Origin of the sequence: Nocardia sp. NPDC049220 (genome assembly GCF_040647855.1) — a bacterium.
Lineage (GTDB): Bacteria > Actinomycetota > Actinomycetes > Mycobacteriales > Mycobacteriaceae > Nocardia.
The window spans coordinates 1-105994 of the sequence record NZ_JBEZDA010000006.1; the positions used below are offsets into that span (position 1 = coordinate 1).

Below are 105994 nucleotides of genomic sequence, written 5' to 3' on the forward strand. Positions count from 1 at the left end.
CGGTATAACGTTTTTATAAATAAAATCGTTATAAAACCGTTATCTTTAAGTAAACTCCTCATTCTTCGTCGTTTACTTAAAGATAACGGTTTTATAACGATTTTATTTATAAAAACGTTATACCGGATTTTATTTTTTGATTTTCGGGTTTTTATTTTTTTGGTTTTATTTTTTCTAAGGTTGAGTTATGTAATTAACTCACCTTTTCGCGTGCGCGTAAATAAATACTCACCTTTCCAGAGAAAATCTTTAGTGGTGAGTTATTATAAATAACTCACTATTGCGGGCGTGGGATTATTTATTACTCACGTCGGCTTGTCAAGTCGGTACGCGTGTCCCGCGTGTTGCGGATCGGGCAATGTCCCGGACACGCTCTCTCACCTGCGTTTATGGGGTTTCCGCTTGCTCTCGTTGTCGCTGTCGTGATACAACTCGTGGCATGACTTCTCGCAGCTCGGCTCTCGTTTCGTCGGCACCGGTTCGCCGGTTCGTCGGCGTTTCCAGCTGGGTTTCGGCGTTGCTTGTTGGGGTTTTGGGGCTTGTGCTGGGGTGCGGAGTGGCATCCGGTGGCGGTTTCGTGGCAGCTGAGTTCAGCTGTGTATCAGCAGTTTTCGCCGGATCGGTCTCGGCCTGGGTCTCGGCCTCCGGCGCCGTTCGGTCGGCGTGGTCGGCCGGTCGTAAACGGTTCGAATTTGTCGAAGTTTCGACGCCGGTATGGGTATCAATTTCCGGATCGCCCGAAATTGCCCGCCATTTCCGGGCGAATTCATACATTAATTGTGGCTTCATTACAGGCTTTTCGAAGGCCGCCTGATCTGTTTTATTACACCATTTTATTGCATAGTGGCAATTGTTCAGCATCCATCTTTGCCCGGAAGCTTCCTTCTGGGTTGAGGTGGATACGTGCTGTATGCCACCGGGCTGGTGGGCGCACCGAACCGTCGGCGCCACGCGGTACGTCGGGCTCTCTGCGCCTCTGGACGCTCGGGGGGTACGATCACCCACCCGAGCGGTGGAAGTGCGGCAGCGGAGATTCTGGAGGCTCTTTTGGTGGGTCGGGTTTTACGACAGCACACCACACGATCCTGCGTGGATCGGGAGGTGTGAGGCACGCGTCAGGTCTTCGGGGGAGGGGGCCGCTGCGATGCCCCCAGCTGGAAGCCTCTCAGACCGAGGAACTTTCGTCGGGGTGGTGCCCCCCGGTCGCACCGGGCTGTTCCGACGAAGTGCGTTGCGAATGGGGCGCTTTGCGGCCTGCTGGGTGAAAGCTGTTGGTGTGCGGACCCGGTCGATGAGTCCATGATCCTGGCTGACCGCATCCGGGTGCCTTTCGCCCCGGCTCGGCTGGTCTTGTTCGGGACCGCGGCACCGGCACCCTTCGGGCGTCATTTCACTAGATCTAGTGAAATGCGGTTGCCGGCGTGGTCTCGGGTGCGCCGCCAGCCTGACCCGTCCTGTGTGCGTGCCGTCCTGTGTGCGGCGTGCGTGGGCCAGTGGGGTGGCCCTACGCCGCCCCGGCGGGCTCGGCTGTGGGTTATGTCGCGGCGCTGGGTAGTTGTGTCTGGCTGGTTGTCGTGCAGATGCGAAGATTAGACCGGTCGGTCGGAGGTTTCGCTAGGTTCGGCACTTTACTCTTCGCCTTCTGGCAGAGAGGGCTCTCGCTTCCGAGGCCGAGCGGAAAGTTTTCGGCTTCCCCCTTCTGGTTTCGGCGCCCCCTTGCTGCCTGTGGGGGTTCCCCAGGGACCTGTGGGGGTGGGTGGTCCTCAGCCTGTGGCTGCTGCTGAGCATGCTGGCGATTGTCCTTCTGCTGTGCCTGCCAGTGTGCGTCTGGCTGCACTTCTCGATCGGCAGGCCAATCTTCACGACCGGCTTTCCCTCCCCTAGGTGGTGTGGGGTTGTTCCTCTTCTACTGGCTCATCGGGTGCCGCAGTGTGGGTGAAGAAGGCAGCGAGATTACGGTTTCGCCTTTCCTGCAAGCTGGTCGTCGAGAACCTGGTGTGGACGTGATGTCGTGGTGTACCTCGGCCCCCTGGTGGATCCCTAGGGTCATGGAGCGTTGGTTACCCCGTTCCCCCACGCGGGCGTGGTGGAGGGCAAAGAGGGCACCTCCACCGGCGTCCCCTGGTGGAGGTGGTGGCGTCCCCTGGTGGAGGTGGTGGCGTCCCCTGGTGGAGGTGGTGGCGTCCCCTGGTGGAGGTGGTGGCGTCCCCTGGTGGAGGTGGTGGCGTGAGGCGCCGCCACTGCTCGACGAGGGCGGCGTAGGTCTCGGTGGTGATCGGGGTGGTGGGTAACTTGCGGGTGCGTGCCCGTTGGGACGCGGCTGCATGGTGACGCCGTGGTCCGCGCCGCACCCGGACCACACGGGTGGACAGGAACACCGGCCCCGGCGGCGCGTCCAGTAGGAGCCGGCCGAGCAGGTGGTGCGGATGTCGTACATCAGCTCGTCGTGCTTGCCGCCCTTGCGGATCATCCGGTTCGGCCGGTCCAAGTCGTCGATGCAACTTGCATGACCTTTTCGGTGCGGCGCGGGCGTACAGCATCGCCCACAGGGTCCGGTCCTCGAGGCGGTGCGGGTCAGCGCGTCGATGTCGCCGCGGTCGCGTACGCGCAACCCATTTCGGCTGCGGCTCGCGGTCCGAGCCTTCGAGAACGGCGTCTGCCGGCGGTGATCCAGCCCTTCGCGAAATTTGCCATGGCTGAGGCGATCGCGGTGCGGATGTTCAGGTGCACCGCTGTCGGCTGCGTCAGTGTCGAGTTCGTTCAGGCTGCCGATTCCGGCGAAGGCGGTCGGCAGCGTCGAGGTGTGGGCGTGCACGGTCTGCGGTGAGGTGATCCGGCCCCGAACGCCCGCGGTTGTTCCTGTGTCAGCGCAGGTACTCCGCCAGCGCTGGGCTTGCCGCCGCCGGTGTCGGCGGCGAGCGTGCGGCCGTCAGCAGCTACTGACATTCAGATGACGAATCGCAACCAACACCAACTACATCTGAACCACTTCACTAAACCTCGACAGGACCACAGAACACACACTCAATTCAGAAGCTTCCAACCAAAGATCGTCAGCACACCCTTTGCACCAGTTCGATGCCACGGTCTCATTTCGTCCGGCGAAACTCGTAACGTGGCGCTATGGACGCCAACGAATCGCCCGAGTACTGCCCGAATCCGAGGTGTGGATCTGTAATCGTGCAGCCGCGGCGGGGCCGCCGGCGGCGGTGGTGTTCGGACGACTGCCGTCGACGCGGCCGGGAGCAAGGCATCCGTATTCACGAGGTTGTGTGCGAGCGGGAGGTGTGGCGTCCGGAGCGGATCTCGGTCGACCGACAGATCGCGCGACTGTTGGACGACCAGGACGCCACCGAGCAGTTGCTGCGCGGTTTGGTTTACCGTTGGCGCCACAGCGGCGGCCCTGATGACGAATTTCGGCAGCGGGTGACACCGACATTGCTTGAACTGTGGCAGGCGTTCCACAGTGCGTCCGATTCGGGCGCCGTGCAGGATCTGCCGATGAGAGTGCCGACTGCGGCTGCCGAACAGCGCGCCGCGGTCACCCGCGTGTTGTCCTCGCCGCGCTCCATCGCGACGGTGCTCAGCCACGTTGGCGACAAACTCGCCGCCGGGCAACTGCGCGGTGGCGCGGACGAACCGGTCCTAAACGCTGTTGCGTATCTGGCCAGAAAGGCGTTCCGGCGATAACCCTCGGTGTGGTGATCGGTGGCAAGCGAGCGAAGCTTGCGGCATCCTTTCAAACACCTCCTGAGGTGACCAGTAGGAGGGACTTGCGGTGCAGCGTGCCCGGACCCGCACCCCGTTGAGTCGAGCATGATGTTGATCTGGGCCGGTCGCCTCGAATCGGTTGGCGCGCCGATATCAGCGGCAAAGCATTGGTCTGCTCCGGTGAGGGTCGAACGTGCGTTGCTGTACCGGCTCAGCGGTGTGCGGGTCCGGGATATGGTGCTGAGTCGCCCAACACCGCCCAACACCGCGCGGTGTTGGGCGGGTGGGACGTCAACTATTCGGCAGTGTCACGAAGGATCTCGCCGTGCCGATGTCGGCACCGGCCGCGGAATCCACACTCACCGTCTGGTCGACCTCCCGCGGGCCATGTGTACGCCTCAGCTGGGCACGGGCGGGTGTGTGGGAGTCAGCGGCGGCCGGTGTGGGTGCAGGAGCTGCACGGGTAGTAGTTGTGGCCGTGGCCGTTGCGGCGGATGTTGAGCAGGTCGTCGCGAGTGTGTACGGGGGTCCAGACTTGGCCGCGGCGGCATTGCGGATGTGGGCAGGGAGATCCGGCGCGGTATTCGCCTTCGGCGCGGTACCAGCGCAGGTTCATGCCACTGCGGTTGTTTCCCAGCGTCCAGCCCAGATAGTCACGGGTCTGGTCGGCGGCGGTCAGGTGGTAGGCGATGTCCTCGCCGAACAGGTTGCGGGCGTACCGCCAGCAGTGTTCGCGGTCGGTGGGTTCATGCCGGCCTGCGAGTAGCTCGGCCAGGGCGTCGGTCGGGATCACGAATTGCTTGGTGGCGGCGTCGATGTGGCCGCACTGCCGACAGGTGGCCCGCGTGCCGGGAATGCCCTGTTTCAGGCATGCGTCGGACAGTTCCTCTTCGCAGCAGGGGCAGTGGTGCGCGGCGCGGTAGGCGGCGCTACCGGCGGGGGACATGCAGCACTTGGGCCGAAGGTCCGGGGTGCCGGGCCGGAACGGGCGGGCGGGGGGTTCGGGCGTGGTGTGTTGATGGAGGGGGCAGCGGGTGGCGGTGTGGTTCATGGGGTGTCCTCGTGTGCGTGAGGGGTGAGGGGTGATCAGGTCACCACAGGCCGGCTACGGGCATGCGGCGCACCACCCGTCCGTACCAGTTGCGCACGATCAGCCACCGTGCGCCGCTGGTGTCCGTGGTCAGTCGGAACCGTCCGCCGCGGGGAACCGTCACTGTGACGGCGCCAGGACCGCCGAAGCGTGGTTGCACGCGAACGCACTTCTCGGTCATCGGCTTTCCCTTGTCTGCCAGGTACATGGCTCGTGTCTGTACGTCGAGACAGCGGCCGGTGATGCGGCTACCGAGTGTGGCGGCCAGGCGTGCCAGTGTGGCGGGATAGCGGCCGAAGTGTCCTGATGTCTTGTGGCAGTCGATTACGTACAGCATTGCTGTGGACCTTCCAGTGGTTGCCGAGTGACCTTGTGGGCGTTGCAGGGTTGTTGGTGGCGTTGCGGTTTCCCGCCGATGGGGTGGGTGTGGGTTCAGGCTCGGCTGGGCTTCTTCCGGAGCGGGCTGGTCTGGTCGTGGGTGGTGGGTGGAAGCGATACGCGGAACCGGATGTAGTCGCCTGCGGGAGTGGTCGTGGTGGCCATTTCCGGCAGGGTGTATCCGGCGGGGTGAGCGGCGGGGTGGTTTTGGATCCCGCGGCCGAGGGCGGCGACAGCGGCTTGGTCGCCGAGGCCTCCGAAGGCGAATGTCGCCGAGAGGTTTTCGCGCAGCCGTGGGATCAGTCTTTCGGTGGTGGTGATCAGGACTGCGATGCCGTACTGGCGGCCGTGGGCGAGCAGGTCGATCACGGCGGTGGTGTTGGCGTCGGCGAGGTTGTTGCGGTGTTGGATCTCGCGGGTGCGGCCGGGTGTGCGGGCGAGGAAGGTGGTGTAGTCGATGACGACGACGATCTGCGGCCATTCGGTGGTGGGGCCGGCCTGCCAGAAGTCGGTCACGCCGAGTGTGTCGCTGATGCGTTCGGCGCGGTGGCGGCGCAGTTCGACCAGCTTGTTGAGCACCGTGTTGGCTTCGTCGATGTCGTCCCCGGTCAACGCCGTCAGCACCTTGTTGTTTGCCAGCGAGCCGTAGTTTCCGGTTAGGGGAGTGGGGGTTTTGCCGTCGAGGATGATCCAGGCGGTGGGGTGGGGGTCGGTCCGGGTCAGGTGTAGGACGAATTCTGATGTTCCGATGCGGCCGTAGAGGGCGACGCCGGGGGTTGTGGCGAAGTTCAGCGTGACGGGGTTGCCGAAGTCGTCGACGCCGCAGTGGCGGCTGGCGATGTGCGTGTACGCCGGAGCAGCAGCGGTGGCGGATACCGGGATGGTGGTGGTCTGCAGGGTCAGTTTGAGGCGGCCGGCGTCGCACTGCTCGACTGTCACCCGCGGGACTTTCCAGGCGTTGGCAATTTTGATGCAGTTCCTGGCGACCTTCTTCTCGTCGACTTCGGGCACGCCGTCGATGTCGATGATGACGATGACGTGGGTGGTGGTGGCGCGTGTGCTGCGGATGCGGGGGGTTTTGAAGCGGCGGTGGCGGCGGTTACGGCCGAACAGCGGAGCGGTCCGGGTTCCGTGTAGACGCAGGCGTACAGCCAGCTGGGGCCAGGTGCGGCGTACTCGGGCGGCCAGGCGCTCGTTGCGACGGTGGGCGGGGTCGCTTGCGTACCAGACGCGCCAGCCCAGGCCGTAGTAGTCGGCGAGGGTGTAGGCGAGGAACGCGGCGAACAGAGAGGCGACGACCCACACTGTGGGCGGCAGGGCGGGCAGGGGTGTCGTGCTGGGCATCGGGTCCTCCAAGGGACTCTCGCGTGTGATTTAACACTATTCTAGTACATTCGACACTATTACACTAAATTTAGTGAAAACCGGCCATGGGGGTGTGCGTGGTGATGTGGTCAACCCGGCGAGAGCTGGACCATGCCGGGCCGCCCCTACACACGCCTGGGCGCATCACAAGAGGGGGCGCGCACGGCCAGGGCAATCTGCGTGAGATGCACCGGGGAGCCGCCTTGGCCGCTTCGCCCCGTATCGAAGTCACCATCGAGGACTCTGGGCCATGTTTTCCGATACCGCTTATTGACTGCGCCTGCACCCAGGTGCGACGGTATAAGCGATATCGTTTATTAGTTCAGGGAGGTTGGTTCGGATGAGTGACCGTGTCCGCGGGATGACCGAGCAGGCCATGCTCGATCGGATGGCTTCGATGGTGAAGCACGCCCCGGAGGTTCGGCTGGCGGTTGAGGCCGAACCCTGCCGCACCGAGAAGCAATTGCGGAAGAAGGACGAACGCGAACGTCGCCTCAGTCACCAGTCTCGCGGCCACGATCGACAAGGCCGCGATCGCAGCCAGACAGGGCGGGGCCGCTGATGAGCGAGTTCGGGTCTACCAACGCGAGCGATAGTGCGGAGCGCGGTCCTGGCCGCCCGCCGATCGGGGATCCGAAGCCGATCCGGTTGGGCAAGTGGCTTACCACGGCTACCGATGCGCAGGCCGAACGCGAAGGACGCAGCCGCGCCGCGCTGGTACGCCGCGCGGTGCATGCCTATGTGAGCCCAGGCACCGCCGCGCTGGCCGATGGTGCGCAGTGGACCCGAAACCGCAGTGGTGACCTGTGGTGGGGCGGCGAGTTCAACTACCCCTCCGAAGGGGAATCGCGCCTACTCGAGGATTGGAACGTCTTCACGGACAAGGCCGAGTGGGATGATGCGCCCCCTGGAACAGTGGCCGCGGTGGTGACGTGGCAGGGCAATGGTGGCGGCCCGTCACAGAGCATGTCGATGGAATCGGCAGAGGCCCTCGGGCGGTCGCTACTGAGCTTGGTTGCGGTACATCGCCTGGCGAAACTGTGGGACACGTCAGTGGCGGCCCTGATGGCGACGTTGGTAGAGGAGCTGACCGGCGAACTCGACCCGCCATCCGCGAAGCTGGAGGCCGCGCTGCGTAATCCAGAGCGCGTGAACGCCGCCCTGGCTCGACTCGGCAGCACCGCAGATTAGGGGTAGCCCCCACCCGCCGAATACCAAATGGGCCCGAAGTTTCGCTCCGGGCCTATTTGTGTGGACGATCAGCCTTTTGAGAACCCGTTGTCACGCAGTAGCGGGGCGCGTGTCGCGGTGGCACGATCCCGTACTGGATTTCGGCTGCGGCGGGGATGCCGGGAGCGCTGTCGAGCTCGACGACGCTCCATAGTCAGCCGACGCGTGGGCAGAACGGCGAACGGGCATCGGCGTACAGGAGGAGGTGAGTCATGTCTCAGACCGGAGTCGAACCGGGCCGCGCCCCATGAGGGACGGGCTAGCCGAGCCGATATTCCACGCGTCCGGTCTACCGGCCGCCGGATCAAGTACCTCGGTTTAGACCTGCACTGACATCGCAACCAGAAAGGCCACCCGGCACTGTGCCGGGTGGCCTTTCTGGTGTTTGCGGAGCCTGCTTAGATCTTCGGCCGGCGGTGGCATCGGCCGAGGCGAGAAGCAATCCGGCGGTTCGCCGGTGAGGACTGGCCTGCTGATGCGCTCCACTCGCCGGCGAGAAGTCAGACAGCCCAGTCCTTCAACGACATCAGACGAGCGGCACTGCGACCTCTTCGTCGAGTCGGGCGGCGAATTCTTCGATGGTCAGCCTCAGTCTCCTGTCGTTGCGCTTTCGTCCATCACATATTGCGCGGCGGCGATCAACGCGGCAGCCAACGACAAAGCGCGCCCGGGCGTCGCGGTCGGGTTGGATACGCCGACCGTCGAGATCCGACCATCATCGTCGAGTCGCACCCGCGAGTACTTCTCTTCAGCAACCGGCCAGGATCTGTAACCCCACTCGTCGACCTCGGCCTCCGGCAGGTTCACCAGCGCGCACCTCTGCTCATCGAGCCAACCACTGAGATCCCGCGCCCACGTTTCCGCAACAGCTACAGGCATATCTGGGTTGCCGGCTCTCAACGCGTTGGCGATCGCAACCTGGTTATTCAGTTCCATCGTGATTCTCTCGTTTCTCCTGGTGTTGCTGATGTTTATGGGGCTCCAAGTGCGTGCGGAACCCGACAGCATCCAATCCGCCGATAGCGCCAACAACTCCCGCGTCCGTGAGATTGAAACTCCAAAACCCGCCCCTGTCAGCCCGTGCGATCACCTGCGCCCATGTCAACTCAGGTTTTAGTCCGTGCACGACAGCTGGCAGGTACTCGATACCCGACGCGCGCTCCCGCACGATCGTTACTGCGGTACCTTCGTGGAGCCATTCGAGGCTATTCATCTCGTTTCCCTTGGCCTTGCCCTTGTTTCGGATCGTTAGCGGTCCACTCTCGGTCGCCCTGGCGACCACATTTGCGTCGGAGCCCCATTCGGCGTTCATCGCCTGGAGCACACGGATCGTGGTTCGGACCTGTTCACGCCCCTTCTCTTCCGGGATGCTCAACTTCCGCAACAAATTCGGCGACCACCACTCAACAGAGTCGTAGCCCAGCTGGCGGTTGATTCCGCAAGCACCTTCGCCGCGAGCAACGCTTCGTCTCGGGTGACAAGAGGGGAAACAGAACGGGGCATGGCTACTCGCCTTCCTGTGCAAGCTGGGCGAGCATCGCGGCCGAATCACCCTGGCTGGTCACGTACCCGCCAGTCGGGCCACAAGCAGTCGGGAAACCCGTCTCCGGGTACAAGATGTTGCCCCGGTAGCCGTCGACAGAAACCTTGTCGCCCTTGAACAACCAGACACGAAGGTTGCCGAGGGAATCGACACCGGAAGCGATATAGTGGCCAGGTGGTGTGGTCGAGTCGCGGCCGGACCAGTGAATGGTGACGTCGGACAGGTTGAATCTGGACATGTCATCAATCCTTACTGCTGGTTGGTGCGCGGGTCGTCGGGTCCGACCAGGAGGAAATACCGGTTCTTATTGGCGGGGTCGTCGCGGTGGTAACTGGTCAGACCGTCGAACGTGGCGCCCTCGCTGGGGCGGTAGCGGACACCGTTCGCGAGGACGATCCGGTCGTTATCCACTCGCGTAACCGTCGCGGTGACGATCTTCTTGGTGCTGTAATCGCGGGTAGAGCAGTGCAGTTCGTACACAGTGGTACCGGGAGTTGCCCAGTCAGCGAATGGTGCGCTCATGTTGTGGTCCTGACTTTTGTAGGTGTGATGCTGTGTTGGTGGGTCGTGCAGGGGTTGAACCTGCGGTGTCGCTATCGCCATTCGCGACACACTCCCAACGAGCAAACGACCCTTCGAACGGGGCGGAAGATGGTCACTCGGCGAGTTCGGGGAAGTTCTCGGCCACCCACATGTCATGGACGTCCTGACCGACAACATGCGGCGGCCGGATGCCGGCATCGAGGTAGGCGGAGAACTGATCGGCGGTGATCTTCGCCTTGATCACGCGGCGCTCGGCTTCGAGGTTGACCGTGGCATTCGGGCCGAAGAAATAGGCATCGTTGATGTCGTCGGTGAGTCGATAGAACTCGTTGATGTTGTCGATAGCTTCCCGGGTGAGGGTCATCGAATTCTCCTGTCGTGAATGACGTCCTGGTGTCGTGTCCCGGCCCGGAGTCGAACCGGGCCGCGCACCATGCGGGACGGGTCAGTACGCGAACTCGACAGTCTCGCCCAGTTTCTCGGCCAGGCTCTCGGCAGCCCAGCGGGCATCCCGATAGCAGGTGACGTACCAGAGAGTCGGCTCGTCGATCTCTACGCGTGGCCAGTTGCTGGCGTGATGAATGCTGACCCGCTCATTCGGGCGGTCGTCGGACTGGACCAGGATTACCCAGTCCGGCGCTTCCTCGGCGATGGTGTCCGGCTCGCCGAGGGCTTCGACCAGGCGCGAGAAGGTGGCTTCTATCTGGAACACGGCACTCCCGCATTCCGGTCCTGCGAGGCATCGGGGTGCGGGTGCGAAGGTGCCGTCGGTGTGCATGGTCGCCATCGGATTCTCCTGTCAGGGTCTGGGGTCTAGTGGTCAGCACCGCGCCCGGGGTGCCGGGCGCGATGCAAACGACTAGGGCGCCAGCGTCGGCGTCACGCGGCGCGTCCACTCGGCCATTTCAAGGCCGTGCGAGGACGCGAGGAACTCGCAGTAGCCTTTGACGGAGTCGGTCATCCCGATGGGGTTCCAGCGATCGCTGGCCTCGACGGCCGCTATCAAGCGCGGGATGTAGGGAAGTTCCCTATATATCCAGGGTCGATTTGCTTGCCGCAGGATCGGATACAGGTCCGCAGTTGATACCTCGACGGCAGGGAGATTCCCTGCGGTTCGAACTGCATCATCGAGGTTGCGCAGCGCAGGGAACAAGCTGAGTGGGATGACATGTTCGCTTATCAGCATCACCAGAGACATGAGATCCGCTGTCGATACAGCGATGGTCGAGCGGTGCTGACGTGCCCGCCATCGGGCGTTCGGGCGGTCCTCGCTGTATGCGCTCCAGCCGCAGGTGCATTCGGCCTTGGTCATCATGGTCGGCACGTACCGGCCGCATGACCCGTTCGACTTGGTCTTGTACCGCTCACCGGTCTGCCATTCGATGGTGCGCGTCCGGTGGGAGCCGGTTCCGGTCCAACGCTTCGTGGCGGTCATCTGTACCTCCTGTCGGGGTTCGGGTTCTAGTTGTCAACACCGCGACGCAGAAGCACCTAACCGCTGATCGACTGCGAAATGTATTCGGATGCGGCGGGGAGGGAGGCGACCGAAGCAATGTGCCCGGACGGTCCGTTGATCACGAACTCGTTGATGGCGTGGTTGCGGGAAACGGTCCAGCCGGTGATGTCGGCGTTGGAATCCCGGTCGATCGCCTGGTACCACGTGACGATGTTGATTCCCATAGGCGTGCCGTAGAAGCGCTCGGGAAAGGTGGTGACGGTGCTCAGGGGGGTGAACATGACGTTGATGGTCGTCACGGTCTGCTCCTTCGGGGTGGATTGGGTGCGACGAATGTCGAGTTCGTCGCGGCGAAGCGCGGCCCAGTCCGAGTCTCCTGTCCAGGCTTGATGCGCTTAACCAGACCCTACCAGAGTTTCACCAAATTTAGTGAAATAGTCATATATTCACTAACTTTAGTGAATATCAGTGGCGCCTTCCCGGGGAGTCCGCCGCGCGACCGCTCTTCCACCCAGCTCAAAGCCGTGCGCTCTCGGACGCCTGGACAGGATCTATTGCCCCTCGACTGCATCATCACCGGCACCATGGACGACGCGAGCATCGGCGCGCAGCTCGTGTCCGTGTGTCGATGATCAGGGCAGCTTTATCGAGTGACCGGCCTGGCGGCGAGTACGACGCCGTTCTCCCGGCCGGCCGTAGACGAGCTGCAACTGGATCCGTAGACGAGCAGCGCCCCAACGGGCGGCCGAGGTACTCGGCGCCGGCCACATCCGTAAGACCTCCATACATCGTTCGACGCATGCTTGTCCGGCCTGGTTCCTTCGGTCGCTCGGACGGCCGCCGGTGAACCCGCACCGATTCGTGCCGGCGACATCACGCAACCAGGTTCGGGCGGTCAGTCAGCTTGTCCGGTGTCGTCATTGACCGCCTTCTCGGTGAGATGCCACCAAGGGGCGTAAGTCGAGAACGTCCAAATCGAGCCGTCAGCGGCAGTCCACACGCCGCCAGGACGCGGCTGCGGCGGAAAGCGGAACCAGCGGGCAGCATGGTCCCGGTTCATTTTGCTGTGGATCGCGCTCGGGTGGCGTGAGACGTCATCAATGCGGGGCATGGTTTCAGTCCTTGTCGGTGTCGAGCAGCGCGAGGTAGGTGTCGACCGCGGCACGCAGTTTCTTCGCGGTATCGACGTCTCGGCGGTTCTGGAACTTGTCGGCGTAGTGGCGGACACGTTTGGTCGATTCGTTGCGTGCCTGCTGCTGTCGGTAGCTGGCCACACGTGGATCTCCGAGCGGCGCAAGGTACACGACGCGATCCGACGAGCTGGCGACGCTGCGTCGAAGCCAGGTGTTGTCACCGATCTTCTTGGTGTGGCCGATGTTGAACTTCTCGGTGCGACCTTCGACTGTGATGACGACATCCCGCTTACCGATCTTGGTGACCATGGCCTCCGACACGCTCTCATCGCGGTAACGGCCAAAGATGTGAGCGACAGTGGCGCCGACAGTGAGCCACTCGAGGCCAGGTGTTTCGGTCATGTCGGTTGTTCCTTACTTCTCAGCGCGGGGGTCGTTCGGGCCGACAAGGAGGTAGTAGCGGGCAGCTGACTGCGGGTCGTCGCGGTGGAACGACGCCGGCAGGGTGCTCGTCAACTCCGACATGCGGTAGCGGGCGCCGTTCGCCAATACCACCCGGTCCGCGGTTACGCGCTCAACCTGGGTCTCGATTGTTTTGATCGTCCGGTAATCACGAGTGGTGCGGTGCAGTTCATAGACCGTGGCGCCTGGGACAGCCCAGTCAGGGGCAGTGGTTGTCATGTTGTTGTCCTTGCGTGGTGGTGGTCAGCAGAATTCGTAGTTGACGAACGGGTGTCCGTCGATGTCGCGCCAACGCCGTTCGGACGGTTCCTCGTTGGCCGGCCAACGCGCATTCATGTGGAAGTCGACGTCGACCGGACGTGCGGTCGCCTTGAGCCAGAACACGTCGAAATCCACCGTGGACCGCTTTCCGAAACGATGACGGTTCCGGGTTCGGACAGGTGGTCCTGCACCGACTTCAAATCGAGATCCGGGTGTGCGCGCCACAGGAATTCGGAGCTTGCAACGTATTGCCCGATGTGCAAGCCGTCTTCCCTGCCAGGGGTTTTCGCGGTGCGGGCGTAGTAGTTGTCGGACATTGAGTCGCCTTTCGGTAGATGGTCAGTGTGACTATGTGGTGGGTCGTGCAGGGGTTGAACCTGCGGGTGTCGCTATCGCCATTCGCGGCACGCTCCCAACGAGCAGACGACCCCGATCGTGTGTCAGGTGGTGGACTGAGCCGGCAACTCGATCAACTTCATCGGAAGCTCCTATCGGGTAGTGGAATCAGGTCTGTCGCGTCCGGCCCTGAGCCGAACCAAGCCAGGCGCCATACGAAACGGGTCAGTCGAGAATCGAGGCAATGCCGAACATGTCCAGGGCACTGCGCATCTCCGCACTCGGCATCTGACGTGCCTTCGTGGCCAGCATGCAGCGCCGCTGGGCGTGGCGGTCGGCCGACGCCAGCCACAGGGGGCGGTTGTCCAGATTGGCATCGGTCGTGGCGTTCTCACGGTGACGTGCTGAGACGGCGGTGCAACGGCTGATTTCCATTGCGAGGCGTATTGCGGTGTAAGTGGTGGCCATGATGGCGGTTCTCCTATCGAGTACAGGTCTGTTGTGTCCCGGCCCGGAGTCGAACCGGGCCGCGCACCATGCGGGACGGGTCAATCGAGGATCGAAGCGAAGCCGTACACGTCCAACGCGCACCGCATCTCAGAAGGCGGCATCTTCCGCGCGACCGCGATCAACCCACGGAACCGGCCGTTCATGCGGTCAGCCGCCCAAAGCAACCGCTCGTTGTCCGGGTCGGCTGCAGCATCGCACCGGTACTGGCCCACGGCGGTCGCGCAGCGGTCGATCTCCTCGGCGATCAGCGGTGCCATACCAGCGAGGTAAACGGGTGCAGTGACGTGGTCGTTGGTGGCGGTCATCGAGGTTCCTGTCTGCGCGAAGAGTTGAAGGTTGGTGCTGGGTCGTGTCCCGGCCCGGAGCCGAACCGGGCCAGGCGTCATGTGCGCGATAGCGGTTCTAGTGGCTGTCCGGCGAGTGGGCGATCAGCTCTCCCCACAGGTCGACCAGCGGTTCCCCCAGCAACAGCCGTGCACGCTCCCGATCGCGGCCACTTTCAACGAGCATGGGAGCCCGCGCCTCCACGTACCCTTTCTTGGTGTGCGTGCTCCGACGTGCCGGTTCGATCGCCAACCAAACCTTCCGGCCGTCATCGGTCTTCACGCACCAGCTGCTCCCGTACCTCGTGGGAAAGACTTCGGCGTCGACGATGCGTCCGGTCGCCAGTTCGACCATCACGGGGTAGTCCTCGATGACCCAGTACCGCTTCGGCTCGGCCTCCAGGATCCGATCGACGCATTCCAAGCATCCGCATCCGGCGTTCCATCGGGTGACGGTGCCGTGTGGTGCCGTGGCGCGGCACTCGGGGCACCGGCAGCCGTTGCTGTACCGGGTTTCAGTGCCATGCTCGCCAAGCTTGGCGTCTGTGGCTTCGCGGTGGGCTTTGCGCTCGGCGGCGGCCTGCTCGTTCCGTATGGCGGCGTATCGGTCCCGCAGCATCTTCTTCAGTTCGGTGACATCGAGGCCGACGCGTTCAGCGCAGGTGGAGCCGATTTCATGCGTTTCCTCGGTTGTGCGGTGGCGAATCTGCACGCAGATCGCGATTGCCGTCCCGCAGTGCCAGCACGTGCCGCCGGGCAGCTGCACCCCGGGTGCGGGCTGGTAGTAGCGGGTGTCGTAGCCGGTGATCACATAGTCGGCGAGCGGGGCGATGGTCGCGGTCATCTGTATCTCCGATCAGGGCAAAAACTTCGGGTTCCGGGGACCGCGGCCCTCCGGAGTGGGCGCGATGCAAAGGACTACTAGGCGGAGGCGCCGGTCCATGCTTCAGCGGCGGCGATTACTGCGGCCTGGAGCGAGCGGTCGTGCTGGGTGTATGTCCACTCCGGGTAGGCGCGAAGGGCGGCTTCGATCGCGTTGGCCCGCGATCCGGAGTTGGTAGGTAGGGCGTAGACCTCTGCCGCGGTGAGCGCGTTCTTGAGGCCGGTTTTGTGGCTCGGACTGTTGAGGTAGGCCATGCCGGCGCGGCTGAAGCTGAGGTGGTCGGCGATTGCGGTAGCGGTCATCGGAGATCTCCTGTCCGGGTTGCTGCAACCACCCTACCATATTTACACTAAATTTAGTGCAATCAAGCCATATGCACTAAAATCATTCAAACCGGCTTGCGTTAGCTTCTCTGGAGGACCCGATGCTCACCACCCCCATCGCCATCTATGCAGCCGACTTCTCCGATCGGGGCGCCGGCAACGACCGCCACCTGTGGACGCCCGGCAATCTGCGGCACGTCGTGGCTGCACTCGACGGCGCCCCGGTCGTCCTCACCACCGACAAGCTCACTGGTCACACCCGCATCGGCGTCACCCTCAAGGAGGTTGTGCTCAATTCGTATGCTGCTGGTCGCAACGCGCTGATCTACACCGACAAGTTCGGGGACCACGCGGTCAGTTGCACCGATCTCGGGCCCGCAATCGTGCCGATCACCGAGTTCGCCGCAGGACACGACCCCAAATGGGTTGCGCTCGAGACAGTCCGCAACGAATGCAGCGCCGCCATCGACTACATCAAAGATCGCGACCACGACGGGAAGCTCACCGGCCGCTACACCGCGAAGCCCGGCCTGCGCTGGGTTGATGTCGAGTTCACCCCATGCGACGAGGAATGGCCGACACGTTACCGCGTCGAACTCGACCTCATCTCAGCCACCGCCTAACCATGATCGTTGCCGGGTGTAGCGGTGCGAGTCGCATTGGTTGTTGGTCATGCACGGTGCGCGTGAGGAGGCTTCGGCCGACGATGGAACCTGCGATAGCGGCCGTAGATGTGTCCGTGCGGGCACTATCTATGCAGTGCTCCACAGTCTCGTCGCCGATCCCGCTGGTCATTTCGTGTGTGTCAGCCACGCCCAGCGTTGTGGGCGACGTTCGGCGAGCAGGTCGATCAGATCGCGTGAGCGTGCGGCAATGTTGTGTCGTTGCAGAACCACCAGATGCTCCCCTGCCTGGTGGATGGCTGCTGAGTTCGTGGTGTCGTAGCGTTGTCCGCACACGCACTCGAAAGCATGGCCGGCACCGCGGATTTGATGTGTGGGGTTGTCCCAGGTGAGATGGCTGAAGATGTCGAGCAGGTCTCGGGCTGTCGCTGTCTTCGTGAAGTTCCTCGGGGACACGATCTCACCCAGGCTGTTGATCTCGGTGAGGTCGATCCACTTGGGCAGCAACGCTACATAGTCGTCGCGGACCCCGGCGGCGCGCATCTGGTCTGACAGTTGCAGGGTGCCGTCGTCGGTGTAGACGGGCTTGCCGCGCGGCCAGAGGATCGTCGGTCCGGCCAGCCGCGTCTGTTCCCGCAGTGTCAGCTGTACATTCCGCTCCACGACCTCGATAATCACCGCTTCGCGGCACATGACGAAGGCGCCATCTTGCGCCGCGAAGTCCGGGTCGACCTCTGGTGTTCCGATCGGTTCGACCTGATACACATCGCCGGGGGATCTGCGGGCGCGGCGATCGATGTACCGTGCCGCGTAACCCATCGCGGCACCCAAATGTGTGGTGAGGTACACCCTGTCCGGGTAGTAGATCGCCTTTTCCACATGGTCGGGGTTGTATACGGCGTTCATCTTGACTTTTGTCGCCGGCAAGATCGTCTGACGGCGTCGCTTACCTGGAACACCACCGTGGTAGTAGATCGGCATCCGCCCCTCCTGGTCGTCGAACTCGTGATCTGGCGGCTGTGGTGGGGTCAATTCCCGTGGACGAGTTGAACCCGGCCAGGTCGTGGACGCCCCGAGGAGCCACCGATCGAGGTAGCAGGTGGCGCTCGCCACCACCGCGATCCCGTCGAGTTCACGGATCCGGGTCGCCGAAAGCAGCACCTACACCACGGAGCGGATGACATGTCAGCCGCTCCGTGTGGGTTGATAGTCGGAGTGATCACCATTGCCCCCGAATTTGCAGTGCCTTACGAAACATGATGGCAGGATGGGGCTCTCGGGGGGCCTGGATCGACCCACGTGACGCCTCTCATGAGCAGGCGATTGGCTGGAGTGCGTCTTGCTTGTGCGTGACCACCGATAGACAACCTCCACCTTCCGCCCCGCAGAAGGGGAAGGTGTTCGTGCTCCTGATAGGAAGGAACGCCGTGTCGATCGAGCATGGCCATAACTCCGTTGTGTTCTTGGACAGCCGTCGACAAGCGGACGGAGACGACGATTCATTGGTCTGCGGATGCGGCAGTGTGTGGTTCACCCTCGATGGGCGGAGCGCGGGGCTGGACCAAGACGCCGGCGCGGTGACTCTTCGTCGCGACGGCGGCGTGAAGGCATACTGCGGCATACCCACCTGCGTGGAGTGCGGTGCGACCGCGATGGCGGACGGACGCGACGTGAGGCCACCCCTGGCATAGCCCCCCGTGGATGCGACAACGGGACCGACCATGGGATATATAGTCGGGCCCGCTCATATCGCCGTCCGCAACTACCGAAGTCGGTCTTGACCACGACTCGGGCCGGGGCGGTTGCGGCGTCTGCGGTCCCTATGGGCAGTCAACTGCAGGCGATTCTTTTCGAAGCGCCGCGCGGCGTCGCGCCATCGCTCAGACTCGGACCGGCGCTGACGCTCCGGATCGGCTGATGGCGTCGGCCGGTGGACGACCTCGAGGCATGGCGCCGAGGCCTTGTCCTTGGGCGTCACGTCCACGTGACGCGGCAGCGAGATCAATTGGGGGTCAGTGCATTGTCGACATCGTCGTGACGTGCTCCGCGGCTGCGCGGTAGGCCGCCACAGCGGTGATGCGCCGCCGGCTCAGCTGCTGGCCGAGATCCCGCTCGACGGCCGCGTTGGTGGCACGCAACTCGGGGTTGTCCAGGGTCCAGGTGTCGGGGTAGCGGTGCGCGGCAATGAACTTCGCGTTGCCGATGAGCCGGTCAGCGAACATCTCGATCACGGTGGTATCGGCGTGGGCGCCGTTGTCGAGCCGCGGCCGCCGATCGGCGTGGGCGTCGATGAACGCGAGAGCCTCTGGCACGGAGCGGATCCGGGCGCCGGTCTCGGCGATCGCGCGGCCGATGATGCGGTCCGGTGACCAGCGCGCCGACATGCCGTCTTCGACGGCCAGGTCCATGGCGGTGGTGACCGCGTCGGGGCAAGCGAGCACGTGCAGGTCCACCGCGACGACGGCCTGGACGACGATATCGGGGTGGTCGCGTCCGGCTTGGGCTTTGGTCTGCTCATCGAATGCGGTGCCCAGCACCGCATCACGCAGGCGCTCGGCGCGGGCGTCTGGGTAGCCGGCGGCGCGGGCGTGGGCGTGCAGCAACTCGGCGGAGCGCAGTTCGTCGTATCCGGTGGGGTTGTCGCGTCGGCGGCCGTGTCCGTATACGGCGTCGCTGTAGGCTTCGGCGGCGATGGCGTCGAGGATGTCGTCGATGCTCGCTCCGCAGCGGGTGAGGTGCTGGTGCAGGGCTGTGATGGCGTCGAGCAGGCCGCCGCCGTGGTGGTAGGCCGCCAGGACTGCGAACTCGGGGCGCTCGAGGTCGCCGATGATGCGGCCGAGCTGCCCTGTCGCGGGGTCGCCGTAGAGGGTGGTCACGATGTGCAGGCCGCGGGCGGCCAGCACGACGGCTTGGTGGGCGCCGGGATGGTCGAGAACCGAGGCGGGCAGCGCGGTACGCAGGGCGGCGATCTGGGGTGTCAGCACCGCTTCGGGTAGGGGATTGTGCGGGTCGAGGAGCCGGTCCCGGATCTCGGTGGCAGCTGCCGCGGCGGCCGGTGAGTTGTCCTGGCACAGGTCGGTGTAGCTGCGGGCGTGGTGCGCGAACTCGACGGCGGTGTCCATCAGATTTCGAGGTTCCTTGTCTTTGTGGTGTTGCGGGCTGTCAGGCCGGACGACGGTCTCGGTCCGGACGCGCCGTGTGCCATCGCGACCTACTTCTGGTCGGTGCTGTCACCGGTGACCGCGGTGGCAGCGTGCGGCGGGATGGCTTCGGCCCAGTGGGTGGTGTGGGTGGTCACGATGCGCATGACCACGCGCACGGTGTAGTCGGCGCGGCCGAGCCAGTGCGCTCGTTCGGTGTAGTCGGCGGCCGCGGTGTAGGCGTCTTGGGCGTGCAGGTAGAGGGTGTAGGGCAGTTCGTCGGCGACAGCGTCGGCGTCGCGGATGAGTCCTGCGGCGGTGACCAGCGCGAATTCGTAGTGCTGCTGCGGCAGTGGGGGCGGGAACAGGATGTCGAGTTCACCGAGGCTGGGCAGTGGCTGCAGCACCGGTGCCGGTGGCGCGGCCGGGGCGACGGGGATGTCGGCGTATCGGCATGGTGTCGCCGACCATCCCGGTACGCCGAGGTCGGCGGCTTCGCCCGCGAACTGCTTGCAGGCGATCGTGGCCTCGTCTTCGGTGTCGAACAGCAGTGGTTGCGGGTCGGTGGGGTGCGTGTCGGGGTCGGGGAGCAGGCGGGGGCGGTCGTGGCGGTCATCGGCGGGCAGCAGCAGCACCCATCGAGGGATGTTTGGGGAGATGGGGGTGTTGTCGCTGGCAGGATGGCTGCTCATCAGCGTTCGTTCCTCCGGGGAATAGTGGGGGGCCGGTGTATTCGAGGCGGGAATCGGTGGATGCAGGGGTGGGCGTTCGAGATTGCCGTCATTCCGCGTGGTCGGCCAGGACGAGGGTTTCTATCTCGCCGCACTCGAACCACGGGTAGCAGCGCTGGAATATCGATCGGCGCGACAGGTCGCGTCCCAGCACGCTGGCGGCCCACGGTTCGCCGCGCTCGGCAAGCACACGCTTGACCTGCGCGGCCACCGTGGGATTGACGTAGGGCGACATGTTTGCCTGGTGCCATCCCAGGGTGCGGAGTTCGGCAAGGGCTTCAGGGGTCAAGGTGGTGGTGTGCATCGCAACCTCGAGGTCGGGGACTGTGCGTGGGGGCGGGTGGGTTCGTGGGAGGGGATTCGGTGTGGCTGAGCTGATGTAGCGGCTACAGCCTCATCTGCCAGCCGGCGGTATGGCCTGCTCCATGCGAGGAGCCCGCAGAGAAGTCGATGAGCCCGACCGGCGCCGCAGTGGTCTTGCTGTTTTCGATGTCGGTGCAGAACATGGCGCAGCCGTTGGCGGCCGCGGGGGCTACCGGCGCGGGGGCGGTGGCGTGAGCTGGTCGGGCAACAGAGGCGGTCTTGCTGTATTTGGTGTCGGCGGGGGTGTATTCGGTGTCGGTGCAGAACATGGCGCAGCCGTCGGCGGCCACGGGCGCGGTTACCGGGGTGGCGGGGGTGCGATCGGTAGTCAGGACCAGGGCGCCGAAGATGATCGCTCCCATGATCGGGAGAAGAAACAGCACGGGGTTCCGCAGTGTCAGCGACACGATGCGCCCGATCGGCCCACGCCGCCGCCAGCGCCGCGTCGAAGTGGTCGAGGACTGGTAGCGAGACCGGTGGGATGCGCCGAGACCCATGGAACAACTCCATTCAAAATCTGGTGTGACACTTTTCTTTACACTAAATATAGTGAATCTTCTTGCATTGCACCAGTGCTGTGTGCAATCTTGTATTCTGTGTCCATGCCAGATACCGTCACCCTCCTGCGCAGCCTCGGGGACTTCGCCGTCCGCACCAAGGAGCTGAGCAAAGCGATGACCACCCTCCGCGACGATCTCGCCGCCCAGGCCCTGCGGGAAGACCATCCGAGCAGTGCCGTCCAGGAAATCGGCGGGTATCCCTACTACGAAGCCATGCGCAAGCCCGTCCGCGAGCGCGGTGTGCGAGCAGGCAAGCCCGGCCGGGCGCGCTCGGTCTACACCACCAAGTCCCCCGCTGCCCGCACGGTTGCCAAGGCCGTCGCCGAGCTCATCGACACCGGCGAGTACGCCCCCGGCGCTGCGCTACCCGCGCCTGAGGCGCTGGCGGAGACCCACCAGGCCAATATCAACACTGTCCATGCCGCATTGCGCGCGCTCATCGACGCAGGCACGCTCGCCGAGGCCGGTGATGGCACTCTCCGGGTTGTCGACAGCGCTGTCGTCGACTCGCCGTTGACCAACGAGACCTACACCGCGCTCACCGATCTCGCCGCTGTGGTGTCCGCACTGGGCAACGACATCGCCGAGTTCATCGCGCACGCCGGCGCGTCACAGGCTCCTGTTCAGGCAGAACCCGCGCAGGAACATCAGCGCAAGCAAGCGGTCACGACCGCCGACACCGACAGCGCTGAACCCGCGCCGGTGGACACCGTGCTGGCGGACACCGTGCCGCCGGTGGCCGAATCGACCGCCGCACCAGGGCAACAGGACACGCAGGACGATGAGCTCATCGCCGAGGTGTGGCGGCGGCGGGACACGCTGCGTGGGCTGAGCAAGACCAAGCTGGTGAACATGCTCCGCAAAGGCGTGACCCGCCGTATAGATGGCGGGATCATCGACTTCGACAGCGCTATGCCGCTGAAAGATTGGACCGATATAGAGCTGGCTGAGGCCATCCTGCGGATGGAATTCAGTGGGCTCATCGACACCGACAAGGTTCGCCACCGCCCACACCCAACGCTGTGACAGCTGCCCTCACGACATACCGCCACCGATGACGTGAGGACCCAGCGCTTCCCACGACGGTCCCAGCCTGGTGTTGAGCTGCACCAGCCCCCTTGAAAGCTGTTGATCGGCTCACACTTCAGGACAGAGATCCGACCGATGTCAGCGAATTGCCCGCTGAGTGGGCTGCGTCGGGAAGCTGGGCGTCTACGAGATTCATCCCCCGCCCTCATTGCAGGCGAGCGCGGGCCAGATGGGCTCCAGCGGACTACGGCGGGCTCCGCAGCAGTTGGTGGCTTGTCGACCGACGCTGTCAAGTTCCCGTATATTTCGAGACGTCCTATGAACGAGAGAAGCCGACCTCGTTGCAGCGAGACCGGCTTGGTCGGTGGCTCTTCTAGAAGAGTCCACCGCTCTCACGTAGGGCGTTTACGAAGTGGTAGACCGCCTCTGCAGCGTTTGCCAGGTGGGCCCTCCAGAGACACACGTCTCTGGCGGCGGCCCATCTTCGTTCTTTCACCCGTCGTGTAACGGTGAGCACTCATCTTCGGCACCCATCTCCAGCATCGAATTGGTCAGTGGTTGGGCTGTGTGTGGAGCGATGTCACTCCCCCGCGCCGCTGTGACTGGCCCTGGAATCTGGTTGGTTCGTCAGCGGGGCACTTTCCAGGTCTCGATGATCTGGGCCGTTGGGAAAGGTGCAGCGCACCCGGCGGTGGGTGTCGTAGAGCCCTTTCCCGTAGCAGCGTTCAGGGCCGCCATCCACCTGGTAGCTGTACACCCACGTCCACGCCGGTCCCTGCTGGGTGATCATCGGGTAGTTCTTCTCGCGCGTCACCCGGACTTGCTTCGCATTCTCGGGGTCGTCACATCCGATGATCTGCTCACGGATCAAAGACGCCATCGGAATCTCCTGCCGGGGTTTGGGTTTGTGGCCAACACCATTGCACCCACTGTGGTGGGTGCACCAGAAGCGGCTCAGAACTCGTCGCGGTGTTCGTTGATCCAGTAGTCGGCGACCGGGCCGACGCTGTACGCGAGCAGTGCGTCCGCGCCAACGCCGTTGACGATGTGGGCGATCATCTTGCACAGCTGGTATGGGCTGCGCTGGCGGACGTCGGAGGCAAGCTGAATGTTCATGCGTCCGGTTGTGAAGCACTTGTAAAGCGCACGGGCCGCGATGTGAGTGGCCTGGTCCAGGTCTGGGGTGTGGTGGACGCTGCCGATGGCGGCGAGCACGTGTTCGGTGCGGTTGCCGTCGTACGCGAAGCCGTACTCATCGCGGAGAACGAACCGCTTGGTGCGAGGTGCGATGCGAGCGGCCTTGGCGATCTGTGCGGCGGTGACGGTCATCTGAATCTCTCTGTGCAGGAGGGGGTTTAGCAGTCAGCTGGGGGTGTCTTGATGTTGAAACGACCCTACAACCCCAAGGGGCAATTTCACTAAATTTAGTGAACTCATGCTTCATGCACTAGATATTCCAAGAACCCGGGCTTGGGTCGTCGGATTCTGCTACGCCACCCGTGATCGGTGGGATCCGCGATTCAGGGGGAGGTGATAGGAGGCCCGACACCAACATCCATCGATGGGTGTGCCGTCACAGATCGCCGATAGAACCACATGTCTTTCCGGACACGCGGGCAGGTCGAACACTTCCGGACCGTTGATGTGTTCTGCTGTGTGTCGGGGCCGGATCGGGCGTACTGCACACGCCCGATCCGGTTGCTTGGCAAAGAGAGTCAGACAGCGGCGAATGCGGCGGCCACGAGCCGGGCCAGTGCCGCCGTGTCCAGCGTGTCGCCACGGCGCGGGCGAGTGACCCGCCCGCCTGACGTCAGTGGCAGGTCCATCACTCGAACCTCGCTGTGGGCTTCCTCGTCCAGCCATGGCGCGCCCTGCTGAATCGCCCGTGCACGATCAGCGGTCATGAGCAGGTCAGCGACCGAGCGCCGTTGCGTCGTCACCTCATAGCGTGCGCGGACGCGGCCGATCACAATCCAATCGACAGCGAGCCCGTCGAAGTCGGCGGCGAAGTCGCACAACACGACCGGGGATCCGCCGCGAGCCAGGTGCCACGCGGTGGTGCGGTCGCGGACGGTGCGCCAGCCACGAGCCCACATCGCTGCCTCTACTCGCTGCCACACCTCGTCCGATTGGCGGGGTCCGCGCAGATACACGATGGGCTGCGGTGCGGGGGCCGTGGGCACGTCGCCGTTCTCTCCGCGGCCCAGGATGCCGTACACGCGTTGGCGGCGTTTGCGGTCGCCGAGCGCTTCGGCGATATCGGAGACGATGACACCGTCCGCGTGCTCGTCCCGCACGATCTGCTCGAAAGCTGCTTGTGCGGTGGACACGGCTGCCTGGGCAGCGCGGATACGGTCAGCCCCAGATGTTTCGGTGGTCGTCATCAGTTCTCCAATCGAGCTGGGTCAGCGGCATTCGTCGCAGAATGCGTCGGCGATGTCGCGTGCCGGATCGGCGGCCCATGCTCGCACCAGATCCGGCACCGGCATGAGGTCGGTGAGGTTGAGGCAGTTTTCGATACGGGATCGGTTCGGGTTTCCGCCGCGGAATCCGATCCACTGCTCGGCGGAGGTCTGAGCCAGCAGCACGCCCCGAGCCCAGTTGTGCCGAGCTTCGGGCATGCCCGTGGTGCGGCAGATGCGGTCGAGTTCGTCGATCGTTTCCAGGCGCAGCCGCTGCGCCCACTCCACTTGGCGTTGCGAGCCGAGCAGCCCGGGCCATCCCAGTTCATCGGCTACACCAGTGGCGGCGTCGGATGTCACGGCTCGGTCGGTCGCGGCGCAGTCCGGGCAGTTGAACCGGCCCAGCCCGGCGGCTTTGCGTTCGCGCTCTCCGTGCACGTTGGTGCCGTAAATCTGTCGCTCGCTGGCGTGTCCGCAGCTGTGTTCGATCGTGTACCAGGCCATGCTGCTGCGGCCTATTGGTCGGTATCGGAGGTGGCTGCGCGGATGGCGTCGATGACGGGGGCGATATCTCCGTCGAGCACGCCTTCCCCTGCGGGTTGGAGGGTCTCGGATCCGAATTCGCTCTCGCGCTCGACTTCAAGCCACCATCGGACCGCGCTGGTGGTGGCGTTGAGGGTGAGTCTGCCGATGTTCAGGTGAAGGATGGCGGTGTCGATGTATTGCGGGTCGGGGCGGTCGGCGGCGTTGTCGTCGGCCCAGCCGCCGATATCGGCGGGGTCGGGTCGAGCGCAGTCGAGGACGCCGACTGTGGTGACACCGGGTAGGGGGTGGGTGTCGAGGTGTTCCATGATGCGGGCGGCGGTGTCGGGGGCGTACGTGGTGGTCACCGGTTCGGGCCTCTCGTAGCGGGGCGAGTGTCAGTAGCGGTTGGTCAGGGAGTCGATCAGGTTGGACGCGGCCGACTTGGTCAGTGCGCGAACAGCGTTCACGTCGATGTTGCCGTCGGCGGTGTAGAGCCCGGTGGTGGTGGCGAAGCCGCCGCCCTCGCCTGATGTGGTGCGGCGAGCGAGAAGTTTGACGAGGTAGTCGACCTGGCGGTCGGTGACGGGTTCGGTCGCGCGGCGGTGGGCGGCGGTGGCGTCCTTCTCCTGCTGGGCGGGGGTGCGTGGGTTGTGTCCGTCGCGGCGGGCCTGCTCTGCGCACTGGCGTACGAAGTCGGCGAGTTCGCTGGTGCGACGGAACTTCTTGTCGGCGGCTGCGCGTTTGGCGGCGCCGTCGTAGCCGAGCAGGCCGGCGATGTGTTCGATTTGGTCGAGCAGTTCAGCGCGACGGGCGGCGGCGGCTTGGGCGGCGGTGGCGCGTTCGATCATCTGGTCGGCGCGGCGCAGGCTGGCGCCGGAGATTCCGTCGAGCCATTCCGGGCGGGTGCGCAGTTCGACGGCGATTTGTTCGCGGGTGATGCCGACTTTCGCGGCGCGAGTGATGAGGTCTTGGGCGGCTGCGTCGCCAATTGCGGCCATGGTGAGGTCCTTTTCCTGGTGAGGGGCCATCTCCCTCTCGGCGTGTATGACAATCATACACACGCGGTCTGGGAGGTTTCCCAGCACTGATCGCACGTCGGCATCGGCAAGGGCAGCTCATCGCGCATCGAACCAGGCGCCGCGCACACCACACACACATCGGTCGCCGCTGTAGCCAGCTCATCGCAGACGCTCAGCTGCGTCTCGATACTCCGCACGACAGCGGATGCAATCGGACGGTTGCCGACACCTGGCGATCGGACCGGCGCGACCCGAACAGCCCTGTGGGCGAGCGCTTCCCAGCCCCGGTCTGTGCGCGTGGAAGCGTCATCCACGGTGCTGGCGCTGGGCGCTGGATCGGTGACGATGCGGTCGCTGAAGCAGCCCGAGCATTCACCACCGGATCGGCGGCCCGACCATGGATGGGTGAGGCACTGAACTGGCGCAAGGTCGCAGGTGTGGGTTCGGCGGCGAGCGCGGCGCTCGGCTGCTGGCTCGGTGGGTACCTGCTGGGTCCAGTCCACTCCGGCCAGCAGGTGCCGCAGGAACGCGATGGGTGCGTTGATCCGGTTGGGCCAGTGCACGCCGCGTTCGATCGTGTACCGGGTCAGTCGTGCGGCGATCATCTTGCCGTCGTAGCGGGTTGTGTCGATACCCGCCTCGACCAGGGCATCGGCGACCGCGCCGATGTGCCAGCCGGGTCGGCGAAGGTAGCGCTGCGAGCCCAGGTTCAGCCATTGTCCGCGGTCGAGGCCATGGCAGTGGGTGACCACCTCCGCAGCTGCCAGTTGCAGGTGCAACGGCCTGGGATCGGCGTCCTTCCAGGGCTTTTCGCTCGTTTTTCGAGAATTTCTGGTCCTCGCGTGCGCGCTTCGCGCGCGCGTTGGTGATTTTTTCCCAACGAAAGACGAGTTGAGAACAAAACTACTACCTGTACCAACGAAACGTTCTTCACCTACTCCAGTAGGTGAAGATAGGTCCTCCCGGCCGCGATCGACGAGTACGGATGTGGCCGCCGGCGCAACGGCGGCGGGCGCGGCGGCGCGGTGTGCGCGGCGGGTGACCCGGCCCAGGCTCGCGGACTTGCGCCGCGGCGCCAGCGGCTTGTCAGCCGGTGCGGTGGCGCGGGGGATGGTCAGGTGCCAGACGCTGGCGGCGACGGCTTGGTATCCGCCGTGGTGGGCGCGGGCGGCGGCGCGTTCGTGTGTGTAGAGGTGTCGGCCGGTGGCCATGTCCACGGCGAACCCGAGTTTCAGGACTACCGCCCGGGCGCGCTCTACTGTCGAGTCGCTGAATCCGCTGCGGGCGGCCAATGTCGCGATCGAGGCGGTCAGTCTGCGGCCGGTGCGGGTCTCAGCGCCGGCGGCCATCACCTTCGCGATCTTCACTACCGTTCGCGCGCAGGTGTGTTGACGCTTGAGCAGCACGCGGCCGTGGTCGGTGTCGAGGACCTGCTGCAGGCGTTGCAGCCACTGCTGCGAGCTGTCCCATGCCGGCACCTTCGCCGAGGCACCATCGGCGAGCGGCAATGACCACGACCCACCGACCTGGTCGGTGTTCAATCGGTCGACGATGGTGTCGATGTTGTCGGTGGATCCGGGCGGGTTTTCCCAGCTCGATGCGGTTGTGGTCGGTGAATCGCGAATAGGGCCTTCACCCGTGTGCGGGCATGACCTATCATCAGAGCTGCTCATCAGGCAGTTCCTTTCGGGGAAACACCAGCAGCACCAACACGGGAGTGTGGTCCCGTGGTCCGGATTCCTTTGTGGTGAAAGGGATCCGGGAAGATCAGGTGTTGCTGGACGGATGTGGAGTTAGGCGGAGTGTTGGGCACCGCGCTGGTGCTGTAGGGCTCACCTCCGGTCGAGTAGGGATAGGAACGCTCGACACCCGGGCGCCCGGACCGGTCCACGCATCGGCGTGGCGGTCCGGGCCAGGCGGGAAGATCAGATCGGCGTGAGGTGGATTCCGCCGGTGTATGCCGTCATCGTTTTCGGTGATCCCGTTATCGCGCATAGTGGCTGCGTCCGGCCGGCAGGAGCGGGCGGCTGGAATCGGGATGGTGTGTTCGGCAGCAGCTGCACGGTCTGTCGGGCCCTTTCACGGGGTTCGTCGAGCCTCGGTGCGCGTGCTGGAGGGATCTGGATCGGCCCCACGAGTGGATCGTGTCGGACCTTGCCTGTATCCTCGTGCTTGCGAATCAAAACTCGTGTTTTGGATCCCCGCCCTCACCTGTTTCGCGACTTCGGAGGGCGGGGTTTTCTTTTTGTCTGTGTGCCGAACCGGTTCGCGCGCACCAGGTGTGCGGAGTCGATCGCCACCATCGAATGTCACTGACTTCATGACAGATCTAGAACAGTCCGTCACATCTATCTACAACATAAGATGTTGTTCCACACCATAATCGGGTGGTGGGTGGCCTGGCAATACGCCGAAAAACGTTCTTGTGCATTGGAAATCACAGAGAGACACGCCGCGGGAGGGCTTTACACTCGTCGGGTGAATAGCGCCAGTGGCTCCCGCCGCACTGCCCGTGATGTTGCCGCAGCGATCGGTGAACACATCGACGCCGGCATCCTGTCATCCGGCGAAGCGCTGCCGACAGTCCGCGAGCTCGCGGAGACCTATGGTGTCTCGGTCACTACCGCGCACAAGGCCCTCGATGTCCTCACCGATGAGGGCCGCATCGTCCGCCGTCGCAACGCTCGCCCCCGAGTCCGCGACATCGGCACAGCCCCCACCCCGGTCGAGGACCTGGCCACCGTGTACGACGATCTCTCGGCTGTCGTCTCCCAGCTGCTCCGGGTCACCGCTCAGGTCGGCGAGATCCACCTCGACACAGCACGCGCCGCCGTCGGCCCCTCGCGGCGCGGCGCGGTGAAGACCTCACCTTCTCCCGTCGAGCAGCTGGCCACCAGGCGCGATGACCTCGCCGGCATCCCCACCCAGCTCGCGGCAGTCGCGACACAAATGGCCGCGATCCTCGGCTACGTCGACACCGTCAGCGTCCGTCTCGCTGCCTCCGCCGCTCCCCGCCGCGGGCGACCGGCGGCCGAGAAGCAGCAGCAGCCCTGACCTCAGGATTTTCCGTAGCGATGCCTCGCCTCGTAGTCGGGTTCGTGTCGTAAAATTCTCGACATGAACCGGGCTCGGAGCCCGGGCCGCACGGTGTGGGCGCCCAAGCGAGGGCTGCGGCTCCGGACCGGCGACCCGACTTGCACGTGTGGATGCGAACCCTTGTGCGCTGCAACTCTTCTCGCCGCGATCCGGCGGGAGGCAATGCACTCGGATGCCTTCGACTGCCCGGGACGCAAGGAACCTGAAGCCCCAACGATCTCCCCCGGCACTGCCGAGCCGATACTGCCGCGAGCGGCTTGGTGGCGGCCATGACCAAGCCGCCGACGTCGAATATTCCCCTGCCGGAGGCTTGGCGTCCTACCAGGGAGCGTGCGCCGCGGCGCACGACCGCGAAGCGCCGGCGGCGGCCTTCCGGACCGGTGACCGGCGCCGAATTCAAGGTGATACGCGAAACGCTCGGATTGACCACCCGATGGCTTGCCGACCATCTACAGCGCCCCGAACGCACGGTGCAGCGCTGGGACTCCGGTGCGACACCGGTGCCGGAGTGGGTACGCGAGCAGATGAGCCAGCTGCAGACACTCACCGCCGAGCATGTGCGCGCCGGCGCGGCCGCCTGCACCGGCCGGGCACCACGGATCTGGACCTACCGCACCGACACAGAGTTCCGCCACCACCACCCCGAAGTGGACTGGCCCGCCAGCTGGCATCGCGCTGTCGTAGCCCGCATCGCCGAACAGGTCCCCGAGCTGGTGATCGACTTCTGGGTGCCCAAGCAACAGCCGCCGACCAGTCCGTCCACCGAACCGCCGCCCGCGCGGAGCCGGGTGCGGCGTGCCCGGAAACCGTGACCGCGCACGCACCCAAGTGGTGGCAAGCTTGAGCCCCACGCACAACTGTCGAAAGTGCCTCTTGCAGAATGTGTTCGCCGCGAGTGCGCTTGAGCTGTATGCCGATCAGGCCTGTCCACTGTCGTGCTGGTCTACGGCAACGCGGGCGGTCGTGAACCTCTGAGCAGAGGCGATGGGGATGGACTGGGCGACGCACAAAGAGATGACCGAAGCCATACTCCGTCCTACACCGAACATCTCGGGCACCAACTCCTCGACGTCATTCACCGCAAAGCGTGTAATGAAACTGGCTGCCAAGCTCCCGGCTGCCGCACCTCGATCGCCCGGGCATGCGCCCGCGTGTCATGACGGATGCGACACTCGATGTCATGGCAACCGATGAAACCGGCGTCCCGCGGCGCACGATCCGGATCCCTGACGAGGAATGGAACGCCGGCATGGCCGCCGCCGCCCGCAACGGCGAAACCCTCTCTGCCGTGATCCGCCGTGCCATCACCAGCTACGCCATGGAACAAGCCGCCGACACCACCGAATACCACACCGAATATCGCGCGACGTCCAAACTCGACCTCAACGGCGCACCCCGTCGTCGTCACCAACCTTGTCGGCGACATCGACACAGTCCGCCAGCTCTACCCAGCCGTCAAATGGCACCTCGAGGAACATGCCGTCTCGCCCTATCAAGCGAGCAAACGGCGCCGGTGACTGCCGGGCCTGTAACCACCTCCTTAGATAGCGAGAGGCGCCCGTGAGATACGAAGTAGCTGGCGAAGGACACCCGACAAAGTTCCCGGACGAACCATGGAACGGCCTGGGAGAAAAAGGGTCTCTTCGACTGCCATTCTCGTGGTTGGCCCACTCGGTGTGCTGGACCCTGAAATATGTCAAGTTCCCCTCGGTGCCTTCTCGCCCCTGCTGGGAGTGGAACATCTACGACCACGAGGAAGAGCGTTGGCTGAAACCGAGGCTGTTTCAGCAACCTAACGATTCGGCTTCCCACCGTGCCCGCAAGTGTCGGCTCTGTGAAGCAGCAACCCACCAAACATCGACCCGAACTAGCAGTAAGGAACCGGAGAACGCCCAGCGCGACCGACGTCTGCGTGTCAACAAGCACGCGCAACTCCGGGAGCAGGAGCGCGCGATCGGTCAAATGCCGGTAGGGGAAAAGGGATTCACTGTGCCATGGGCAATGTGGGTCGACCAGGAAACCCGCTACTGGTTGCGGGCGGATTTCACAACCATTCCCGAAAAATCTGGTACTTCCTCGATGCTGATCGAGCGGCTGGAAGAAGGGTTCCGGGTCCGGCCGGAGCGCCCCCACGACTACTACGCCTTCTCCAAGCCCGCCAGCAGCGGACCCGCACGGCACTGCGAGCTTCTCCCAGTTGTCGAACTGATAGCCCCCGACACCGCCGCCCACCTCAGTTCGGCAGACAACACCTGACCCACGACAAAGCCGATCCGTGACGACCTGCTCCCCCATCCGACCGAACCTGAGCCGCCGCGGGACGTCGACGGTCAGAAAGTACTCAGGTGAGCGGCAAGTTTGGTGTCCAGTTCGCGTAGGCCACCGAACCCGAGTGTGCGGTGTGTGGTGGATGGTGTCGCGGGCGGATCGGACTTCGCTGGCAAGGCGGGGCGAACCTGCCGTATCGGCGGTGTGGGCGAGGATGCGGGCGGCTTCGTCGGCCTCGCCGATCAGGCACAGCGCGGTGTCGAGGCCGACATCATCGGGCGAATCCGCGAGAGAGCGTGAGGGCCGGGTCGGTCAGGTCGACGCACCGCTTCGTGGCACTGTGTCGGAAAAACAGCAAGGAGGCGTGCGCCTCGGGCTGCGCGAATCTCTCGACCGCTCTGGGCAACTGGAAGTCCGGGCGGGCGAGGCACTCCAGGTCGTCTGACCTGCAGGTGGCTGACGGATAGCCCCCTGTCGGTGACCGGCCAGTGAAGCGCTGTTGTCGGCTAGGCTCGGCTGCTATGGCCGTTTATCTCGTTACCGGCGCAGCCGGGTTTATCGGTGCGAACTATGTCCACTTCCTGCTCGAACGTGAACCGGAAGCGCAGGTCGTGGCGGTCGACTACATCGGGTTCGCTGGAAACCTGGCCAACCTGGATCCGGTGATCGACCGGATCACCTTCGAGAAGGCCGACATCGCCGACTTGGAGGTGATGGAGGCGCTCTACCGACGTCATCGCCCCGACTACGTGGTGAACTTTGCTGCGGAATCGCACAACGACCGGGCAATCCTCGGCCCGTCGGCGTTCATGCGGTCCAACGCCCTGGGCGCGCAGGTGATGGCCGAGTGCAGCCGACTGGTCCCGGTCCGCTCGCACGTACACGTCTCGACGATCGAGGTTTACGGTGAGCTGCCGGCCGGGCAGAAGTGGTTCACCGAGCGCAGCCCGCTGAACGCGAAAACGCCGTACTCGGCGGCGAAGGCCGCGGGTGATCAGATGGTGCGCGCCTACATGGCGACCTACCCGGAGATGAATATTCGGATGACGCACTGCGCCAACAATTTCGGCCCCTACCAGCTGCCGGAGAAGCTGATCCCGCTGGGGGTCACCAATGTGCTGCGGGGCCGCAAGATCCCGGTCTACGGAGACGGCCTGCAGAGCCGGGACTGGTTGCATGTGCTCGACCATTGCGACGCGGTCCACCAGGTGCTGCACGCCGACCTCGGCCCCATCCCGAAGGAGGCGGCGACCGATCCCGGGCTGCTGCCGATTTTCGACATTTCCGCCCGCCACGAAGTCACCAACATCGATATCGCCCGCTTTGTGGTGCACGAGCTGGGGTTGGATCCGGCCGAGTGGATCGAACACATCGAGGACCGGCCCAACCACGACCGCCGCTACGTGATCAACCCGGAGAAGCTCGAGCGTGAGCTCGGGTGGCGTCCGTCGCGGCAGTTCGATACGGAGATGGCGGCCACAGTCCGCTGGTACGCCGCCAATACCGGCTGGTGGGAGCAGATTCTCGCTGACAAGGGCGAGCTCGGTTTCGACTGGTCTCGCGTCGCCCTCGAGGGTCAGGCGCGGCCGGTCAGCACGCAGTAGCCCTTCGGGTCGCGCCACGGGCCACCGTGGTCGCGGAACCGGGCCCGGACCGCCTCGCCGACACAGACTTGCAACGTGGCCCGATCCGGGGAGCCGGCCGGAACCTCGAACGCGAACCGGGCCAGGACATCGGCATAGTGCTGGACCGGCTCCGGTTCGGGAAACACCAGGGCGTTGTCGCATCGGTTCACAGTCACGTCGCTGAACTCGTTCCGCATCAGCAGCTCGACACGATCCACATCGACCGCGTCGGCTCCGATCCGTCCTGGATCGGGTGCCCAAACCTGGGTGGCGGTGCGTTCTGTGTATCCGAGCCGGGCGGCGTGCTCGGCGACCAGCCGCCGTAATCGCGGTGCGGTCTGGACGTGGTTCATCGTCACCACCGCGATCCCGTCGCGCTTGAGGACCCGGTGCCATTCGGCCAGTGCGTGCGCTGGGTCGGGCAGGTAGTAGATCAGGTGCATCGCGGATACCCGGTCGACCGATGCGGCCGGGAACGGCAGTTCGGTTGCGTCGGCGAGGACTGCCTGCACGCCCGGGTGGGCGGCCGTGGTGGTGACCGCCTCGGCACGGATGTCGGTGCCGACGAGATCACCGCTGTGCCCGGCCGCGCACAGTGTGTGCAGCAGCGCGCCGGTGCCGCAGCCGATATCGAGAACATGTTCGCCGCCGGTGAGGGCGAGTGCGGTCCTGACGTCGGTGTAGAGATCGCGCTGGTGCGCGGAGTAGCGGGTGTGGATGTCGATCTGCTCGGCCAGCAGGTCTATCGGCTCGCTCACTACGGCCGCCCGGGTTTGGTGACGACGTGACAGCCGATGACCAGGGCATCGGCAGGGCTGGAGAACAGGAACGCCAGGGCTTGTTCCGGGCTGGCGATGATCGGTTCCCACCCCGAATTCAGACTGGTGTTCAGCACGGCCGGGATCCCGGTGAGCTGGTGGAACTGTTCGATCAACCGCCGGTATACCCCTGTCCCAGCGTCGACGGTGTGTGGGCGGCTGGACCCGTCGACGTGGATCGCAGCGACGATCGGTGTCGGCGCGGCCGTGGGCAGGGTGAACGACATGAACGGGGCGGTGACTTCGCGTCCGAACAGGGCCGGAAGGTGCTCGGTCAGCACCGATGGCCCGAAGGGGCGGAACTGCTCGCGACGTTTGATCGAGTTGACCCGGCGCTGCATCTCGACCGTCGACGGGTCGGCCAGCAGCGACCGAGCACCCAGGGCGCGGGGACCGAACTCCATGCGCCCCTGGAACCAGGCCACGATGTGCTGGCGGGCCAACAGATCCGCCGCGGCCGCCGCGGGGTCGTCGGTGGTGGTGAACTGAGCACCGCAGTCGGTGAGGGTGGCCGCGATCTGTTGGTCGGTCCAGGACGGGCCGAACTGGGTGTGGGTGAGCCGCGACGGCCGATGACCGTGGCCCGCGGCGACGACCAGGGCGGCACCGAGCGCGGTACCGGCGTCCCCGCAGGCGGGGGCGGCGTAAAGGTCGGTGAACCGGGCGGAGGTGGCGAGTCTGCCGGCCATCACCGAGTTCTCGGCGACCCCTCCGGCCACGCACAGCCGGGTGTCAGCCGCATTGCGGTGGCGGTCGACCAGCGCGGTGAATGTGTCCTCGATGGCGGCCTGCACCGACGCGGCGAGGTCGGCGTCCTCGCGGCGCAGGCCTGCGCCAGGCAGTCGGCGCGGGGGCAGGCCGAGCAGCTGGTCGGCGTTGGTCATTGGCAGCTGATCGGTGTGGAACAGCGGATGCCGGTGAAACACCTCGGCGTGGATCCAGCTGGTGTCCAGGTGCGGCCGCCCAGCGTCGGCGCGCAGCAGCGCCGTATATGCCGGGTCGGGGGTGCCGTGCGCGGCGAGCCCCATCACCTTGTACTCGTCGTGGTTGCTGCGTCCGCCCAAGTATTGCGTCATCGCCGCCGCGTAGAGGCCGATCGAGTCCGGCCACCCGATCGTCTCGACCGGCGTGATGGTGGCGCCTTCGCCGCGGAAGACCGCGCAGCAGATGCCGTCGCCGGCCTGGTCGGCGGTGACGATCAGCGACCGGTCGAACCCCGACAGCAGGTAGGCCGACGCAGCGTGGGCCAGGTGGTGGTCGATGTACTCGACGGGCGGGACGTGCCCGAACTGGTACCACAGGTAGGCCTCGAACCGCGGTTCGAACCCGCGCCAGGTGGCGCGCGGGAACGCGATCACATCGACGTCATGGATGGTGATGGCGGCGGCGGCCAGCACGAACCGGATCGCGTGGTCGGGCATCAGCCCGACCGCGTGTTTGTAGCGGATGAACCGCTCTTCCTCAGCGGCCGCGACGATCTCGCCGTCGCGCAGCAGGACCGCGGCGGCGTCGTGGTCGGCGCGGCCGAAGGTGCCGTGAATCCCCAGAACGAACATCGCTCACTCACCCCTGTCCTGGGCCAGCTGCCGGTAGGCGGCGATCGTGGCGTTCAGACCGTCGGCCAGCCCGATAGTGGGTGCCCACCCGAACATGGTGCGGGCCTTGGCCGCGGTGGTGATCTGGCGGGGCGGGTCGCCTCGCCGGCCGGGCGCGAAGTCGATATCGCCTGTCGGGCGGCCGGTCTCGGTGAGGATGTGGCGCACGAGCTCGAGCACCGTCCATTCGTGGCCGGTGCCGACGTTGAACGTCTGCCCGTGCACGTCGGTGCCCGGCAATAGTGTTGCGAGGGTGAGCAGCTCGCAGACATCATCGACGTGGATCCAGTCGCGCCGTGTGGTGCCGTCGCCGATGATGGTGACCGGTTCGCGGGCGAGGGCACGGGTGATTGCGACCGGTACCAGCCAGCCGGGCTCCTGCTGGGGTCCGTAGACGGTGACCGGGCGGAACACCACGACAGGCAGGCCATGCGAGGCCGCGAACGCCGAGAGGTATGCCTCGAATGCGGCCTTGGCGGCGGAGTAGATGGTGGTCGGGGCGACGGCGTCGCTCTCGAGCAGGTCGTCGGAGTTGTTGACGCCGTACAGGTCCGCGCTCGACATGAACAGCAGCCGCGCGATCCCAGCGTCAGCGAGGGCGCGCAGGTAGCCGACCGGGTCATCGGCGACTCCGTCCTGCGGCCGGGCGGCGGTGTTGACCTCCGCAGCAAGGTGAATCACCACATCCCCGCCCCGGATCAGCCGTGCGACGACGGCCGGGCTGTAGATCGAGGCCTGCTCGAACAGCACCCGCTCGTCATGGAGGATCTCGGCAGGGATCTTCTGGATCCCGTACTGCAGCGGGTCGATGAGCACCAGCCGGTCGAACCGGTCGAAGGCGGGGTCGGCGTGGATGCGGCGCAGCAGGTTCACGCCGATGAAGCCGGATGCGCCGGTAATCACGAGGTTGGGCACAGGAATTCCTCTTTCACAGATCGTTGATGCTGGTCGTGACCGCGGTGATGACGCGGTCGATGCTGGCTGAGTCCATTGCGGTCCACAGCGGCAGGCAGATGTGGCGGGCTGCGAAGTCATCGGCGGCCGGGAAAACGTCGCCGAGGCCGAGATCGGCGAATACCGGCTGTCGGTGCAACGGCTGGTCGTACACGCCGCGCGCCAGCACGACACCCCGCTCAGCGACGAGGTGGCGCAGCCGGTCACGGTCGATGCCCTGCTCGAGCACGGCCACGCACTTGTGGCCACTGACGTCCTCGTCGGCGGCGAGCGCGGGAAAGGTGAGGCCGTGTCCGCCAAGGTAGCGGCTGTACCGGTCGATCACCGTGCGCCGAATGTGCCGGTCGCGGTCGAGGTGAGAGAACTGCACGAGGCCGATCGCCGCGCCGATCTCTGTCATCCGCCAGCTGCTGCCCGCCATGACATGGAATCCGGTCCGGTCCTTGCCCTGGTCGCGGGCAGTCCGGGCGGTGGTGACGAGGTCGGGAGCGTTGGTGGTGATCGCGCCGCCTTCCCCGCCGGTGGAGATCACCTTGGTCGTGAAGAACGACCACGCCGCTGTGTAGCCGAAACTTCCCGCCCGGATTTCGCCGGTTCGGGAGCCGTGGGCGTGAGCGGCGTCCTCGATCAACGGGATACCTGCCTGGGCGCACATCCCGGCCAGCCGAGCAAGATCCGGCGACAGGTAGCCACCGATGTGGACCACCACGACCGCGGCGACATCGGAATCCAGACGGTGTTCGACATCAGCCAGATCGGGGTATAGGCCGCCGTCGTAGAGCCGCAGCCGGGCGCCGGCCTGTAGCGCGGCCGCCGCGGTCGCGTAGTTGGTGTTCGTCGGCACCAGCACCACCCGGTCGCGAACGCCAATAGCGCGGAAGATGATTTCCAGCGCCGTGGTCCCGGAGTTCACCGCGACCGCGTGCGCGGACCCGGCCATCGCGGCGGCCGCCGCTTCGAACGCGGTGGTGTGCTCGCCCAGGACCAGCTTCCCGGATCGCAGGATCTGTTCGATCGCCGGCATAACCGCTCGCACATAGGGCTCGGGCAGGGCTGGGGTGAACGGCGGAATCATCGCGCCTCCACCTCACGGTGCGCAGCCCACGGCGGCAGCGACACCAGCTCGGCGACCTCGCCGACTGATGTCCGGTCACTGCAGGCGATGGGTAGCGGCTGCGGCGCACCCAGCAGCGAGGCGGCGATATCGCGGGAGCCGTGCAGCGACAAAGTCATCTTGCCTGGCAGTAGCGTTCGCAGGCCGGTGATGTTCTCGCTCGCGTGGTCGATGGCCGCGTAGTCGGGAGCGGTGCCCCACTGATCGCATACCCGGGTGTATTCAGTTTTCGAGCACACCCACGACTGCGCACCAGAGTGGTCGATGACCCCAGGCACCAGCCACTCTGTCAGCTCCAGGTCCAGCGCAGTCGCCTCAGCGGCCGGCACAGGCCACCGGCCCGGCCCCGTGACGCGGCGTTGCACACCGCCATATCGCGAGGCCAACACCACACCTGGAACGGCGGCTGGGGCGAGCGCGGGCCAAGAAAACTCGAGACCGACGATCGGGCGGGTCACGGTACCCGGGTAGGCGGTCATCATCTCCAGCCGCGAACTCAGCTGCGCGGCGACCGTCGATCCGGACCGCTCGAGCAGTTCGCCGGTCCCGATTCCCGCGCACACCACCACGTTCGGGGTGAGAATGTGCTCTCGCGCGGTGTCGACCGCCCGGACGTGACCGTCGTCGATGACGATGCGTTGCGCACCGGTCGCGACAGCGATCTCGACCCCCAACGCGACGCATCGGGTGGCGAGCTCGACCAGCAGGGCGCGGGTGTCGATGACCAGTTCCTCGACCGCGCGACCGACAACGTCGTGGTGTCGAGCCACGACCTCACCGATTTCGCTCGGGTCCACATCGTGGTAGGCGATGCCCTGCCCGTGCCAGAGCGCCTCGTAGGCCTGCATAGTCTCTGAATGCCCCAGATACCAACAAGATTCGGCGCCGACCACGCATTCCGGGAAGGACTCGGCGAACCCCGCTTGGGCTTGCCGGCACGAAGAGACGATTTCGGGGTGCCATCGGGCATACAGCGCACCGGAATGGACGATGCCGTGATTGCTGGTCGTGGCGCCGGAACCGAGTAGTCCCCGTTCCAGCACCACCACTTTCCATCCCGCGGCGGCTAGGCGGGCGGCAACCATCAGCCCTGCGATACCGCCACCCACGACTACACATCCGACACTGCGTACCATCTCGACCGACCTTTCATGCTCCAGAAGCCCCGCCGTGTGCAGGCGAAACAGCCGACGCCGTCGCAGATATGGATGCCTTCCGAATCCCCTGCCGGACAACGTCGTACCCCCAAGGGTCGCCCGGAGTGGCGGGCACCGGAACGTAGCAACCCGTAGCACGACCGGCGTGGGATCAGCGGTCGGGCCGGTACCGTGAGGACATGGCTTCCCCGCCCCGCACGGACGTGCACTCCGAACGCACCGTGTACGACGCGTCCCCGTGGCTGCAGGTGACCCTCCACGACATCACCACCCCCGACGGCGTGCCCCGCACCCATCACGCGGTCCGGCTGAACACCGTCGCTAGCGTGGTCGCAGTCGACGACCACGACCGAGCGTTGATGCTGTATCGCCATCGGTGGATCGTCGGCGCGATCGGGTTCGAGGCCCCGGGCGGTATCGTGGAGCCGGGCGAAGCGCCGGAGGTGGGCGCGCGGCGAGAATTGTTGGAAGAGACTGGGTTCGAGGTCGGCGCTCTCGAGCTGGTGGCCGTCCTCGAGCCGATGCCGGGACTGGTCGAAACCCCGCACCACGTCTATATCGGCCGCACGCCGCGTCAGGTAGCTGCCCCCACCGACGCCGAGGAGGCCGCCGATCTGGTGTGGGTGCCGCTAGTCGAAACACGCGAGCTACTCGCGGCGGGGCAGTTGCTCGGCACCGCGACCGCTGTCGGGATGCTCGCCGCGCTACCGGCGGCCGGTCAACTCTCGCACGCGCCGCGCGAGCACGTCGTGACGGTAACGCAGACGCCGTGACCCCACCGTGGTGATGCTCTTCGCGGCTGCCGACAGTCGGCCCGCCGCCTGGTCCAGATCGCCGGTGTGAGCGGCATACTCGGCCAGGTCCAGCACCTGCGCGGCGCGGGCCCGCACGAACTCGTCGGGCAATCTCCGCAGTGCCTGCTCGGCGATTGTGCCGGCAGTGTGATCACCGAGCCGGACCAGCAGGTGAGCGTTCCACCTCTGAAGGTGGACCTCGTTGAGCGCGAGGAACGGCAAGGCCACCTCGTCGCCGGGACGTGCGTGAGTGAGCGCGGTTTCGGCCTCGGCCATCGCCTGCCGGACTGTCGCCGTTTCGCCGGGGCACCAGGTGGCGACCTGCGCCCGCGTCGCAGCGAGCCAGGCCCGTAACAGCATCGGCAGCCCCGGCAAGGCTTCCGCGCGCCGGACCTGCGCCAGCGCCCGAGGCGCATGGCCGGATTCGGACAACATGACCGCGTGCTCGCCGAGGGCGTGCGCCAACAACGTCGGATCACCCGACCGTGTTGCCGCCTGTCTGGCCAGACCGAAATGCCGGTCCGCTGCGGTGTGGTCGCCGACGTCGAGGTCCTGCCAGGCCGCGAGCGCGGCCGTGTCCGCCTGTGCCCGTGCGACGCTGTGCCGGTCGGCGCCCGATCGGCGTGCCCACATCACTTCCAGCGCTGCCACGTGGCCGGCGGTCTGCTTCCGCACGAACGGTGCACCCAGACGCCGGTCCAACAGACGCAGGCTGTTCGTGTGGTGGGCGAGGATCCCGAACAGCGAACTGTCGCTGGGATCCTCATGCTGATCATGCTCCGGAGATGGGTTGGCGGGCGAGAGCTCCAGGACGTTACACAGCAGCCGGGTATGCACAAGGTCCGGCACCGTGTGCCCGTTCTCCCATCGGGACAACGCCACTCGCAGCGAGGCCGGGCTCATCAGCGTGACGTGTTCGAGTGCGGCTCGGCTACGCAGTGCACCCAGCAGCTGGGTTTGGGACCATCCGCGGGCCTGGCGAGCTGAGCGGATAAGGTGTCCGTCCATTCGCGACCGTCCTGTCGACTCGGATTTGCGAGCAACGGCGGTGGTGCCGAAACCGGCACGGTACAAAGCCTTCTCAGGGTCTCACAACGATCCGGCCGGCCGCACCGGCATTTCGATCAAGTGATACGCCAGCACCGGAATCCGGCAGGCGATCACCGCGGGTGTCGACTCGATCGAGCACTGCACCTGGATGACCCCGACGGGTTCGCCCTTGATCACGGCTTGGTCCGCGAGATCGCTGGGCGGCGGAACATGGTGGTTACCACCCTCAATCACCAGGCGCGCGAGGCGAAAGGGCGGCTGCGGTGGCATGCCTGGCGAGAACAGCTGCAGGTCATGCTCCACGCCAGGGTGCGGCTGATACCTGGAAGCGATTCGGGGAACCTGGACCCCCGCACGGCCGCTACGCCCAATCGCGGCAGGTGGTAGCACCTCCGCAGGAGGTCGAGGGTCAGGCCGACTCGCCTCATTCACGGCCCTGGAATCCTGAATCGTCTGCGGGATTCCGCCGCTACCTGCCGACCGGGGCGGCAGGTTCGGTGATCACGAGATCTTCGTACCGGTGTGAGAAAGCCGCCATGGCGGCAGCTTGGTCGTAGCCGTCGCCGGCCTTCACCGGGTTGTATATGCCGTCGACGCTCAGCGCCCAGTGGGCTCGGTAGCCAGCTTGGTACAGCAGAGGAATCACGACTTCGGCGGTGCGCTGGGCGGGCTCGTCGGAATGGTAGCTGGGCAGGTGTGAGCAGATCACTCCCCGGAAGAATCGGTGGTGTACCCACAATTTCACCTGGATGCCGCCGTCGTCGTCTGTGCCGTTGACCGTGACCCCGGCGCTGGTGAGTAGTTGCCGGATTCGTTCCTGGCGATCGCTGATGGCGAGAATCTCGAGAGTGATGGCACGCGACCAGAAGTCCTTGACACGGCGCGCGATCTCGTTCGCGCCTGTCCCCGACCGATAGCCGGCGATCATCGCCTTGATCAGACGGTCATCCGCATCAGCGCGGGCCTCTATGGCGGATGACAGCTCGACGGACGTGGTTGTTGATGAGGGGTTGGGAGTGCGTCTGCGTGTGCTCACCCCCCCAGGGTGCGGTATACATCTATACCAGTCAACTTTTAGACCGGTACAGATGTATATCAGCTCCCGGTATGCATTCCATGACCTGTCACCCGAATCCGCCGTGCGCGCCCACCGATGCAGCAGCACCGCCGGAAACCCGCGCGCTGACATCTCAGGCCTGCGATCGCAGGCGCGCAGACTTTGGTCGAACCTTGCTGCGGCCGACCAGATCCGGCGGGTCCGGTATGCCGAGTTTTGTCTGTTTTCCGCTACCAGGTACACGCTTGGCCACCTTTTCGCCTCTACCCCTATGCATACGTCGGCATAAGGCCTCCGACAGGAGGCGGAAGGAGATCCCGATGACAGACCGAGGCAAGAGCCGCGACGAGCACGTAGACCGTTGGCTGCGAGTCCAGCAAGAGGAAATTCTGCAAGACCTCACAGAACTTCTCGACGTCGAAGCAGGACTCCAAGAGGTCGTAGCGCGCGGCGCACTTCTCGCTCGAGACACGGCGACCCCCTGACAGCGAATCGACTGCACGCCTCGCGGGTTCTCCCTTTTTGGCCATCCGGCGGGCAGCAGAAGCACTCCGGGTCGGGTATCTGATCGGTACGCTCACCATCGGGCAGTGCGCCGACCTGATCGCCGTTCGGGGTGAACCGACCTGCAATCTCGACCTGCTGACCACGCCTAGCCTGGTCGTAGCTGCTGGAACCCTGCACTACCCCGAGCCGAGGAGGAGGGCACCTTCGCGTGAGCGACACCGGCCTCACCCTCTCGTCCGAATACGCCTCCACGACACCGTTGCAGATACGTATCGACACCCATGCCCGCCACAGTGAGCATCACGGCGACCCAGTCCACGCGGTGCTCGACACGCTCGAGTTGACAGGCTCGGAGGCCGTCGCCGACATCGGATGTGGCGACGGCCGGTTCCTCGCCCAACTCGTCGAGTTTGGGCACCGCGGGCGCTTGGTCGGCGTCGATAACTCCACGGCCATGGTCGCTGCCGCGGACACGGTCCCCGGTGTGGAGGGGGTGCTCGGCAACGCCGGGGATCTGCCGTTTGCCTATGATGAGTTCGACCGGACTACGGCACGCCACATGCTCTACCACGTGCCCGACCCGGGGCGAGCGCTGCGGGAATTGCGGCGCATCACCCGCCCCGGCGGGCGGGTCGCGGTGACCGTCAACCACCCCGTAACCTGCGGACGCACACGTCAACTGGTCATCGACCACGCTCGAGGTTTCGGACTCACCCCCGCCGAGAACATGGCAAACGGCGTGAACTCGACCACCCTGCCGACAATGATGAGCGAGGTGTTCCGCGATGTCCGGATCCACTCTTTCGACAACGCACTGATCTTCGACACTGCCGCACCGCTCGTCCGCTTCGCCGAAGCTCTGTTCTCCTTCTGCGGTATCGCGACCGACAGCCCACATCGGGGCTCGGTCCTCGCCGCGGTGACCACCGATATCGAAGCGTGGTTCGCCAGCCACCCCGGTGAGGTATGGCGCGACCCCAAGGGCTACATCGTCGCCACCGCTATCGTTCAATGACATCGAACACCCCTGTCCGCGAGGAGATTCGTACCTGTGAAGCTGCTAGTCACCGGCGGCGCCGGATACATCGGCTCGATCGTCGCCCACCAACTCGTCGGCGCCGGCCACGAAGTCGAGATCGTCGACGATCTGTCGACCGGGTTCATGGAAAACCTTCCCGACGGTGCAGCTTTCCACCGCATGTCGATCCACGATGTCGCCGAGATCATCACCCCGATCGCGGGTTTCGATGCCGTGTTTCATTTCGCGGCGAAGATCGAGGTTGCCGAGTCGGTCCGCAACCCGGAGAAGTACTGGCATCAGAACATCGAGGGCTCGCTGGCGTTGTTGCGGGCGATGCGGGCTGCTGAGGTGCCGCGGTTGATCTTCTCGAGCACCGGGTCGCTCTACCACGGCGACGGAACCCAGCCCTTCGACGAGTCTGCCGAGGTCAAGCCCCAGAACCCGTATGCGGCGACGAAAGCGACGATCGACATGATGATCGCCGGCGAATGCGGCGCGAGCAGACTGGCCGCGGCTAGTCTGCGGTATTTCAACGCCTGCGGTGCGGTCCAGGCCAGCAACGGTCATTGGCTGGGCGAACGGCACGATCCCGAGTCACACCTGATCCCGATTCTGTTGCAAACCGCTGCGGGGCAGCGTGCTTCGTTCACCCTGTACGGGACGGACTATCCAACCCCCGATGGCACCTGCCACCGTGACTACGTCCACGTGCGCGATTTGGCGGAAGCGCACCTGCTGGCGCTCGACGCTATCGAGCCCGGCCGTCACGAGATCTTCAATCTCGGTAACGGGCACGGGTATTCGAACCGGCAAGTCCTCGACACCGTCCGCGCGGTGACCGGCCGAGATTTCCCTGTGGCCATCGGTGACCGGCGCCCCGGCGATCCCGCGGTCAGCGTCGCGGCCAGCGACAAAGCTCACCGGCTGCTCGGCTGGAAACCGCAACGACCCGAACTGGCCGACATCATCACCGATGCCTGGCAGTTCCATCAGGCCACCCATACCAACACCAGTTTCTGACAGCAACGGCACCGCTGCCGACGCCGCATGAGTTCTGCACAGACCGTGGCCTTCGCTCCTCGCACAGACCGTGGGCAGCGCCCTGACGGCTACGGTGAAATCATTCGGAAGGTGTCGCCACGCGCAACCGGTCCGCAGCACAGAGAAGACGCAAACGCTGTTCAGTACATCGGGTCGCGTCGTGTGGCCTGCGCTTTCCAGTGCGCCTCGAGTCGACGCTGTTCAGCCTGTTCGTTCAGTTCGGCGATGAGTGAGTCGCACTGGGCTTGCGGCACTTCCACTTCCAGTCCCACAGGTGTCGGACAGGTTGGATAATCTGGAGGTCCACCGCAACGAAAACGGACGGCTACCAGCCGAATTGGACCTCCGCTGGCAGCCGTCCCGACCGCAAGAGGAGACCTTGCAGCCATGACTACAGTAACCGTGCAGCGCCTCGACGAGTCCACCCCCTCTGCCCTGCATCACCACTACCAAGGCGAGATCGACCCCCAGCCATGCTTCGTTCAGCTCGACACCGAAAGCGGTGAACTCACCGCCGATTGGGACGATGAGGTCGGCCCGGGAACCCCGGAGTCGGTGCAGAACAACCAGGTTCTGCGGTGGACGATCCCGCTCCTGACGGCCGCGGCCGCGAACGGGTTGCTCGAGGAGATCGCGCCGGCGGCCCAGCAGGTGCTCGACGGCTGGGCCATCGACTGGGACGGCTCCAACCACCGAGGGCATGTGACCGAGGACTCCGCCGGGCAGGCCGCGAGCGCCGCGCTGGCCGAGATCGCCACCGAATGCGGTCGCGACTTCGCCGATTCGAACCTGGTGGTCGAACTCGACGCCAGCTACTGGTTCATCAATGGTGACAGCGATCTCGACGATCTCGGGGTGACCGCGTCGAGCACCGACACCGAACTCGCCACGCTCGCCGCCCAGGCCGCAGCCGAAGCAGGCCCAGCTAGCGTCTACGGCTACCAGGTGCTCGATGGTGCACTGGAAGTTCTGACCAGCCGCCGCGACGAACTGGGCGCCGACGCCGAGATCTGACAGGTCTGTCTCCATACCGGCTGGCCTCCACAGGGCTTTGGAGGCCAGCCGGGCTGCCTTCGCCCGCCACACTCTGAAAGGCTCGCGACACCATGGCATCCGAACGCGTCGGCTTCCGCGTGGTCGCGCCGCGGTGCTCGACGCGATCCACCGGTTGCGGCCGCGACGAGTCCGACGACTACGACGAGGTGTTGGCTGATATCGGTCTCGCGCCCAGCGTCGCGCCCAGAGTGGGCTGTTAGGAACTGCGAGGTGAGTGAACGAGCACGACCGCGGCTGCGGCCGCATCAACAGGCCGCCGCCACGGCGGCGGTCGCACAGCTCCTCGGCGGCGGACGAGCGACAGTGGTCGCCGCCTGTGGAACAGGCAAGACGTTCGTCGGCGCGGCGGTCGCGGACCGTCTCGCCCCGCACGGGCGGGTACTGATTTTGGTCCCGACCTTGGAGTTGCTGGCACAGAACGTCGCGGAATGGATGCGGTGGGGCCGCGGCGGCCAGGTGATCGCGGTGTGCAGCCAAGCCGAAGCCTTGCATCAGCACCATCATGCGCCGGTCGGGGAAGTCAGCACATCCCCCGCGGTGATCGCCGCCCTCGGGCGAGTCGAGGCGACCGCGACGTGGTTCGCCACCTACGCGTCCCTGCCGCAACTGACCGCCGCCCAGCATGACCACGGCCTGCCCGCCTTCGATCTCCTCGTCGCCGACGAAGCCCACCGCACCGCAGGCAGAATGGGTCGCCGCTGGTCGAGCGTCCACCACGACACACTGTTGGCCGCGACTCGGCGGCTGTATCTGACCGCGACACCACGAGTGTTCGACGACACCACCGGCGATGAGATCGCTTCCATGCACGACCCGGCCGTGTTCGGCCCCATCGTGCACCGGCTCGGGTTCGGTGAGGCGATCGACGCGCAGCTGCTCGCCGACTACCGCGTCATCGTCCCCGTGGTCACCGATACCGAGCTGGCCGCGCTCGCCACCACCGGCTCCGCCGGATCCGAACTCGCTGCCCAGATCGCGGTGCTACGGGCCGCGACCCAGTACGGGCTGCGGCGGGTCATCAGCTACCACTCCCGAGTCGCGGGCGCGCGCGGATTCGCTACCCGCCTACCCGAGGCCTACCATCTGCTGCCCGCCGCCCAGCGGCCAGCCGACTTGTGGTCGGGCTGGATCACCGGCAAACATCGCCTCGCCGAACGCCACCGCGCCTTGCGTGAGTTACGCAGCGACACACACGACTTCGCGTTGCTGGCCAACGCGCGGGTGCTCAACGAAGGTGTGGACGTGCCCGCGGTCGACGCCATCGTGCTCAACGACCCGAAACGCTCCATGATCGACACCATCCAGGCTGTCGGTCGGGCGCTGCGCACCGGCGGTGTCCGCGGCAAAATCGCCACGATCGTCGTGCCCGCAGTTATCTCTGGCGACGACGATCCCGAATCAGTCTTCGACAGCGCCGGATACACCACGGTGTGGCGGGTCCTGCGTGCGTTGCGTGCCCACGACGACCGACTCGACGAACGCCTCACCGCGCTCGCACGCGACCCTGGCAGTGGTCGCGAGGACGCAGCGGCCGTGTTGGACTGGCTGCACATCGACGGGGTGCCCCGTGCCGGAGATCTCGCGCTCGCGATCTCTTTGCGCCTTATCGACCCGAAATCGGCCGAGTGGCGTCGCGGCTACGCCGCGGCGCGGCGCCACCATGCCCGCCACGGGCACCTCGACACCACCCAGGACTTCCGTGACGACAAAGGGTTCCGCCTCGGCGGATGGTTGTCGTGGCAACGTTGGCTCCATCGGCAAGGCAGCTTGCCCGCTCACCGGGTCACCGCCCTGAACGACCTCGGCATCGTGTGGGAGCCCCGCAAGGACCAGTGGGAACGGGGAATGACCGCCGCTCGCCGCTTCCACGCCGAACACGGACACCTCTCAGTGGAACTGGGCACCATCGTCGACGGGATCAACCTCGGCGCTTGGCTGCACAACCGCCGCACCCGCAGCGAGGCGCTCTCCCCTGCCCGCCGTCGCGAACTCGACGCGCTGGACCCCTGGTGGAATCCACCGTGGCGCCTGTCGTGGCAACGGCTCTACCGATGCGCGTGCGCCTATCACGCCGAGCACGGGCACCTCGAAATTCCCCGCACCCATATCCGCGACAACATGCGTCTCGGCGAGTGGGTGCACGCGCAACGCCGCAGCCGCGACACACTCGATGACCGCCAACGTGAGCTACTCGACGCCCTCGGGATCGACTGGAACACCGTCTCCCCCTTCGAAATGGCGTGGCGGCGTGGCCTGTCCGCCGCGATCGACTACTACGAACAGCACAATCACCTGCAGGTCCCCCAGAAATACGTCGACCCTTCCGGCTACCGACTCGGCATTTGGATCAGTGCCATACGCTCACGCCGTCGACAGGGCAGTCTGCCCTCTGGACGGATTGCAGCCCTCGACGCCCTCGGCATGACCTGGACCGCCCCACCGAAAAGCCAGACACAGATTGCTGACCTCGAGTAGAAGCCGCAGAAGCCTGAACAACAACAAGCCGTCGCAGCAGTACCTGCGTCGGCTTCGATCCTGAGCCTGCTCAGACGTGTCATTGGTTGATGGGCATCGCGACGTTGGCAGGGCCCTGTCGAACAGCAGCTCTTCGTTGTGCCGCGTCGAGGCCGGTCGCCACCCGGCGCGGCGATCGGCCCCGCGCCGCGCACACCAGGCTCTCGTACTGCCCGGCCCCCATAAATTTCCATGGACCGACGCTGTCGAGTCTGCTGTATTATTCGAGACGTCCTCTGAACGAGAGAGGCTGGCCTCGTGCCTACCGAGACCGGCCTGCCCGGTGGCTCTGCTAGAAGAGTCCACCGCTCTCATGTAGGGCGCTTACGAAGTGGTAGACCGCCGTTGCAGCGTTTACCAGGTGGGCCGTCCGGAGACACACGTCTCTGGCGGCCCATCTTCGTTGTTTCACCCGTCGTGTAACGGCGCCCATCTTCGGCACGCTCCCGATGGAGACCCGGAGTCCGGGCTTCCCGGGGCCGGAGTCTTTTTCGGCTTCCAATCACTCCGCTCGTGACAAGCGCCTACCCACCTGGCCCTCGGCCATTACCGCCGTCGTGGTGAACCACCGCATGAGATGCGCCCGCCGAACTCGAAGTCCAGAGAGGGCAAACCTGGTTGGGCCGGCTACTCGGCGGTGATTGCACGTTTTCAGCTGGTGTAGACGCTGCACACTGTTGCCGCCGCTATACCGTGCGCAACACGCATAAATCTGCCCCGTTACGGCAAAAATAGTGTTGCGCACGCCAACAGTAGGCGCACATGCGCACTATTGCCGGTCTTAATGCTATTTTTGACGTATGGCACGAGAGGAACTGCTGCTCGAACTGGCCGATCTGGCGGGGGTTCAGTGGGGGCTGTTCACCTCTGCGCAGGCGGTGGAGCTGGGGTTCACCGCCCAGCAGCTCAAACGGTTGGCCGATTCCGAGCTGATCACCCGGCTACGGCAAGGCGTGTACCGGTTGACGGGCACACCGCAATCACCGGCGGACCCCGTTCGCGCCGAGTGGCTGGCGCTGGAACCCAAGCGTCTGGCCGGCGAGCGGCTCGCCGATGAAGCGCCGGTCGGGGTGGTGTCCCATCGCTCCGCGGCCCGGCTGCAGGAACTAGGTGACATCGACGCGGATATCCACGAGTTCACCGTGCCCCAGCGGCGCAGCACCCGCAGCCACGACGTGAAGTTCCGGATCCGTGAACTCACCCGTCGCGACTGGCACCTCGTCGAAGGACTGCCGGTCACCCGGCCACTGCGGACAGTGCTCGACCTCGCGGCCGACGGGATCGACGGCGGGCACCTCGCCACCATCGTGCGAGACGCCATCCTCACCGGTGATGTCACCCGTGACGAACTCGCGACAGCATTGCGCCCCTTCGCTCACCGCTATGGCATGCCCATCGGCGCCGGGTCCGCGCTGGTCCACAACTTCATCGGCCAAGCGGGAGTCCCGGAGGCGACCCGATCACTGACGCGGGACATCAGTTTCCCCTTCGCCGATCTCACTGCGGCAGTGGCCCAACAAGCGGGCGGCCCCTCGAAAGCGGAGGCAAAGCTGCTCGACCTTCTGCTCAACCAGCACACAGGGACTGCGGCGGCCGCCGTGTGGGAACAATGGACCGAAGACTTCAGGAAGCGTCACGCAGCCGCACTCAACCTCATCCCTACGTCCCCAGCGCTCGACGCTACGCTCTTCAACTCGATCAAATCCCCTGCCACCGATCCCCTACCGAGCATGGCCGCTTTCGTCAAATGGAGCGCGCTGTCCAGTAAGCTCTTTGAGAATTTCTCCGAGGCAGCGCTGAACGCGGAATCCACGCGAGATTCCCACGTCCGGACGACCCCACGCAGCGCTGCAGCCGAGAAGGCCAGTGAGGGCGACAGGGAGGGCGACAAAGGCAGTGACGCCGAAATACCCGACCGACGGCGGATTTCAAAGAGCGATCAATGACCGGCTCAAAAAGCAGGCGCACACACTGAAGCGGCCCACTGCCGAACTACACCGCGAATTCTTCATGCAGCGCATGCTGGCCAGGGTCTTCCGCGATCCTGCTGGGCCCTGGATCCTCAAAGGCGGCACCGGACTGCTGGTTCGCATCCCTGGCGCCCGTCACAGCGAAGATATCGACCTGCTCCACCCCACCACCAGCCTGGATCAGGCATTCGAAGAACTGCGACACCTCGTGGAGACCGCCAGCCAACTGGACCGCCTCACCTTCGGGCTGGACGTCAAAGCCCGCCGCGAGGACGTCTGGCAGCTGCGTGCCACACCACACCTCGGCACCAACGCGCTGCAACACTTCCCGATCGACCTCACCGCGGGGCGACAACTCATCGGCGAGATCGACCGCGTCTCACCGAGACAGGTCATCGAAATACCCGACCTCGACCCGCCACCGATGTTCTCCTGCTACCCCTTGGCCGACCAGATCGCCGACAAACTGGCCGCCATGTACGAGTTCCACGGCGCGGCGCGACTCCCCTCGACCCGGTGGCGTGACCTCGTCGACCTGCTGCTGATCATCAGCAATTTCGAGTTCGATGCCGCGACCACCTGCGCTGCACTCGACAAACAACGCCAGTGCCGCGCCGCGCTCGAGCTGCCCGCCGCCATCCGTGCGCCCGGCCCGACGTGGGAGACCGAATACCCCAAACTCGCCGCCACCACCATCCTGCCCACGCTCCTGCATCCGCTCCACGAAGCCCTGAGGCACCTCGGCCGATGCGTAGACCCGCTCCTGGCCGGCACCCTCACTTCCGGGCGCTGGGATCCTGAACGAAACTGTTGGGACACCGTCGTCTACGCCCACGTATGACCGCATCGGGGCTGAACCGTTGCCGCACTGGATATCTCGGCATGACATGTCGGAGGCTGGTGCGAGTATCGGACCATGGGATCCGAGTCGTGGTTCGGCGAGTGGCAGGCAGCCATACACGCACACCGGGAGAGGATGCAGCGGGCAGCAGGCATCAACAGCGTCCAACTGATCTGCCACCAGGACACTTGGCGCGCACTCGACTGGCTCTGGGAAATTCCCCTCCTCTTGGACAGACATCCAGCCCGGGTGCCCGACAACCGCATCAAGGAGCTGGGAAACGGCAGCGTCGAAGTGACACTTTCCGGCCCGAGTTTGGTGACGTTGCTGAAACTCACCCACCGGCCGCGGGTCGGCCCGGATCGGCGAGCACTCGTCAAGCGGACGTACCAACAGCTCGCGAAAGTCATCGACGTCGTCGATCCGGAAGCCAGTCCTGGCCGACCGATTCCGCCGATCATGCTGGACGACAAGCTTCGCGAGACACCCACGAGCTGAGTATCTCGATTCTTCGTCAGCGCCGTCATGAGGTGAGTTCTCGGTAACCGTCTCTGCTTCAGTGGGTGTGGGTTCGCGTCATCTCGCAGGTGTGCCCGCATCCAGCCGTGCGGTCGGCGTCGGTGTGGACGCCCTCCTCATCGGCGGCGATCTCAATCTGTTCGGCGATCAACCGCCGGCGCCCGCGACCGAGTATGGATTCGCCGACGAGTCCAGCCAGAGCAGCGGCATCCAGCCCTCTCCCGTCTGAAAACCAAGGCGGCGTACTCGTTCAGATCATGGATGGGTTCCAAGCGCGGATGGCAGGGCGTACTCCCCCGCGTTCAGTGTCGAGCACCGCGTTGGACCTTCTGTGCGTCGCCGGGGCGCCTTGATGAGTCCACGATTTGTCTCGACGCCAAGGTTTCGAGACATCATTGTGGAAGTGCTTGCCGGGCAAGGAGTCTCAGGTCACAGAACCGGAAACGGTTGTTACTGAGTAAAATTATGAGACAAGCTCGAGTAGGAAGGTCGAGATGGCGCACAACTGCTCCGTAATCCCCGAACACGTGCACGCTGGAATCCAGGAGGCTGGGTGGTCTGGGATCGTGCTGCCCGAGACCAAAATCAGTGACTACGTGGTGTATCCGGTCATCAACGTCGACCCGGCCGTCTGGGCCGACCGAGTCACCGAACACCAGGGCCCAGAACTCGACCGATCCACCCTCGCCCTCTGGGAAGCCTGGACCGCCGATCTCGGCGAGCAGCCACCCCGGCCGGCGCTGTCGATCGTCGGGTTCATCTCGACAGCTAACCGGCCTGCGGCGGCGCTGCACGCGCTCGACTCCCTGGCCGGATACGGTGCCGGGCTCTGGATCACCTCCGGATCCCACGGCCCGACCCGGTGGGCACTCGCAGAATTCGACGTCGCCGACATGTGGGTCGCGCACACCCGCAACGCTCAGACCACAGTGCTGGTACAGGGACGCCACGGACCCATCAGCACTGCCCGCCGAATGACATCCACCCGGCACAAGGAAGAACTCCTGTTCCAACACGCGCTGGTCAACGGGAGCAACCGTGCTGCTGCCTGAGATCAAACGCGCTCCCAGACTGCGGGCTGTACCCGACCTCAACGACGACCACTACGAAATCCACGCGGGCGCACTCACCCCCAGCCATATCGGGCGAACCATCGCCATCAAAACCGAGACCGCTGTCATCGCGGGACCGCTCACGTCGCTGTGCGAATCACGACTCGAGGGCCGAGCACGCCTCCTTCTGCGCGTCGCAACAGGCAGCACTATCGGCGAACTCACCCTCGGTCTGCATCCCGCACACCCCGTCACCGTCCTTCCGGCCGACTACGCACTCTCCGTCGTCGCTCGAGCTCAGGCCAGCGACGATGAGTGACGCGCAAGGCCATCAGGCGCCACCGGCTGCGGGCCGTTGCGCGGGCACGGCGGGCGCGAGAATGGTGGGGCTGTTCGCCGGCATCGGTGGACTCGAGCTCGGCCTCGGCGCGCACGGCTGGCGCACCGAACTGCTGTGTGAGATCGATTCGGGTGCGCAGGCGGTACTTTCGGCGCACTTTCCTGGTGTCGAGATCCAGGGGGATGTCACCCGGTTGCGTGCACTGCCTACCGGAACCGAGCTGGTGGCGGCAGGATTCCCGTGCCAGGACCTGTCCCAGGCCGGTCGCACCGCCGGAATCACCGGCGCGCGCTCGGGCCTAGTGGACGAGGTGTTCCGGCTGGTGCGCCGTAGACGCGGGCCACGGTGGCTGCTGATCGAGAACGTGCCATTCATGCTGCAGCTGGGCCGCGGGCAGGCGATGCGGCACATCACGGCCGCACTGGAGGAACTCGGCTATATGTGGGCGTACCGGGTGGTGGACGCGCGCGCGTTCGGACTGCCGCAGCGCCGATTGCGGGTGTTGATGCTGGCCTCACGCACCGATGATCCGCGGCCGGTGCTGTTCGGCACTGATGCCGGGCCCCGCACGCTGGGGGATCCGGACATCGATCCCTGTGGCTTCTACTGGACAGAGGGGGTACGCGGGCTCGGGTGGGCAGTGAACGCGGTGCCGACGCTCAAGGGCGGTTCAGGGCTGGGTATCGCCAGTCCGCCGGCGGTTCGGCTGCCGTCTGGGGAGATAGTCACCCCGGGAATCACAGATGCCGAAAGGCTGCAGGGTTTTTCGCGCGACTGGACCGCGCCCGCAGTGACAGCCCCCGGCGTGCGACCCGGACACCGCTGGAAGCTCGTTGGTAATGCTGTGAGCGTGCGCATGGCGAGTTGGATCGGCGGCCGCCTGACTACCCCAACTGGTGAGGCGCTGCCCGGCAACCGCGAGCTGACTGGGCACCGCTGGCCATCCGCGGCGTGGGGCCGAGCCGGGAGGGCGTACGAGGTGGCGGTGTCGGCATGGCCAGTCCACGAACCGTACGAGGACCTGTGGCGCTACCTCGAAGACGCCCCATTGCTCTCGGTGCGCGCCACCGCCGGATTCCTGCACCGGGCTGCCCGCAGCACTCTGCGCTTCCCGCCAGGGTTCCTGACCGACATGCAGAACCACCTACTGCGCATGAAAGAACTTTCTCAGGAAGCAGGATCGTGCCAACTTTCCCCTGAGTCCACGCCTTCTACAGCAGGCCCTGTCTCCGCCGCGTCGAGGAGATACTCACCGGACCCGACGCAGACGGGCCGCCACCGCGGCGAACGTCCGGCTAGCCGGGCTCACGAGGTGGCGTGCTGATGGAGTTTGGATACGCAAGAGTCAGCACCACGCACCAGGACCTCGAACGGCAACTCGTCGCGCTGCGCGAGTACGGCATTCCGGACGAGCGGATCTACACCGACCGCAAGACCGGCGCCACCATGGACCGACCCGGATGGAGGCGTCTGCAGCAGATACTGCGGGAGGGTGACCGGATCGTGGCCACCAACCTCGACCGGTACGGCCGCAACCTGCGCGAGTGCCTCAACATCGTGCACGAACTGCGCTGCCACGGTGTCGGGGTCACGACCCTCGAGGACCCGATCCCGATAGACACCTCCGGTGAGTCCCCGATGGCCGAGATCGCCGTGGCCCTGCTCGCGCTGTTCGCGCACATGGAACGAGTGTTCATGCGTGAACGCGCCGCCCACGCCCGTGAGGTCGCCTCGGCCAGCGGAGTACGGGCGGGCCGGCCACGCAAACTCACCTCCGACCAGCTCGCCGGCGCCCGGGCTGCGCTCGCCGCCGGTCAGAAACCCGACGCTGTCGCCGCCGCGTTCGGCGTCTCCCGCGCCACCCTCTACCGACACCTCGCCGAAACCACCAAACCGAGCACTGGAGACACCGAATGAAAGGACGAGAAATGCACTGGGAGAACACACCAGCCCAGCTGACCGACGCGGAGGTGCGGGCGCTGGCATTGCACGATCCGGATGAGGAATGGGAGCTGCGCGCCGACTTCACCCCGGCCGCCGCCGAACTGGCCGACGCGCTGCGCAGCACCGCGCTGGGGACAGTCGAGGGAGACGGCTACGGGTGTGGTCACGGTGCGACCTGGCTGCTGCCGCCGCATCTGCTGCAGGTGCCGGCGCCGCTCGCACAGGCGATCGCCGGAGTGGAACTCGGGTTGCCGGAGGGGCCGTGGCCGGAGTTCGGGCGTACCCAGTGCCCGATCGACTGGCCCGAGCTGATCGACGCCCACCCCGACGCGCTGACCTGGAATCACGCGATGTTGGAGAACAACCTCGGCGCTGGTGCGGACGCCATCAGCACTGCGTACCGGATCCTTGCCGCCCGCGGCTGCCGTCCGTCCATGGATGTGTGCCTGTGGGTCGAGTCCGACGCCCGGATCGCCATCGAGCCCCTGGCCCTGTTCGCCGACGACACCGTCGTCGATGTCGTGTTGAGAGGCCAGGTAGACGAGATTCTGGTGGCCAGTGGACGCCCCCGCAACCTACTGCGCGACGACGAGCCGGGCGGGTACTGGTGCCTGGAAGCGGCCTGAAAACCTCCTACACAGAACGAGAACCGGCCGGGCTACTACCCGGCCGGTTCTCGCGTTCACAGGGTCGCACAGGACTGGTGGTGGCGGATTCCCGCCGTGGATCAGCTCGAGATGTCATTCGCCGGGCCAGTTCGCGGTGGCTGCATCCACGCACACCGTTCATCCCAGGTAGCCGTGTAGAAGACCTCGGCGCGCTCGGTGTTGTCGCGATCAACCAGTACCGCGTAGCTTCCGGTGTCGGTGTCGTGGAGTTGTATAGACCATTCCGCGGGCAAGGTTGCGCCCACGAACAGGTCATCGTTGACGATCATTGATACCCCCTTGTTGACCCAACTGTTCTCGTTGTCAACGACCCCCGCTGCGGTGAGTTCGTCCCACACCTGCCCATGTCCGTCGACGGGAAGCCAGGATCTCCTGACTACCAACTCCTCCAACTCCTCTCGCTCGCGGAGACGTTCGCGGTGGTAGACGTCGGCGAGATATGAGGCTAAGTCTTCCTGTGCAAGCTCGGGATAGCAGGCAGCGAGCTGGTCGACAACCCTGTGGGCTTCGGCGGCGGCTTTCTCGGAATCGCCACGTTCCGGGGACATCGCAGACAGTGCGGTGACGCGTCGGACTTGTTGAGCTGCGCGCGCAATGTCCCTCGTCAGATCGAGTTGGTAACTGAAATCTTTGGTCATTCTGGTGTTGCCTCTTTGCGTGTGATGGGTGGATTCTCCCAAGACCGTGCGCAATCGCTTACTGTTCGACGCGGTGGTTGTAGGCATCGCGTCCGGCGTCGGTGATGCGCCATCCATCCGGGCCGCTGCGCTCGATGAACCCCCTTGCCTCGAGCTGTCCGAGCGCGGCCGTGATCAGGATTCGCCCGGCGTTGGTCGCCGCTTCGCTGTCTTTGACGGGATCGATCGTGACCGCGATGCGGGTCGCGGTCCATGCTTCGCCGTCGGCGAGGCACCGCATCGCGGCCAGCTGCGGCGGCCCGAAAGACACACGGTCTTCGCGGCTGCCGCCTTTGACGGTGAGCTGCTGGGCGGAGAGGTCCAGAGGGTCCGAGGAAGGTCCGGCTTGTTCTTCGTGCTCAGTCACATGACCTCCCAGAGCAGAGTTTCCGGCGATCGCAGCGCTGCACGGCGTAGTTGCTTCATAGCTGCTAAGTCTGCACGCAGCGCTTCGACATCGGGATAGGTGTATACGCGCTCAGGGACGTCGGTCCACGCGGTGAGCGATGATCCTCGTCGACGCAGCGCGTAGACCAGGTTGTGGCCGATCTTCAGGGAGGCTACGTCCAGATTCCGTGGCAGTGCATCGGTGACTGTGGGAGGCATCAGCAAATGCACTGCATCAGCCCCGCGCCAGGCAGGGATTTCATCGAACTGCAACGGTGCGGTCGGCATCCATTCCGAGTGATGCCATGGGTAGATGCCATCACCACCGCCCGCGATGGTGGGGAATTCGTAGTCTCTACAGTGGGCGCGTTGACCCGACAAGTTCTCCCAAAGTTCCACCCACAGCGCATACAGCGGCATCGGCGTAGCGACAGCGCCGACGGACGCCAGGAATGTCGCCCGCAGACGACGGCTCTCGAGTTCGAGTTCGTCATACCGGCGGCGATCAAGACCTCGCGGGCGATCCAGCAGGCTGTCGAGTGAATCGAGAAGGTTTTTGATCTGCAGTCGCTGCTCACGCAGTCGCTGCGGATCTCCAGCGGGAATGAACTGGGCTACTTCGGCTGCGGAGTTGCACACCGTAGCCATGCCACCGCAGACGCGGCATCCGCCGGGAAGAGAGACTGCCGCTTCGGACTGTGCAATGCGCAGGGATCCGCACGTGCTGCACAGGCCGGTGAAGTCATCGAGATGCACGAGGCCTGCGAGCTCGCGGGATGTACTCCGGATTGGCCTGCTGGAGGACAGTGTGGTGACCATACCTACCTACCTCATTATCCTCGGGCGAGGTCGACGAACCGACTCATGTGCAGCTGATGGGCGACAGTGATGGTGGCGGTGGGGCCGTTACGGTGCTTGCCCACGATCAGGTCGGCTTCTCCGCCACGGGGGTCGTCACGATCGAAGGCGTCCGGGCGGTGCAGGAGGATCGCCATATCGCAGTCCTGCTCGAGGCTGCCACTTTCGCGCAGGTCGGAGACTATGGGTCGTTTGTCGGTGCGCTGCTCGGGGCCGCGGTTGAGTTGGCAGACCGCCACCAACGGCACTTCGAGTTCCTTGGCCAGGAGTTTGAGGTTTCGGGAGAAGTCCGACACTTCCTGCTGACGTGACTCGACCTTCTTGCCGGAGGTGAGCAGCTGAAGGTAGTCCACCACAATGAATTTCAGGTCGTGGCGCTGCTTGAGTCGTCGGGCTTTCGCGCGGATCTCGGTCATCGTCAGGTTCGCCGAGTCGTCGATGAACAACGGTGCGTCGTTGATCTCGCTCATCCGCCGCGCCATCCGCGTCCAATCGTCATCTTTCATCCGGCCCGCGCGGATATCGGCGAGCTTGATCTTCGCCTCGGCTGACAGCAGACGCATGACGATCTCGGTGCGGCTCATCTCCAGGGAGAAGAACACGCTCGCCTGCCCGTGCTTGATCGCCGCGCTGCGGGTGAAGTCCAGCGCCAGCGTCGAGTTGTGTGTCGGGATCTTGGTCGGCCCTGCCAGATACAGGTGATCGCTGCCGGCGACCTGTACACAGCGCACCGGCACGCTCGCGACTTCCCGCACCTCGACGATTCGTCTGGGTTTGAGCCCGTACCGGTCGGGGATCTTGTGATTTGGTTGTCCGTCGCGGCGGCGCACACTGGCGGCGATCTTCTTGGTGGTGCGCACCCCGGCCGACAGACCGCACTCGGAGCTGATGGTCAACCATTGATGATCGGCGTCGGCGACGATCACCGCACCGTCATCGAATTCGACCTCGTAGCAGGGGCGTTCGTGCATGACGTCAGTGGTGGCGACGACGCGGACCGGTTTGTGGTTCTTGTCGAGCAGGTAGTCGCCAACCGCGACGTCACCCATCGTGGTCCACCCCCCGCCAGGGGTCGGTAGTTCGGTGTCCAGGGCCAATGCTTTGCCGACGCCGGGGCGGGCGGCGACGATGATCATCTGTCCGGCGTGCAGGCCGTTGGTGAGTTCGTCGAGGTCGGTGAACCCGGTCGGGATCCCCGCGGCCATCCCACCGTGGGTGGCGATCGCGTCGATCTCGTCCATCGCCGGTTGCAGCAGATCCGCGAGTGGCAGGAAATCCTCGCCGGTGCGGCGGCGTTCGGTGACCTCGTACATTTCGGCCTGGGCGCGGTCGACGACCTCGGCGACGTCTCGGCCGTCGACGCCGGCGTAGCCGTATTGCACGATGCGGGTTCCTGCCGAGACCAGACGGCGCAGGGTCGCTTTCTCGGCGACGATTTCGGCGTAGTAGGCGGCGTTGGCGGCGGTGGGGACGGTCTGGGTGAGGGTGAGCAGATAGGGTGCGCCGCCGATCCGGTTCAGCTCGCCGCGACGGTTCAAATCGGCCGCGACAGTGACCGAGTCGGCGGGTTCGCCGCGCCCGAACAGATCCAGGATGCTGTCGTAGATGTTCTGGTGGGCGGGCCGGTAGAAGTCGTCGCTGCGGATCACCTCGACCACGTCGGCGATGGCGTCCTTGCTCAGCAGCAGCGCACCGAGCACCGACTGCTCGGCGACCAGGTCATGGGGTGGTTGGCGGCCGAAATCCTCATCAGGGGAGGCGATCTCGATGGGCGGGTGGTCAGCGGAGCCGGAGCGGCGGGCGCGGCGCTGCCGCGGCGAGGAGTCGGCGATAGTCACAACGGGAGTTCCATTTCCATCGAATCCGCACGCACCGGATCCGGTGCGCTCGGGGTGATCAGTAATTGCGCGACGCTGACCGGTGGGCGGTTCCGCATGTCCGGGGAGGTCGCGGCGGCGGCAGTGGCCACGAGTGGCGTGGCGGGAGGAAGTGTGTGGCGGGAGGAAGTGTGTGGCGCGGTGCTGGTGTCGTGATCGCCAGCGGGCCCGGTGGCGGGAATGGTTGCCTTGGGCTGGGCTTCACTCGCCGCGCGGCGGTTGTGTGTGCATGGGGTGCTGTGCCCGCCCGGGTGGCGGGCGCAGCGGCGGGAGTACTGGGCACGGGCGGTCTCCTGTTCGCCCTGGCTGCTCAGACGGTATCGCGGGAAACCGGTGTCTGGGTTTGCGGTTCCCACCGGCTGTCGGTGGTGACGAGCGCGAGTGCGGTCGCTGCGGCCCCGTCCAGGTTGGTGAGCGCGTCGCGCATCGTCACCGGCGCGGGCGGTGGCCCGGCATCGGGGTAGGGCGGGATGTGGCGCAGCTCGAGGTACTCGCGGTAGGCGACACGGTGAGCGCGGAAGAATTCGATGGCGCGCGCCAGCCCGACCAGGCTCTGACAACTGTTTCGGCTGGTATCGAACGAGACGTTGCGGCCGTCTCGACACTGGTCGAACCAGCCGGGCCGCAGTCCCAGATACGCGGTCAGCCCCTCGGCCAGTGCTGCGCTGAACTGATCGACCATGACGTAGCGGTCCACCAGCACGGCGGTGTCGGTGTGATCGGCGAGATCGGTGGCGTCGAGGAAGTCGCGTTCGTCGATCGGTTCCCGGTGATCACAGGTGGTGCAGGCCAATTCACGTCCGGTGTCGGTGTCGACGAGCACCAGTTCACCGTCGGCGCGAGGGCATCCCATTCCGCTGGATACATGCATCTACTGCCCCTTTTCACGTGTGGGCGGGCGTGTGGCGATCTCGTAGATCAGCACCCCACACCCGCTTGTTTGCTGTCATGCGATAATGCTAGCATGATCGCAAATAAGTGAGTGGTTCGGACCACCATCCGAACGGACGGCAACAACACCACCCGGAGAAGCCGACAACGACTTCTCCCACTCACTCGAATCTCTCCCGCTCAGATCAAGATCGGAGCCCCCGTGACCGCGACTGCCACCGCTTTCCAACCCCACGACACCAGCCTGAAAGCCGTGCCCGCCACCCCGTCCACTCCTATGCGCAAGCCGCTGCCGCGTGGCAAGGCCAAGAAGTGGTACCAGGCCGTAAACCGGCGCCGCCGCGCAGCGAAGCTGGTTTTGGCTCTGCTCGACCAGGGCATCTACACCCCCAGCCGGGCCACCAACGGCCGTATCCGAAAGATCGCGACCCAATACAACATCGGCGGCACTACGCCTTCCGATATCACCTGCGAGCTGGTCCGGCAATATCTGCGCGCCGCTGCCCGCTGAACCTGCCTACCGGCCCCCAGATGTGCGGTGGCGTGGGATCGACCACCAAATCTTCCACGCCACTCACAACCACCCAGCCACGCAGACAGCCAGCAGGACGAGCCGAACCGCCCCGAGCAGAAGCGATTTCCCTGCCCTCGAGTCCACACCGCCCGTGTCTATTCCGGTCTCAACGTCGCCAGACGCTGTTACCCCAGAACTGGGCCCCTTCCACCCCCGCCCGAAACTGACGAGAAAGCCTCCGCACCGATGATTCCGACCCTGGACCATGACACCGAGATCGGTGAAGACAGCGCGAACAAGCTGCGCCGCGAGAGGCAGTTGAAAGACTGTGTCACCACTCCCTACAGCGTGCTGGCCCCTGGGACCGTTGTCATCTGCGCCCCGACTCCCGACGACGACGGCTGGCGGCTGTATCTCACCGCCCCCGACGGACGCCCCTACACCCACGACGTCCCAGTCGAAGCGCTGTGCGACAGCGAGTCCCAGTTCAAGCGTGCGGTGAAGGAGCGCAACTCTCTCCACGAATACTGGTTCGCCCGCAACACCCTCAGGTTCTCCCACACCGATGCCTGCGCTCACGTTCGACGTGGCTGCAAAGTCACCGCCTCGCAGCTTGCGAGCTGGGGATTCGTCGCCTTCGCCACACTGCCCGCGGGCCCGTTCTACAGCTACGGGCCCGCCACCGCCCCCCGCCGCAGCGCCGCCGCACCGGCCGCCCTGGCCGCCGTCGCCTGATCGCCCCACGAAATCCTCACGCGTCCATCACCTTTCACCACAAAGGACACTCGATGACCACAACCGCCGCCGCACCGGCCGCCACCGCTACCGCCGATGGGTGTGAACGCCTCACCGCCCTCGCTGACAGGTGCGGGTTCGAGACGAACGACCTCTGGGAGCAGGTTCACGACGTAGCCAGCCAGAGCGCCTCCGACGCCAGTAACGGTGGTGTCGGCGCCCAGGTGAAATTTTTGATCGACGCCCTCGGCGAGAGTGCCGCCGAACAGGTCATCACCACGCAGGCAGTCGAGAAGGTCGATGACGCTCTGTCCACGTTGGAGCGTCTCATCCCGGATCTGCGCGCCCACCTGCACGCCAGCAGCGACGAAGCCGCCTTCGACCAGGACATCACCAGCTTCGGGACCGCGTTGACCGAGATGTACCAGACGTTGCACGGGCTCACCGCCGACGACCCCCGCCGTGAGAAGCAGCCCGCGTTCCTGCACGCCCTGCTGGCCGCGCTCACCTCCTACGACACCCTGCGTGTGCGCGAGCAGTACATCGACCGCGCCCGCCTGCTGGCAGGGCTGGCGAAATACCAGGCGATGCTGGCCGCCTACCGCGCGCCGGTCTGCGACCCGATCGCAGTCGACCCCGAAGACGGCTCGGAATACCCGATCGTGTTCCTCGAACTGCCTGCCGACGAAGACGGCTTCGGCGGACTCGGCCCCAACCGACAGTTCACGCGCCATATGAAGCGCAGCGACCTGCAAAAACAGTTGCCGTGGCTGCGGGTCGTGCCCGCCAGCGACCCGGCCGCGCCGCACTGGAACGGCCACAGCAAAGACGACTCCAACCAGCTCATGGACATCTGGGCCGCCACCCCGCTCACCGGCTCCGACCCGTCTCTCGCCCAGGCCACCACCGATGAGCGCTGACCCTGAGGGCTGGCGCGCGTTGGGGGTGGACCTCACCGGCATCGGTGGCCCCTTCGCCGAGGACCCCGACCAGATCTCGCTGTTCGACATCTCTCACGAGCAGCCCCCGGCCCGATTCAGCGCACCCACCCACTCCCCCAGCGGCAAAGCGACACCGCGATGACCACTCCCGTCCTCGCCGCCGCCCTCACCGCCCCCGTACCCGACAGGAAATTCCGATGAACCTCACCAGTTTCCGACTTCCGGCACGCGCCCGGCTCCGCAACGCCGCGTTGGGTGTGGCCGTTGTCGTGGTCGCCGCGTTCGGGGCCAGCGCCTGCGGTGACGGCCGTTGGTGCGAGCACGACGCAACCGACACCGTCGTCGCCGACAGCCACTGCCGCAACGGCGAACGCGGATTCGAATGGGAACCCGACAGCGACAGCAAAACCCGCAAGAAGCCGACGACGAAACCGGCGGTCGCGGCGACGACCAAACCGAAGGCGCCACGATGACTCCCACCGAATTCCAGACCCGACTGACCAGAACCCTGTACTACGTCGACAGTTTGCTCTGCGCCCCGCAGACCTCACGGTTGTTCGAGATCGGCCGCACCTTCGCGCTGATGGCCGACAACCACCGCATCCGTTACATCACCGGCCTGGTGAAGGACAACCACCCAGGAACGTGCGAGTACGAGATCGGTCAGGACCTGAAGGTCCTGCTGACTGGTAGGCCGCACAACAAGATCGGTGTGGCATGAACAACCTGAATATCGCCGCCGCCGACCCGGACTTCTACGACCCCTACGCGGCCACCCACAATATTCCGCCTCACCCCGAGGACTACTACCGCTCACGCATCAACAGGCTGGTCCCGCACCCGAGCACCTGGGACACCGAACAACTGTTGCGTGCACTGCTCGTGTCGACCTCGATCGTGGCATCCAGGATGCTCACGTTGACCGACCAGCAAACCACCAGCCGGTGCTGGTCGGTGCTGGCCGACGTCTTGTGCACCGAAGCGAGCGAATTGGACGCGAAACTGCGTATCGCTCACCACCGCGGCACCGTCCTGGACCCCGCCCTGGTCGCCGCGCAACTGCCTGACGCGCTCGGCCCGCAACTGCGCGAGCGTCTGGCCGCCGCCGATCAGAACCATCGCAATATCTCCCGGCTGCGCAAGCTGCTCGAGGTCGTGGCCACTGCGGACCTCGCCGCTATCCGCACTGTCGCCGCCGAGATCTCCGCCCACGCCGCACAAGAGGCCGAAGCCGAGCGCAACCAGCAGCGAGCTCGGGTGCGGGCCCGCTGAAAACCGCACCAGAACAGCAGGATTCACGAAGGAACCCCGACCATGTCCGACACCGCCACGATGGTCCTCGACCACCACCCTCACACCTACCCCACCGCCGAGCCGGTCGCGACCTACCTCACCGCCATCGAGGCCAGTGAGATGTTCGCCGACCACCGCTATCAGCGCGATCTGGACATGGCGCGCGTTCGGCGCATAGCCCGCCAGTGGGACCCGCGCCGCATCAACATCATCGACGTCGCCGATCGCGGCCCCGCCAACCCGCAGGGCCGGTGGGCGGTGATCAACGGCCAGCACCGGTGGGCCGCCGCAGGGCTGCTCAACCCGTACATGGCGTTGGTCGCGCGCGTGCACACCGGACTGTCCCTCGCCGAAGAGGCACACCTGTGCCGCGAACTCGACCGCCGCCACACCCCCGCACCCGAGAACACCGGCCACCACCCCACCGGGGCGGCTGCAGCGGCTGGCCAGACGGTCGTCGAGCAGCTGCTCGACGACGCGACGCACTTGACCGTCACGGCGTGGAGTCGCCGCGGCGATCACATCGAGCGGCCGTTCGTGCTGGCGGTGGCGCTGATCCTGCACCACTACCGCACCGGGCTCGACCGCGACCGGTTCGCCGAAGTCCTCGCTGGGCTGCGACCGCGCCAGATCGCAGCACGCATGGACACGACCGCACACGCCAACACCTCCAGCCGCGCCACCGCTCTGGCCGCCGCGGGGGTGATGGTGGCTGCCTACAACCGCTCGCGCGGACTGAAACTCGACCCCGCCGCACTCGCCGCCGGCAGCTGACCCTGCCGATCCCGGAAAGAGGGACGACGCAACCCACAAGCCGTCACAGTGACGAAATCCCGGTGGCATCAATCCTTCCCGGATTCCGGTCCGAAATCGCCCCCGTCTACACGAACAAGGAGATTCACCCCATGCCCACCCCGACCGACCCTGCCACGACCGCTCTGCACCTCCGGATCGACGGACCACCACCGAACCCGCGCTGCGCGCTGTGCGCGACGAGCTGGCCGCCCGCCAGGACGATGCCGCGAGTTGAGCTGGGCACCTTCACCGCCGCCGTGGTGCTCGGCACCGCCGCCGGAGTCGCGCTCGGCTACGCGCTCGGCTGGCGGGAACTGTAGACGCGCTCGTCGAACGGCCGCCGCTGCCACTGCTGCCGCCTGTTCCACGCGCGGCAGCAGTGGCGAGCACGCGAGACCCGGACCGTGACTCCAGCCCACTCACCAGCCTGCACAACACCATTCGCCGAGGAGGACCACACCTATGAGCACGCCGCAGCTGCTCGAGCTCGATACGGACGTCGATGAAACCGGTGAACACCGCTCGAGCTGCCTGTGTGGCGCGCCGGCGCCCCACTCCCGCGCCGCAGGCGAAGGCCTCGCGACCGTCTGCGACGACTGCGCCCTCGACACCTGGCCTGAGCACCTCACCGAGACAGCCGAACCACTCACCCACCACCAATTCCGTCACCGCCGCTGATCCGGCACGCGGTATCCGGCTGCTGCACAACTGATTTCGCACTCTCATCCCACCTGCTGAACGGAGACCCACTCTGATGACCCTCACCACGCCGATCGCCGATGCTGCGAGCTTCAGCCGCGCCCGCGCCGACGCCGCCGATCTCGCCGAGCAGACCGCCACCGAGATCGGCAACCTGACCTACGCAGTGCTCGATTGCCTCGCCCACATCAGTGCCGGTGCGCTGAACGCTGCCGTCGACAGCGCCAGCGTAGGCCGCGACTGCTTCGACGAACTGCTGGCCAAACTGCAGCTGCTGTCCGTGGCGGCGCGCCGCGACCCCGAGGCCATCCCACGACTGCAGCGCGGCGCCGCACCGCACATCAACGATGCCATCGCCCGCATCATCCTCGCCCACCCCGACACCACGAACGAAGCGTGAACCCCATGAGCCCCACCACTTTCCCTCACATCACCCGCACCCACCCCGACACCGTCGCTCTCACCGCCCTGCCCTTCACCCCCGCAGCGTCGGATGTCGCGGGCTGGGTGGTGTGCGTGAAAACCCTCGACGCCACCGCGGCCGAGGCCGCCGACGACATCGTCTTCGACGATCCCGCCACCGCACGCACCCGACTGGAATTCATACGTGCCGCCAACCGCGCCCTCGGCGAGAACACCGCATTCTTCCTCGGCGAGCTCCGCCACGCCACCACGACCACACCCGCGACCGAGGCCTCAGAACGCTGGTACGTCGTCGTCGAACAGCGCACCGCCGAATGGGGCAGCGCCCGCGTCGCGACCGAGCCGGCGAGCTTCCGCACCACCCGCGCCGCCGCTGACGCCGACCGCACCGGGATCCGCACCGCCCTGCGCTACATGCGCTCACGGTTGTGGGTCGGCGAAATCCGTCCGGCAACCCCGGCATAAGCGCGGATTCGACCCACCTACCGAAAAGATCCACCGCCTCAGAGAGATCCACCTCATGCCCACCCGAACCCAACCCGCCGCCACAGCCGCACCGACCGCCACCCCCACGCAACGGCTCGACGCCATCGCCACACTGATTCACTCCTGCTCTGCCCCGGACATCGACGCCAGCTACGACCTGTGCGCCCACGGCCAGCCGTGGCCATGCCCCACCACCCGCGCAGCCTGGATCGCACGTGGTCTCGACTCAGACCAGCAGATCCGCACGGCCATCGAAGCCCACTCCCAGCGACAAACCACCTGACACTTGCTGCAACAGCAGCTGCCCGACACCGAAGCCTCGACACGATCACCCCGCTGCCGCCAACTCAGCGCCGTCGAACGCCGCACACCAAATCCCGCTATCCCCCTTCCCGATCCACACAAGGAGACCCGTCATGGCCACCAGCAACCACCCCCGCGCCGCTGCGACACCGATCACCACCGCCACACCGATGCACGCCACCGTGCACCTGCTGCCCGCCCGCAACGGAGTCGCCGTCGCCACGGTGGCGACGGCGATCGCGCTCAGCGCCGCAGCCGGATTCGCCGCGGGCTTCACCCTCGGCTGGCAGGCACTGTAAGCGCGCTCAACCACCATCGCTTGTCGACCACCACAACTGCTGTCGCGCGAACCCGGCGGCGGCAGCGATGACAAGTGCCCGCAGATCCCAGATCTCACCCCACTCACCGACAGGAGCACCTGATGGACGCCACCCCCGACGTCGTCCCGCTGTTGTTGTAACCGACAGCTGCACAACGGATTTCGCATTCTTCACCATCTGCTGAACGGATACCCGCTCTGATGACCCTCACCGCCCCGATCGCCGACACCCTGATCTTCAGCCATGCCCGCGCCGACGCCGGCACCCGCCGCCGCGCCACCGAGCTCGCCGACAAGACCGCCGCGGAGATCGGCTATCTGACCCATGCATTCTTCGACCTCCTCGCCCAGATCAGTGCCGGTGCGCTCAACGCTGCCGCCAACAGCGCCAGTGGTGGCCGCGACTGCTTCGACGAACTGATCGCCAAACTGCCACAGCTGTCCGTGGCGGCACGCCGCGACCCCGAGGCCCTCGCCCGACTGAAATCCAGTGCCGAGCAGCACGTGGCAGCCGCGGAGGACCGCTTCGTCACCAGCCGAAACGTGACCCCATGAACCTCACCCGCACCCGCACCCGGCCCGCCACCACCCCCACCGTGGTGGCGGGCCGGGTGGGGTGCGTGAAGACCGTCAGCAGCGCCACCGCGGCCGGCACCGTCCTCGACGACCCCGCCGCCGCAGGCGCCCAGCAGCAATTCATTGCCACCACCAACCACGCCCTCGGCCATCAGATCACCGAATGCGGCAGCGGTCGCAGCGCGGCCGCCCCGACAGACCGCGCCGGCGCCGACGTCGAGCGCATCCTCGCACGGTGGTCGACGGAATCATGACCCTGACCGGCATCGGCAGCCACCACTCGGCCCGCCGCGGGTCGAATGTGTGGCTCACCCCGCCGCGGATCCTCGCTGTGCTCGGCCCTTTCGACCTCGACCCGTGTGCAGCCATCGACCGGCCATGGGATACCGCACGCGAGCACATCGCCCCACCAGACGACGGTCTCACCGCCCGCTGGACAGGTCGGGTCTGGCTGAACCCGCCTTACATCGCCGTCAACCGCTGGCTGTCCAAGCTCGCCGCCCACGGCCAAGGAACTGCGATCGTGTTCGCGCGAACCGACACCCGCTGGTTCGACGCCGCCGTGTGGGAACGCGCGACCGCCGTGCTGTTCCTGCACGGACGCTTGCACTTCTACATGCCCGACGGCTCCCGAGCAGCCGGAAACGCTGGTGGCCCGTCTTGCCTGGTCGCCTACGGCACCCGCGATGCCGACCGGTTGGCGACCTGCGGCATGGCAGGCAAGTTCGTCCCGCTGAGGACGTCATGAATCAGGTTCCCAGGATCGAGTTGCGGTTGGCGGCCAACCACAACGAGGACGAGCCCACCTGTGCGCAGCTACTTGTCCCCTACTACCGCTACAGCCTCACCCGCCCGCTCATTGACCCGATGGGCACCCTGCTCACCGACACCGGGATCGCTTGTCGCGAGTGGGTCGCCGCCGAGGCCTGGCCAGAACACATCACACAGGAGGAATTCGAATCATGACCACCGTCAATGTCGGCACCGCCGACTTCCGTCGTGCCCTCAACGCGGTGCGCGTGCACGCCAGCACCGACAGCCAGGTCCCGCCCCTGCACCGCATCCGACTCGCCATCGATCGGCAGAACATCGTTGTCACTGCGACCGACACGTTCACCGCCGGCATGGCCATCGCGTCGGTCTGGAACAGCAGCGACGGACCCGGGCACTACCCATGCACCGTCGACATCGCGCTGTCGGACATCAAGAACATCCTGCAGATCTTCACCGCGGGCAAGGAAAAGAGCGACACCCCAGAATTCGAGCTGCGCTTGGACATCACAGACAACCGGATCACCATCACCGACTGCTCTGGCCTGATCGACGGACACGCACTCACCGTGCCGCGCATGCCCACCGACGGCGGCACCCTGTGCACCATCCCTGGACTCATCGCCCGCCAACGCGACAGCGACGCCACGCTGCTCACGGACATGTCGGTCGGCGGTGAGGTGATGGCGCGCTTCAGCGCCGCATCCAACGCCTACGGTCACGCGCTCGACATCGAGGCGCACTCGGCCAGCCGCGCCCTGCTGATCCGCTGCGGAGAAGACTTTCTCGGCCTGATGATGCCGCGACAGCTACTCGACCAGGACCGCGACGAGCGCCGCGAATGGTCGGCCGGATGGGACCGCCGACTGCCCGACATCGTCGCCGCGGCCGAAGCCGAACGCGCCGAGCAGCCGCGAACAGTGAATGTCGTCGACCTCGATGCCACCGAGATCGGCAAAGACCGCGAGATGTTCCTGCGTGGCGTCGACCTCGTAGTACGCAGCCAGTTCGGTTCGGCGGCGATGCTGCAACGCCGGATGCGGATCGGGTTCGCCAAGGCTGCACGCCTGCTGGATCTGATGGAGCAGGCCGGCATCGTCGCGCCAGCCGATGGGTCGAAAGCGCGCGACGTGCTCGTGCGCGCCGAAGACCTGGACTCGCTGCTGGCCGACCTACGCACAAGCGAACCCGGCAACGACCGATAACCAACAGCATCCCCATGTTCTCGCGAAGACATGAGCGGCTGATGAACATCTCCGGCGCGCCGGCGCCCCCTCGCAGCGATCAGGGCCAGCTGTGCCGGATTCATCGTTGTAGGTGTGGCGGTACCAGTTCGACCACGCCAAAGCCCGGGCATCATGAACAGCAGTACTCGTCGGCGCCATCAAGACCCACGTGATATACGGCAACATTCCGCTGCCGGTGACCAAACACCGTGCACCGATTGGAGATTTCATGACAAACGACCAGCGACCGAACGCCGCCGAGCAGATGTATTTCAATCTGTATTGCGACTCCCCCGGCACCAGGCTCAGCACCGCACGTGCAGAAGGTCGCTGCGACTGGCCGTCGGGTAGTTTCCCGGCCACAGTCACCCCCGAGCGGATCGCCAACGCGTTCCGCTCCCATCTGCGCTCCCACCCCGGGATCGACCACATCGTGTTCACCGCGACCGCGCGGCCCCACAGCCGCCCCTACCTCGAGGCGCACCTCGTCGAGAGCTGCGTACACGTGAAAGTGGCGCCGCTACACCACGTCGATCCTCAAACCCGCGCCATCGTCCACCACCTACACGCCGCTATCACCAAAGCATTCGACCGAGCCCGCCCCATGATCGAGATCACCCCGGACACTGCCGGATTGAACCGATGGGCCCACACCGTACTTGCGCAGGCACCTGCCGACAGCGCCAACGCCAAGATGGCACGCAACGTCCTGGGTCTGCTACATGGCAACCACAACGACTCTCCCGACACACCGACGCTCGAGGTGACCGGCGAACTGGTCGCGGACGGGGTAGCCGACGCTGCAGCGGCACGCCCCACACGTCTGACCACGACCAGCGCCGCCGACTCATCCGCCACCCCCACCACAGACTTCGACCTCGACAACACCACACCCACAACCGAACCCGACACTACGCCGGACTCATCGTTGTAGACGCGGCAGGACCAGTTCGACCACACCCAAGCCCAAGCATCATCAACCGCAGTGCTCGTCGGCGCTACCGCCGTAAACACTCGCTTCGCGCGCACAGTCGGCGGCGGCCCAATAGAAACTCTGATCGCGACAGGTCATCTCACACCGGAGGAAGCCGGGGTGACCGCGATGGTGCGTACCGGCGCGTCTGATCTCAGTACCGACAAGTTGCTCGATTAACTTCGGGCACCCCTCAATAACGTTGATAGTCAAAGGAATGCACGATGACGATATCGAGCCCTCGACACATTGACAGTGGTGGTGATCTGTTTCAGCACCTGCCTGGTCTGCTGAACTACACCCCTGACCGTCACCTCGTCGTGGTCGGATGCCGCGATACAGACGCGATCACGACCGCAACAATCTCCCTGGCCGAGAATGACCCTATCAAGATGGTCCGGTGTGCCGGCATCATTGCCGAGGCTCTCGGCAACGAACTGTGCACCAGCGCCAAACTGCTGTTCGTCGATCCTGCCGATGATCGACTGGCGCTCTTCCATCACTGCGAGCTGAGCGCCCTGCTCGCGAACTCGCTGAGCGGGCAAGACATCACCAAACTCGAGTCCTTCCGAACGCGCCGAATCGCCGCTGGTGAGCGCTGGGTATTCGTCGACGACGAACAGATACACGGTGTGATCGGAGAACCGACCGCATCATTCCTACTGGCTGAGTCGGTAACCCGTGGGGAACGGCAGTACATCTCCCACGAGGAGCTCGAGCAGGAGTTCGCGACCGCATCCCCTGCACGGCTCGCCGAGATAGCAGCCGTTGAGACCGACCTGGACGGTCAACCCGCCACCATCACCAACCTGGTGGAGTGGGTAGACGCAGTAGCCGCGGGGAAGCCCGTCCCCGATGTCGCGCTGGTGGTGGCGACGATCGCTTTGCGCGATCGGCATGTGCTCGCCGAGTTCGTCGCCGTCGCTGTCAGCCGGCCAGACCCTTCCGTTGCCGAGTTCGCCCAGCAGATCGGTGCGGTCACCACCGGCGCGGATCGCGCCAATGCCTGTGTGGTCGCCGCGGCGAACTGCTACGTGCGCGGGCGGTCCACACACACACACACACACATCCATCGCTCTCGAAGCTGCTCTGCGCGCCGAACCCAACCACCAACCAGCAGCGTTCATGCTTACCCTCTACCACCAGAGCCCCAGCGACCTCGAGTGGCACGACACCCTCACCCAGACGCAGAATTTGCTGTAGCCCTTCAGCTTTCAGCCACTGCACCCTGTGCGGCCTCAAGATGGCCGATGGGCCGAACCGCCACTCCAACCGAAGTCCTGCACGCGGTGCGGCAGCCACCGGGGACCGAATCCCGAGGTGAGCAGGTATCCACGTTGCATCGGCCACGATCTACGCGGTATCCCGGTGTCCTCCCACTTGAACAGCGGTAAGGCCCGACCCGCGGCCAGCAGTCTCTATTGCCTGCCAGCGTAATCCTGGCTGATGACAACAGCATTGGAAGTGCGAAGCGGCAATCGCCGCCAGCACTGGTTCCCAAGGGATCGGGAAGGCCACGAGCCTGGCCACCGCAAGGTGATCGACTGCCCTCCAAGGGCGGGCGGTCATGTACAACGAGGAAGCTCGTGGCAGATCACCACGAGCCGGACGTTCCGAAAGCCAATGCCCCATGGGGCATTGGCTAAGGAATGCAGTCGTCTACAGGAGCCAGATCGGTTGTTCGTGCTTAACAGCGGCGACTTCCGTTTTCGACAGAAGCTGACGTCTGCCGGGCAACGGCCGTCGCCCGGCAGACGGAGGGATCAGGCCAGGATCAAGCCGCTATCGGACATGACGTGCCCGTAGAACCGGACGTCGAAGTAGTCGGTGATGATGTCGGAGCCGTTGTGGTTGTAGGCGTTCATCACCGCTTTGAGTTCGTCGGCGAGGGCGCACAGTGCCGGACTCGGCATTTCGCGCTCGTAGCCCCACTGGTCTTCGTCGACGGTCCAACCCCACTCCTGCGGGATGTTCTTGAGGTAGATGTCGATGCTGGAGCCGCCGGAGTAGGTACTCGTGCGGACCGAGATCGTGATTTCCGCTGGTGCGTCCCCGATTGGATCGACGATCTTCAGGTCGTCCGCTTTCCCTGCCTGCTTGGCGATCTTCTGCGCGAGTTTGATGTCCTCTCGGACCGCCTTGGCGATGACCGACGTCTTGCAATACTCGGGCACGCGGTCGTACTTCTCGCCGTAGGTGCGTGCGTACTGGGAGTGGCGGTTATAGCGCCCGACCACCGACTCGTTGCCAGCCTTCTTCAGGATCCGCTCACGCATTGCCTTCGCTGCCGCGCGCTCGTTGTCCGGGGTGCGCGGATGGTTGATGAGGGCGTCGAGGTTCTCGATCATCCGATGGATACGGGAAGTGGTCGCGGTGGCGGGCATCTCTCTCCTCCTGCTTAAAAGTGGCTTGCCACTTAATGTAGCGTGCCCACTTGTTAGTGGCAAGCCATTTAATGCAGAATGTTCAACATGGCCAGCCAGCACACCAACCCACCCTTGAACGTCCGTCCCGACGCGACGTTGAAGGCGGACGCGCAGAAGAAGCTGGAGTCGCGGAACCGGGAGATGACCGCGTTCGTGGTGGCGTGCCTGACAGCCGTAACCAAAGATCCGGACGGCTTTCTGGCAACACTGGAGCCGCACTGGCCGCCGCCGACCCCCAGGGGCCGGCCACGCAGGAACACGGCTCCACCGCCTGCATGACCAGGGCCCTGGACCATTCGGGTTCCGGAGCGGAACATGCCGATGATGCCGTCCTGCACGGCAGTCAGGACAGCCAATGCCTGGTCGGCGCCGAGTTCGGTGGGTGGGCCTGCGCAGATCGGACGCCCGCCAGTCGATCGGCGAGCTAGAACAGCACCTCGCGGCACCTTCGAGAGCTTCGCGTTCGTCGTCAGTGAGTTCGAGGCGTTCGAGCATCTGATCCGACAGAAACTGATGCCAACCGGGAAACGGCCGTCGCGTCGCCCGGCTGACGTCTGCAGTTGCGCGTACAGTGCTGGCACTGCTAGTCACCTAACCGGACGCGCCGGTGTCCCCGATACCGTCCCGGGCGCATTGTTGGGCGGTCCGGTCACTGTTTCCAGCGCGAACTGGCACAGGCCGGCAAGACATCGTCCAGCCATCCTAGGGCCACTTCCCGCGCGAAAAGGCCTGGACCGGATAAGAGATCGCACCATGCGGTGGCCGGCCCTCAACGACGCCGCTCTTCCCCCTGCAGGCGAGTACGTCCACCGAAAACCGTTGAGTTGTACAGCTGCTTGCCCCCCAACGACCGAACCAAGCGTCACCCGCCCGCTCACCGAGCCGGTGGGCACCTTGACCATCCACGCAACCGGGCGGCGATCGAACCCGACGTCCGCGGGCAGCAGCTGCGTGGACAGCGACAGTCGGGTCAGTACATGAATCCGGGCAGCGGGCCGGCGTCGGGTCCAAAGGGAGACACGCCCACTGTGTTCAGGCCTGCGGAGGTGCGCAATGTGGGCAGGCACGCCATCAGTTCGCACAGCTGGGCGCGCGTTCGCTGCACCCGCACAGGCAAGGTGTCGGCAAGTTCCCCGAGATAGATCGGGGTGGGCTCATGCCATGAGGTGGCGGCATGCTGCATGGCGATATCTGCCGGGCGTCCGGCGCGCAGCCACACATCGACGATGTCGGTCGCCCCGTTGATGAAATCGGCCCACGCCCGGCCGGACTGTTCGATCATGCGGACGAACTCGTCGGCGTACATGTTGGCGTCGAGGTGATCGTGCAGCTCTTCGAAGGTTCCAACCGTGGCGGGCACGATCCCCGCGGTGATGTCCTCACAGATCTGGCCCATCATCACAGCGGCGACTTCGCCGCACGTGGGGACAGCGCTCACCACGGCGTAGAACTGCCGCAGCAGCTGTATCTCGTGCTTGTGCAGTGGCCGTTCGATCAACAGCACACCCGTGGTTGTGACGTGACGCGACATTCGGAAACTCCTGGGAAATCGGTGGATTCGGCCGATCGGCCGCTTCGGTATCGCGCACCGGTGAACCATCACGCTGGGGCAGCGAACGAGGTGAGCGAGATCGAGGAAGGCCAGTGGATGGCGCATCTCAGGCGGAGAGAACGGGCCGAACGGGGAGCCTGGACCTGACTGTGGCCGGACGGAAGGCGCCCGGCCGCAGCGTATTAGGGGTGTTGTCTATCGACCGACCTGTTCGGCGGGCGTGGGTCAGTTCTCGGGCTTTCGGTGGATGTGGTCACGGATGTTGATCACGACCGCGAAGTCCGCGATGGCGGGGATCTCCGCCGCGGTGGTGGCCAGGGCTGAGGCGTTGTTCGCGGCTGTGGCGGCGGCCTGCGCTGCTTCCCGGTCGGGGAAGCGACCGCTGCCGATGTGACGGTCCTGCAGCGAGGCCTGGGGGTTGGGTGCGTAGGCCAGCGCGAACGGGCCACCGGGTCCGCCGAAATCCGTCCGCCACGGCAGGCGGATCAACGTATTGTCCTCGCCGAGCTCGTCGTGTACGTGGTAGCCGGTCAGCCACTCCCCGCAGTGTTCGCAGACTGTGCGCTCGGTCTGTGGCATGCCCAGTTCCAGCAGCCGCTCCTCCACCTCGAGGGTTTGCTCGGCGTCGCGGTCGTCTACGAACGCGTAGTTGTGTTCGTCGTCATCGAAGCAGGGGATCGGGTCCGCGTAGTCCTCGTAGCCGACCCAGTAGTCGGGGTCTCCAGGGGTTTCGGGACAGGCGGGGTCGGCGGGGTCGGTGGTGAGCCATCCCACCAGATCCTCGGCGGGGGTCAGTAGCGGGCCGCCGGTCGCGAAGCGCAGGCGGTAGCCGCCGCCGAAGCCGTAGCGATCGACGCGATCCCATACGCAGACGAGGTGATCGTTGATCTCCTCGCTGAGCTCGGCGAGGATCTCGTTGACCTGATCGGGGATGAACTCGCCAGCCAGGCTCCCCCGCATCTGCGGCGGCAAAGTGACAGCGGGCTGCTTGGCGGGAGGGGTTTGCACCGCGCGCCGCGCGAGTTCGATGAAGCGCTCGAAGTCGCCCACATACATACAGATCTCCTTCAGTAGGTCGCCAGGATTCAGAGGAATAGCCCCCAACGGGCTGGGGTCGGATGGGCGAGGTGTCGCCATCTGGGCGGTGTCGTGCTCGCGAGCCCTGCACGGTCAAACCATGTCCGGCAGTCGGTGGCGCGCTGGTTTCGGTGCCTGCGGGGGTGTGACGGATCGGTGCGGATTCGGTTCGGCGACTCGACTATCGGTCGGTGCCGTCATGAAGCCTGTTGCGCTGCAACAGATGTCTTTCGTCGATATGCGCTGGCCTTGTCTCGCGTCTCTGCTCGGATCCAACGGAGACCAATCCCGAATGCTCGCATGATATGATGCTAGCAAATCTCAGTGGTTTGCGGGGCGCAGCAACATTGCCGCCGCACGCCATCTGATCAGCCCCGTCTTCGTCAGCGGCCGCGGAAGGAATGCCAGTGACCCGCAACCGGATCCGAGTTCGACCGATCCAGCAGGTCACCCCCGTCGGCGGTGTAGCTCGAGGCGACGAACCCGATAACCGATCCCACCCCTTTATCCGCTGAGGAGATCACTCATGGCCGACACACTCACCGTTTCCCGCCGGCTCGCGTTGCACGCGAAACTGCAGCGCCGCTCGCTGGCGCTCATCATCGCCGTCCTGCGCGTAGACGGGATCCGAGTAAGCGAGGTCTTCGGGGAGATGGTGGATCTTCATCGACAGCTCGGCCACCGGTAGCACACCCCGCCGCTGCGGCGCCCCCAGCACAAGCACGCGTGTCGGGGGCTGCCCGGCCTCAGCCCCCGGCGCAGCTGCTTTCCGGATCCGCACCCGGCCGGATTCATCCCCGGCCACAGCGATCACCACCGCTGCTGCGCCGGTCCCTGACCGCCGACAACCACTCCCCCATCCCGCACAGTCACGCCGGTGAGAACCAGCCCGGCGAGCAAAAAGCAAACAGAAAGGTGCAGTTCGTGACCATCGCCGGCCGCGAAAAAACTCTCGACACCGCCGGTGCGGCGGTTCGACCCCGAAACCCTCGCGTGTCCCCAACTCGCCGCCGCAGCCCTGACACGGCCACCGGAGCTGCCAGCACACCTGGCGACTACGCCATCAGCGGCCGCGCGAGCATCGAGATACCCATCACCCCAGCCGATCTGCTCAGCCTCAACGATCGCGGCGCCAGCAAACAGGCCGCGCTGCACAAAGCCGCCAAAGTCGCCCACCTGCGCGACACCGTCTTCACGCTGCTCAAGCAAGCCAGGCTGCCGCGTGGTGTCGGATTCGTGCGGGTCCAACTGCACTACCAACCCGAAACCAACCGCATCCGTGACGACGACAACCTCGCTGCCACCGCCAAACCCATCTACGACGCCTTCACCCCGCACCGCGACGCCAAAGCCACGAAGAAGGGCGGGAAACTCCACGTAGTCGCGGCGCGGGTCGGCTACGGCATGGTGCCCGACGACGACCCCGCCTACATTGACAAACCCCCACCGATCATCCACCCCGTGCAGCGCGGTGCGCGCGCGAGGCTGTGGCTGGAGATCACCTGGGGCCCGGTCAAACCCCCGACCGCCGCGCAAGCGTTCACCAGCGAAACGCTCGCCCTGGCCCGCCTGGCGCTCACCGGCGACACCACCGCGGTACGCACCTACCTGGCTCGATCCGCCGACCGCCACCGCATCTGGTACCCGGAACTGACCAGCCAGCTCACCGCACTGCTCACCGAGACAGCCAGCACCAGATCCCCGCTACGCACCACCACCGCCGAAACAGCGTGCGGGTGATGCAGATTTACGCACTGTCGACAGGGGCGATCCCCCTCTTTCTCATGACCGCCTGAGCCCCCGAGCACCCCCCCCACCTCACCTCGATCAGGAACTCCCCATGCGACCCCTCTCTCACCACCTCACCGGCACCCACCCCGCGCTCGAAGCCACCCTCGCTGCCGCCGCAGTCGCGGTGACCGGGTGCGCATCGACCGAAGTCCTCGGCCCCACCCCCACTGCCGCCGCCGCGACCGCCCTGTACACGCTGGCCGCCGCCGCGTTCTGGGTGCGTGGCCTGCTGATCTGGCGGGCCCACCGTCATCTGCGTGCCCGCCACCGCCGGATCCTCGAACAGCTCACCACGCTGCTGGACGGAGACGACAGCATCGCCCTCGATCTCGGAGGCGACCGCATCCTCACGATCTGGGTCGACCCGACCGCCACCATCGCCCTCGGCAGCTACTGGCGCGCCATACTCGGTCACCACGCCCCCCGCGCGTACCTCCTCTATGGGGCCTTCACCATCCACACCCCCGCCCCCGACCCGTGGTCAGCGGCGCGCCTCTACCGGCTGCACCCCCACCGCCCCCTGCACACCTTCCTCGCCGCCGCCGACCACCCCCACACCGGCGGCCCCACCCCTGTCGGTGCCGTCCACCTCGCCGAGCACGCCGACCTCGACTACCTGCACACCGTCCTCACCGCCGCGACGGCCGTGAACGCAACCCCACAGCCCTGAAACCCCCTCCCCGCATGCTCGATCCGACCCAGGTAAGGAGCGCCCGTCCATGGCAGCCACCCGCCGCGCCGCCCCGCAGCTCATCTTCACCCAGCACAACAACGGACTCGTCTACACCGCCGGTGACCGCGCCAACGAGTCCGAGCCCTACTTCACGATCCGCTCCAGTGCTATGAGCGGCGTATGGGCACTGCGCGGAGAGTTCGGCGCCAACCCGATCGCGATCGGCCAATTCCGCACCAAAGAAGAAGCATTCACCGCAGCACAAACCGTCTACAGCCAGTTCCTCGCCCGCCGCGGCCGATCCGGCATCCGCCCAGAACACGACAAAAACGGCAACTGCCGGCACGCAGGAACCGTCACCGAAAACGGCATCCAGATCTGCGACCACTGCCACCGCCGCACCACCGGCGTCTACACCCCCTTCTAACCACCCCCCCACACCCAGAACTCCACCCCCAATGAACACCATCGCACCACCTCGCCTTCACCCACCCATGCGTGAACCGCTGCCCGACAACACATCCCACCACCCGCACGTCACCCTCGATGCCGCGTCCGAAGCGAATGGCATGCTGTCGGGCTGCGTAACCACTGCGGCGGTGACCGCCCCGGAAATCGCTGCTCGCTATGGCATTCCCGAAGCCAACCAGCGGCATTTCCAGCAGTTCGCCGACGAACGCAACATCGTCATCGACGTACGCCCGGCCAACCCGACATCGGTTGCCTGGCTGGAGCGGGGTGCGCTTCCCAAACCGGAGTCGATCAAAGCCAAAAGCATCACCGAACTCGACACCATGCTGGGCATGTCGGCGCAGCATCTCGGACTGGTCGGATACTTCGAACCCGTCCTGCCCGACACCGTGCCCCCGCACATCGACGCGACCGCGCTGCAGAAACGGTACGACATGCGCCGCCACGAATTCCACGCGTTGCGCCCCACGATGGCGCGCTACACCGCGGCCGCGGAATTCGCCCTCCGCGACGGCGTCGTACACAGCCGAGACAGCCACGGCAACCTACGCCCGGTCACCAGCGACCACGATTTGTTCGATATCCGCCACACCGACGGACGCATCCTCCAAGACCACGAATACCAGCCGATCATCCAAGACATGCAACAACGCGAGATGGGTGTGCAGCACGGTCCACACATGTACTGGCAGCCGTGCTCCGAACTCGAGCGACACATCTTCCACACCATCATTGAGACCCACCGATCCGGCCGCGAACCATTGATCCGTTTCGAACCGAACACCGCCCCAACCCTCACCACCCCAGACAACACCGGCCCGCGACTCGACCGACACCAGCCGGTGCGCGCACACCATCCATCCCACCAACGACCACGACCCGGAGCCGGTGAAACCCGAGCAGAGAAACGGTATCCGCGGCCGCAGGGAAACCGTTCTCCCGCAACCGGTGACCGTCGACAACCAGTGATCGAGGTGTTGCGGGGCCTCGCTCGACTGCTGCGGCTACAACCCCCAAGTACTACATCGACCCGGACACCCACGACCACCACGCAACCGCAGAAGGAATCCTGATGTTCGACCATGATCTGCTCACCGATCCCGGTGCCACCCCACCTGCCACACCCCCCACCATCGACACCGCCGCCGCCGGCGGCGAGGGCGAGGGCGTGAAGGTGTGTCTGCTGTGCGAGGAGCTTTTCACCGACAACGCCCACCAACCCGGCCTGTGTCCGGACTGCGACTGCGAGAACTGCCTGCCCGACCTTCACAACGGTGGCGCCCACGACGAAATCTGGTCACACCACATTCAGATCACCGCCACCACCATCCACCACACCAAAACCCTGCGATGCCACACCTGCGGACGCGTCGACACCATCCGCACATGGACCGAACCACGCCACGCACCCGCCTCGAACCTCGCACCACCACACCACTGAAGGAGCATCACATGGCAGACAACGGTTTCTACCGCCCAATGACCCCGGACGAGGTGAACGCCGCGATGAAGGCGGTGCTCGATGAGACCCAGGCGATGGACCTGGCGCAGGACCAGGAACGCCGCGCCCAAGCCGAACGGGTACAGCAACCGCGCGAGCCGATCTCCCGCACGCAGGAGGCGCAGCAACTGCGGGAGTCGATCGCCAGCATCGATGAGCGGCTGAAAGAGATCAAACGGCGCCAGGCCGAATCAGCGCAGCGGATCCGGGAATCAGAACAACGGTTAAAGGATATGCGCGCGCAGCGTCGCGGCCAGTCTCCGCGGGGTATCGAGGGCCGCCATCACGGCGTCGGGCGGGAACGCTGATCATCCCAGCGGAATCGAATGCCCCGCACGGGCGCAGACATCGGTGACGACATCGACTACCACGAACGCACCCTGCGCGACCCCTGAAATACCACGGCCACAGAAACGTTCGAAGGACCATCATGCGCGAACACCTCACCGATACCGGTATCCCGAAATGCCTGAATCCCCGCACGGTAACCCTTATGGGGGAAGGCGACTTCAGCCGATTCATCAGCCAGGTCTACGGGCGTCCCTACCAGCTGCAGCAGCAGCGCGAATGCCTGTCGCAGAACAGCCTCGTCGAGTTCACCGTCCCCGCCGAGGAATCGGAGTGCTCAGGCCCGTCGCTGGCCCAGTGGCAGGCCACGCCACCGCCCACCCGGGGCGACTCGCGGGAGCAGGTGCGCTGGAAACGGGAGTTCTTTCCGCAGCTGGAAGACGTGGTCAACGATCTGCACACGCGCGGTCTGCTCCCGGCAGGCGAATACGCGTTGGACGTGTCGTGGTAACCAGACCGGTTCGTGCCCTCCCCCACATCTCACATGCCTGGGCCCGATCGTTCTCAGGCAATCGCAAATACAAGAGAGGAAATACTGATGTTCGATCATGACCTGGTCGCTGAGTTGCGCACGCTCGCCACCGCAGCCCGCGACGAAACCCACAAGACGGGTTGGCCGTTCGACGGCACCGGTGTGGACAGGTGGAGCGACAACCTCAACGGGTTGCTCGGTGGCCCGGTGGGTGAGTACTGCGCGGCACTTGACCCCGACCGGCTCGACGCCATGCTCGATGTGCTGGAGGCAGCGCGACGTCCCCCGCTCGGGTACGTCGCCATGAGCAGACAGAAACACTCCGACGGCCCGTACGGGATCTTGATCGGCCGTGACCTCGACACGAGCAGGCAGGCCGCCGAGGTACAGATCCGACGTTTCTCGAAGGACCAAGACCTGCACATCGTTATCAGCGAGATCCGGTAGATACAGCCATGACCGCACCTGCCATCCACACCACCAGCATCGAACACCTCGACCACCAGCCCACATGCGGATTCAAGCGGCACAAGACACCTGTGACCGCAACGTACTGGGTGCAGGCCCATGCCTGCGAGGAACGCCTGATGTGCACTGCCCACACCAACCGACTACGTGAACTCGGCCACCGACTGCTCTCGAAGCACGGCTACATCGAGTGCGCGCACTGCTTGGCACACTTTTCGACATTCGAAACGTACGCGGCAGTGGTGTCGCTGTGAGCACCACCATTCCCAGCTGACAGTCACCACCACCGGCGAGCAAGGCCATCGAAACCGGTTCCGCCGGCTCGCCGCCGCGGGCCGGATCGTGATCCATGCCGGCCAGACATGCAGACCTCGACCGACCGAAAGAGCGTGGCGGGGAACCAGCCGCAACTGCCTGGTTCTTTCGCCTGGATGGTCGCATAAGCGGCCTCGACAATCGACAGGACAACCGATCAGATGAGCACCGAACCCGACACCGCCGATTTCGTGGTACTGCACACCGACGGCCGAGTCGTATACCTCTCGGCCGAGCCCGGCCGCCCACTGCGCGAGGCCATCAACGCGTATGTGCCGAACCTGGCCAGCCGGGGACTCGGCCAGCTGCGCGTGTGGTTCGCCGACGACTTCGGCGCGCTCGGACTGTATACGAACCCCCTGGCAGACAGCGTGACCGACCGACTCGGTTACCCCTACGACTGGTATGGCCCGGTCGCGCTGAGCATGGAGGAAGACGTGCACGGTGTCATCGTCCCGCTGGCGGGAGAGGTCCGCGAAACCATCACCGAGCTGGCCTACGCCCTGAACGCCGGCGACCTCGCCGCCGCGGCGAGGTACGCACCCGAACTGCTGGACGACCTCATGTACATGAGTTCCATCGACATCAACGGCCGCACGGTCTACCAGTACAAACACTGCGACACCCGACGCTATCTGAACCTCGACATGACCGGACAGGCGTGGCGGATCGCCAACGCCGACGGTCAGATGTTCACCCGCCCTATGGATATCTCCGAGGCCAAGTCGTTCGTCGCGCTGACCGACCCGCAGTTGCACTCCCCCGTGATCGACACACCACCACCACTCGACGAAACACACTGGGCCACACACCACCCCCCGATCACCACGCTCCACGACGATCCACCGTTCTGAGCATGACCCTTCCCCAGATGCCTCCCCACCTCCACCAACCCCGGAATCGAGGCGATTCGAGGGCCGCACCCGCCATCAGCGTCGACCTGATGGTGCTGCACAACTACATAGCCGGGACGCCGACCCAGTGCACGCGGTGGCCCGCATGAGTCAGACACCTTCCTGGGCAACCACACTCACCCCGACCCCGCAGATACCTCCGGTCACCGCACAGCCTGACAGCAAACCACCGCGGCCGGCTGCGTCCCAACAGCAGCTCGCCGCGGCACTCGAGTGTGAAGGCGACCGCGCAGCCACACTCGGATTCCACCTCAACAGCTACTGGATGCTGAACGCCGCCCGCCTGCTCGACGACCCTGAACTGCTCGACGCGATCTGCGCATACCGCACCCGACAACTCGCCGAAGAATCAGGCGAATGAACCCCTGAAGAAACCGGCGAGCGACGCTGTTCGTACCCAGTGCCGGCGCGTTGCGAACTGCCCGAATCCTCACCGAACACTTCGACTCCACCGAAAGGGACCACCAATGGACCGCACCGAGATCGAACGCATCGCCAATACTGTCGTGCTCGACCACCTCACCACCGACATCGGCTACGGAGCGATCTACGGCCGTCACGACTGCTACGACGTCCCCGAACAAGACCTGAACACGATCCACAACCACGTACACGAGGCACTCAAACAGGTCGCCGAAAACTTCCAGACCACAGTCGGGCACCGACGAGCAGCCGCACTGGGCGCCGAATCCGAAACCATCAAGAGGGTTGCCCAGTTCCTCAACGCTCACAACGGCAGCGACGACGCCGCGATGACGATGCAGATGCTGAAACTCCAAGAGGAGCTCGGCGAGGTAGCGAAAGCAGCCGGAGACGTCGCCGCAGCCTGGATCGGCTACACCGGGCAGAATCCGCGCAAGGGTGTCACCCACTCGCTCGAGGATGTGGTGCGCGAACTCGCCGATGTGGCGATCACCGCCATGCTCGGAATCGCCCGGCTCGGTGGCGACCCGACCGCGCAGGTCAGCCAGAAGATCGCGGTAATACAGGCGTGGTACGAGGCATTGAAGCCCACCCCCATGAGCGACACCCCGACAAACCTCGACGCTGCCCGCGCACCACACGACCTGTCGTGATGGGGTGGCAGGCGCCGCGCGCGATCGAAAACCGGTGGACCACCGACCCGCTCGTCGCGCCCCACTGGGCGGGGCTCGACGAGCTACGCGAGGACCGGCAGTTGTGACCCGCCGGGGCAAAGCCGGTGAACGCCACTGCCAGCCGCAGGAGCCGCGTTCTCACAGAGGAGGACCTCCGGCCTGCCGTGTAGCGTCGGACGGCCAGAGAGAGTGCGGCGCTGCCCTGTTCGTCCCATGCAGCCTTGGATTCATGCCACCCATCCCCTGAGCAGAGCCCTCGAAACGCACAACGACCCCGCACACAGGTGCGAGGTCGAGGGCTAACCGGACTCCGACGTAGGGAGATCCTGCCGGGCACGCTACCACCCTCCGCCGACCGCGGCGTCACGACAGAAGATCCCCGGTGGTGGTGCATTCACAACGAACAGCGGGCTCGACCGGTGCACCATCCGAACCGAGCATCCAACCGTCCCCACCACACAGGCGGCAATCCGAGCGCGGCGCGCGTCGAGTGCCGGGCGGGTCGAACAAAACCGCACCATCGTGACCGAAGTTCTTCTTCCGTCTACCCATACCCTCACCGTCCTCTACCAACACTGCACCCACAACCAGCGACACCATCTGGATCGGTGACCGACCGGCCCCGCCGGCACCGAGCACGTCTCAGCCGCGGCGGCAATGGCGGATGCCGGATATCGCGGGTGTCGGTTTCCCTCCGCGCATCCAGGGCCCGATTTCTTGCGCTGCACAGTATCAACGCTGCTGATATGTGGTTTCCGGACGACAACAAAGAAAGCGGCCCCGCACACACGCGAGGCCGCCTTCGAAAACACCCCGCCCGCGCGGGGAAAGCAAAACCGACACCAGCTATCGGATCGGGCTCGGCTCATCCCCGCAAGCACGGGGAACACACCGAACTATAGGCTACTGCTGATCATCCCCACAGCCCCGGAAAGTCCCGTTCAACTCATGGGGGCTGTAGATGTCCCAGCAGATCACTCCACAGACTGGTTGTGTCTCGCGGCGGCGATCAACGCCGCAGCAAACGACACCGCAGCCTGGCTACTCTCGAACGGCGTGGACACGCTCGTGAAGTCGATACGGTCATCGGTTTGCCTGACTCGCACCGTGCCCTCGTCGAACTCTTGCTCGACTGGCCACGTTTCGAAACCGTCCTGATCGACTACCATCTCAGGCAGCTTCACCAGCGCGTATCCCTGTTCATCGAGCCACCCACCGAGGTCACTCGCCCAGCTACGGGCAATCGCTGCCGGCATGTCCCGGTTCGCGACCAACAACGCGGTCGTGAATATGTCAGTGTTGTTGTCCATCTCGTCGTCCTGTCCTTGATCACTCGATACATATCGTGTCGTCATCTGCCGCAGACTCTTTCGACCGAACGGCTCGGACACGACGCGTTGGTGCTCCATGCGCCATTCATCCGCGCGCCGCAGACATGGCACTTGTGATCAGTGGTCATCAAAATCACCTCCCTTTACCTCTCCTGTGCGGGTCGAAGGATTGCCGGATGTAGCGTCGTGGCGGGGCCACGGCGATACAGCGCCGCGGGGCGTCCGCCGTGGCGGGTGCTGGACTGCCCGCCGGTCGGAGCCAGCGCGCCCGTGGTGCCCGTGACCTTGCGCGAGAAATTCGCTTGATCCAACGGCACACCCCAAATCGCCTCGTACACCCCCCGCAGCTCCGACACGGTGAACTCCGCAGGACAGAACCGGGTCGCGAGGGTGGTCGACTCCAACTTGCCGCGGGCCTGGTCCACCGCATCGGCCACGATCCGGCCGTGATCGAACGCCAGCACCGTGGCGCCGTCCAGAATCGGCGCTACCGGCATCCACGCGGCCGAGCGCGCGTCATCACCGGCCACCGGCGCCGCAGCATCCGGAACGAACGCGAGGTAGCAGACCGTCACCACCCGCCCGCGCGGGTCGCGATCCGGAGCGCCATAGGCGCGCATCTGCTCCAGATGCGCGCAATCCAGGGCCACCCCGGTTTCCTCCACCAGCTCGCGCGCCGCGGCCGCGTCCAGATCCTCACCCGCGTCGAGATGGCCGCCAGGCAACGCCCAGCACCCCCGGAACGGCTCCTTCCCCCGTTCCACCAACAGAATCTGAAAGGTGCCCTCCCGCACCGTGAACACCGCCAGATCCACCGTGACCGCGGGCCGATGCCGCGCGCTGGCCGCGCTCACGCCACACCATCCACGGCCTCGCGCGCGGTGGTGAGCTTGCGCGAGTAGTCGCGCCGGATCGCATTGACGCGGGTTTCGGCGGCGTCCACGACATCGCGGGCGGCCTCGATATCGGCGCGCATGGACTCGTTTCCGAGCTCGAGCATGATCCGACCGGCGGCCAGCACCGCCGAGTGGGCAACCGAGAGCTGATCAACCATGTCGTCCACACGATCCAAGTTCAGGGTCGCCACGGCGATTTCGCGATGCCGGTCATTGTAGATATTGCCGATCATGTTGCCCTCCAACATGTTCGAGTTTATGTCAACCTGACAATATCTAGAGTAGGCGCCGGGCCTAGATATTGTCAACCCGACATAAACCGTTCGGCGGTGGGCCTCTCGGCGGCCCTCACCTATTGACCGGACTAAGACCGTGACACACCGGCGTGGTTCTGGCTGACGTACGTCGGCGGTCTGTACACATCACCCCGTTCGTTCGACGAAGGTGGTGGAGATTGTCTGATGAGGTGGACCGCGATGTGGCGCTGATCCGGCTGGGCCGGTGGGGCCGAGTTACTCCGGTCGAGGGGCTGGTTTCCTGGATGGTGATCGCTGATGACGGCATGGCTGTTGAACCGATCCGCCGATATCTGATCGACTTTGTCGGGCAGTCGAACAGCCCGAAGTCGGTGCGCAGCTACGCATTCGTTCTGCTGCGCTGTGGCGCTGGCTGCGGGTCGTCGACGTGGAGTGGGACCAGGCCACGCCGTGCGAGGGACGGGATTACGTGCTGTGGCTCAGGCAGGCTCGCAAGCCCCAGAACTCGCCACGGCGGGGGCAGCATGCATGGGTTGGAGATGCGGGTCGCACATCTCCCGACCGCGCCAACTCGGACCGAGTTCGATCCGCCACCGAGGCGCCACACCGCATTCGATTCGCAGAATCTCTTGCAGAACAGCGATTTTCGACTGTGTCGGCGTTCGCCCATGGGATCGATGATCTTGACTGCGATGATCCGGGAAGCAACCGGACAGTAGCGGCTGTCCGGTGCCTCCCAGGTCAAGCGGGGGCCTGAACGGCTCGGCGATTCGCGGGCCGGGTGTTCAGATCGTGGAGTCGTTCGCCCCCGGCGGCGGGAATTCGATGTTCAGAATGTCGTCGATCAGCTGCTCTTTCGGCATGTCGGTGTCAACGAACTGCGGCAGGGAGCGCACTGTACGTCCCTGCGGATCGGTGATGCCGCGCAGGCGCATGGCCACCAGCTCGGCTTTTCTGAGTTTCATCAGTTCGGCGTAGCGGAGTTTGAGAAGTTCGGAGATCGGGTTCATGATGCCTCCCCAGCGCCACGGCGGCCGGTCTCATCGGCGGTGGTGCCCGCAGCCCAGTCCTGGCCGCGCCTGGCCGCGGCGCTCGGAGATCCGCGCCTCGATGACATCCCATTCCCAGGTTGGGTGGCTGTTGGTTGTGGGCAGACCAGCCACATGCCCCGCATCGGCCGTCGTGTGGGAGCGTGCCGCTGTCACCACGCCTCCTTCGCCGCGTCGATCCGGCGCGCCGTCTCCTCAGCCGTTCGGGTCATTGGTCTCAGAGGTCGTAGGCTACGAGCCGACCATCTGCGAGATACCCGACCTGGGCGCAGTCGACGGACCGGATCCAGGTCGGCACGGTGCGGTAGTCCCAGACTGTGAGCACTGTGACCTCTTCGGCGCGCACTGAGCCATCCTTGAGCAGCTCTGTGGGCGCCATCGGCACGACCGGGTCCACGGCTTGTGAAACTGCCGCTTCTAAAGCGTTTGCCGCCAGCCCTTCCCAGGTGTGCGCGACTTTGATGACGTATCCATCGCCTGTCCGGAACACCGCGCGAGTCCGGCCGACCAAAGGCACACCGAATCGGTGATAGTGGGAGTCCAAGATGTCGATGTGCTCGTCGAGTAGGTCCTCAGCACGGATTGCCGCCACCAATCGGGGAAACGCAACAGTACGCCACCAGACATCTGGAGCATCAACGCCGTGATCGGAAGCCGACCAGCCGCGGGAAGCGAGTCGCATGCCAGACTCCGCATCGGCCGTCGTGTGGGAGCGTGCCGCGGTCACTACGCCTCCTTCGCCGCGTCGATCCGGCGCGCCCTCTCATCACCATCGGCGGCTGCAGCCTCGAACACCGAACCGACATCGGTCGCGGCACGCCAGTCGATCACGCGCTCCACACTGCGGCCGGTCTTCGCGTCGTACATCGACACCATCACACGGCCATCGGCGAGGACCTGCACCAAGAGGTGACCATCCTCATCGGATACCCCCTCCGGGTCCAACCAGTTCTCGTGGAAATCGTCATCGGTGTAGTTCACACTGTTCGCTTCGGCGTTCATCGGTCCTGCTCCTGGTTGTCGTCGTGGAATCGGCCGGCCAGCTCAGCGTGGGCGCGGTCGCGGATGGCGGAATATTCGTCGTCGGTGAGGTCAGCCGCGAACTGCAACGCGACCAGAATTTCTTCCAGGCTCAGCACTTTCGGAGCCTTGTCGTGGTCGCGCAGCAGCCTCGCATACCGCGCGAAGTGCTCCATGGCTTCGGTCTGATCGACGCGCCACAACCATGCGAACACCCCACCGAAACCGTCCCCGACATGCGTCAACGTGCCATCACGCCACATGTCCAACCGGAACGTGTCTTCGACTGCGTAGGAGAAAAACGTGTCGAGCAGCGCTTGCCGCACCGCGGGCGGGACATCGGCGGTCACCGACATCAGCACCGCTTCTGGGCGCCGGTTCGCGCCCACGAACACCCGGCGGCCGCGACGCTCGGCTACTTCCTTGATCAGCGATGGCGCCTTGGCGCGGAACTCGCTCACTAGCAACACATTCGGGAACGTCATAACCCCCACCCTACCAGATATGTACAGATTTGCGTACAGATTTATGTGCAGGTCTGCGTACAAGCACGGCGGGTGGCTCGAGGCATCGCAGCACATTCCCGACTCACACCTGCCGACCGGACCGCGCACCGACAACAGTCGACGAGTCATCGCAGCCCCCACCGGTTGAGTGTGTCGAGGTCCATGTGGGCCTTCGGCGCCCGACCGTCAGCGGGGCGCAGCCAGCATTCAGGGACGTTGCAGTAGCGCAACTCCGACACGGTGACCGGCCATCCCTGGCCGTCGACCAGGTCGCCGCGCAACGTGAACCGGCCGTCGGGCAAGATCAGGGCGGCAGCCTGCTCACCGGTAAGTCTCACCTCGGCGAGCGGAAAAGCCACCCGGCATTGCCGGCGCCTTCTGTGGCCAGTTCGAGCCTTGGTGCAGCGGGGGCATCATGCATGGGTTGGAGATAGCGATTCGCGGGCCGTTTGTTCAGATCGTGGAGTCGTTCGCCCCCGGCGGCGGGAATTCGATGTTCAGAATGTCGTCGACCAGTCGGTCTTTCGACATGTCGGTGCCAACGAACTGCGGCAGGGAGCGCACTGTACGGCCCTGCGGATCGGTGACGCCGCGCAGGCGCATGGCCACCAGCTCGGCCTTACTGAGCTTCATCAGTTCCGCGTAGCGGAGTTTGAGAAGTTCGGAGATCGGGTTCATGATGCCTCCCCAGCGCCACGGCGGCCGGTCTCATCGGCGGTGGTGCCGGCGGCCCAGTCCTGGCCGCGGCGCTCGGAAATCCGCGCCTCGATGACATCCCATTCCCAGGCCGGGCGATTGTTGGTCGTGAACGGATCCCGGCCGGGATCCGGCAGTATCCCCCGAGCCTTGTAGGCGCGGACCGTCGCGGGCTCGACGCCGAGGCGTTCGGCCACCGCCGCAATGTCCAGATACAGCGGCGTCCCGAGCGACGGGCGCCGCTCGTAGTGCAGCTCAGCATCGAAATCGCGATCGGCGATACCCTTCCGGATGCGGCGCATGTCTTCCTCGGTCAGTCCGGCGTGCTGCATGATGTCGACCTCCGGCACATGGCCCCACAGCGCTACACGCTCGGCGGCCAACATCAGCTGGGTGCGGCCGTACTGGAACTGAGCCGCCTTGTCCAGCCCGTCATAGGTGGCGCGCGCTTCCCGCAAGACCGTCGCGGCACGGTCGCGACGCTCCTGGATCAGCCGGTCATAGACCATCTGCGCGCGGATCGTGTCGGCCAGGACACGATAAGCGCGCTGCCCGTCCACCACGCCATAGACGGCGACCGGCCGGTAAGCGCCCGCGATGTAATCGACATGATGCCGGTCCCCGCCGGTGCGGGGATGAAGCTTGGCCCGATCGGTCTGTGCGGACTCCCTGGTCGCCGTCACCAGCGACGCTGCACGGCCGGTGATATGCATACGGGTTCCCCGCTCCACCCACGACGCCGACGGCGAAGAGTTGTCCGGCACAAGGTATTCGAACCGCGGAGTCACCGCGATCGTGTGCCCGCCAGGCGCCGGCAACGTCTGCTCTGCATCGAGGTCGATTTCAGCGATAGCCACACAACAAGCATAACCCACCTTGCAACGTTTCTATACGAAACGTTGCAAGGTGAACCGGCTGCTGTCCATGCCCACCCAACGGATCACTCCACCCGAGCGGAACACACCGGCCACTGCATGATCCCGACGCCCCTGGCGACGAATGACCTCCCGATCTGTTCATTAATAACCCATGCGTTTATCTTGGGAACCGCCACAGCAGTGTGCGATTATTAACGCATGGGTTATTTGAAAGCCGGACGGCCGGTGGTGGGACGCAAGTACGAGGTCCGCTTGGAAGAGGTGGTCGCCAAAGCAGTCTCCGACTACGCCGAAACCCGCTGGCCCGGCAACAAACACGGTGCCGGAATGGCCCGCCGCGAACTCATCACACACGCCATCTACGCCCACCAGGAAGCGAACAACATCATGAGCCTCCTCGACATCGTCATCCTCGACACCAGCACCGACGCCGCCGGAATGGAATGGGGCCTTGCCCTCGAGCACGCGCCCGGGATCGACACCGACGAGGTCCAGCAATTCCTCATCGAGCAGGGCGCAGGTGACGCCGATCTCTACGCGCTGGTTGTCCCGGATGAACTGTGGGACAACGAGCTCAATGGGCGGCCGTACATCAAGATCCAGGTGCCGCAGCTACAGGCGGCGGCCTTAAAGGTAGCCATCGGCGAGTACGGCAAGATCGACGAATATGTCGAGCCTGAATCAGAATTCGACTTCGGCGACTCGTCGGCGAAGTAGCCGTGCCCGCCTTTAACCATCGTCCCGATGAAACGTTTACATGTGAAACGTCGCAAGGTATTTGGGATCGCGTGATCCATACGCCGAGCCGGCACAGCACAACCAGCCACCCACCCCACCTTCGTATCGAAAACCGGTCGGCGGCGGGTGCGGATCGGAGTGGCCAGTCAGTCGCGTGTAGTGAGTTGAGCACGTAGTTCTTCCACTTGTTCGGCGTCGAACTGGTACTCGTCGAGCGCCGGGCCTGGGTCGCCGAACTTCGTACGCAAGTCCCGCTGCTGTTCGCGGTGCCAGGCCCTGAGTTGCGTGAGAACCGCAGCGGCGGGAAACCCCTCGAGAGCGAGGACTTCCACGACTTGGGACTTGCTGAGCTGCGCCGCTGGCGCGGAAGTCGCAACTACTGGTGTCTGAGCACGGACTGGGGTGGTGGGAGTACGCCCCGAGGATGTGCGTCGACGCCTGCGCCGCCGCCGAGTGGCTGTGTTCGGTGCCGGATCGGTGTCGACGAATCCGTACGTCGCCAAGGCGCCACGCAGGCCCTCGTACAAGGCCTCACGCAGAACTGGTTCAGCCAGTTCCGACAGCAACTGATGGCGATGCCGTTGGACGTACTGGTCGCCGAGGCCGGTGGTCCGGGCCATGAGGACTTGGCGGGTAGGGAGGTGATCCCAACAGCCGTAGGTGAGTTGAAGTTCGAAGAGATCGACGGTGTGCATCATCGCTTCGGCGTAACCGCGGCTGACGAGTCCGTCGAGCCCGCGACGTATCACGGCGCGGCGACTGCGCTTGATGTCGCGCTCGACGAGGGTGGTGTCGTCGCCGTCGTACAAGTCGTAGTCGTCGTCACGTAGACCGATCTCCGTCACGGCGAACCACGGGTAGCCGGCATCGAGATCCCATGTCCGCCAAGGACCTACATGTCCGATGTAGAGCGCAGCGAGGAGTCTGCGCTGAGTGCGGCCCAAACCCCGTGACATCAAGCCATTTTAAGTGCATCCACCGTGTCGGTCACGGTTGCTCTAATTGGGATTCGCCCGGGAGTTCGAACGGGTTGCCCTCCCCCCGAGTGCGAGTCGGGGGGAGGACAGAAACACCAATGCAGTCCGAGAAACCGTTCATTGGAGTTGGGATGAGACTAACGCCTCCCCACGGGGAGGGGTACCACGTGCAGGTTAACGTTCTGTACTGGTACGCCACCGACGTAGGTCATCGGGATGCCGGCGCCGACACGTGGTCGGCCTCGCGGGAGCCCGCGAGGCCATGCTGACCGCGTGGGGCGATGAGAGCGGATCGCAGCCCGGCAACGATCCCGGGACCTACATCCTCTCGGCCGTATTGCTCGATGACACCGAAGAACAACATGTTCGCGCGGAGATGCAAGCACTGCAGCTGCCCGGAGAGAAGAAGCTCCACTGGCACTCGGCCAGCGCCGACCAGCGCTTGGAATTCATCGAGGTGGTCGCGTCCTTGCCGGTATGTGGGATCGTCGCCGTGCATCACTCGGCCGACGCGGACGATCGCCGCCACCGCCGCAAGTGCCTCGAGTACCTGCTGCCCCACCTGGCGTACCTGAACTGCGGCTCGCTGACCCTGGAATCGCGAGGCGGCGCCGACGCCAGCGACTACGACATCGTGCAGAAGTTCCGCGCCCAGCGCGTGCTCACTGCGGACCTGAGACTCGGGCATCGGATCGGCCGCGACGAACCAGTGCTGTGGACCGCGGACATCGTCTGTGGCGCGGTCGTCCAGCACCGCGTAGGGAACTCGACATACCTCGACAAGCTCGGCGGCATGATCGAAATGCGTTCGATCTGACCTCGGATACGACGCGAGCCACGGGCCTCGTCGTCCGGCGAGTAATCCCGTGGCTCACTTCCAACCCCACCTCGATGGGGCAGCTACGTTCGCCAGGGTAGCAGTTTGTAGCCCACAAGCGAGCACAACCTTCATCACAGATCATCGCTCCCTCAAAGTCGCGTCAGCGCGGCAATAAAATAGATCGGCTCCCCGGCGGGCCGCTGCTACGTTGACACGGGTGCCCACCTTCGAGGAGATCACCCGACACCACGAGCCCGACCCGGCCGAGAGCCCGTGGGTGAACGGCGCCCCTCCGCCGGAGACGGTCTCGATCGTTGCCTACCAGCCCGAGTGGCCGCGCCGCTACCAGGCCGCGGCGACGGAGATCCGCGCGGCGCTCGGCCCGGCGGTGATGGACATCGAGCATGTCGGGTCTACCTCCGTCGAAGGACTGGCCGCCAAGGACGTCATCGACATCGATCTGACGGTGGCCGATCCCCGCGACGAGGAGCGGTACGTCCCTCTGCTCACGCGGATCGGCTACATCCTCACGGTTCGGGAGCCATCCTGGCACCAACACCGGTGTCTGAGGCTGGCCGATCCCCGCGTGAACTTACATGTGTTCGGACCAGAGTGCCCGGAGGTCATCCGGCACCGCATGTTCCGCGACTGGCTACGGGCCCACCCTGAGGACCGCGCACACTACGAGGACGCCAAACGAGCGGCGGTCCCAGGAGGTGGGCACGTCATGGACTACAACGCGCGCAAACAGGAGACCGTCCGCGCGATTTATGACCGGCTGTTCCGCGCGGCGGGAATGCTATAGGCACCCAGACAACAGCCGCACTCGGCACACGCTCATGCCGCCGACAACGCGTTTTCATGCGCCTCGACGGCCGGTCATCGATCTCGGTTGAGCGCACATGCGTTGGTTCAGAGAAGCTTGCATCCGCTGTCCGAGCCTGCGCGTTGATCCACGTGGTCGCGACCGGCTCGCCGAGATCACCACCAACCTGCGCGACCGCATCGCCGAAGCCCACGCGAACGGCTGGACAGGTGAAGTCGAGGGCCTGCAAGTCAGCCTCAACGCTGCCGCGCGGCGAAGATCGCGACCCTCGACCGGATGCGCGACCGCGAGACCGGACCGAACACAACCAATCTCGCAATCCCGATCCCCATCCAACGACCCGAATAGCTAGTCCAGAGAACACTTTCGTGTTCAAAACCGGACAATGCCCAGCTCAACCGCACCCCGAACCCCCACCCAAGCCCCAGACCCGACCACACAACAACACGCGACAGCACAGCAGGTGCCACGCGAGCACCCGCCAGCATTCCGGGTGTCAGTGCGGTGACCTCCACTGCGACAATCCCGTTCGGCAGCCTGAGCGACTGCGTGCACCGCGGCGGCGGCGAGCGCGGCCACGACATCGAATGACCTGCATCAGACCCGGCGCATGAACGCCAACGTGTAGTAAGCGTTCCCGATGTTCCGTTCGACCACGCTGACCAGCTCCCAGCCCTGAGATCCGAGCAGCTCGATGCCGTTGACCAGGTGGACGACCGGCTTGAAGATCGCACGCTGGTGGCCGGCCGAACCGAACACGAAACCGCCAGACTGAGCCGAACTCAGCACCAGGTTCCGGCGCGGATAAGACCGCAAGTCCACCACACCGTTCAACACAGCGATCACATCGAAAACAGGCCCAGGCACAGGGGAATTCACATCCCCATCGTTCTGCATACCCCGCCGAAGCGCACATAGTGGCTTCGGTCGCGCAACCGGGAGTCGCTCGATCGCGAAATTCGACACCACCCCAGCCGGTGTGTCGGTCGGGGTGGCGCCGGCTGGGTTGTGTTGGTAGTTCAGCTTCGGGTGGCCCGAAGGTGTGGGAGTCGGCGCGAGTCAGCAGACACCAGGCGACTCGGGCGTAAGCCAACCCGAGAGTCGAATGATCTCCGCCGCGATCTCGCCAACCCCACGTTCGTCGGTCACGACTCGATGGACTCCGGGCGGGCACCCGATGTCGAGTCGGTGAGCCATGACCGCACTGCGCTGCAGGGCGTCGTCGAGACCAGATCCTATCTCGCGCTGGGAAAGTCGCCGGCGAGCGGTCTCGTCCGTACAGGTCAGCAGAACACCGACGACGGTGGGGCTATCACCCATGGCCGCGGTCAGCTGATCGGCAACCTCGTCCAAGACGCTAGCGGTGTTGGTGTAGACCATTCGCCGATATCCCAGCGCACGATAGTTGGCCCACATCCCAGCCAAATTCTGTTCCGCAAGCCCCTGTTCCCATGTCAGCGGATACGCCATATCGAGGAAGTCGCCCTCGATCAGGCAATGACGCACTCCCGCAGCAGACAACTGCGCATGAACCTCGAGACCGACACTGCTTTTCCCGACACCCGACCGGCCCCCGATCAACACCGCGGCGGCCGGCACGCTCACAACAGGTGAGCCGTGTGGGATCGGATGCTGTGGGCGAGCGATGATTTCCGCGGTGATCCAGAGAACTCCTTCGTCATCGGGTTCCTTGTCACGGTGGTGGACGGCCCAGGTGCGGGCGTTGACGGAGCCGAGCGCGCTCGTTGTTTCGGTGGCTGTCAAGTGGGGGTCGCCATGGATGGGGTGCGCGCGCAGGACCTGCAGGGCGTCGTCGAGACTGGCGCATATGGCGAGGCGGTGACGACCATCGACGGGGTTGTCCTGGAACCAGATCGCTTCGGCGATGTAGACGGTTGCGGGAGCAGTCATGGGGGTCTCCATCGGTTGTGTTCGTCAGGTGGTAGAGCGGGATCAGCAGTTGCACACCTCGCGTCGGCCGTTGTCGGCCGGCAGGCCGAGCGAGCTCGGCGCGCTCGGGCGGGGGGACTGTCCGGTTCGCAGGCTCAGGATGTCGACAGCCGGACCGGCCGCTGGGCTACCCTTCCCCCGACTCGCGCAGGTTCGTGACGACCCGGCGGCATCTCCTCAACGATCGTCAGGGCCGTCGGTGTCCGACGGCCCTGACGGCTGTTTGTGGATCTACTCGTTGTTGTGTATGGCGTAGTTGTGGGAGTTGTCGCCACCGGCGAAGTCGGCGTGGGTGAACTCGCTGACCAAACCTCCCACCCAACTGGCGGGCTCACCCGGTGTCGCCGGCGATTGGGGATCATCAGCGGATGTGTTGAGCCATGCCCGCAGCCCACCTACGAGGTAGTACAGTGCCTCGCCGCTGTTGGATTCGATGTAGAAGTCGCAGTTCCCAGCGAATCCGTAGGCGCCGAAGCGCTCCCAGACACAAACGATTCGGACTCCGCAGACATTGGCGAGATGGCCGAGGACCGAGTTCACCTTCTCGGGGGTATAGCCCTCACTCATGCATCCACGCAGTTCGGTCGGAACCTCGAGCGGGGCGTCCAACTCGGCCAGGGCTTGGGTGAGCTCGCGGCTTTCGTCCTCGTAGCGGTAGGCCATCAGCTGGATGTGGCCGATGAGCGTTCCGAACATCTGCTCCACCGTGTCGAGGGTGAACGGGAACGTCGGCACGCGTGAGGGTTCGAACCATTCGCCGGGATCGGAGTACGGGACAGGTTTGAGCGGCAGTCGGCGAAGCGCCGTCAGCTTCTGCGCCACCTCCCACAACTCGGCTGCGGTCGAGTCCGCGGTCTTGCGGCCGTCGTTCCATACGTAGCGCTTGTCGTCGGTGTCTTCGGCGTACAGGTCGATCTCTTTGAAGTCGACTGTCCGGCTGTCGATGTCGCTCGTCACTGTGGGCGTCCTTTCGGAGGTGGGATGAAAGTGGGTCGGGGGGACGAAGTGCGGTGCACCGAGGTCGTGGGCACCAAGAGGTTTCTTGTGTCGATCGGCCCGAGTGGCTGTCGCGACCACCCGGGCCGGTCGAGATGCCATGTCAGACGTGTCGGTCGATCACGCCGGACACCCATTCAGGGCCGACCGACAGCCGGTAGTGGAATTGGAAGTTGTCGTCCAACTCGAGATCCACCTCGACCGGCCAGCTGCGCGTCGTCGTGGCGGTGACGGTGTGCAGGACTGCGGCGGGCTACTCGCTGCTTGGTCCGTCCGCGCCGCCGATTTCAGCGAGGACCTGGGCGACGATGGCCTTTTCGTCCGCGGTGAGCTGCCGAACGCGCGGATCGGTGCTTTCACCGCGATACCACGCACAGTTGTCGTCCCAGATACGGCGTTCGGTGCTGTCCTCGATGGCTTCGTGGGCGGCCTTCTTCGTGGTTCGTCTGGCGATGGTCGCGCCGCGGTGGTCGACGACGTACCACCGTCGGGCATCGATGCGCTTGACGGTCCACTCGGCGGGAGGGTGCTGCAAGTGCTCTCGAACAGCGCGCTCGAAGGCTCGCATCTGCGCTGAGACGTGTACGGGCTCGGTGTCGGCTGTCGCGGGCTGGTTCGTGGTCATACGGATCTCCTGGGTCGATGTGGCGGTGATCGGGTTGTTGGCTGGCGGTAGGTGCAGCCGTAGTATTGGTGGGCGATCCGAGGGACCAGGCAGATTGGTGCTGTCTGGTCCCTCGGATCGCGCCAAGGGAGTCCTATTGGTCTCTCCACCGATCGCCGTACTCGGCGATGTCCTGCTCGATTGCCGCGACGGCCTGCTCCCTGGTGCCGTGCCGGGTAAAACCACCGAAGTGGTTGGTGGAGTAGAAGTATCCGAACCGCTCTTCGATGTGCCAGATACGCGTGGCTCGCGTCATCGTGGGTCCTTCCGTTGTGGGGGCATGATGTTTGGTGAGAGGGCCATGCTGGCGAACTCGGTTCGACTGCAACGCAATTGGCGGTGCCCCGGGGTGGGTCATGCGGGGCTCCGGATGTCGGAGAGCAGCCGGTTGGCCATGCTGCACACTTGGTCGAGGTGGAAGCGGGCTGCGTCAGCGAGTGGCGCGTTCTCGTCGACGGGGAAGCTCAGCTCGGACCATCCGGAGGTGATTCCGACGAGACAGGCGGCCCGCACGGTGGTCAGGTCCACGTCCACGACACCGTTGGCGCCCGAATTCGGCTTTCAGATAAGGCGTTTCGCCGTCGGCGATGAAGTAGAGGCCGCAGCCAGGGGTGGTCTTGGCGTTCATGTGTGCTCCCGTCCATGATCCGATCCAGTTTTTCAAGACAGTCTTGAAAACTTTCGGCTCGAACCTATAACCTCGAATCTCGGACTGTCAAGACAGTCTTGAAGAGACTTGCCGAGGAAAGGCCGACACAATGAAGACCGAACCCACGCCGGACACGAGACCGGCCATTGGCGATAATCCCTCGACGTGGCGAGCAATCCCGCCGCGATGGCCGGTCAAGCACACGAGACGAGGTGGCGTGAAGTCCGAGGACGAACTGGTGGCCGAGTTCAAGGCCGCGCACGCCGACACGGTGCGGCTCGACGAGGAACTCGCTGCCGCACGCCGCCGCCGGCGCGGCGCCGGCGAGAAGCTGAAGAAACTCGGCCGAGGAACCTCCTGGATGGCACGCCTCATCGGCGTCACCCCCCAGGCCGTAGACGGCTTCCTGACCTACCACCAGCGCCGAGCACGCAAAACCCACGAAGCCTGATCAGCGCGGCCTACCGCCGGAAGCCTCAGAACCGCGGGCCCGGCGATGACATCTCGGACCGCGGTCGAAACGATGAACGCGCGACCCATGCCGGCGCCCTCCGGCACCGACCCCGGCCGGTGCCGAGACTTCGACCACCCGATCAGCGATCGCTGTGACAGAACCCGTTCACGTACCGGCGGGGTCGACGCCGAACCGAACGTTGTGCGCGGGCTGCGAAGCCGCACGAAAATATCAGCGCTGGTGGTCCTGGTCGGTACCTGTGGACATCTCAGACGGTCGGGGTGCCCTTGAGCGCGGTGGCGGTTTGGAGGTCACCCAACCTGTGGTGCTGGGTGCCTGGCAACCCAGTGGGGCGGGAATAGCCGAGCGGCAGGTTGATCGGCACTGCCTCTCCGAGAATGAACAGATCACACGGGCCCGGCCAGAGTTCGATCATGTCCGGGCTGGTCAACAGCGGACAGATCACTGCGAGGCGGTGGGCGACGACCGGGCTCGGGTGATGCGGCGGCACGGCGGCGGCACTGCCGAGGAAGTACCGGGCGAGAATTGGCCGCACGTCCGAGATTTGATGGTCGCGATCAGTGCCGAGCGCGTCGGCTATGCGCCGCACGGGTTTGTTCAAGGCGTGGTCACGCAGGTAAATCCCGTGCTCATGCCACAACGGTGCCCCGACTCGAGTGTTGGACGCGACCAGTGCAACAACACTGGTGCTTTCCAATTGCCCGATGGGCCGACCACCCACCAGGTATGCGTCGGTTGCGCCGATCGTGAGTGGCAGCTCCCGGGCGGTGCGTACCTGGCGGTCACTGCCACCGGCGTCTTCGACGTCCTGGGGGTGGAACCCGAGCCGACTGACCGAGTCCACCAGCACCGTCTGCATCAGCGTGCGTGCACGCTTGTACTCACTGATGCACTCCGCCAACGATGCATGATCGGACAAGGCCCCTACTCCAATCCATTATTGGTCATTGACCGTAAATGGTATACAGTGAGGCTGCCCGAATCAACGTCCCCGCCGATCTCGAACGGACCGACATGAGTTCCAACCCCGGACATAGCCCCAACGCCCCGCAACTGGGCGCGGCCGAGCGGGAAAGGCTACGGCACGCCCACCGCATACTGCTGAGTTCGCCCGACGCCGACTTGCAGAAGAGGGGCGGCCAGGCTGTGGCCGATATCCTCCGCGCAGAGGTTCCAGACCTGGACGACGTCACGATCGGAAGGGTCGCGTTGGCGGTCGGCAGGTACCTCGGACACCTCGCCGCCAGTGACAACGACCGGAACATGACCATCGCGGGAAATCAAGTCATAGCAGCCGGATTGCATCTCACAGAAGCCGAGTGGAACGCCGAGGCACGCCCCTGACCGTCAATCGGTGAGGGCATCTACGACTATCCCTGTGGTTCCGGTTTGGCTCCCGGCGAATACGTGATCGGAGACTGCGCGGTGCCCGTTGGTGTGCTCGCCGTGTTTCGTTGCGGGCCAGGGGATTTGGAAGGCCATGCCAGTGGTCGATGCGAGCAGTCGCGCGCTGCGACAGGCGGCAATCGATCGGCGCTGACCGCTCCGACACCGGTACACGAGCTCGACGAGACGAAGCTGTGGATGTTCACCCTCGAGGACAGCCGCCGCCACCTGCGCACCCTATTCATGCGCATCATTGATGCGCATGATTGATACACTCACCCCCATGCCCTCGAAACGGAAGAATTGGACGGTCGACCCTGTCGCCATCGATTTGATCGAGGCTGCGGCCAAGATCGGCGGGATCTCCGAATCCGCGGTGATCTCCCGGCTCGCGCGCCGCCATCTGGCCACCGACTACCCACCCCTGGCCCTGTCCGGCGACGACACCGCCGCCGCAGTGGCCGACCTCGAGCTGGAAGAAACCGCAGCCCGCATCGACGAGCAGCGCGGGTACCGTGCGGCGGGGTGAGGTCTGGCGCTACGAGGTCCAAACCCACAACTGGCTGACCGTGCTGGTCTCCGCACAATCAGTGCTCGACCAAGACGCCCGCCGCGTCCTGTACGGGGTACGCGTCAGCGCCGACAACCCCGTCGACGTACTCGCCGTAGAAGTGAGCATCAACGAACGCGCCTGCTGGCTGAACCTGGGCGACGGACTGGAAAAACTACGACGCGGTTGCCTGACCGAACGCATCGACACCCTCGACACCACCACCATGGAAACCGTGGACATGCGCTTCCGCGCCGCGATGGACCTATAACAACCCCAGCGCCGCCCGGGTGCCAGGTGCCGTGCAAGGCGGAATCGGGGCCTCTCAAGCATGGGTTGCCTCACTGATCGGGATGCCGTTGACGCGGACGGCTTTCCCCCTGCTGATATCGAGCCACGACAACCAACGCGTGGTGGTAGCGACATCAGGCCTGGGGCATGTCCGCAACCACGCGCAGCCATCGACGAGCTCGGTCACCTCCCAATGAACAGCTCCGCGTCCGTATGCCAGGACAACTATGTCCCCTACCGCAAGAGGCGCCCTCTGACCATCAGACATGCCTTCGATCCTTCCGGGAGCTGCAAGCCCCATGGGATGCGGCACCGACAGCGGGCCGGGAGCCGGTTATGCTCCCGGCCCGCTGTCGGTGCCGTTGTGGTTGGCTGGCGCTACCGGATCTCCCTGTGCAGTTCTCGCTGTTGGAGTGCGCGGCGGGCGGCCTTGCGCTCGATGCGCTTGACCCGCTCCAGTTCGATCCGCTTCGCGGCGCGCTGGACCACGGTGTCTTCCTTGTACCGGAACGTGATCCGGCTGTCGCGCTCGTTGATGATCATTCCGAGAGGCGTGCGGCCTTTGTGGATGTAGTGGTCGGTCATGATGAATCCCTTTCTCTCACTGGATATATCGGTGCCGATATCGGTATCGGCGGGTCAGGATGCTGCGCGGATGGGGCGGGGGACCGCTGGGAGTGGGTCGGTGGGCAGCGGGGTCAGCAGGGGCTTGTGCCCGCCCCGCTGTGAGCAGTACTCGAACGGCCCGTCCAGGTCGAGCAGCCAGGCCATATGCGGGTCGGCGTGGTCGAGCCACCAGGCCGACAGATCGCGGGGCCGCCGGATTCGATTGCCTCGGTGTAGATCCGGCGCAGCACGTCGAGGCAGGACAGGGCCTCAGGGTGTGCCCACCACTGCGGACACCACACCGTGAGTGCGGTATCGGTGACCTGCCACTGTCCGATATCCCGCAACTGCGCGGCCACACGATCCCGCTCGGCCCAGAGACGCTGCAGACGCAACAAAGGGCGGACAGACGACCCCTCCGACTCGCTCACCGTCTCTGAAACCCCCTTCTCGTACCGAGTCATTCACCACTGATGTCACTCATCGAAAAACACCACAGCAAGCCCCCCGAGCAGCCACACAACCACCGCCGCGATCACCGCGGCGGTGGTTGTCCACATCGAGTCCTGGGTGAGCACCCAGGTGAAGCCACCAGACACGCCAGCGCAGCCAAGACCGAACAGCGATCGGGATCAGCTGGCGCCCGCGGGAATGGGGGTCCAGCGCGCCCGCGCCTGGTCGGGGATCTTGTCGCAGTAGTGAGGCAGGTAGGTGATCCGGTCGTCCGGAAGCGCTGCTTCGGCGAGAACGATCAGATTGCCTGCCTCGATGCCGAACAGGTAGCCGCCGGTCAACCGGACATGACTGACCGCTTCCGCCCATCCCACAACCTCATTGCAATAGCCGCAGATCATCGTCCCCATGTCGACATCGATGACCCATTCCCCCTCGACGTGATCGGCTGCGTCGGTGGCGGGCTCCTGGCGGTGTACACAGTCGATCGAGTTGCCGAGGTGATGACGCCACTGGCCATCAGCCTCGATCATCGGCCGATGACACTCAGGGCAGGTGCCGGCACCGGTGATAGGGACAACCTCGTAGCGGACACCCGGGTTGGGGTGCGCACGACGCAGGTCAACCACGCACGCAAAGGCAACATCGGCGCTGTCGCAGTTGCGGTACCAGGATCTGCATGCCCCCTCAGCACGTACACACGCAGCAGATTCGTATTTTCGTGAGCGCCGCCGCTCGCCCATGAGAAGATCTCCCTTCGATCGCCACCACGCGAACTGGGCGTCGCCCTCGGCCTCGATCGCGGCGGCCCACACGTCAGCATCGTCGACGATCAACAACACGATGTGCGAACCCAGCCGCTTGTCGACCGGGCCGCCGGTGTCGGCGTAGACCTCACACCCCGCCCGCTGGAGCGTGCCCACCGCGCGTCGAGGCGCCACAAAAACCCCACCCCCAGATACCGCCATGTCATTCATCGGCCCTACTCCTTGTCGTCTTCGGTTCGGTTCCAGTCGCCCAGCAGGCATCTGCCTGCTCGAGCAGGTCGGCGGGTTCCGGGTCGGCCAGCTGCGCGAGGGCGAGGCGGGCCAAAGCGTCGAGGTCTCTGGTGTTGTCCGGATAGGTGCGCCACCAAGTGAGCGCCTTGTCGCGTACCTCGCCAGGCTGGGCCTCGACCCAACGCTGCAGCCGCGTATAGGTGATCGACACCTCACGGAGCAGGAGACCACGGCGCCATCGTCGCGGACGGGCGTCCGGCCAATACTCCACGGGTGTCCACTCATACCAACGCCCGTCGACCCGGGTCCGTCCGAACTCGAAGGAAAAACCTCCACCGCCGCCGCTGCGATTCTCAGCCTGCCAGGCCGCGACAGCCCTGAGCGGAGCCGCCAGCAACTGCCCGACATCCCAGTGCAATTCGCGCAGCAACGCACGCTCACCACCGGTGAAGACCTCACCGTCGTGCATCGCCACCACCCGTACCCCCTCGCACCGCCACAACCACGACAGCGACAGCCCCGTCCAGGCAACAGGTTTCGCGGCACACGCCAGCGGCACCGATGACGGGCACGGTCTCAGCGCTCCCGACCATGCCCGCGAGCATCCTGCGCGCGAGCACGCTGCTGACGCGCCACAGCCAACCGGCGACACTGTTCGGCTTCGCGCTGTTCGGCAGGGGTGAGTTCGCGGACGTGGACAGCCGAGATATCCCCCGCCCGGCGCGCATCGGCGGCGGCAGCCAACCGTTTATCGAGCTCTTCGCGACTGTAGACGTTGATCGAGTTCCCCAACAACTGCCACGCGGGATACTTCTGCCGTCCCTGCTCGGTCGGGGTGACACTCAATACATATCGTGCCGTCATCTGCCACACATCCTTTCGATCTGTTTCTGTCGGGTGAGACGGACCCTGTAGGGGTCCGGAAGTGGTGAGGAAGTAGTCGCGACACTCGCCCGGTCACGCCACAGCGACAGCTACCGCGCTGGCGCGGGTAGCGAACAGATGCGTCGGCGCATCAGCGCGGTCGGTGGGCAGCGGGTCGAGCATGTCCTTGTGTCCCTTGCGGACACCGCAGTATTTGAACGGGCCGTTCCACGCGAACAAGCTCGGCATGATCAGATCGGCGTGACCCGACCACCACTCACTCATCCCCAACGGGCCCGCCATGCGCAGACTCTCGAACGCCCGCCACAACGCCCACAGCCGGTCCACAGCCTCGACATGACGCCACCACTGCGGACACCACGTGCTCTGCTCACTGTCGGTGACCTGCCGGGCATACGCGTGCGCGAGGAACTCCTCCACGAAAACCCCCACCGACGAAAACCGTGACTTGGCGGTCGCGCTGTCACCGGCAGCGAACAAAAAGGGCTCCGCACCCTCACGATCGGTGCGCAGCGGCTTGAGCGTGTCCTTGTGACCACCACCGGCACTGCAGTACTTGAACGCCCCAGCCGGGCTCAACAACACCGGCATCAGCAGATCAGCGTGACCCGACCACCACTCACTCATCCCCAACGGCCCCGACACCGCCAGATCCTCATACGCCGTCCACAACGCCTGCAGCCGACTCACCGCCTCCTCGTGGCGCCACCACTGCGAACACCACACGTTCTCGGGGCTGAGGTGGACCTGCCGGGCATACGCGTGCGCGAGGAACTCCTCCACAAACCCACCCAACGACGAAAACAGCGGCGAATCCCCACCACCTACATCCGTCGCCAACAGCAACGGGTCGATCAGGTCGACAGACATCAAAACTCCTCAAAAGCATGAAACGGTCCAGCCATCAGCCACCAAGGCCACGGCCCGCGCGGGGAAGCATCAACCACCCCACAACAGCAATGCGATCATGCTAGCATGCTCGCATTGCATCGGAGGGGTGTCACCCCCGAACCAACCCGTCATCGGGCGAGGGGCGAAACAGAAAAGGATCCGACATGCCACACCACATCACCACCACACCGGGTTGTCGTCGGCGATGACGCAACTCGACCTGTTCGGCGAAATACTCGCCACCGAACGCCAGCACGCGATCGACGCCCTCACCTGCCTACGAGACGCCGTACCAACCGCCCTGGAAATCGTTGCCACACTGCGCTACACGAGCACACACGACACCACCACCCCCTCCGCAGGCGGTGACTGGGCCTACTGCGTATGCAAAGCCGGACTACGGTTCCAACCCCTCACCCAATGGCAAGGATGGAACCACCGACCCGCCCACCTCATCACCTGGCACCACCTGGCCACCCTCATCGGCCACGACCCACGCCGCCACGAAATCAGCGCCTGGATCAACACCCTCCCCCACCCACGCTGGCCACAACTCCAACGCCCACACGAACTATGGCCCCACCCCGAAACCTGGCACCCCCACCACATCACCAACGACCGAAACCACCCCCACTGGCCCACCCGCAAACACGCCTGGACACAAACCCTCACCCTCCTCACCGACACCATCAACCACCACACACACCAACCACCGACCTGAACAACACCCACCCCACACCCAGCGGGAGAACCACGCGATGAACGAGCCACACCTGTGGGACCACGAACACCCCTACTACAGCCACCTAGGCCACCGACACGTGTCCCCGGCCGATGGAGGCAACCACGAAGACTTCGACTCGTGGGCAGATTTTCTCGAAGCACGCGGCGACGAAGACCCCGACTACAACCTGCTGGTGCGCTGGGACTGGATCAAACCCGAACCCGAATGGGCCGAACCCGACTACACCGACGAACTGAGCCTGTTCTACGTACTGCAACGCGAAGGCGACTACTGGTCAGTCACAGTCACCGTCACCGAAAACGACGAACCCGCCATCCGGAAATGGCTGACACAACGCGCCACCCACCTCGCACACATCTGGACCCCACTACTACCCACCACCCCACAACCAACACCCTCACCCACCAACCAACCAACCATGAAAGACCCCACCATGCCTGACCACTTCGAACAAATCCACTACACCCTGCCCGCCCGCCACCTCCAACCCGGAATGTCCACCGCCGACGGACAAGACATCCTCACCGTCTCACCCAACGGCCCCTACATCGGCATCACCGTCTACACACCCCGCGACGACGACCCCGCCACCGACGCCGCAAACCGAGCCGAACCCGAATACCGCATCTACGACCCCGACGAACCAGTCGACCTATGCACCTACACCAACACCGCCATCGACGGCAGCTACCACCCAACAGCCACCATCACCACCACACAACACATCACCACCACACCCACAACCGACGACGATGGTTAGCGCGAAGACGAAGCCGGGGCGGGGGCGGGGGCGGGGGCGGCGACCTCGACAAGCACCGGACACTGGTTTCGATTTCTGACACCCCCACCGCGAACCACAGATCCGCATCGACACTCCGAACCGCTTCCCCCACAAACCCCTTCTGCACAAGGCGAATCACCATGCCCGTCTACCAGACCGCGCTACCAGGTAACCGCTCAGCATTCCTGATCGCGCACCTACAATCCGGCGACACACTCACCGTGCAGATATCACTCGGCGAACGCTGCTGCCGCCACAACCCCGACTGTGACCAGCACCCCATCCACGGATCCAGGCTTAGGGCCCTCCCCGACCCCTACAACAACCGCCAACCCGACGACTTCCCCTGCACGTTGTCCGACACGACGGCAGGCCAGGGCCTGCCGAGAAACCCCCTGGCCACGCGAGGTGCCGGGCACGGATGTCAGTGCCGTAGTCCACAATTCGTTCATGGGTAACCTCTGGGTGGCAACACATGACGGGAACTGGCTTCGAGCAGATCAGATCGCGGAAGTAGCGTTCCGTGGCAGCCGCGAAACCGACAGTGGAACAACAGACTACGGCAGAAGCGGCCCAGAGACCTTCGACGTGATCGTGCGGTTGACAGGCATGACCATCGGCCACTGGTACTCCAACGACGGCGACCTGCACCCACTGACCCGCACCCTCGCCAACGGTTACACAGACCCCGCTGCAGCACAAAAGGTGGCACTGCGCCTGACCCGAGCACTGATCACCCACGCCGACGCCCGCGCACAGATCACCGTATCGAACGAGAAAATCAACCTATCGTCGGTCAACCTCACCCAACCCGAACCTGCCAAGAGTTCCCCCGAGAACTGAACAGCTACTGGTTGCCAACCCGACTCGGCCGTGGCCGAGTCGGGTCCG

The 105994-nt window shown here is 65.1% G+C and carries 148 protein-coding genes, 2 tRNA genes and 1 pseudogene; 72 read left to right on the forward strand and 79 right to left on the reverse strand.

The genetic code is table 11. The annotated features are described in order from the left end of the window. Positions 1–387: 387 nt before the first annotated feature. The gene (locus tag AB0C34_RS16880) at positions 388–861 is read right to left on the reverse strand and encodes a hypothetical protein (protein WP_357073061.1); all 474 of its coding nucleotides are present in this window, start codon (positions 859–861) and stop codon (positions 388–390) included. 2409 nt (positions 862–3270) lie between these two features. On the opposite strand from AB0C34_RS16880, the gene AB0C34_RS16885 reads away from it, so the two are divergent. Further along, positions 3271–3690, forward strand: coding sequence for a hypothetical protein (locus AB0C34_RS16885; RefSeq protein WP_357073064.1), 420 nt, complete (start codon positions 3271–3273; stop codon positions 3688–3690). Positions 3691–4138: 448 nt separating this feature from the next. On the opposite strand, the gene AB0C34_RS16890 is transcribed toward AB0C34_RS16885, so the two are convergent. The 3 genes from AB0C34_RS16890 to AB0C34_RS16900 form a co-directional block, all read right to left on the reverse strand. Next, positions 4139–4762 carry a hypothetical protein gene (locus AB0C34_RS16890; protein WP_357073067.1) on the reverse strand — a complete coding sequence of 208 codons (624 nt, stop codon included), beginning with the start codon at positions 4760–4762 and terminating at the stop codon, positions 4139–4141. A 40-nt stretch (positions 4763–4802) separates the two neighbouring features. After that, complete coding sequence (locus AB0C34_RS16895) at positions 4803–5138, reverse strand: hypothetical protein (RefSeq protein ID WP_357073070.1); 336 nt, start codon at positions 5136–5138, stop codon at positions 4803–4805. Positions 5139–5233: 95 nt separating this feature from the next. Continuing rightward, on the reverse strand, positions 5234–6523 hold the full coding sequence (locus tag AB0C34_RS16900; protein ID WP_357073073.1) for a hypothetical protein: 1290 nt from the start codon (positions 6521–6523) through the stop codon (positions 5234–5236). Between the two features lie 361 nt (positions 6524–6884). Between AB0C34_RS16900 and AB0C34_RS16905 the strand changes: the two genes are divergently transcribed. Beyond that, entirely contained in the window at positions 6885–7106 is a 222-nt protein-coding gene (locus tag AB0C34_RS16905) for a hypothetical protein (RefSeq protein WP_357073076.1), read from the forward strand. Then, positions 7106–7735 (forward strand): hypothetical protein, encoded by a 630-nt coding sequence (locus AB0C34_RS16910; protein ID WP_357073079.1) that lies wholly within the window; start codon positions 7106–7108, stop codon positions 7733–7735. The genes AB0C34_RS16905 and AB0C34_RS16910 overlap by 1 nt, the downstream gene beginning before the upstream one ends. Positions 7736–8362: 627 nt before the next feature. On the opposite strand, the gene AB0C34_RS16915 is transcribed toward AB0C34_RS16910, so the two are convergent. The 18 genes from AB0C34_RS16915 to AB0C34_RS17000 all read right to left on the reverse strand — a co-directional run bounded on the left by AB0C34_RS16915 (position 8363) and on the right by AB0C34_RS17000 (position 15526). Beyond that, positions 8363–8710, reverse strand: coding sequence for a hypothetical protein (locus AB0C34_RS16915; RefSeq protein ID WP_357073082.1), 348 nt, complete (start codon positions 8708–8710; stop codon positions 8363–8365). Then, the gene (locus AB0C34_RS16920) at positions 8697–9149 is read right to left on the reverse strand and encodes a hypothetical protein (RefSeq protein ID WP_357073085.1); all 453 of its coding nucleotides are present in this window, start codon (positions 9147–9149) and stop codon (positions 8697–8699) included. Before AB0C34_RS16920 ends, AB0C34_RS16915 begins: the two co-directional genes overlap by 14 nt. A gap of 130 nt (positions 9150–9279) precedes the next feature. Continuing rightward, positions 9280–9555, reverse strand: coding sequence for a hypothetical protein (locus tag AB0C34_RS16925; RefSeq protein ID WP_357073088.1), 276 nt, complete (start codon positions 9553–9555; stop codon positions 9280–9282). Between the two features lie 11 nt (positions 9556–9566). Further along, positions 9567–9839 carry a hypothetical protein gene (locus AB0C34_RS16930; protein WP_357073091.1) on the reverse strand — a complete coding sequence of 91 codons (273 nt, stop codon included), beginning with the start codon at positions 9837–9839 and terminating at the stop codon, positions 9567–9569. A 36-nt stretch (positions 9840–9875) separates the two neighbouring features. Then, positions 9876–9951, reverse strand: a tRNA-Ala gene (locus AB0C34_RS16935). Positions 9952–9972: 21 nt separating this feature from the next. Next, positions 9973–10224: a hypothetical protein gene (locus AB0C34_RS16940; protein WP_357073094.1), complete on the reverse strand. Its 252-nt coding sequence runs from the start codon at positions 10222–10224 to the stop codon at positions 9973–9975. An 81-nt stretch (positions 10225–10305) separates the two neighbouring features. Then, a complete protein-coding gene (locus AB0C34_RS16945; RefSeq protein WP_357073097.1) occupies positions 10306–10647 on the reverse strand; it encodes a hypothetical protein in 342 nt (113 codons plus the stop codon). Between the two features lie 72 nt (positions 10648–10719). Beyond that, positions 10720–11175 (reverse strand): hypothetical protein, encoded by a 456-nt coding sequence (locus AB0C34_RS16950; protein WP_357073100.1) that lies wholly within the window; start codon positions 11173–11175, stop codon positions 10720–10722. Between the two features lie 176 nt (positions 11176–11351). Further along, a complete protein-coding gene (locus tag AB0C34_RS16955) occupies positions 11352–11615 on the reverse strand; it encodes a hypothetical protein (protein ID WP_357073103.1) in 264 nt (87 codons plus the stop codon). Positions 11616–12211: 596 nt separating this feature from the next. Next, positions 12212–12427 (reverse strand): hypothetical protein, encoded by a 216-nt coding sequence (locus AB0C34_RS16960; RefSeq protein WP_357073107.1) that lies wholly within the window; start codon positions 12425–12427, stop codon positions 12212–12214. Positions 12428–12431: 4 nt separating this feature from the next. Beyond that, a complete protein-coding gene (locus AB0C34_RS16965) occupies positions 12432–12851 on the reverse strand; it encodes a hypothetical protein (RefSeq protein WP_357073110.1) in 420 nt (139 codons plus the stop codon). 12 nt (positions 12852–12863) lie between these two features. Next, positions 12864–13130 (reverse strand): hypothetical protein, encoded by a 267-nt coding sequence (locus AB0C34_RS16970; protein WP_357073113.1) that lies wholly within the window; start codon positions 13128–13130, stop codon positions 12864–12866. A 24-nt stretch (positions 13131–13154) separates the two neighbouring features. Further along, complete coding sequence (locus AB0C34_RS16975) at positions 13155–13307, reverse strand: hypothetical protein (protein WP_357073116.1); 153 nt, start codon at positions 13305–13307, stop codon at positions 13155–13157. A gap of 218 nt (positions 13308–13525) precedes the next feature. Then, positions 13526–13602: transfer RNA gene (locus AB0C34_RS16980), tRNA-Ala, on the reverse strand. 131 nt (positions 13603–13733) lie between these two features. Continuing rightward, positions 13734–13976, reverse strand: coding sequence for a hypothetical protein (locus tag AB0C34_RS16985; protein WP_357073119.1), 243 nt, complete (start codon positions 13974–13976; stop codon positions 13734–13736). A gap of 80 nt (positions 13977–14056) precedes the next feature. Further along, positions 14057–14323 carry a hypothetical protein gene (locus AB0C34_RS16990; RefSeq protein ID WP_357073122.1) on the reverse strand — a complete coding sequence of 89 codons (267 nt, stop codon included), beginning with the start codon at positions 14321–14323 and terminating at the stop codon, positions 14057–14059. A gap of 97 nt (positions 14324–14420) precedes the next feature. Next, positions 14421–15185, reverse strand: coding sequence for a hypothetical protein (locus AB0C34_RS16995; RefSeq protein WP_357073125.1), 765 nt, complete (start codon positions 15183–15185; stop codon positions 14421–14423). A gap of 77 nt (positions 15186–15262) precedes the next feature. Further along, a complete protein-coding gene (locus AB0C34_RS17000; protein WP_357073128.1) occupies positions 15263–15526 on the reverse strand; it encodes a hypothetical protein in 264 nt (87 codons plus the stop codon). Between the two features lie 122 nt (positions 15527–15648). Between AB0C34_RS17000 and AB0C34_RS17005 the strand changes: the two genes are divergently transcribed. Continuing rightward, positions 15649–16170, forward strand: a complete 522-nt coding sequence (locus tag AB0C34_RS17005; RefSeq protein WP_357073131.1) for a hypothetical protein — start codon at positions 15649–15651, stop codon at positions 16168–16170. Between the two features lie 168 nt (positions 16171–16338). Here AB0C34_RS17005 and AB0C34_RS17010 read toward each other — a convergent pair whose 3' ends face one another. From AB0C34_RS17010 to AB0C34_RS17030, 5 genes are all read right to left on the reverse strand, one after another. Next, positions 16339–17331: a hypothetical protein gene (locus AB0C34_RS17010; RefSeq protein ID WP_357073134.1), complete on the reverse strand. Its 993-nt coding sequence runs from the start codon at positions 17329–17331 to the stop codon at positions 16339–16341. 851 nt (positions 17332–18182) lie between these two features. Further along, positions 18183–19292, reverse strand: a complete 1110-nt coding sequence (locus AB0C34_RS17015) for a hypothetical protein (RefSeq protein WP_357073137.1) — start codon at positions 19290–19292, stop codon at positions 18183–18185. An 89-nt stretch (positions 19293–19381) separates the two neighbouring features. Further along, the gene (locus tag AB0C34_RS17020; protein ID WP_357073140.1) at positions 19382–20002 is read right to left on the reverse strand and encodes a hypothetical protein; all 621 of its coding nucleotides are present in this window, start codon (positions 20000–20002) and stop codon (positions 19382–19384) included. 88 nt (positions 20003–20090) lie between these two features. Continuing rightward, positions 20091–20345, reverse strand: coding sequence for a hypothetical protein (locus AB0C34_RS17025; RefSeq protein ID WP_357073143.1), 255 nt, complete (start codon positions 20343–20345; stop codon positions 20091–20093). Positions 20346–20427: 82 nt separating this feature from the next. Further along, entirely contained in the window at positions 20428–20901 is a 474-nt protein-coding gene (locus AB0C34_RS17030) for a hypothetical protein (RefSeq protein ID WP_357073146.1), read from the reverse strand. Between the two features lie 105 nt (positions 20902–21006). Between AB0C34_RS17030 and AB0C34_RS17035 the strand changes: the two genes are divergently transcribed. Then, entirely contained in the window at positions 21007–21990 is a 984-nt protein-coding gene (locus tag AB0C34_RS17035; RefSeq protein WP_357073149.1) for a GntR family transcriptional regulator, read from the forward strand. Between the two features lie 583 nt (positions 21991–22573). On the opposite strand, the gene AB0C34_RS17040 is transcribed toward AB0C34_RS17035, so the two are convergent. The 7 genes from AB0C34_RS17040 to AB0C34_RS17070 all read right to left on the reverse strand — a co-directional run bounded on the left by AB0C34_RS17040 (position 22574) and on the right by AB0C34_RS17070 (position 27612). Beyond that, positions 22574–22873, reverse strand: a complete 300-nt coding sequence (locus tag AB0C34_RS17040) for a hypothetical protein (RefSeq protein ID WP_357073152.1) — start codon at positions 22871–22873, stop codon at positions 22574–22576. A gap of 74 nt (positions 22874–22947) precedes the next feature. Then, positions 22948–23322: a hypothetical protein gene (locus tag AB0C34_RS17045; protein ID WP_357073155.1), complete on the reverse strand. Its 375-nt coding sequence runs from the start codon at positions 23320–23322 to the stop codon at positions 22948–22950. Between the two features lie 386 nt (positions 23323–23708). Continuing rightward, positions 23709–24377, reverse strand: coding sequence for a hypothetical protein (locus tag AB0C34_RS17050; protein WP_357073158.1), 669 nt, complete (start codon positions 24375–24377; stop codon positions 23709–23711). 21 nt (positions 24378–24398) lie between these two features. Next, on the reverse strand, positions 24399–24899 hold the full coding sequence (locus AB0C34_RS17055; RefSeq protein ID WP_357073161.1) for a hypothetical protein: 501 nt from the start codon (positions 24897–24899) through the stop codon (positions 24399–24401). 11 nt (positions 24900–24910) lie between these two features. Further along, positions 24911–25285 (reverse strand): hypothetical protein, encoded by a 375-nt coding sequence (locus AB0C34_RS17060; protein WP_357073164.1) that lies wholly within the window; start codon positions 25283–25285, stop codon positions 24911–24913. Between the two features lie 30 nt (positions 25286–25315). Next, complete coding sequence (locus AB0C34_RS17065; protein WP_357073167.1) at positions 25316–25918, reverse strand: hypothetical protein; 603 nt, start codon at positions 25916–25918, stop codon at positions 25316–25318. Between the two features lie 53 nt (positions 25919–25971). Then, positions 25972–27612, reverse strand: a complete 1641-nt coding sequence (locus tag AB0C34_RS17070; RefSeq protein WP_357073170.1) for a hypothetical protein — start codon at positions 27610–27612, stop codon at positions 25972–25974. 805 nt (positions 27613–28417) lie between these two features. On the opposite strand from AB0C34_RS17070, the gene AB0C34_RS17075 reads away from it, so the two are divergent. The 6 genes from AB0C34_RS17075 to AB0C34_RS17100 all read left to right on the forward strand — a co-directional run bounded on the left by AB0C34_RS17075 (position 28418) and on the right by AB0C34_RS17100 (position 32907). Further along, positions 28418–28993, forward strand: a complete 576-nt coding sequence (locus AB0C34_RS17075; RefSeq protein WP_357073173.1) for a winged helix-turn-helix domain-containing protein — start codon at positions 28418–28420, stop codon at positions 28991–28993. Positions 28994–29304: 311 nt separating this feature from the next. Next, positions 29305–29847, forward strand: a complete 543-nt coding sequence (locus tag AB0C34_RS17080; protein ID WP_357073176.1) for a hypothetical protein — start codon at positions 29305–29307, stop codon at positions 29845–29847. A 368-nt stretch (positions 29848–30215) separates the two neighbouring features. After that, positions 30216–30599, forward strand: coding sequence for a hypothetical protein (locus tag AB0C34_RS17085; protein WP_357073179.1), 384 nt, complete (start codon positions 30216–30218; stop codon positions 30597–30599). Between the two features lie 398 nt (positions 30600–30997). Continuing rightward, positions 30998–31291 (forward strand): hypothetical protein, encoded by a 294-nt coding sequence (locus AB0C34_RS17090; protein WP_357073182.1) that lies wholly within the window; start codon positions 30998–31000, stop codon positions 31289–31291. A gap of 147 nt (positions 31292–31438) precedes the next feature. After that, positions 31439–31603, forward strand: a complete 165-nt coding sequence (locus AB0C34_RS17095) for a hypothetical protein (RefSeq protein WP_357073184.1) — start codon at positions 31439–31441, stop codon at positions 31601–31603. 221 nt (positions 31604–31824) lie between these two features. Next, positions 31825–32907, forward strand: coding sequence for a GDP-mannose 4,6-dehydratase (locus AB0C34_RS17100; protein WP_357073187.1), 1083 nt, complete (start codon positions 31825–31827; stop codon positions 32905–32907). On the opposite strand, the gene AB0C34_RS17105 is transcribed toward AB0C34_RS17100, so the two are convergent. The 5 genes from AB0C34_RS17105 to AB0C34_RS17125 are packed head-to-tail and all read right to left on the reverse strand — an operon-like array spanning position 32880 to position 38545. Further along, positions 32880–33686: a class I SAM-dependent methyltransferase gene (locus AB0C34_RS17105; protein WP_357073190.1), complete on the reverse strand. Its 807-nt coding sequence runs from the start codon at positions 33684–33686 to the stop codon at positions 32880–32882. The genes AB0C34_RS17100 and AB0C34_RS17105 overlap by 28 nt on opposite strands. Then, positions 33686–35302: a carbamoyltransferase C-terminal domain-containing protein gene (locus tag AB0C34_RS17110; protein WP_357073193.1), complete on the reverse strand. Its 1617-nt coding sequence runs from the start codon at positions 35300–35302 to the stop codon at positions 33686–33688. The genes AB0C34_RS17105 and AB0C34_RS17110 overlap by 1 nt, the downstream gene beginning before the upstream one ends. A 3-nt stretch (positions 35303–35305) precedes the next feature. After that, positions 35306–36256 carry an NAD-dependent epimerase/dehydratase family protein gene (locus AB0C34_RS17115; RefSeq protein WP_357073197.1) on the reverse strand — a complete coding sequence of 317 codons (951 nt, stop codon included), beginning with the start codon at positions 36254–36256 and terminating at the stop codon, positions 35306–35308. Between the two features lie 13 nt (positions 36257–36269). Beyond that, positions 36270–37370, reverse strand: coding sequence for a DegT/DnrJ/EryC1/StrS aminotransferase family protein (locus AB0C34_RS17120; RefSeq protein WP_357073200.1), 1101 nt, complete (start codon positions 37368–37370; stop codon positions 36270–36272). Then, a complete protein-coding gene (locus AB0C34_RS17125) occupies positions 37367–38545 on the reverse strand; it encodes an FAD-dependent oxidoreductase (protein ID WP_357073203.1) in 1179 nt (392 codons plus the stop codon). The genes AB0C34_RS17120 and AB0C34_RS17125 overlap by 4 nt, the downstream gene beginning before the upstream one ends. A 200-nt stretch (positions 38546–38745) precedes the next feature. Here AB0C34_RS17125 and AB0C34_RS17130 point away from each other — a divergent pair, with 200 nt between their 5' ends. After that, a complete protein-coding gene (locus AB0C34_RS17130) occupies positions 38746–39339 on the forward strand; it encodes an NUDIX hydrolase (RefSeq protein WP_357073206.1) in 594 nt (197 codons plus the stop codon). Here AB0C34_RS17130 and AB0C34_RS17135 read toward each other — a convergent pair. The 3 genes from AB0C34_RS17135 to AB0C34_RS17145 form a co-directional block, all read right to left on the reverse strand. Then, complete coding sequence (locus tag AB0C34_RS17135) at positions 39271–40368, reverse strand: helix-turn-helix transcriptional regulator (RefSeq protein ID WP_357073209.1); 1098 nt, start codon at positions 40366–40368, stop codon at positions 39271–39273. The genes AB0C34_RS17130 and AB0C34_RS17135 overlap by 69 nt on opposite strands. An 81-nt stretch (positions 40369–40449) precedes the next feature. Continuing rightward, entirely contained in the window at positions 40450–40713 is a 264-nt protein-coding gene (locus AB0C34_RS17140) for a hypothetical protein (protein ID WP_357073212.1), read from the reverse strand. Positions 40714–40879: 166 nt separating this feature from the next. Then, positions 40880–41446 (reverse strand): hypothetical protein, encoded by a 567-nt coding sequence (locus tag AB0C34_RS17145; protein WP_357073215.1) that lies wholly within the window; start codon positions 41444–41446, stop codon positions 40880–40882. 341 nt (positions 41447–41787) lie between these two features. Here AB0C34_RS17145 and AB0C34_RS17150 point away from each other — a divergent pair, with 341 nt between their 5' ends. The 15 genes from AB0C34_RS17150 to AB0C34_RS17220 all read left to right on the forward strand — a co-directional run bounded on the left by AB0C34_RS17150 (position 41788) and on the right by AB0C34_RS17220 (position 54898). Next, the gene (locus AB0C34_RS17150) at positions 41788–41952 is read left to right on the forward strand and encodes a hypothetical protein (RefSeq protein ID WP_357073217.1); all 165 of its coding nucleotides are present in this window, start codon (positions 41788–41790) and stop codon (positions 41950–41952) included. A gap of 230 nt (positions 41953–42182) precedes the next feature. Then, the gene (locus AB0C34_RS17155; protein WP_357073220.1) at positions 42183–42989 is read left to right on the forward strand and encodes a methyltransferase domain-containing protein; all 807 of its coding nucleotides are present in this window, start codon (positions 42183–42185) and stop codon (positions 42987–42989) included. Positions 42990–43025: 36 nt separating this feature from the next. Then, positions 43026–44015 carry a UDP-glucose 4-epimerase GalE gene (galE, locus tag AB0C34_RS17160; protein WP_357073223.1) on the forward strand — a complete coding sequence of 330 codons (990 nt, stop codon included), beginning with the start codon at positions 43026–43028 and terminating at the stop codon, positions 44013–44015. Positions 44016–44423: 408 nt separating this feature from the next. After that, the gene (locus AB0C34_RS17165; protein ID WP_357073226.1) at positions 44424–45050 is read left to right on the forward strand and encodes a hypothetical protein; all 627 of its coding nucleotides are present in this window, start codon (positions 44424–44426) and stop codon (positions 45048–45050) included. A gap of 92 nt (positions 45051–45142) precedes the next feature. Then, complete coding sequence (locus AB0C34_RS17170) at positions 45143–45292, forward strand: hypothetical protein (protein WP_357073228.1); 150 nt, start codon at positions 45143–45145, stop codon at positions 45290–45292. 10 nt (positions 45293–45302) lie between these two features. After that, positions 45303–47567 carry a Helicase associated domain protein gene (locus AB0C34_RS17175; protein WP_357073230.1) on the forward strand — a complete coding sequence of 755 codons (2265 nt, stop codon included), beginning with the start codon at positions 45303–45305 and terminating at the stop codon, positions 47565–47567. Between the two features lie 839 nt (positions 47568–48406). Then, the gene (locus AB0C34_RS17180) at positions 48407–49552 is read left to right on the forward strand and encodes a type IV toxin-antitoxin system AbiEi family antitoxin domain-containing protein (protein WP_357073233.1); all 1146 of its coding nucleotides are present in this window, start codon (positions 48407–48409) and stop codon (positions 49550–49552) included. Further along, positions 49503–50417 carry a nucleotidyl transferase AbiEii/AbiGii toxin family protein gene (locus AB0C34_RS17185; protein WP_357073236.1) on the forward strand — a complete coding sequence of 305 codons (915 nt, stop codon included), beginning with the start codon at positions 49503–49505 and terminating at the stop codon, positions 50415–50417. Before AB0C34_RS17180 ends, AB0C34_RS17185 begins: the two co-directional genes overlap by 50 nt. A 75-nt stretch (positions 50418–50492) precedes the next feature. Next, positions 50493–50915, forward strand: coding sequence for a hypothetical protein (locus AB0C34_RS17190; protein ID WP_357073239.1), 423 nt, complete (start codon positions 50493–50495; stop codon positions 50913–50915). Between the two features lie 91 nt (positions 50916–51006). Then, positions 51007–51165 (forward strand): hypothetical protein, encoded by a 159-nt coding sequence (locus AB0C34_RS17195; protein ID WP_357073242.1) that lies wholly within the window; start codon positions 51007–51009, stop codon positions 51163–51165. A gap of 265 nt (positions 51166–51430) precedes the next feature. Then, positions 51431–51988: a hypothetical protein gene (locus AB0C34_RS17200; RefSeq protein ID WP_357073245.1), complete on the forward strand. Its 558-nt coding sequence runs from the start codon at positions 51431–51433 to the stop codon at positions 51986–51988. Further along, positions 51975–52307 (forward strand): hypothetical protein, encoded by a 333-nt coding sequence (locus tag AB0C34_RS17205; protein WP_357073248.1) that lies wholly within the window; start codon positions 51975–51977, stop codon positions 52305–52307. The genes AB0C34_RS17200 and AB0C34_RS17205 overlap by 14 nt, the downstream gene beginning before the upstream one ends. Positions 52308–52368: 61 nt before the next feature. After that, positions 52369–53652, forward strand: coding sequence for a DNA (cytosine-5-)-methyltransferase (gene dcm / locus AB0C34_RS17210; RefSeq protein WP_357073789.1), 1284 nt, complete (start codon positions 52369–52371; stop codon positions 53650–53652). Further along, on the forward strand, positions 53652–54245 hold the full coding sequence (locus tag AB0C34_RS17215; protein ID WP_357073251.1) for a recombinase family protein: 594 nt from the start codon (positions 53652–53654) through the stop codon (positions 54243–54245). The genes dcm and AB0C34_RS17215 overlap by 1 nt, the downstream gene beginning before the upstream one ends. After that, entirely contained in the window at positions 54242–54898 is a 657-nt protein-coding gene (locus AB0C34_RS17220; RefSeq protein ID WP_357073254.1) for a hypothetical protein, read from the forward strand. The genes AB0C34_RS17215 and AB0C34_RS17220 overlap by 4 nt, the downstream gene beginning before the upstream one ends. A 101-nt stretch (positions 54899–54999) precedes the next feature. Here AB0C34_RS17220 and AB0C34_RS17225 read toward each other — a convergent pair whose 3' ends face one another. The 6 genes from AB0C34_RS17225 to AB0C34_RS17250 form a co-directional block, all read right to left on the reverse strand. Beyond that, positions 55000–55578, reverse strand: coding sequence for a hypothetical protein (locus AB0C34_RS17225; RefSeq protein WP_357073257.1), 579 nt, complete (start codon positions 55576–55578; stop codon positions 55000–55002). A gap of 58 nt (positions 55579–55636) precedes the next feature. Then, positions 55637–55984, reverse strand: coding sequence for a hypothetical protein (locus AB0C34_RS17230; protein ID WP_357073260.1), 348 nt, complete (start codon positions 55982–55984; stop codon positions 55637–55639). Further along, the gene (locus tag AB0C34_RS17235; protein ID WP_357073264.1) at positions 55981–56643 is read right to left on the reverse strand and encodes a hypothetical protein; all 663 of its coding nucleotides are present in this window, start codon (positions 56641–56643) and stop codon (positions 55981–55983) included. Before AB0C34_RS17235 ends, AB0C34_RS17230 begins: the two co-directional genes overlap by 4 nt. Before the next feature lie 194 nt (positions 56644–56837). Further along, positions 56838–58631 carry a replicative DNA helicase gene (gene dnaB / locus AB0C34_RS17240; RefSeq protein WP_357073792.1) on the reverse strand — a complete coding sequence of 598 codons (1794 nt, stop codon included), beginning with the start codon at positions 58629–58631 and terminating at the stop codon, positions 56838–56840. Between the two features lie 65 nt (positions 58632–58696). Further along, on the reverse strand, positions 58697–59095 hold the full coding sequence (locus AB0C34_RS17245) for a hypothetical protein (RefSeq protein ID WP_357073268.1): 399 nt from the start codon (positions 59093–59095) through the stop codon (positions 58697–58699). Beyond that, the gene (locus tag AB0C34_RS17250) at positions 59050–59610 is read right to left on the reverse strand and encodes a hypothetical protein (RefSeq protein WP_357073271.1); all 561 of its coding nucleotides are present in this window, start codon (positions 59608–59610) and stop codon (positions 59050–59052) included. The genes AB0C34_RS17245 and AB0C34_RS17250 overlap by 46 nt, the downstream gene beginning before the upstream one ends. 222 nt (positions 59611–59832) lie before the next feature. On the opposite strand from AB0C34_RS17250, the gene AB0C34_RS17255 reads away from it, so the two are divergent. The 21 genes from AB0C34_RS17255 (at position 59833) to AB0C34_RS17355 (ending at position 71078) form a co-directional block, all read left to right on the forward strand. Next, positions 59833–60141, forward strand: a complete 309-nt coding sequence (locus tag AB0C34_RS17255; protein WP_357073274.1) for a hypothetical protein — start codon at positions 59833–59835, stop codon at positions 60139–60141. A gap of 249 nt (positions 60142–60390) precedes the next feature. Further along, a complete protein-coding gene (locus tag AB0C34_RS17260; RefSeq protein WP_357073277.1) occupies positions 60391–60879 on the forward strand; it encodes a hypothetical protein in 489 nt (162 codons plus the stop codon). A 53-nt stretch (positions 60880–60932) separates the two neighbouring features. After that, complete coding sequence (locus AB0C34_RS17265) at positions 60933–61799, forward strand: hypothetical protein (protein ID WP_357073280.1); 867 nt, start codon at positions 60933–60935, stop codon at positions 61797–61799. Next, a complete protein-coding gene (locus AB0C34_RS17270; RefSeq protein ID WP_357073283.1) occupies positions 61789–61962 on the forward strand; it encodes a hypothetical protein in 174 nt (57 codons plus the stop codon). Before AB0C34_RS17265 ends, AB0C34_RS17270 begins: the two co-directional genes overlap by 11 nt. Positions 61963–62017: 55 nt before the next feature. Beyond that, the gene (locus AB0C34_RS17275; protein WP_357073286.1) at positions 62018–62293 is read left to right on the forward strand and encodes a hypothetical protein; all 276 of its coding nucleotides are present in this window, start codon (positions 62018–62020) and stop codon (positions 62291–62293) included. After that, on the forward strand, positions 62290–62541 hold the full coding sequence (locus AB0C34_RS17280; protein ID WP_357073289.1) for a hypothetical protein: 252 nt from the start codon (positions 62290–62292) through the stop codon (positions 62539–62541). Before AB0C34_RS17275 ends, AB0C34_RS17280 begins: the two co-directional genes overlap by 4 nt. Further along, the gene (locus tag AB0C34_RS17285) at positions 62538–63092 is read left to right on the forward strand and encodes a hypothetical protein (RefSeq protein ID WP_357073292.1); all 555 of its coding nucleotides are present in this window, start codon (positions 62538–62540) and stop codon (positions 63090–63092) included. The genes AB0C34_RS17280 and AB0C34_RS17285 overlap by 4 nt, the downstream gene beginning before the upstream one ends. Before the next feature lie 42 nt (positions 63093–63134). Continuing rightward, positions 63135–63887, forward strand: coding sequence for a DUF6551 family protein (locus AB0C34_RS17290; RefSeq protein WP_357073295.1), 753 nt, complete (start codon positions 63135–63137; stop codon positions 63885–63887). A 131-nt stretch (positions 63888–64018) separates the two neighbouring features. Next, on the forward strand, positions 64019–64228 hold the full coding sequence (locus tag AB0C34_RS17295; RefSeq protein ID WP_357073298.1) for a hypothetical protein: 210 nt from the start codon (positions 64019–64021) through the stop codon (positions 64226–64228). A 142-nt stretch (positions 64229–64370) separates the two neighbouring features. Further along, positions 64371–64586 carry a hypothetical protein gene (locus AB0C34_RS17300; protein WP_357073301.1) on the forward strand — a complete coding sequence of 72 codons (216 nt, stop codon included), beginning with the start codon at positions 64371–64373 and terminating at the stop codon, positions 64584–64586. Positions 64587–64662: 76 nt separating this feature from the next. Then, positions 64663–65007, forward strand: a complete 345-nt coding sequence (locus AB0C34_RS17305; protein WP_357073303.1) for a hypothetical protein — start codon at positions 64663–64665, stop codon at positions 65005–65007. Between the two features lie 5 nt (positions 65008–65012). Next, positions 65013–65495 carry a hypothetical protein gene (locus AB0C34_RS17310; RefSeq protein WP_357073306.1) on the forward strand — a complete coding sequence of 161 codons (483 nt, stop codon included), beginning with the start codon at positions 65013–65015 and terminating at the stop codon, positions 65493–65495. 55 nt (positions 65496–65550) lie between these two features. Then, positions 65551–65799: a hypothetical protein gene (locus AB0C34_RS17315; protein ID WP_357073309.1), complete on the forward strand. Its 249-nt coding sequence runs from the start codon at positions 65551–65553 to the stop codon at positions 65797–65799. A 133-nt stretch (positions 65800–65932) separates the two neighbouring features. Beyond that, positions 65933–66118 (forward strand): hypothetical protein, encoded by a 186-nt coding sequence (locus AB0C34_RS17320; protein ID WP_357073312.1) that lies wholly within the window; start codon positions 65933–65935, stop codon positions 66116–66118. 221 nt (positions 66119–66339) lie between these two features. Further along, positions 66340–66693 carry a hypothetical protein gene (locus AB0C34_RS17325; RefSeq protein WP_357073315.1) on the forward strand — a complete coding sequence of 118 codons (354 nt, stop codon included), beginning with the start codon at positions 66340–66342 and terminating at the stop codon, positions 66691–66693. Continuing rightward, positions 66690–66968 (forward strand): hypothetical protein, encoded by a 279-nt coding sequence (locus tag AB0C34_RS17330; RefSeq protein WP_357073318.1) that lies wholly within the window; start codon positions 66690–66692, stop codon positions 66966–66968. The genes AB0C34_RS17325 and AB0C34_RS17330 overlap by 4 nt, the downstream gene beginning before the upstream one ends. Continuing rightward, positions 66950–67462, forward strand: a complete 513-nt coding sequence (locus AB0C34_RS17335) for a DNA N-6-adenine-methyltransferase (RefSeq protein ID WP_357073321.1) — start codon at positions 66950–66952, stop codon at positions 67460–67462. Before AB0C34_RS17330 ends, AB0C34_RS17335 begins: the two co-directional genes overlap by 19 nt. Then, the gene (locus AB0C34_RS17340; protein WP_357073324.1) at positions 67459–67680 is read left to right on the forward strand and encodes a hypothetical protein; all 222 of its coding nucleotides are present in this window, start codon (positions 67459–67461) and stop codon (positions 67678–67680) included. The genes AB0C34_RS17335 and AB0C34_RS17340 overlap by 4 nt, the downstream gene beginning before the upstream one ends. Next, positions 67677–68690 (forward strand): DNA translocase FtsK, encoded by a 1014-nt coding sequence (locus tag AB0C34_RS17345; protein ID WP_357073326.1) that lies wholly within the window; start codon positions 67677–67679, stop codon positions 68688–68690. Before AB0C34_RS17340 ends, AB0C34_RS17345 begins: the two co-directional genes overlap by 4 nt. Positions 68691–68940: 250 nt before the next feature. Next, positions 68941–69645 carry a hypothetical protein gene (locus AB0C34_RS17350; RefSeq protein WP_357073329.1) on the forward strand — a complete coding sequence of 235 codons (705 nt, stop codon included), beginning with the start codon at positions 68941–68943 and terminating at the stop codon, positions 69643–69645. Positions 69646–69908: 263 nt separating this feature from the next. Continuing rightward, the gene (locus tag AB0C34_RS17355) at positions 69909–71078 is read left to right on the forward strand and encodes a DUF4192 family protein (RefSeq protein WP_357073331.1); all 1170 of its coding nucleotides are present in this window, start codon (positions 69909–69911) and stop codon (positions 71076–71078) included. A 369-nt stretch (positions 71079–71447) separates the two neighbouring features. Here the strand turns inward: AB0C34_RS17355 and AB0C34_RS17360 are convergent, their stop codons facing one another. The 4 genes from AB0C34_RS17360 to AB0C34_RS17375 form a co-directional block, all read right to left on the reverse strand. Further along, the gene (locus AB0C34_RS17360; protein ID WP_357073334.1) at positions 71448–72068 is read right to left on the reverse strand and encodes a hypothetical protein; all 621 of its coding nucleotides are present in this window, start codon (positions 72066–72068) and stop codon (positions 71448–71450) included. 68 nt (positions 72069–72136) lie between these two features. Then, positions 72137–72556, reverse strand: a complete 420-nt coding sequence (locus AB0C34_RS17365) for a hypothetical protein (protein WP_357073337.1) — start codon at positions 72554–72556, stop codon at positions 72137–72139. A gap of 524 nt (positions 72557–73080) precedes the next feature. Continuing rightward, positions 73081–73641 carry a hypothetical protein gene (locus AB0C34_RS17370; RefSeq protein WP_357073340.1) on the reverse strand — a complete coding sequence of 187 codons (561 nt, stop codon included), beginning with the start codon at positions 73639–73641 and terminating at the stop codon, positions 73081–73083. A gap of 246 nt (positions 73642–73887) precedes the next feature. After that, positions 73888–74718 carry a hypothetical protein gene (locus tag AB0C34_RS17375; protein ID WP_357073343.1) on the reverse strand — a complete coding sequence of 277 codons (831 nt, stop codon included), beginning with the start codon at positions 74716–74718 and terminating at the stop codon, positions 73888–73890. A gap of 547 nt (positions 74719–75265) precedes the next feature. On the opposite strand from AB0C34_RS17375, the gene AB0C34_RS17380 reads away from it, so the two are divergent. The 13 genes from AB0C34_RS17380 to AB0C34_RS17440 all read left to right on the forward strand — a co-directional run bounded on the left by AB0C34_RS17380 (position 75266) and on the right by AB0C34_RS17440 (position 82768). Continuing rightward, entirely contained in the window at positions 75266–75427 is a 162-nt protein-coding gene (locus AB0C34_RS17380) for a hypothetical protein (protein WP_357073346.1), read from the forward strand. A gap of 236 nt (positions 75428–75663) precedes the next feature. Continuing rightward, positions 75664–76479: a hypothetical protein gene (locus AB0C34_RS17385; RefSeq protein ID WP_357073349.1), complete on the forward strand. Its 816-nt coding sequence runs from the start codon at positions 75664–75666 to the stop codon at positions 76477–76479. 100 nt (positions 76480–76579) lie between these two features. Continuing rightward, a complete protein-coding gene (locus AB0C34_RS17390) occupies positions 76580–77200 on the forward strand; it encodes a hypothetical protein (RefSeq protein WP_357073352.1) in 621 nt (206 codons plus the stop codon). Positions 77201–77249: 49 nt separating this feature from the next. Further along, positions 77250–77630: a hypothetical protein gene (locus AB0C34_RS17395; RefSeq protein WP_357073355.1), complete on the forward strand. Its 381-nt coding sequence runs from the start codon at positions 77250–77252 to the stop codon at positions 77628–77630. A 67-nt stretch (positions 77631–77697) separates the two neighbouring features. Further along, the gene (locus AB0C34_RS17400; RefSeq protein WP_357073358.1) at positions 77698–78747 is read left to right on the forward strand and encodes a hypothetical protein; all 1050 of its coding nucleotides are present in this window, start codon (positions 77698–77700) and stop codon (positions 78745–78747) included. Beyond that, on the forward strand, positions 78747–79115 hold the full coding sequence (locus AB0C34_RS17405; RefSeq protein WP_357073361.1) for a hypothetical protein: 369 nt from the start codon (positions 78747–78749) through the stop codon (positions 79113–79115). The genes AB0C34_RS17400 and AB0C34_RS17405 overlap by 1 nt, the downstream gene beginning before the upstream one ends. An 11-nt stretch (positions 79116–79126) precedes the next feature. Beyond that, positions 79127–79483, forward strand: coding sequence for a hypothetical protein (locus AB0C34_RS17410; RefSeq protein WP_357073364.1), 357 nt, complete (start codon positions 79127–79129; stop codon positions 79481–79483). A gap of 122 nt (positions 79484–79605) precedes the next feature. Continuing rightward, the gene (locus AB0C34_RS17415; protein ID WP_357073367.1) at positions 79606–79974 is read left to right on the forward strand and encodes a hypothetical protein; all 369 of its coding nucleotides are present in this window, start codon (positions 79606–79608) and stop codon (positions 79972–79974) included. Positions 79975–80061: 87 nt separating this feature from the next. Next, a complete protein-coding gene (locus tag AB0C34_RS17420; protein ID WP_357073370.1) occupies positions 80062–80442 on the forward strand; it encodes a hypothetical protein in 381 nt (126 codons plus the stop codon). A gap of 8 nt (positions 80443–80450) precedes the next feature. After that, positions 80451–80717 (forward strand): hypothetical protein, encoded by a 267-nt coding sequence (locus tag AB0C34_RS17425; protein ID WP_357073373.1) that lies wholly within the window; start codon positions 80451–80453, stop codon positions 80715–80717. Positions 80718–80939: 222 nt separating this feature from the next. Then, the gene (locus AB0C34_RS17430) at positions 80940–81632 is read left to right on the forward strand and encodes a hypothetical protein (RefSeq protein WP_357073376.1); all 693 of its coding nucleotides are present in this window, start codon (positions 80940–80942) and stop codon (positions 81630–81632) included. Between the two features lie 145 nt (positions 81633–81777). Then, a complete protein-coding gene (locus AB0C34_RS17435; protein ID WP_357073379.1) occupies positions 81778–82053 on the forward strand; it encodes a hypothetical protein in 276 nt (91 codons plus the stop codon). Positions 82054–82159: 106 nt separating this feature from the next. Further along, a complete protein-coding gene (locus AB0C34_RS17440) occupies positions 82160–82768 on the forward strand; it encodes a MazG-like family protein (protein WP_357073382.1) in 609 nt (202 codons plus the stop codon). 995 nt (positions 82769–83763) lie between these two features. On the opposite strand, the gene AB0C34_RS17445 is transcribed toward AB0C34_RS17440, so the two are convergent. From AB0C34_RS17445 to AB0C34_RS17495, 11 genes are all read right to left on the reverse strand, one after another. Continuing rightward, positions 83764–84144 (reverse strand): hypothetical protein, encoded by a 381-nt coding sequence (locus tag AB0C34_RS17445; protein ID WP_357073385.1) that lies wholly within the window; start codon positions 84142–84144, stop codon positions 83764–83766. Between the two features lie 119 nt (positions 84145–84263). Then, complete coding sequence (locus tag AB0C34_RS17450; protein WP_357073388.1) at positions 84264–84974, reverse strand: NUDIX domain-containing protein; 711 nt, start codon at positions 84972–84974, stop codon at positions 84264–84266. Continuing rightward, entirely contained in the window at positions 84971–85264 is a 294-nt protein-coding gene (locus AB0C34_RS17455) for a hypothetical protein (RefSeq protein ID WP_357073391.1), read from the reverse strand. The genes AB0C34_RS17450 and AB0C34_RS17455 overlap by 4 nt, the downstream gene beginning before the upstream one ends. Before the next feature lie 794 nt (positions 85265–86058). Further along, positions 86059–86283, reverse strand: coding sequence for a hypothetical protein (locus AB0C34_RS17460; RefSeq protein WP_357073394.1), 225 nt, complete (start codon positions 86281–86283; stop codon positions 86059–86061). 30 nt (positions 86284–86313) lie between these two features. Further along, a complete protein-coding gene (locus AB0C34_RS17465; RefSeq protein WP_357073397.1) occupies positions 86314–86478 on the reverse strand; it encodes a hypothetical protein in 165 nt (54 codons plus the stop codon). A 61-nt stretch (positions 86479–86539) separates the two neighbouring features. Next, positions 86540–87004, reverse strand: a complete 465-nt coding sequence (locus tag AB0C34_RS17470; RefSeq protein WP_357073400.1) for a hypothetical protein — start codon at positions 87002–87004, stop codon at positions 86540–86542. A gap of 44 nt (positions 87005–87048) precedes the next feature. Next, on the reverse strand, positions 87049–87324 hold the full coding sequence (locus AB0C34_RS17475) for a hypothetical protein (protein ID WP_357073403.1): 276 nt from the start codon (positions 87322–87324) through the stop codon (positions 87049–87051). Further along, complete coding sequence (locus tag AB0C34_RS17480; RefSeq protein WP_357073406.1) at positions 87321–87827, reverse strand: hypothetical protein; 507 nt, start codon at positions 87825–87827, stop codon at positions 87321–87323. Before AB0C34_RS17480 ends, AB0C34_RS17475 begins: the two co-directional genes overlap by 4 nt. 146 nt (positions 87828–87973) lie before the next feature. Next, positions 87974–88186 (reverse strand): hypothetical protein, encoded by a 213-nt coding sequence (locus AB0C34_RS17485; protein WP_357073409.1) that lies wholly within the window; start codon positions 88184–88186, stop codon positions 87974–87976. Between the two features lie 115 nt (positions 88187–88301). Continuing rightward, positions 88302–88526: a hypothetical protein gene (locus AB0C34_RS17490; protein ID WP_357073411.1), complete on the reverse strand. Its 225-nt coding sequence runs from the start codon at positions 88524–88526 to the stop codon at positions 88302–88304. Next, the gene (locus tag AB0C34_RS17495) at positions 88523–89401 is read right to left on the reverse strand and encodes a hypothetical protein (RefSeq protein WP_357073414.1); all 879 of its coding nucleotides are present in this window, start codon (positions 89399–89401) and stop codon (positions 88523–88525) included. Before AB0C34_RS17495 ends, AB0C34_RS17490 begins: the two co-directional genes overlap by 4 nt. 219 nt (positions 89402–89620) lie before the next feature. On the opposite strand from AB0C34_RS17495, the gene AB0C34_RS17500 reads away from it, so the two are divergent. Further along, positions 89621–90139 carry a hypothetical protein gene (locus AB0C34_RS17500; protein WP_357073417.1) on the forward strand — a complete coding sequence of 173 codons (519 nt, stop codon included), beginning with the start codon at positions 89621–89623 and terminating at the stop codon, positions 90137–90139. A gap of 167 nt (positions 90140–90306) precedes the next feature. Here AB0C34_RS17500 and AB0C34_RS17505 read toward each other — a convergent pair whose 3' ends face one another. Then, positions 90307–91116, reverse strand: a complete 810-nt coding sequence (locus AB0C34_RS17505; RefSeq protein WP_357073420.1) for a hypothetical protein — start codon at positions 91114–91116, stop codon at positions 90307–90309. Between the two features lie 283 nt (positions 91117–91399). On the opposite strand from AB0C34_RS17505, the gene AB0C34_RS17510 reads away from it, so the two are divergent. Then, positions 91400–91954 (forward strand): hypothetical protein, encoded by a 555-nt coding sequence (locus AB0C34_RS17510; protein ID WP_357073423.1) that lies wholly within the window; start codon positions 91400–91402, stop codon positions 91952–91954. Between the two features lie 220 nt (positions 91955–92174). After that, positions 92175–92762, forward strand: a complete 588-nt coding sequence (locus AB0C34_RS17515) for a GrpB family protein (protein WP_357073426.1) — start codon at positions 92175–92177, stop codon at positions 92760–92762. A gap of 618 nt (positions 92763–93380) precedes the next feature. On the opposite strand, the gene AB0C34_RS17520 is transcribed toward AB0C34_RS17515, so the two are convergent. From AB0C34_RS17520 to AB0C34_RS17545, 6 genes are all read right to left on the reverse strand, one after another. Further along, on the reverse strand, positions 93381–93662 hold the full coding sequence (locus AB0C34_RS17520) for a hypothetical protein (RefSeq protein ID WP_357073429.1): 282 nt from the start codon (positions 93660–93662) through the stop codon (positions 93381–93383). Between the two features lie 180 nt (positions 93663–93842). Further along, the gene (locus AB0C34_RS17525) at positions 93843–94694 is read right to left on the reverse strand and encodes a hypothetical protein (RefSeq protein WP_357073432.1); all 852 of its coding nucleotides are present in this window, start codon (positions 94692–94694) and stop codon (positions 93843–93845) included. A gap of 270 nt (positions 94695–94964) precedes the next feature. Then, on the reverse strand, positions 94965–95690 hold the full coding sequence (locus tag AB0C34_RS17530) for a hypothetical protein (protein WP_357073435.1): 726 nt from the start codon (positions 95688–95690) through the stop codon (positions 94965–94967). A gap of 292 nt (positions 95691–95982) precedes the next feature. Beyond that, positions 95983–96354, reverse strand: a complete 372-nt coding sequence (locus tag AB0C34_RS17535) for a hypothetical protein (RefSeq protein ID WP_357073438.1) — start codon at positions 96352–96354, stop codon at positions 95983–95985. A 133-nt stretch (positions 96355–96487) separates the two neighbouring features. Continuing rightward, positions 96488–96649, reverse strand: a complete 162-nt coding sequence (locus AB0C34_RS17540) for a hypothetical protein (protein WP_357073441.1) — start codon at positions 96647–96649, stop codon at positions 96488–96490. Between the two features lie 98 nt (positions 96650–96747). Further along, entirely contained in the window at positions 96748–96921 is a 174-nt protein-coding gene (locus AB0C34_RS17545) for a hypothetical protein (protein ID WP_357073444.1), read from the reverse strand. 338 nt (positions 96922–97259) lie between these two features. Between AB0C34_RS17545 and AB0C34_RS17550 the strand changes: the two genes are divergently transcribed. Beyond that, the gene (locus tag AB0C34_RS17550; protein ID WP_357073447.1) at positions 97260–97493 is read left to right on the forward strand and encodes a LuxR family transcriptional regulator; all 234 of its coding nucleotides are present in this window, start codon (positions 97260–97262) and stop codon (positions 97491–97493) included. Positions 97494–97764: 271 nt separating this feature from the next. Here the strand turns inward: AB0C34_RS17550 and AB0C34_RS17555 are convergent, their stop codons facing one another. Beyond that, positions 97765–98436 (reverse strand): hypothetical protein, encoded by a 672-nt coding sequence (locus AB0C34_RS17555; RefSeq protein WP_357073450.1) that lies wholly within the window; start codon positions 98434–98436, stop codon positions 97765–97767. 38 nt (positions 98437–98474) lie between these two features. On the opposite strand from AB0C34_RS17555, the gene AB0C34_RS17560 reads away from it, so the two are divergent. Genes AB0C34_RS17560 through AB0C34_RS17575 form a run of 4 tightly spaced genes read left to right on the forward strand, consistent with a single transcriptional unit; the run spans position 98475 to position 99724 of the window. Then, entirely contained in the window at positions 98475–98861 is a 387-nt protein-coding gene (locus AB0C34_RS17560; protein ID WP_357073453.1) for a hypothetical protein, read from the forward strand. Positions 98862–98906: 45 nt separating this feature from the next. Next, positions 98907–99173 carry a hypothetical protein gene (locus AB0C34_RS17565; RefSeq protein WP_357073456.1) on the forward strand — a complete coding sequence of 89 codons (267 nt, stop codon included), beginning with the start codon at positions 98907–98909 and terminating at the stop codon, positions 99171–99173. Between the two features lie 13 nt (positions 99174–99186). After that, positions 99187–99432, forward strand: coding sequence for a hypothetical protein (locus AB0C34_RS17570; protein ID WP_357073459.1), 246 nt, complete (start codon positions 99187–99189; stop codon positions 99430–99432). Further along, positions 99419–99724, forward strand: coding sequence for a hypothetical protein (locus tag AB0C34_RS17575; RefSeq protein WP_357073461.1), 306 nt, complete (start codon positions 99419–99421; stop codon positions 99722–99724). The genes AB0C34_RS17570 and AB0C34_RS17575 overlap by 14 nt, the downstream gene beginning before the upstream one ends. A gap of 398 nt (positions 99725–100122) precedes the next feature. On the opposite strand, the gene AB0C34_RS17580 is transcribed toward AB0C34_RS17575, so the two are convergent. From AB0C34_RS17580 to AB0C34_RS17615, 8 genes and pseudogenes are all read right to left on the reverse strand, one after another. Beyond that, the gene (locus tag AB0C34_RS17580; protein WP_357073464.1) at positions 100123–100329 is read right to left on the reverse strand and encodes a hypothetical protein; all 207 of its coding nucleotides are present in this window, start codon (positions 100327–100329) and stop codon (positions 100123–100125) included. A 54-nt stretch (positions 100330–100383) separates the two neighbouring features. Continuing rightward, the gene (locus AB0C34_RS17585) at positions 100384–100515 is read right to left on the reverse strand and encodes a hypothetical protein (RefSeq protein ID WP_357073467.1); all 132 of its coding nucleotides are present in this window, start codon (positions 100513–100515) and stop codon (positions 100384–100386) included. 116 nt (positions 100516–100631) lie between these two features. Further along, positions 100632–100814: pseudogene (locus tag AB0C34_RS17590) on the reverse strand (hypothetical protein); the annotation flags it as partial. Between the two features lie 12 nt (positions 100815–100826). Beyond that, entirely contained in the window at positions 100827–100949 is a 123-nt protein-coding gene (locus tag AB0C34_RS17595) for a hypothetical protein (RefSeq protein WP_357073469.1), read from the reverse strand. Between the two features lie 33 nt (positions 100950–100982). Next, the gene (locus tag AB0C34_RS17600) at positions 100983–101780 is read right to left on the reverse strand and encodes a hypothetical protein (protein WP_357073472.1); all 798 of its coding nucleotides are present in this window, start codon (positions 101778–101780) and stop codon (positions 100983–100985) included. Next, positions 101773–102270 (reverse strand): hypothetical protein, encoded by a 498-nt coding sequence (locus tag AB0C34_RS17605; RefSeq protein ID WP_357073475.1) that lies wholly within the window; start codon positions 102268–102270, stop codon positions 101773–101775. Before AB0C34_RS17605 ends, AB0C34_RS17600 begins: the two co-directional genes overlap by 8 nt. Positions 102271–102377: 107 nt before the next feature. Continuing rightward, a complete protein-coding gene (locus AB0C34_RS17610; protein WP_357073478.1) occupies positions 102378–102665 on the reverse strand; it encodes a hypothetical protein in 288 nt (95 codons plus the stop codon). A 93-nt stretch (positions 102666–102758) separates the two neighbouring features. Further along, positions 102759–103556 carry a DUF4913 domain-containing protein gene (locus AB0C34_RS17615; protein ID WP_357073481.1) on the reverse strand — a complete coding sequence of 266 codons (798 nt, stop codon included), beginning with the start codon at positions 103554–103556 and terminating at the stop codon, positions 102759–102761. 226 nt (positions 103557–103782) lie between these two features. On the opposite strand from AB0C34_RS17615, the gene AB0C34_RS17620 reads away from it, so the two are divergent. The 3 genes from AB0C34_RS17620 to AB0C34_RS17630 all read left to right on the forward strand — a co-directional run bounded on the left by AB0C34_RS17620 (position 103783) and on the right by AB0C34_RS17630 (position 105946). After that, positions 103783–104298 carry a hypothetical protein gene (locus AB0C34_RS17620; RefSeq protein ID WP_357073484.1) on the forward strand — a complete coding sequence of 172 codons (516 nt, stop codon included), beginning with the start codon at positions 103783–103785 and terminating at the stop codon, positions 104296–104298. Positions 104299–104335: 37 nt separating this feature from the next. Then, complete coding sequence (locus tag AB0C34_RS17625) at positions 104336–105082, forward strand: hypothetical protein (RefSeq protein ID WP_357073487.1); 747 nt, start codon at positions 104336–104338, stop codon at positions 105080–105082. 471 nt (positions 105083–105553) lie between these two features. Continuing rightward, positions 105554–105946 carry a hypothetical protein gene (locus AB0C34_RS17630; RefSeq protein WP_357073490.1) on the forward strand — a complete coding sequence of 131 codons (393 nt, stop codon included), beginning with the start codon at positions 105554–105556 and terminating at the stop codon, positions 105944–105946. The last annotated feature ends 48 nt before the right edge of the window (positions 105947–105994 follow it).

What these genes read in the sequence shown, in the direction of transcription:
- AB0C34_RS16880 (WP_357073061.1), bottom strand. Translation starts at nt 861, where the DNA reads ATGCTGAACAATTGCCACTATGCAATAAAATGGTGTAATAAAACAGAT.
- AB0C34_RS16890 (WP_357073067.1), bottom strand. Translation starts at nt 4,762, where the DNA reads ATGAACCACACCGCCACCCGCTGCCCCCTCCATCAACACACCACGCCC.
- AB0C34_RS16895 (WP_357073070.1), bottom strand. Translation starts at nt 5,138, where the DNA reads ATGCTGTACGTAATCGACTGCCACAAGACATCAGGACACTTCGGCCGC.
- AB0C34_RS16900 (WP_357073073.1), bottom strand. Translation starts at nt 6,523, where the DNA reads ATGCCCAGCACGACACCCCTGCCCGCCCTGCCGCCCACAGTGTGGGTC.
- AB0C34_RS16905 (WP_357073076.1), top strand. Translation starts at nt 6,885, where the DNA reads ATGAGTGACCGTGTCCGCGGGATGACCGAGCAGGCCATGCTCGATCGG.
- AB0C34_RS16910 (WP_357073079.1), top strand. Translation starts at nt 7,106, where the DNA reads ATGAGCGAGTTCGGGTCTACCAACGCGAGCGATAGTGCGGAGCGCGGT.
- AB0C34_RS16915 (WP_357073082.1), bottom strand. Translation starts at nt 8,710, where the DNA reads ATGGAACTGAATAACCAGGTTGCGATCGCCAACGCGTTGAGAGCCGGC.
- AB0C34_RS16925 (WP_357073088.1), bottom strand. Translation starts at nt 9,555, where the DNA reads ATGTCCAGATTCAACCTGTCCGACGTCACCATTCACTGGTCCGGCCGC.
- AB0C34_RS16930 (WP_357073091.1), bottom strand. Translation starts at nt 9,839, where the DNA reads ATGAGCGCACCATTCGCTGACTGGGCAACTCCCGGTACCACTGTGTAC.
- AB0C34_RS16940 (WP_357073094.1), bottom strand. Translation starts at nt 10,224, where the DNA reads ATGACCCTCACCCGGGAAGCTATCGACAACATCAACGAGTTCTATCGA.
- AB0C34_RS16945 (WP_357073097.1), bottom strand. Translation starts at nt 10,647, where the DNA reads ATGGCGACCATGCACACCGACGGCACCTTCGCACCCGCACCCCGATGC.
- AB0C34_RS16950 (WP_357073100.1), bottom strand. Translation starts at nt 11,175, where the DNA reads ATGATGACCAAGGCCGAATGCACCTGCGGCTGGAGCGCATACAGCGAG.
- AB0C34_RS16960 (WP_357073107.1), bottom strand. Translation starts at nt 12,427, where the DNA reads ATGCCCCGCATTGATGACGTCTCACGCCACCCGAGCGCGATCCACAGC.
- AB0C34_RS16965 (WP_357073110.1), bottom strand. Translation starts at nt 12,851, where the DNA reads ATGACCGAAACACCTGGCCTCGAGTGGCTCACTGTCGGCGCCACTGTC.
- AB0C34_RS16970 (WP_357073113.1), bottom strand. Translation starts at nt 13,130, where the DNA reads ATGACAACCACTGCCCCTGACTGGGCTGTCCCAGGCGCCACGGTCTAT.
- AB0C34_RS16985 (WP_357073119.1), bottom strand. Translation starts at nt 13,976, where the DNA reads ATGGCCACCACTTACACCGCAATACGCCTCGCAATGGAAATCAGCCGT.
- AB0C34_RS16990 (WP_357073122.1), bottom strand. Translation starts at nt 14,323, where the DNA reads ATGACCGCCACCAACGACCACGTCACTGCACCCGTTTACCTCGCTGGT.
- AB0C34_RS16995 (WP_357073125.1), bottom strand. Translation starts at nt 15,185, where the DNA reads ATGACCGCGACCATCGCCCCGCTCGCCGACTATGTGATCACCGGCTAC.
- AB0C34_RS17000 (WP_357073128.1), bottom strand. Translation starts at nt 15,526, where the DNA reads ATGACCGCTACCGCAATCGCCGACCACCTCAGCTTCAGCCGCGCCGGC.
- AB0C34_RS17005 (WP_357073131.1), top strand. Translation starts at nt 15,649, where the DNA reads ATGCTCACCACCCCCATCGCCATCTATGCAGCCGACTTCTCCGATCGG.
- AB0C34_RS17015 (WP_357073137.1), bottom strand. Translation starts at nt 19,292, where the DNA reads ATGGACACCGCCGTCGAGTTCGCGCACCACGCCCGCAGCTACACCGAC.
- AB0C34_RS17020 (WP_357073140.1), bottom strand. Translation starts at nt 20,002, where the DNA reads ATGAGCAGCCATCCTGCCAGCGACAACACCCCCATCTCCCCAAACATC.
- AB0C34_RS17025 (WP_357073143.1), bottom strand. Translation starts at nt 20,345, where the DNA reads ATGCACACCACCACCTTGACCCCTGAAGCCCTTGCCGAACTCCGCACC.
- AB0C34_RS17030 (WP_357073146.1), bottom strand. Translation starts at nt 20,901, where the DNA reads ATGGGTCTCGGCGCATCCCACCGGTCTCGCTACCAGTCCTCGACCACT.
- AB0C34_RS17035 (WP_357073149.1), top strand. Translation starts at nt 21,007, where the DNA reads ATGCCAGATACCGTCACCCTCCTGCGCAGCCTCGGGGACTTCGCCGTC.
- AB0C34_RS17040 (WP_357073152.1), bottom strand. Translation starts at nt 22,873, where the DNA reads ATGGCGTCTTTGATCCGTGAGCAGATCATCGGATGTGACGACCCCGAG.
- AB0C34_RS17045 (WP_357073155.1), bottom strand. Translation starts at nt 23,322, where the DNA reads ATGACCGTCACCGCCGCACAGATCGCCAAGGCCGCTCGCATCGCACCT.
- AB0C34_RS17050 (WP_357073158.1), bottom strand. Translation starts at nt 24,377, where the DNA reads ATGACGACCACCGAAACATCTGGGGCTGACCGTATCCGCGCTGCCCAG.
- AB0C34_RS17055 (WP_357073161.1), bottom strand. Translation starts at nt 24,899, where the DNA reads ATGGCCTGGTACACGATCGAACACAGCTGCGGACACGCCAGCGAGCGA.
- AB0C34_RS17065 (WP_357073167.1), bottom strand. Translation starts at nt 25,918, where the DNA reads ATGGCCGCAATTGGCGACGCAGCCGCCCAAGACCTCATCACTCGCGCC.
- AB0C34_RS17070 (WP_357073170.1), bottom strand. Translation starts at nt 27,612, where the DNA reads ATGAGCAGCTCTGATGATAGGTCATGCCCGCACACGGGTGAAGGCCCT.
- AB0C34_RS17080 (WP_357073176.1), top strand. Translation starts at nt 29,305, where the DNA reads ATGACCAAGCCGCCGACGTCGAATATTCCCCTGCCGGAGGCTTGGCGT.
- AB0C34_RS17085 (WP_357073179.1), top strand. Translation starts at nt 30,216, where the DNA reads ATGGCAACCGATGAAACCGGCGTCCCGCGGCGCACGATCCGGATCCCT.
- AB0C34_RS17090 (WP_357073182.1), top strand. Translation starts at nt 30,998, where the DNA reads ATGCCGGTAGGGGAAAAGGGATTCACTGTGCCATGGGCAATGTGGGTC.
- AB0C34_RS17100 (WP_357073187.1), top strand. Translation starts at nt 31,825, where the DNA reads ATGGCCGTTTATCTCGTTACCGGCGCAGCCGGGTTTATCGGTGCGAAC.
- AB0C34_RS17110 (WP_357073193.1), bottom strand. Translation starts at nt 35,302, where the DNA reads ATGTTCGTTCTGGGGATTCACGGCACCTTCGGCCGCGCCGACCACGAC.
- AB0C34_RS17120 (WP_357073200.1), bottom strand. Translation starts at nt 37,370, where the DNA reads ATGATTCCGCCGTTCACCCCAGCCCTGCCCGAGCCCTATGTGCGAGCG.
- AB0C34_RS17125 (WP_357073203.1), bottom strand. Translation starts at nt 38,545, where the DNA reads ATGGTACGCAGTGTCGGATGTGTAGTCGTGGGTGGCGGTATCGCAGGG.
- AB0C34_RS17130 (WP_357073206.1), top strand. Translation starts at nt 38,746, where the DNA reads ATGGCTTCCCCGCCCCGCACGGACGTGCACTCCGAACGCACCGTGTAC.
- AB0C34_RS17135 (WP_357073209.1), bottom strand. Translation starts at nt 40,368, where the DNA reads ATGGACGGACACCTTATCCGCTCAGCTCGCCAGGCCCGCGGATGGTCC.
- AB0C34_RS17150 (WP_357073217.1), top strand. Translation starts at nt 41,788, where the DNA reads ATGACAGACCGAGGCAAGAGCCGCGACGAGCACGTAGACCGTTGGCTG.
- AB0C34_RS17165 (WP_357073226.1), top strand. Translation starts at nt 44,424, where the DNA reads ATGACTACAGTAACCGTGCAGCGCCTCGACGAGTCCACCCCCTCTGCC.
- AB0C34_RS17170 (WP_357073228.1), top strand. Translation starts at nt 45,143, where the DNA reads ATGGCATCCGAACGCGTCGGCTTCCGCGTGGTCGCGCCGCGGTGCTCG.
- AB0C34_RS17180 (WP_357073233.1), top strand. Translation starts at nt 48,407, where the DNA reads ATGGCACGAGAGGAACTGCTGCTCGAACTGGCCGATCTGGCGGGGGTT.
- AB0C34_RS17190 (WP_357073239.1), top strand. Translation starts at nt 50,493, where the DNA reads ATGGGATCCGAGTCGTGGTTCGGCGAGTGGCAGGCAGCCATACACGCA.
- AB0C34_RS17200 (WP_357073245.1), top strand. Translation starts at nt 51,431, where the DNA reads ATGGCGCACAACTGCTCCGTAATCCCCGAACACGTGCACGCTGGAATC.
- dcm (WP_357073789.1), top strand. Translation starts at nt 52,369, where the DNA reads ATGGTGGGGCTGTTCGCCGGCATCGGTGGACTCGAGCTCGGCCTCGGC.
- AB0C34_RS17215 (WP_357073251.1), top strand. Translation starts at nt 53,652, where the DNA reads ATGGAGTTTGGATACGCAAGAGTCAGCACCACGCACCAGGACCTCGAA.
- AB0C34_RS17220 (WP_357073254.1), top strand. Translation starts at nt 54,242, where the DNA reads ATGAAAGGACGAGAAATGCACTGGGAGAACACACCAGCCCAGCTGACC.
- AB0C34_RS17225 (WP_357073257.1), bottom strand. Translation starts at nt 55,578, where the DNA reads ATGACCAAAGATTTCAGTTACCAACTCGATCTGACGAGGGACATTGCG.
- AB0C34_RS17250 (WP_357073271.1), bottom strand. Translation starts at nt 59,610, where the DNA reads ATGCATGTATCCAGCGGAATGGGATGCCCTCGCGCCGACGGTGAACTG.
- AB0C34_RS17260 (WP_357073277.1), top strand. Translation starts at nt 60,391, where the DNA reads ATGATTCCGACCCTGGACCATGACACCGAGATCGGTGAAGACAGCGCG.
- AB0C34_RS17265 (WP_357073280.1), top strand. Translation starts at nt 60,933, where the DNA reads ATGACCACAACCGCCGCCGCACCGGCCGCCACCGCTACCGCCGATGGG.
- AB0C34_RS17270 (WP_357073283.1), top strand. Translation starts at nt 61,789, where the DNA reads ATGAGCGCTGACCCTGAGGGCTGGCGCGCGTTGGGGGTGGACCTCACC.
- AB0C34_RS17275 (WP_357073286.1), top strand. Translation starts at nt 62,018, where the DNA reads ATGAACCTCACCAGTTTCCGACTTCCGGCACGCGCCCGGCTCCGCAAC.
- AB0C34_RS17280 (WP_357073289.1), top strand. Translation starts at nt 62,290, where the DNA reads ATGACTCCCACCGAATTCCAGACCCGACTGACCAGAACCCTGTACTAC.
- AB0C34_RS17285 (WP_357073292.1), top strand. Translation starts at nt 62,538, where the DNA reads ATGAACAACCTGAATATCGCCGCCGCCGACCCGGACTTCTACGACCCC.
- AB0C34_RS17290 (WP_357073295.1), top strand. Translation starts at nt 63,135, where the DNA reads ATGTCCGACACCGCCACGATGGTCCTCGACCACCACCCTCACACCTAC.
- AB0C34_RS17295 (WP_357073298.1), top strand. Translation starts at nt 64,019, where the DNA reads ATGCCCACCCCGACCGACCCTGCCACGACCGCTCTGCACCTCCGGATC.
- AB0C34_RS17300 (WP_357073301.1), top strand. Translation starts at nt 64,371, where the DNA reads ATGAGCACGCCGCAGCTGCTCGAGCTCGATACGGACGTCGATGAAACC.
- AB0C34_RS17305 (WP_357073303.1), top strand. Translation starts at nt 64,663, where the DNA reads ATGACCCTCACCACGCCGATCGCCGATGCTGCGAGCTTCAGCCGCGCC.
- AB0C34_RS17310 (WP_357073306.1), top strand. Translation starts at nt 65,013, where the DNA reads ATGAGCCCCACCACTTTCCCTCACATCACCCGCACCCACCCCGACACC.
- AB0C34_RS17315 (WP_357073309.1), top strand. Translation starts at nt 65,551, where the DNA reads ATGCCCACCCGAACCCAACCCGCCGCCACAGCCGCACCGACCGCCACC.
- AB0C34_RS17320 (WP_357073312.1), top strand. Translation starts at nt 65,933, where the DNA reads ATGGCCACCAGCAACCACCCCCGCGCCGCTGCGACACCGATCACCACC.
- AB0C34_RS17325 (WP_357073315.1), top strand. Translation starts at nt 66,340, where the DNA reads ATGACCCTCACCGCCCCGATCGCCGACACCCTGATCTTCAGCCATGCC.
- AB0C34_RS17330 (WP_357073318.1), top strand. Translation starts at nt 66,690, where the DNA reads ATGAACCTCACCCGCACCCGCACCCGGCCCGCCACCACCCCCACCGTG.
- AB0C34_RS17340 (WP_357073324.1), top strand. Translation starts at nt 67,459, where the DNA reads ATGAATCAGGTTCCCAGGATCGAGTTGCGGTTGGCGGCCAACCACAAC.
- AB0C34_RS17345 (WP_357073326.1), top strand. Translation starts at nt 67,677, where the DNA reads ATGACCACCGTCAATGTCGGCACCGCCGACTTCCGTCGTGCCCTCAAC.
- AB0C34_RS17350 (WP_357073329.1), top strand. Translation starts at nt 68,941, where the DNA reads ATGACAAACGACCAGCGACCGAACGCCGCCGAGCAGATGTATTTCAAT.
- AB0C34_RS17355 (WP_357073331.1), top strand. Translation starts at nt 69,909, where the DNA reads ATGACGATATCGAGCCCTCGACACATTGACAGTGGTGGTGATCTGTTT.
- AB0C34_RS17360 (WP_357073334.1), bottom strand. Translation starts at nt 72,068, where the DNA reads ATGCCCGCCACCGCGACCACTTCCCGTATCCATCGGATGATCGAGAAC.
- AB0C34_RS17370 (WP_357073340.1), bottom strand. Translation starts at nt 73,641, where the DNA reads ATGTCGCGTCACGTCACAACCACGGGTGTGCTGTTGATCGAACGGCCA.
- AB0C34_RS17375 (WP_357073343.1), bottom strand. Translation starts at nt 74,718, where the DNA reads ATGTATGTGGGCGACTTCGAGCGCTTCATCGAACTCGCGCGGCGCGCG.
- AB0C34_RS17380 (WP_357073346.1), top strand. Translation starts at nt 75,266, where the DNA reads ATGGCCGACACACTCACCGTTTCCCGCCGGCTCGCGTTGCACGCGAAA.
- AB0C34_RS17390 (WP_357073352.1), top strand. Translation starts at nt 76,580, where the DNA reads ATGCGACCCCTCTCTCACCACCTCACCGGCACCCACCCCGCGCTCGAA.
- AB0C34_RS17395 (WP_357073355.1), top strand. Translation starts at nt 77,250, where the DNA reads ATGGCAGCCACCCGCCGCGCCGCCCCGCAGCTCATCTTCACCCAGCAC.
- AB0C34_RS17400 (WP_357073358.1), top strand. Translation starts at nt 77,698, where the DNA reads ATGCGTGAACCGCTGCCCGACAACACATCCCACCACCCGCACGTCACC.
- AB0C34_RS17405 (WP_357073361.1), top strand. Translation starts at nt 78,747, where the DNA reads ATGTTCGACCATGATCTGCTCACCGATCCCGGTGCCACCCCACCTGCC.
- AB0C34_RS17410 (WP_357073364.1), top strand. Translation starts at nt 79,127, where the DNA reads ATGGCAGACAACGGTTTCTACCGCCCAATGACCCCGGACGAGGTGAAC.
- AB0C34_RS17415 (WP_357073367.1), top strand. Translation starts at nt 79,606, where the DNA reads ATGCGCGAACACCTCACCGATACCGGTATCCCGAAATGCCTGAATCCC.
- AB0C34_RS17420 (WP_357073370.1), top strand. Translation starts at nt 80,062, where the DNA reads ATGTTCGATCATGACCTGGTCGCTGAGTTGCGCACGCTCGCCACCGCA.
- AB0C34_RS17425 (WP_357073373.1), top strand. Translation starts at nt 80,451, where the DNA reads ATGACCGCACCTGCCATCCACACCACCAGCATCGAACACCTCGACCAC.
- AB0C34_RS17430 (WP_357073376.1), top strand. Translation starts at nt 80,940, where the DNA reads ATGAGCACCGAACCCGACACCGCCGATTTCGTGGTACTGCACACCGAC.
- AB0C34_RS17435 (WP_357073379.1), top strand. Translation starts at nt 81,778, where the DNA reads ATGAGTCAGACACCTTCCTGGGCAACCACACTCACCCCGACCCCGCAG.
- AB0C34_RS17440 (WP_357073382.1), top strand. Translation starts at nt 82,160, where the DNA reads ATGGACCGCACCGAGATCGAACGCATCGCCAATACTGTCGTGCTCGAC.
- AB0C34_RS17445 (WP_357073385.1), bottom strand. Translation starts at nt 84,144, where the DNA reads ATGACGACACGATATGTATCGAGTGATCAAGGACAGGACGACGAGATG.
- AB0C34_RS17455 (WP_357073391.1), bottom strand. Translation starts at nt 85,264, where the DNA reads ATGTTGGAGGGCAACATGATCGGCAATATCTACAATGACCGGCATCGC.
- AB0C34_RS17460 (WP_357073394.1), bottom strand. Translation starts at nt 86,283, where the DNA reads ATGAACCCGATCTCCGAACTTCTCAAACTCCGCTACGCCGAACTGATG.
- AB0C34_RS17470 (WP_357073400.1), bottom strand. Translation starts at nt 87,004, where the DNA reads ATGCGACTCGCTTCCCGCGGCTGGTCGGCTTCCGATCACGGCGTTGAT.
- AB0C34_RS17475 (WP_357073403.1), bottom strand. Translation starts at nt 87,324, where the DNA reads ATGAACGCCGAAGCGAACAGTGTGAACTACACCGATGACGATTTCCAC.
- AB0C34_RS17480 (WP_357073406.1), bottom strand. Translation starts at nt 87,827, where the DNA reads ATGACGTTCCCGAATGTGTTGCTAGTGAGCGAGTTCCGCGCCAAGGCG.
- AB0C34_RS17490 (WP_357073411.1), bottom strand. Translation starts at nt 88,526, where the DNA reads ATGAACCCGATCTCCGAACTTCTCAAACTCCGCTACGCGGAACTGATG.
- AB0C34_RS17500 (WP_357073417.1), top strand. Translation starts at nt 89,621, where the DNA reads ATGGGTTATTTGAAAGCCGGACGGCCGGTGGTGGGACGCAAGTACGAG.
- AB0C34_RS17505 (WP_357073420.1), bottom strand. Translation starts at nt 91,116, where the DNA reads ATGTCACGGGGTTTGGGCCGCACTCAGCGCAGACTCCTCGCTGCGCTC.
- AB0C34_RS17510 (WP_357073423.1), top strand. Translation starts at nt 91,400, where the DNA reads ATGCTGACCGCGTGGGGCGATGAGAGCGGATCGCAGCCCGGCAACGAT.
- AB0C34_RS17525 (WP_357073432.1), bottom strand. Translation starts at nt 94,694, where the DNA reads ATGACTGCTCCCGCAACCGTCTACATCGCCGAAGCGATCTGGTTCCAG.
- AB0C34_RS17535 (WP_357073438.1), bottom strand. Translation starts at nt 96,354, where the DNA reads ATGACCACGAACCAGCCCGCGACAGCCGACACCGAGCCCGTACACGTC.
- AB0C34_RS17540 (WP_357073441.1), bottom strand. Translation starts at nt 96,649, where the DNA reads ATGACGCGAGCCACGCGTATCTGGCACATCGAAGAGCGGTTCGGATAC.
- AB0C34_RS17560 (WP_357073453.1), top strand. Translation starts at nt 98,475, where the DNA reads ATGGTATACAGTGAGGCTGCCCGAATCAACGTCCCCGCCGATCTCGAA.
- AB0C34_RS17570 (WP_357073459.1), top strand. Translation starts at nt 99,187, where the DNA reads ATGCCCTCGAAACGGAAGAATTGGACGGTCGACCCTGTCGCCATCGAT.
- AB0C34_RS17580 (WP_357073464.1), bottom strand. Translation starts at nt 100,329, where the DNA reads ATGACCGACCACTACATCCACAAAGGCCGCACGCCTCTCGGAATGATC.
- AB0C34_RS17585 (WP_357073467.1), bottom strand. Translation starts at nt 100,515, where the DNA reads ATGGCCTGGCTGCTCGACCTGGACGGGCCGTTCGAGTACTGCTCACAG.
- AB0C34_RS17600 (WP_357073472.1), bottom strand. Translation starts at nt 101,780, where the DNA reads ATGAATGACATGGCGGTATCTGGGGGTGGGGTTTTTGTGGCGCCTCGA.
- AB0C34_RS17605 (WP_357073475.1), bottom strand. Translation starts at nt 102,270, where the DNA reads ATGCACGACGGTGAGGTCTTCACCGGTGGTGAGCGTGCGTTGCTGCGC.
- AB0C34_RS17610 (WP_357073478.1), bottom strand. Translation starts at nt 102,665, where the DNA reads ATGACGGCACGATATGTATTGAGTGTCACCCCGACCGAGCAGGGACGG.
- AB0C34_RS17615 (WP_357073481.1), bottom strand. Translation starts at nt 103,556, where the DNA reads ATGTCTGTCGACCTGATCGACCCGTTGCTGTTGGCGACGGATGTAGGT.
- AB0C34_RS17620 (WP_357073484.1), top strand. Translation starts at nt 103,783, where the DNA reads ATGACGCAACTCGACCTGTTCGGCGAAATACTCGCCACCGAACGCCAG.
- AB0C34_RS17625 (WP_357073487.1), top strand. Translation starts at nt 104,336, where the DNA reads ATGAACGAGCCACACCTGTGGGACCACGAACACCCCTACTACAGCCAC.
- AB0C34_RS17630 (WP_357073490.1), top strand. Translation starts at nt 105,554, where the DNA reads ATGGGTAACCTCTGGGTGGCAACACATGACGGGAACTGGCTTCGAGCA.